96 protein-coding genes, 1 tRNA gene and 12 pseudogenes (2 of these 109 running past the window's edge) are annotated in these 115,343 nt (G+C 69.6%); 53 read left to right on the top strand and 56 right to left on the bottom strand.

All coding sequences use genetic code 11. The features are described from left to right. The 6 genes from GTY58_RS01575 to GTY58_RS01595 form a co-directional block, all read right to left on the bottom strand. On the bottom strand, positions 1–585 hold the start of the coding sequence (locus tag GTY58_RS01575) for a ferric reductase-like transmembrane domain-containing protein (RefSeq protein WP_010981729.1). The gene continues 765 nt to the left of window position 1, outside the view; 585 of the gene's 1,350 nt are visible here — the first part of the coding sequence; its start codon is at positions 583–585; the stop codon falls past the left edge of the window. Positions 586–791: 206 nt separating this feature from the next. Next, entirely contained in the window at positions 792–1,136 is a 345-nt protein-coding gene (locus GTY58_RS01580; protein WP_037653034.1) for a DoxX family protein, read from the bottom strand. A 120-nt stretch (positions 1,137–1,256) separates the two neighbouring features. Beyond that, positions 1,257–1,526, bottom strand: a complete 270-nt coding sequence (locus tag GTY58_RS39310) for a hypothetical protein (protein WP_037653036.1) — start codon at positions 1,524–1,526, stop codon at positions 1,257–1,259. Beyond that, positions 1,523–3,100 carry an FAD-dependent oxidoreductase gene (locus GTY58_RS01585; protein ID WP_010981732.1) on the bottom strand — a complete coding sequence of 526 codons (1,578 nt, stop codon included), beginning with the start codon at positions 3,098–3,100 and terminating at the stop codon, positions 1,523–1,525. Before GTY58_RS01585 ends, GTY58_RS39310 begins: the two co-directional genes overlap by 4 nt. After that, a complete protein-coding gene (locus tag GTY58_RS01590; RefSeq protein ID WP_010981733.1) occupies positions 3,097–4,002 on the bottom strand; it encodes an alpha/beta hydrolase in 906 nt (301 codons plus the stop codon). Before GTY58_RS01590 ends, GTY58_RS01585 begins: the two co-directional genes overlap by 4 nt. 19 nt (positions 4,003–4,021) lie before the next feature. Beyond that, positions 4,022–4,855, bottom strand: a complete 834-nt coding sequence (locus GTY58_RS01595) for an alpha/beta hydrolase (protein WP_010981734.1) — start codon at positions 4,853–4,855, stop codon at positions 4,022–4,024. A gap of 1 nt (position 4,856) precedes the next feature. Between GTY58_RS01595 and GTY58_RS01600 the strand changes: the two genes are divergently transcribed. Both GTY58_RS01600 and GTY58_RS01605 read left to right on the top strand, forming a co-directional pair. Then, on the top strand, positions 4,857–5,099 hold the full coding sequence (locus GTY58_RS01600) for a hypothetical protein (protein WP_197586325.1): 243 nt from the start codon (positions 4,857–4,859) through the stop codon (positions 5,097–5,099). Between the two features lie 41 nt (positions 5,100–5,140). Beyond that, entirely contained in the window at positions 5,141–6,157 is a 1,017-nt protein-coding gene (locus tag GTY58_RS01605; RefSeq protein ID WP_010981735.1) for an alpha/beta hydrolase, read from the top strand. Between the two features lie 299 nt (positions 6,158–6,456). Here the strand turns inward: GTY58_RS01605 and GTY58_RS01610 are convergent, their stop codons facing one another. Further along, complete coding sequence (locus GTY58_RS01610) at positions 6,457–7,695, bottom strand: IS256 family transposase (RefSeq protein WP_010981736.1); 1,239 nt, start codon at positions 7,693–7,695, stop codon at positions 6,457–6,459. Between the two features lie 1,681 nt (positions 7,696–9,376). Here GTY58_RS01610 and GTY58_RS01620 point away from each other — a divergent pair. Beyond that, on the top strand, positions 9,377–9,859 hold the full coding sequence (locus GTY58_RS01620) for an SRPBCC family protein (RefSeq protein ID WP_159029057.1): 483 nt from the start codon (positions 9,377–9,379) through the stop codon (positions 9,857–9,859). Positions 9,860–10,487: 628 nt separating this feature from the next. Beyond that, a pseudogene (locus tag GTY58_RS01625) lies at positions 10,488–11,429 on the top strand (IS110 family transposase); the annotation flags it as partial. On the opposite strand, the gene GTY58_RS01630 reads toward GTY58_RS01625, so the two are convergent. After that, a complete protein-coding gene (locus tag GTY58_RS01630; RefSeq protein WP_010981740.1) occupies positions 11,382–12,536 on the bottom strand; it encodes a YbfB/YjiJ family MFS transporter in 1,155 nt (384 codons plus the stop codon). The pseudogene GTY58_RS01625 and the gene GTY58_RS01630 overlap by 48 nt on opposite strands. Then, complete coding sequence (locus GTY58_RS01635) at positions 12,533–12,697, bottom strand: hypothetical protein (RefSeq protein ID WP_154696709.1); 165 nt, start codon at positions 12,695–12,697, stop codon at positions 12,533–12,535. The genes GTY58_RS01630 and GTY58_RS01635 overlap by 4 nt, the downstream gene beginning before the upstream one ends. Before the next feature lie 509 nt (positions 12,698–13,206). Here GTY58_RS01635 and GTY58_RS01640 point away from each other — a divergent pair. From GTY58_RS01640 to GTY58_RS40115, 6 genes and pseudogenes are all read left to right on the top strand, one after another. Continuing rightward, positions 13,207–13,278: transfer RNA gene (locus tag GTY58_RS01640), tRNA-Val, on the top strand. Between the two features lie 116 nt (positions 13,279–13,394). After that, positions 13,395–15,236 carry a DUF2207 domain-containing protein gene (locus GTY58_RS01645; RefSeq protein WP_159029056.1) on the top strand — a complete coding sequence of 614 codons (1,842 nt, stop codon included), beginning with the start codon at positions 13,395–13,397 and terminating at the stop codon, positions 15,234–15,236. Positions 15,237–15,270: 34 nt separating this feature from the next. Next, entirely contained in the window at positions 15,271–15,396 is a 126-nt protein-coding gene (locus GTY58_RS41210; RefSeq protein WP_255344998.1) for a hypothetical protein, read from the top strand. A 409-nt stretch (positions 15,397–15,805) separates the two neighbouring features. Beyond that, on the top strand, positions 15,806–17,389 hold the full coding sequence (locus tag GTY58_RS40110; RefSeq protein ID WP_010981742.1) for a tetratricopeptide repeat protein: 1,584 nt from the start codon (positions 15,806–15,808) through the stop codon (positions 17,387–17,389). Positions 17,390–18,007: 618 nt separating this feature from the next. Continuing rightward, positions 18,008–18,601 (top strand): YdeI/OmpD-associated family protein, encoded by a 594-nt coding sequence (locus GTY58_RS01665; protein ID WP_037652776.1) that lies wholly within the window; start codon positions 18,008–18,010, stop codon positions 18,599–18,601. Positions 18,602–18,809: 208 nt separating this feature from the next. Next, a pseudogene (locus tag GTY58_RS40115) lies at positions 18,810–19,457 on the top strand (IS701 family transposase); the annotation flags it as partial. Between the two features lie 19 nt (positions 19,458–19,476). Here the strand turns inward: GTY58_RS40115 and GTY58_RS01670 are convergent. The 3 genes from GTY58_RS01670 to GTY58_RS01680 form a co-directional block, all read right to left on the bottom strand. Beyond that, positions 19,477–19,842 (bottom strand): VOC family protein, encoded by a 366-nt coding sequence (locus tag GTY58_RS01670; RefSeq protein WP_010981744.1) that lies wholly within the window; start codon positions 19,840–19,842, stop codon positions 19,477–19,479. A gap of 10 nt (positions 19,843–19,852) precedes the next feature. Then, positions 19,853–20,458 carry a TetR/AcrR family transcriptional regulator gene (locus GTY58_RS01675; RefSeq protein WP_237528694.1) on the bottom strand — a complete coding sequence of 202 codons (606 nt, stop codon included), beginning with the start codon at positions 20,456–20,458 and terminating at the stop codon, positions 19,853–19,855. Between the two features lie 298 nt (positions 20,459–20,756). After that, positions 20,757–21,164: a nuclear transport factor 2 family protein gene (locus tag GTY58_RS01680; protein ID WP_037652774.1), complete on the bottom strand. Its 408-nt coding sequence runs from the start codon at positions 21,162–21,164 to the stop codon at positions 20,757–20,759. Positions 21,165–21,234: 70 nt separating this feature from the next. On the opposite strand from GTY58_RS01680, the gene GTY58_RS01685 reads away from it, so the two are divergent. Together GTY58_RS01685 and GTY58_RS01690 are read left to right on the top strand one after the other, a co-directional pair. Further along, on the top strand, positions 21,235–22,170 hold the full coding sequence (locus tag GTY58_RS01685; protein WP_042492650.1) for a LysR family transcriptional regulator: 936 nt from the start codon (positions 21,235–21,237) through the stop codon (positions 22,168–22,170). A gap of 88 nt (positions 22,171–22,258) precedes the next feature. After that, positions 22,259–23,953: pseudogene (locus GTY58_RS01690) on the top strand (ISAzo13 family transposase). A 97-nt stretch (positions 23,954–24,050) separates the two neighbouring features. Here the strand turns inward: GTY58_RS01690 and GTY58_RS01700 are convergent. The 4 genes and pseudogenes from GTY58_RS01700 to GTY58_RS01715 form a co-directional block, all read right to left on the bottom strand. After that, positions 24,051–24,923 (bottom strand): hypothetical protein, encoded by an 873-nt coding sequence (locus GTY58_RS01700; protein ID WP_063773991.1) that lies wholly within the window; start codon positions 24,921–24,923, stop codon positions 24,051–24,053. A 343-nt stretch (positions 24,924–25,266) separates the two neighbouring features. Continuing rightward, positions 25,267–25,563 (bottom strand): annotated as a pseudogene (locus GTY58_RS41215) (transposase domain-containing protein); the annotation flags it as partial. A gap of 190 nt (positions 25,564–25,753) precedes the next feature. After that, positions 25,754–26,314, bottom strand: coding sequence for a transposase (locus tag GTY58_RS01710; RefSeq protein WP_078234922.1), 561 nt, complete (start codon positions 26,312–26,314; stop codon positions 25,754–25,756). A 125-nt stretch (positions 26,315–26,439) separates the two neighbouring features. After that, on the bottom strand, positions 26,440–28,068 hold the full coding sequence (locus GTY58_RS01715) for an IS4-like element ISSav1 family transposase (RefSeq protein WP_010981750.1): 1,629 nt from the start codon (positions 28,066–28,068) through the stop codon (positions 26,440–26,442). 150 nt (positions 28,069–28,218) lie between these two features. Between GTY58_RS01715 and GTY58_RS01720 the strand changes: the two genes are divergently transcribed. Together GTY58_RS01720 and GTY58_RS01725 are read left to right on the top strand one after the other, a co-directional pair. Next, positions 28,219–28,497 (top strand): transposase, encoded by a 279-nt coding sequence (locus tag GTY58_RS01720; RefSeq protein ID WP_010981751.1) that lies wholly within the window; start codon positions 28,219–28,221, stop codon positions 28,495–28,497. Beyond that, a complete protein-coding gene (locus GTY58_RS01725; RefSeq protein ID WP_010981752.1) occupies positions 28,494–29,411 on the top strand; it encodes an IS3 family transposase in 918 nt (305 codons plus the stop codon). The genes GTY58_RS01720 and GTY58_RS01725 overlap by 4 nt, the downstream gene beginning before the upstream one ends. A 28-nt stretch (positions 29,412–29,439) precedes the next feature. Here the strand turns inward: GTY58_RS01725 and GTY58_RS01730 are convergent, their stop codons facing one another. The 3 genes from GTY58_RS01730 to GTY58_RS01745 all read right to left on the bottom strand — a co-directional run bounded on the left by GTY58_RS01730 (position 29,440) and on the right by GTY58_RS01745 (position 32,037). After that, positions 29,440–29,937, bottom strand: a complete 498-nt coding sequence (locus GTY58_RS01730; RefSeq protein ID WP_010981753.1) for a winged helix-turn-helix domain-containing protein — start codon at positions 29,935–29,937, stop codon at positions 29,440–29,442. A 167-nt stretch (positions 29,938–30,104) separates the two neighbouring features. Beyond that, on the bottom strand, positions 30,105–31,013 hold the full coding sequence (locus GTY58_RS01740; protein WP_010981754.1) for an IS982 family transposase: 909 nt from the start codon (positions 31,011–31,013) through the stop codon (positions 30,105–30,107). Positions 31,014–31,098: 85 nt separating this feature from the next. Continuing rightward, positions 31,099–32,037, bottom strand: a complete 939-nt coding sequence (locus tag GTY58_RS01745) for a MerR family transcriptional regulator (RefSeq protein WP_037644670.1) — start codon at positions 32,035–32,037, stop codon at positions 31,099–31,101. A 276-nt stretch (positions 32,038–32,313) separates the two neighbouring features. On the opposite strand from GTY58_RS01745, the gene GTY58_RS01750 reads away from it, so the two are divergent. Then, positions 32,314–33,588 (top strand): IS701-like element ISSav4 family transposase, encoded by a 1,275-nt coding sequence (locus tag GTY58_RS01750; RefSeq protein WP_010981725.1) that lies wholly within the window; start codon positions 32,314–32,316, stop codon positions 33,586–33,588. A gap of 123 nt (positions 33,589–33,711) precedes the next feature. Here GTY58_RS01750 and GTY58_RS01755 read toward each other — a convergent pair whose 3' ends face one another. The 10 genes and pseudogenes from GTY58_RS01755 to GTY58_RS39315 all read right to left on the bottom strand — a co-directional run. Next, positions 33,712–34,293: a hypothetical protein gene (locus GTY58_RS01755; protein ID WP_010981756.1), complete on the bottom strand. Its 582-nt coding sequence runs from the start codon at positions 34,291–34,293 to the stop codon at positions 33,712–33,714. A 357-nt stretch (positions 34,294–34,650) separates the two neighbouring features. Beyond that, positions 34,651–35,889: a PP2C family protein-serine/threonine phosphatase gene (locus tag GTY58_RS01760; protein ID WP_010981757.1), complete on the bottom strand. Its 1,239-nt coding sequence runs from the start codon at positions 35,887–35,889 to the stop codon at positions 34,651–34,653. Positions 35,890–36,166: 277 nt separating this feature from the next. Continuing rightward, positions 36,167–36,967 (bottom strand): hemolysin III family protein, encoded by an 801-nt coding sequence (locus tag GTY58_RS01765; protein ID WP_010981758.1) that lies wholly within the window; start codon positions 36,965–36,967, stop codon positions 36,167–36,169. 55 nt (positions 36,968–37,022) lie between these two features. Next, positions 37,023–37,355: a MerR family transcriptional regulator gene (locus tag GTY58_RS01770; protein ID WP_010981759.1), complete on the bottom strand. Its 333-nt coding sequence runs from the start codon at positions 37,353–37,355 to the stop codon at positions 37,023–37,025. A gap of 788 nt (positions 37,356–38,143) precedes the next feature. Continuing rightward, positions 38,144–38,438, bottom strand: a pseudogene (locus GTY58_RS40125) (ATP-binding protein); the annotation flags it as partial. 45 nt (positions 38,439–38,483) lie between these two features. Beyond that, positions 38,484–38,699 (bottom strand): annotated as a pseudogene (locus tag GTY58_RS01780) (metalloregulator ArsR/SmtB family transcription factor); the annotation flags it as partial. Positions 38,700–38,861: 162 nt separating this feature from the next. Then, the gene (locus GTY58_RS01785; protein WP_037652596.1) at positions 38,862–39,623 is read right to left on the bottom strand and encodes a hypothetical protein; all 762 of its coding nucleotides are present in this window, start codon (positions 39,621–39,623) and stop codon (positions 38,862–38,864) included. Between the two features lie 1,035 nt (positions 39,624–40,658). After that, positions 40,659–40,964: a MazG nucleotide pyrophosphohydrolase domain-containing protein gene (locus GTY58_RS40130; RefSeq protein WP_010981762.1), complete on the bottom strand. Its 306-nt coding sequence runs from the start codon at positions 40,962–40,964 to the stop codon at positions 40,659–40,661. A 260-nt stretch (positions 40,965–41,224) separates the two neighbouring features. Beyond that, positions 41,225–41,497, bottom strand: coding sequence for a hypothetical protein (locus tag GTY58_RS01795; protein WP_063774019.1), 273 nt, complete (start codon positions 41,495–41,497; stop codon positions 41,225–41,227). Next, positions 41,482–42,234, bottom strand: a pseudogene (locus tag GTY58_RS39315) (nucleoside 2-deoxyribosyltransferase); the annotation flags it as partial. The gene GTY58_RS01795 and the pseudogene GTY58_RS39315, both read right to left, overlap by 16 nt. A 105-nt stretch (positions 42,235–42,339) precedes the next feature. Here GTY58_RS39315 and GTY58_RS01805 point away from each other — a divergent pair. Both GTY58_RS01805 and GTY58_RS01810 read left to right on the top strand, forming a co-directional pair. Beyond that, complete coding sequence (locus GTY58_RS01805; RefSeq protein ID WP_237528695.1) at positions 42,340–42,507, top strand: hypothetical protein; 168 nt, start codon at positions 42,340–42,342, stop codon at positions 42,505–42,507. A 52-nt stretch (positions 42,508–42,559) separates the two neighbouring features. Beyond that, the gene (locus tag GTY58_RS01810) at positions 42,560–42,967 is read left to right on the top strand and encodes a hypothetical protein (protein WP_010981765.1); all 408 of its coding nucleotides are present in this window, start codon (positions 42,560–42,562) and stop codon (positions 42,965–42,967) included. A 102-nt stretch (positions 42,968–43,069) separates the two neighbouring features. On the opposite strand, the gene GTY58_RS01815 is transcribed toward GTY58_RS01810, so the two are convergent. The 3 genes from GTY58_RS01815 to GTY58_RS01825 form a co-directional block, all read right to left on the bottom strand. Continuing rightward, entirely contained in the window at positions 43,070–43,378 is a 309-nt protein-coding gene (locus GTY58_RS01815) for a hypothetical protein (protein WP_010981766.1), read from the bottom strand. 3 nt (positions 43,379–43,381) lie between these two features. Then, positions 43,382–43,678, bottom strand: coding sequence for a hypothetical protein (locus tag GTY58_RS01820; protein WP_052082479.1), 297 nt, complete (start codon positions 43,676–43,678; stop codon positions 43,382–43,384). 138 nt (positions 43,679–43,816) lie between these two features. Beyond that, positions 43,817–44,197: a hypothetical protein gene (locus tag GTY58_RS01825; protein WP_010981768.1), complete on the bottom strand. Its 381-nt coding sequence runs from the start codon at positions 44,195–44,197 to the stop codon at positions 43,817–43,819. Between the two features lie 317 nt (positions 44,198–44,514). Here GTY58_RS01825 and GTY58_RS01830 point away from each other — a divergent pair, with 317 nt between their 5' ends. Beyond that, positions 44,515–45,135, top strand: a complete 621-nt coding sequence (locus GTY58_RS01830) for a hypothetical protein (RefSeq protein WP_010981770.1) — start codon at positions 44,515–44,517, stop codon at positions 45,133–45,135. On the opposite strand, the gene GTY58_RS01835 is transcribed toward GTY58_RS01830, so the two are convergent. Continuing rightward, positions 45,125–46,708 carry a hypothetical protein gene (locus GTY58_RS01835; protein ID WP_037652592.1) on the bottom strand — a complete coding sequence of 528 codons (1,584 nt, stop codon included), beginning with the start codon at positions 46,706–46,708 and terminating at the stop codon, positions 45,125–45,127. The genes GTY58_RS01830 and GTY58_RS01835 overlap by 11 nt on opposite strands. Before the next feature lie 198 nt (positions 46,709–46,906). Further along, the gene (locus GTY58_RS01840; protein WP_037652591.1) at positions 46,907–47,275 is read right to left on the bottom strand and encodes a hypothetical protein; all 369 of its coding nucleotides are present in this window, start codon (positions 47,273–47,275) and stop codon (positions 46,907–46,909) included. Positions 47,276–47,601: 326 nt separating this feature from the next. Here GTY58_RS01840 and GTY58_RS01845 point away from each other — a divergent pair. Beyond that, positions 47,602–48,597: pseudogene (locus GTY58_RS01845) on the top strand (transposase); the annotation flags it as partial. A gap of 516 nt (positions 48,598–49,113) precedes the next feature. Here the strand turns inward: GTY58_RS01845 and GTY58_RS01850 are convergent. The 6 genes from GTY58_RS01850 to GTY58_RS01875 form a co-directional block, all read right to left on the bottom strand. Beyond that, on the bottom strand, positions 49,114–50,247 hold the full coding sequence (locus tag GTY58_RS01850) for a hypothetical protein (RefSeq protein WP_010981774.1): 1,134 nt from the start codon (positions 50,245–50,247) through the stop codon (positions 49,114–49,116). Next, positions 50,244–51,167 (bottom strand): NAD(P)-binding domain-containing protein, encoded by a 924-nt coding sequence (locus GTY58_RS01855; RefSeq protein ID WP_037652606.1) that lies wholly within the window; start codon positions 51,165–51,167, stop codon positions 50,244–50,246. Before GTY58_RS01855 ends, GTY58_RS01850 begins: the two co-directional genes overlap by 4 nt. Continuing rightward, the gene (locus GTY58_RS01860; RefSeq protein WP_107083111.1) at positions 51,167–52,396 is read right to left on the bottom strand and encodes a phosphotransferase; all 1,230 of its coding nucleotides are present in this window, start codon (positions 52,394–52,396) and stop codon (positions 51,167–51,169) included. The genes GTY58_RS01855 and GTY58_RS01860 overlap by 1 nt, the downstream gene beginning before the upstream one ends. A 171-nt stretch (positions 52,397–52,567) precedes the next feature. Beyond that, positions 52,568–52,813 (bottom strand): hypothetical protein, encoded by a 246-nt coding sequence (locus tag GTY58_RS01865; RefSeq protein ID WP_037652588.1) that lies wholly within the window; start codon positions 52,811–52,813, stop codon positions 52,568–52,570. Beyond that, positions 52,810–53,046: a hypothetical protein gene (locus tag GTY58_RS01870; RefSeq protein WP_010981777.1), complete on the bottom strand. Its 237-nt coding sequence runs from the start codon at positions 53,044–53,046 to the stop codon at positions 52,810–52,812. The genes GTY58_RS01865 and GTY58_RS01870 overlap by 4 nt, the downstream gene beginning before the upstream one ends. Beyond that, positions 53,043–53,450, bottom strand: a complete 408-nt coding sequence (locus GTY58_RS01875; protein WP_010981778.1) for a hypothetical protein — start codon at positions 53,448–53,450, stop codon at positions 53,043–53,045. The genes GTY58_RS01870 and GTY58_RS01875 overlap by 4 nt, the downstream gene beginning before the upstream one ends. Positions 53,451–53,645: 195 nt before the next feature. Here GTY58_RS01875 and GTY58_RS01880 point away from each other — a divergent pair, with 195 nt between their 5' ends. Beyond that, entirely contained in the window at positions 53,646–54,986 is a 1,341-nt protein-coding gene (locus GTY58_RS01880) for a hypothetical protein (protein ID WP_010981779.1), read from the top strand. Positions 54,987–55,033: 47 nt separating this feature from the next. On the opposite strand, the gene GTY58_RS01885 is transcribed toward GTY58_RS01880, so the two are convergent. After that, positions 55,034–56,323 (bottom strand): competence protein CoiA family protein, encoded by a 1,290-nt coding sequence (locus GTY58_RS01885; RefSeq protein WP_010981780.1) that lies wholly within the window; start codon positions 56,321–56,323, stop codon positions 55,034–55,036. A gap of 177 nt (positions 56,324–56,500) precedes the next feature. Between GTY58_RS01885 and GTY58_RS01890 the strand changes: the two genes are divergently transcribed. Beyond that, positions 56,501–57,325: a hypothetical protein gene (locus GTY58_RS01890; RefSeq protein WP_010981781.1), complete on the top strand. Its 825-nt coding sequence runs from the start codon at positions 56,501–56,503 to the stop codon at positions 57,323–57,325. A gap of 183 nt (positions 57,326–57,508) precedes the next feature. On the opposite strand, the gene GTY58_RS01895 is transcribed toward GTY58_RS01890, so the two are convergent. Beyond that, the gene (locus GTY58_RS01895) at positions 57,509–57,757 is read right to left on the bottom strand and encodes a hypothetical protein (RefSeq protein WP_137951535.1); all 249 of its coding nucleotides are present in this window, start codon (positions 57,755–57,757) and stop codon (positions 57,509–57,511) included. Positions 57,758–58,353: 596 nt separating this feature from the next. On the opposite strand from GTY58_RS01895, the gene GTY58_RS01900 reads away from it, so the two are divergent. Both GTY58_RS01900 and GTY58_RS01905 read left to right on the top strand, forming a co-directional pair. Further along, complete coding sequence (locus tag GTY58_RS01900) at positions 58,354–59,490, top strand: hypothetical protein (protein ID WP_010981782.1); 1,137 nt, start codon at positions 58,354–58,356, stop codon at positions 59,488–59,490. A 143-nt stretch (positions 59,491–59,633) separates the two neighbouring features. Continuing rightward, positions 59,634–59,834, top strand: coding sequence for a transposase (locus GTY58_RS01905; protein ID WP_237529037.1), 201 nt, complete (start codon positions 59,634–59,636; stop codon positions 59,832–59,834). Between the two features lie 188 nt (positions 59,835–60,022). Here the strand turns inward: GTY58_RS01905 and GTY58_RS01910 are convergent, their stop codons facing one another. Further along, positions 60,023–61,261 carry an IS256 family transposase gene (locus tag GTY58_RS01910; RefSeq protein WP_010981783.1) on the bottom strand — a complete coding sequence of 413 codons (1,239 nt, stop codon included), beginning with the start codon at positions 61,259–61,261 and terminating at the stop codon, positions 60,023–60,025. A 763-nt stretch (positions 61,262–62,024) separates the two neighbouring features. Here GTY58_RS01910 and GTY58_RS01915 point away from each other — a divergent pair. Together GTY58_RS01915 and GTY58_RS01920 are read left to right on the top strand one after the other, a co-directional pair. Next, the gene (locus GTY58_RS01915) at positions 62,025–64,301 is read left to right on the top strand and encodes a catalase (RefSeq protein ID WP_010981784.1); all 2,277 of its coding nucleotides are present in this window, start codon (positions 62,025–62,027) and stop codon (positions 64,299–64,301) included. A 127-nt stretch (positions 64,302–64,428) separates the two neighbouring features. Next, positions 64,429–64,896 carry an MSMEG_6728 family protein gene (locus tag GTY58_RS01920; protein WP_010981785.1) on the top strand — a complete coding sequence of 156 codons (468 nt, stop codon included), beginning with the start codon at positions 64,429–64,431 and terminating at the stop codon, positions 64,894–64,896. 364 nt (positions 64,897–65,260) lie between these two features. On the opposite strand, the gene GTY58_RS01925 is transcribed toward GTY58_RS01920, so the two are convergent. Continuing rightward, entirely contained in the window at positions 65,261–67,384 is a 2,124-nt protein-coding gene (locus GTY58_RS01925) for a SpoIIE family protein phosphatase (RefSeq protein WP_010981786.1), read from the bottom strand. A gap of 868 nt (positions 67,385–68,252) precedes the next feature. Between GTY58_RS01925 and GTY58_RS40135 the strand changes: the two genes are divergently transcribed. The 12 genes and pseudogenes from GTY58_RS40135 to GTY58_RS40145 all read left to right on the top strand — a co-directional run bounded on the left by GTY58_RS40135 (position 68,253) and on the right by GTY58_RS40145 (position 81,787). After that, positions 68,253–69,044: an MASE1 domain-containing protein gene (locus tag GTY58_RS40135; protein WP_052082487.1), complete on the top strand. Its 792-nt coding sequence runs from the start codon at positions 68,253–68,255 to the stop codon at positions 69,042–69,044. Further along, positions 68,936–69,778: an MAB_1171c family putative transporter gene (locus tag GTY58_RS40140; RefSeq protein ID WP_308699022.1), complete on the top strand. Its 843-nt coding sequence runs from the start codon at positions 68,936–68,938 to the stop codon at positions 69,776–69,778. The genes GTY58_RS40135 and GTY58_RS40140 overlap by 109 nt, the downstream gene beginning before the upstream one ends. Continuing rightward, positions 69,760–70,089 (top strand): DUF6545 domain-containing protein, encoded by a 330-nt coding sequence (locus GTY58_RS39325; RefSeq protein WP_338059014.1) that lies wholly within the window; start codon positions 69,760–69,762, stop codon positions 70,087–70,089. The genes GTY58_RS40140 and GTY58_RS39325 overlap by 19 nt, the downstream gene beginning before the upstream one ends. A 156-nt stretch (positions 70,090–70,245) precedes the next feature. Continuing rightward, positions 70,246–71,523, top strand: a pseudogene (locus tag GTY58_RS01935) (NF041680 family putative transposase); the annotation flags it as partial. Between the two features lie 903 nt (positions 71,524–72,426). Continuing rightward, positions 72,427–74,607 (top strand): hypothetical protein, encoded by a 2,181-nt coding sequence (locus tag GTY58_RS01940; RefSeq protein WP_167544189.1) that lies wholly within the window; start codon positions 72,427–72,429, stop codon positions 74,605–74,607. A 197-nt stretch (positions 74,608–74,804) separates the two neighbouring features. Continuing rightward, positions 74,805–76,292: a GT4 family glycosyltransferase PelF gene (gene pelF / locus GTY58_RS01945; protein WP_042492662.1), complete on the top strand. Its 1,488-nt coding sequence runs from the start codon at positions 74,805–74,807 to the stop codon at positions 76,290–76,292. Beyond that, the gene (locus GTY58_RS01950; protein ID WP_107082918.1) at positions 76,289–77,638 is read left to right on the top strand and encodes a hypothetical protein; all 1,350 of its coding nucleotides are present in this window, start codon (positions 76,289–76,291) and stop codon (positions 77,636–77,638) included. The genes pelF and GTY58_RS01950 overlap by 4 nt, the downstream gene beginning before the upstream one ends. Before the next feature lie 137 nt (positions 77,639–77,775). Next, positions 77,776–78,783, top strand: a complete 1,008-nt coding sequence (locus GTY58_RS01955; RefSeq protein WP_010981793.1) for an SDR family NAD(P)-dependent oxidoreductase — start codon at positions 77,776–77,778, stop codon at positions 78,781–78,783. A gap of 46 nt (positions 78,784–78,829) precedes the next feature. Beyond that, on the top strand, positions 78,830–79,543 hold the full coding sequence (locus GTY58_RS01960) for a nucleotidyltransferase family protein (RefSeq protein WP_010981794.1): 714 nt from the start codon (positions 78,830–78,832) through the stop codon (positions 79,541–79,543). Positions 79,544–79,547: 4 nt separating this feature from the next. After that, entirely contained in the window at positions 79,548–80,447 is a 900-nt protein-coding gene (locus tag GTY58_RS01965) for an NAD(P)-dependent oxidoreductase (protein WP_010981795.1), read from the top strand. Further along, positions 80,444–81,112 (top strand): spherulation-specific family 4 protein, encoded by a 669-nt coding sequence (locus GTY58_RS01970; protein WP_010981796.1) that lies wholly within the window; start codon positions 80,444–80,446, stop codon positions 81,110–81,112. The genes GTY58_RS01965 and GTY58_RS01970 overlap by 4 nt, the downstream gene beginning before the upstream one ends. 279 nt (positions 81,113–81,391) lie before the next feature. Continuing rightward, positions 81,392–81,787, top strand: coding sequence for a cytochrome P450 (locus GTY58_RS40145; RefSeq protein ID WP_237528698.1), 396 nt, complete (start codon positions 81,392–81,394; stop codon positions 81,785–81,787). Between the two features lie 1,486 nt (positions 81,788–83,273). Here GTY58_RS40145 and GTY58_RS41475 read toward each other — a convergent pair. From GTY58_RS41475 to GTY58_RS01990, 3 genes and pseudogenes are all read right to left on the bottom strand, one after another. Beyond that, a pseudogene (locus tag GTY58_RS41475) lies at positions 83,274–84,056 on the bottom strand (amino acid permease); the annotation flags it as partial. Positions 84,057–84,084: 28 nt separating this feature from the next. After that, complete coding sequence (locus GTY58_RS01985; RefSeq protein ID WP_010981800.1) at positions 84,085–85,119, bottom strand: IS110 family transposase; 1,035 nt, start codon at positions 85,117–85,119, stop codon at positions 84,085–84,087. A 22-nt stretch (positions 85,120–85,141) separates the two neighbouring features. Beyond that, entirely contained in the window at positions 85,142–85,420 is a 279-nt protein-coding gene (locus tag GTY58_RS01990) for a transposase (RefSeq protein ID WP_159045188.1), read from the bottom strand. Positions 85,421–85,483: 63 nt separating this feature from the next. On the opposite strand from GTY58_RS01990, the gene GTY58_RS01995 reads away from it, so the two are divergent. The 5 genes from GTY58_RS01995 to GTY58_RS02015 all read left to right on the top strand — a co-directional run bounded on the left by GTY58_RS01995 (position 85,484) and on the right by GTY58_RS02015 (position 94,729). Beyond that, a complete protein-coding gene (locus GTY58_RS01995) occupies positions 85,484–87,112 on the top strand; it encodes an IS4-like element ISSav1 family transposase (RefSeq protein WP_010981801.1) in 1,629 nt (542 codons plus the stop codon). 401 nt (positions 87,113–87,513) lie between these two features. Then, the gene (locus GTY58_RS02000; RefSeq protein WP_048894199.1) at positions 87,514–89,754 is read left to right on the top strand and encodes a plasmid pRiA4b ORF-3 family protein; all 2,241 of its coding nucleotides are present in this window, start codon (positions 87,514–87,516) and stop codon (positions 89,752–89,754) included. Between the two features lie 86 nt (positions 89,755–89,840). Further along, on the top strand, positions 89,841–92,693 hold the full coding sequence (locus GTY58_RS02005; protein ID WP_010981803.1) for a DEAD/DEAH box helicase: 2,853 nt from the start codon (positions 89,841–89,843) through the stop codon (positions 92,691–92,693). Continuing rightward, entirely contained in the window at positions 92,690–93,934 is a 1,245-nt protein-coding gene (locus GTY58_RS02010; protein WP_010981804.1) for an SWIM zinc finger family protein, read from the top strand. The genes GTY58_RS02005 and GTY58_RS02010 overlap by 4 nt, the downstream gene beginning before the upstream one ends. 306 nt (positions 93,935–94,240) lie before the next feature. Beyond that, entirely contained in the window at positions 94,241–94,729 is a 489-nt protein-coding gene (locus GTY58_RS02015) for a hypothetical protein (protein ID WP_202497286.1), read from the top strand. 43 nt (positions 94,730–94,772) lie between these two features. On the opposite strand, the gene GTY58_RS02020 is transcribed toward GTY58_RS02015, so the two are convergent. The 3 genes from GTY58_RS02020 to GTY58_RS02030 all read right to left on the bottom strand — a co-directional run bounded on the left by GTY58_RS02020 (position 94,773) and on the right by GTY58_RS02030 (position 96,857). After that, on the bottom strand, positions 94,773–95,312 hold the full coding sequence (locus tag GTY58_RS02020; RefSeq protein WP_107082945.1) for a site-specific integrase: 540 nt from the start codon (positions 95,310–95,312) through the stop codon (positions 94,773–94,775). An 88-nt stretch (positions 95,313–95,400) separates the two neighbouring features. After that, positions 95,401–95,997, bottom strand: a complete 597-nt coding sequence (locus tag GTY58_RS02025; protein ID WP_010981807.1) for an NAD(P)-binding domain-containing protein — start codon at positions 95,995–95,997, stop codon at positions 95,401–95,403. Positions 95,998–96,038: 41 nt separating this feature from the next. Next, positions 96,039–96,857, bottom strand: coding sequence for a 3'(2'),5'-bisphosphate nucleotidase CysQ (locus GTY58_RS02030; protein ID WP_010981808.1), 819 nt, complete (start codon positions 96,855–96,857; stop codon positions 96,039–96,041). A 138-nt stretch (positions 96,858–96,995) separates the two neighbouring features. Here GTY58_RS02030 and GTY58_RS02035 point away from each other — a divergent pair, with 138 nt between their 5' ends. Further along, entirely contained in the window at positions 96,996–97,901 is a 906-nt protein-coding gene (locus GTY58_RS02035) for a LysR family transcriptional regulator (RefSeq protein WP_010981809.1), read from the top strand. Between the two features lie 599 nt (positions 97,902–98,500). Then, entirely contained in the window at positions 98,501–98,758 is a 258-nt protein-coding gene (locus GTY58_RS02040) for a hypothetical protein (protein WP_037651911.1), read from the top strand. Positions 98,759–98,865: 107 nt separating this feature from the next. Here GTY58_RS02040 and GTY58_RS02045 read toward each other — a convergent pair whose 3' ends face one another. After that, complete coding sequence (locus tag GTY58_RS02045) at positions 98,866–99,249, bottom strand: transposase domain-containing protein (RefSeq protein ID WP_037651909.1); 384 nt, start codon at positions 99,247–99,249, stop codon at positions 98,866–98,868. A 410-nt stretch (positions 99,250–99,659) separates the two neighbouring features. On the opposite strand from GTY58_RS02045, the pseudogene tnpA reads away from it, so the two are divergent. After that, positions 99,660–99,911, top strand: a pseudogene (gene tnpA, locus GTY58_RS02055) (IS200/IS605 family transposase); the annotation flags it as partial. A gap of 47 nt (positions 99,912–99,958) precedes the next feature. Here tnpA and GTY58_RS02060 read toward each other — a convergent pair. Beyond that, entirely contained in the window at positions 99,959–101,194 is a 1,236-nt protein-coding gene (locus GTY58_RS02060; RefSeq protein ID WP_202497287.1) for a helix-turn-helix domain-containing protein, read from the bottom strand. A gap of 149 nt (positions 101,195–101,343) precedes the next feature. Here GTY58_RS02060 and GTY58_RS02065 point away from each other — a divergent pair, with 149 nt between their 5' ends. Continuing rightward, on the top strand, positions 101,344–102,831 hold the full coding sequence (locus GTY58_RS02065; protein ID WP_010981813.1) for a long-chain fatty acid--CoA ligase: 1,488 nt from the start codon (positions 101,344–101,346) through the stop codon (positions 102,829–102,831). 378 nt (positions 102,832–103,209) lie between these two features. Here GTY58_RS02065 and GTY58_RS40150 read toward each other — a convergent pair. The 4 genes and pseudogenes from GTY58_RS40150 to GTY58_RS02085 all read right to left on the bottom strand — a co-directional run. Beyond that, positions 103,210–103,392 (bottom strand): annotated as a pseudogene (locus GTY58_RS40150) (transposase); the annotation flags it as partial. Between the two features lie 157 nt (positions 103,393–103,549). After that, positions 103,550–103,741 carry a transposase gene (locus GTY58_RS40155; protein ID WP_010981814.1) on the bottom strand — a complete coding sequence of 64 codons (192 nt, stop codon included), beginning with the start codon at positions 103,739–103,741 and terminating at the stop codon, positions 103,550–103,552. A 478-nt stretch (positions 103,742–104,219) separates the two neighbouring features. Continuing rightward, positions 104,220–104,789, bottom strand: coding sequence for a hypothetical protein (locus tag GTY58_RS02080; protein WP_037651904.1), 570 nt, complete (start codon positions 104,787–104,789; stop codon positions 104,220–104,222). Between the two features lie 227 nt (positions 104,790–105,016). Beyond that, positions 105,017–108,295, bottom strand: coding sequence for a polymorphic toxin type 5 domain-containing protein (locus tag GTY58_RS02085; protein WP_159029042.1), 3,279 nt, complete (start codon positions 108,293–108,295; stop codon positions 105,017–105,019). Between the two features lie 351 nt (positions 108,296–108,646). Between GTY58_RS02085 and GTY58_RS02090 the strand changes: the two genes are divergently transcribed. The 7 genes in view from GTY58_RS02090 to GTY58_RS02115 are tightly spaced (at most 41 nt apart) and all read left to right on the top strand, a layout consistent with a single transcriptional unit that may run on beyond the window. After that, positions 108,647–110,161, top strand: a complete 1,515-nt coding sequence (locus tag GTY58_RS02090) for a phage tail sheath C-terminal domain-containing protein (protein WP_010981817.1) — start codon at positions 108,647–108,649, stop codon at positions 110,159–110,161. Position 110,162: 1 nt separating this feature from the next. Beyond that, positions 110,163–110,693, top strand: coding sequence for a phage tail protein (locus tag GTY58_RS02095; RefSeq protein WP_010981818.1), 531 nt, complete (start codon positions 110,163–110,165; stop codon positions 110,691–110,693). A gap of 41 nt (positions 110,694–110,734) precedes the next feature. Next, positions 110,735–111,439: a hypothetical protein gene (locus GTY58_RS02100; RefSeq protein ID WP_037651899.1), complete on the top strand. Its 705-nt coding sequence runs from the start codon at positions 110,735–110,737 to the stop codon at positions 111,437–111,439. Continuing rightward, the gene (locus GTY58_RS02105) at positions 111,436–112,332 is read left to right on the top strand and encodes a hypothetical protein (RefSeq protein WP_010981820.1); all 897 of its coding nucleotides are present in this window, start codon (positions 111,436–111,438) and stop codon (positions 112,330–112,332) included. Before GTY58_RS02100 ends, GTY58_RS02105 begins: the two co-directional genes overlap by 4 nt. Beyond that, on the top strand, positions 112,329–113,519 hold the full coding sequence (locus GTY58_RS02110) for a DUF4255 domain-containing protein (protein ID WP_010981821.1): 1,191 nt from the start codon (positions 112,329–112,331) through the stop codon (positions 113,517–113,519). The genes GTY58_RS02105 and GTY58_RS02110 overlap by 4 nt, the downstream gene beginning before the upstream one ends. Then, positions 113,516–115,015, top strand: a complete 1,500-nt coding sequence (locus GTY58_RS40160) for a hypothetical protein (protein ID WP_010981822.1) — start codon at positions 113,516–113,518, stop codon at positions 115,013–115,015. Before GTY58_RS02110 ends, GTY58_RS40160 begins: the two co-directional genes overlap by 4 nt. Next, positions 114,960–115,343, top strand: the 5' portion of a protein-coding gene (locus GTY58_RS02115; RefSeq protein WP_237528699.1) for an ATP-binding protein. Its footprint extends 339 nt past the window's final position; only the first 384 of its 723 coding nucleotides appear in the window; its start codon is at positions 114,960–114,962; the stop codon falls past the right edge of the window. Before GTY58_RS40160 ends, GTY58_RS02115 begins: the two co-directional genes overlap by 56 nt.

The raw sequence follows: 115,343 nt of genomic DNA on the forward strand, positions 1-115,343 counted from the left end.
GATGATGAGATCGAGGAACCAGCCGTGCAACAGCGCCGACAGGAGCAGCAGGCCGGTGAGGCGGTGCAGGAACAGCCAGCGCTCGTAGGGCAGTCGGAGGATGCGGCCGACCTGGCCGAGTGAGATGAGGACGAGCAGCAGCAGGCCGATGGCGGAGACGGCACCGAGGAGATGGCCCATCCCTACCGACGCGGTCCGGTGGGCGTAGCCGTACTGGCTCCCGTCGAAACCGGAGAAAAAGTGGAGGAGCAGGTGGGGGGTGAGCAGGAGTATGGACCATACGGCGTACCGCTTGTGCTGGCGGTACATGCGGTCCAGGCCGCCGAACCACTGCTCCAGCCACATCAGGCGGGTGGCCAGCACCAGGGTGCAGGACATCAGGTAGGCGGACAGGACGCCGGCGAACTCGCCGACGAAATAGACAGCGCTGAGGCCCTCGGGCCTGAGCCAGTCCCAGGCCAGGTAGAGCATGACCGCTCCGGTCGTGACCGACAGGGGTCCGACGTGGCGCTTCTTCAGGCGCGGGTCCAGGGGGGCGCGCGCGATCCGGACAGCGTAGATCGCTATCACGATCAGGACGGGCATCGTCTACCCCCCGGGGGTCGGCACTGTGGACGGAGGGGCGCTGGTGAAGTCGGGCGGACCGTTCGGTCGCGGCTTGAGCGCCATCAGGCCCAGGTGGCCGCGGTTCCTGCCACTCTAATACTGGCTACACTGTAGCCGTTTATCTGCTTTCAGGGCGACTGCTGGCGCTGCCCATCCGTGGAGGCGTGGACTCGATCGGCAGCGCTTCAGGCGAACAAGGCCGCGAGGTATGACGCGACAAGCACCGCGCACACGGCGGCGGGCACGAGTTTGGCAACCGGGTCGCCCTGGCGCAGGTGCACGACCACAGCTCCGGCAAGCAGCAGGAGAAGCCCGGCCCCCGCGAGGCCGCCGAGCGGCGGCACGGCGAGGCCGAGCACCACGCCGGCGACTCCTGCCAGTTGCAGCACGCCGATGCGGCGGTAAGCGGCGACGGAGAAGCCGGTCTCGGCGGCCAGCTCACGTGCCTTCGGCAATGCGAGTGTGTTGAGCACTCCGCTTGCCCCGAAGATCAGGGCGATGAGGCAGGCGAGGGTGATGGTCAGGATCATGAGGGTACTTCCAGGGTGTCGGCGTCGTGGCGGCGTTACGAGGCTGTTATGGGATGGGTCGGGCACGGTCGAGTTGCCGCCGGGCGCATCGCTCGGCGACCAGACGGGCGATTTGGTCGATCAGGTCGGGGCTTGTCGCCGACCGTCCATTCCTGCGCGCAGCGTGCCCCGCCCCCGGCCCGGAGCCGGGGAGTTCCTCCTGCTCGCTGGCCGTGACGTCGGCTCCGCCCCGCAGATCGCGCTCGGGATGGTGCTCCAGGGCGTCGCGCAACAGCCGTCCAGCGCGGGCTGGCTGATGACGATGCGCTCGGAGAAGTCGACGACCTCGGCGTCCGGCCGGTGCGGCGTCATCGTGATGACGTGCGCCCCGCGCAGCAGGGTGCGGCTCATGCAAGGGGGTAGGTGTGGCTCGGCTGGGACATGGTGCGGGTCTTTGCCTGCGGCGCCATTGCCCGCACGGCCGCTTGTGTGGTGGTGAGGAAATCCCGAGTGGCGATGTGCCCGAGGTAGCCGTCGGGACGGATCAGCAGCAGTGTGTCGCCAGTCAGGCCGTAGGCACTCTGCAGCGTGTTCTTGGGGTCGGAGAAGGCGCGGCCGCCGCCCGCGGCCGATCCGACGGTCAGCCGCTTCAACTGGGCGCCCGTCGTCGGCCAGTCGAGGAGTTCGAGGTCCCGGGCGGCGCCGGGGCCGTAGGCGATGGCGGTGAAGTGCGGTCCCTGGAAGAGGTTGAACAGGCGGGTCTCGGCGCCGTCGGCGCCGAGCAGTTGGGCGTCCGGGGCGCGGTCACCCACGTGCAGCGTGCCGGTGCGCATGCCGTCGGGGGCGAGCGGGCCGCCGTAGTAGGTCAGGGAGAGCTGCTGCTCGTCCTTGCCGCGCTTCATGCTGGAGGGGTCGAGCTTGGCGATGCCGCCCCACTTCTCCGTAGACAGGCCCAGGACCCCGGCGGCGATCGGCTGCCGCTCGGCCTCGTAGGTCTCCAGCAAAGCCGGGTCGGCTCCGGCGAGGACCTGGCCGAGCTTCCAGCCGAGGTTGTAGCCGTCCTGCATACCGGTGTTCAGACCCTGGGCACCGGCCGGCGTGTGGACGTGCGCGGCGTCGCCGACGAGGAAGACACGTCCGCGGCCGTAGTGCTCCGCGAGACGGATGTTGGGCCGGAACACGGACTTCCAGTGGATCTCGTGCAGCTGGATGTGCCGGTTGCGGGTGTGGGAGTGGATCCGGTCGATGATGGCGCCGATCTCCTGGGGCGGCTTCTCGTCGGGCGTGAGCCGGATCATCCACTGGAACATGTCGCTGTCGGGGATGGGGCAGGCGCCGATGAGCTTGCCGCCGAGGCCGGGCCACATGTGCCACCGGTTGCGGGCCAGGCCACTGACCGAGGCGTCCACGATCAGCACGCGGTCGGACTCGTCCGTCGTCCCCACGAAACCGATGTCGAGCTGCTTGCGCACCGCACTGGAGCCGCCGTCGGCCCCCACGGCGTAGCGGGCGACGATCTCCTCGACCCCGTCCGCGCCCACCACCTTGGCGACCACCGTGTCCTCGTCCTGCGTCAGCTCGGTCAGCTCCTTGCCGAACTCGACCTCGCGGCCGAGCTCACTGAGCCGGGCGTGCAGGGCGCGGTCCGTGCGGAACTGCGGGATCAGCCAGGTGTTCGGGTACGGGACGTCCGGGGTTGCCTCTTTGTGGGGGAACATCTTCCACGGCACACCGATGGGTCCTGCATGGAGCCCGAGCTTGGGATAGGTGTCTCCGCCGGCCAGCACGTCGTCGAGAGCGCCGAGGTCTTCGAGGACTTCGAGGCTGCGGGGCTGGATGCCCTTGGCGCGCGAGCCGTCGAAAGCGTGGGGGGACCTGTCGACGATCCGGACGTCGAGGCCGCGGCGTACGAGGTCGATCGCCAAGGCGGAGCCCGAGGGGCCGGCACCGATGATCAGTACGTCGATGGCCTGCGGGTTGTTCATGAGTCGAGCCTTTCGGTGCGTGCGGACACGAACGGGACGAGCTGATCGGCGACGTCGCGAGGCCGTTCATAGGGGGCCATATGCCCGCATTTGTTAATTACGTGATGTTTCTGGGGCTTCAGCAGAGCGCGCGCTGTGTCGAACTGCGTCAGCGGCGTGACGTCGTCCTCGTCGCCCCACAGCAGCAGCGTCGGAATACCCAGGGCCCCCGTCCGCCGGAAGAGGTCGTCACGGCCGGTGAAAGGCAGGTGCTGCAGCGTGTCGAAGACCGCGTACAGCGAGCCCTCGAAGCGGAAGGCGTCGAGGACCATCTCGGTCAGTTTCCCGCCGAGCTCGGGGTCGCGGACGTTGTGCCCCAGGTGTCCTTGAAGTATCTGTCGGCCGCGCCGCCGGGCGATGAGGTCGGCCAGCCAGTCGTTGCGCAGCAGTCGGTGGGGGGAGGTCAGCTGAGGTTTCGCAAGACCGGCAGGGCCCACAATGGTGAGCGTGGACAGCGATGAGCGGTACTGGGCGGCGTACGTCATGCTGACCAGCGCGCCCATGGAGGTGCCGACCAGGTGCAGGGGCCGCGCCGTCAGGCCGAGCCGGTCCGTCAGTTCGGCCAGCTGTCGCGTGAACAGCGTCTCGTCGTATCGCGCCTGTACCCGGTCGGAGTAGCCGCGGCCGTAGGCGCTGCAGGTCAGCGTGCGCAGCCCGCGGGCGTGCAGCTCGCTGACGAGGCCGTCCCAGTAGAACAGCGGGATGGTCAGACCGCCCGCCATCAGGACCACTTCTCCGTCCTCGGGCCCCGTCAACTCGTAGTGGGTGACGCCGTCGGACAGCTCGATGAAACTGCCGCGCAGCGCCTTGCGCGAGTCGGCGGTGAGCTTGCGGTCCTCGACCGAGGCGACGAAGTACTTCATGGAACGGGCCTCCTTGCCCTCAGTTCGCGGGTGTGTCGGCGCAGGAGCCGAGGAACGTCGCGATCGCGTCCGCGACCCACTCCGGTTCCTCCTCCGGCAGCAGATGTCCGCCGTGGGGGTGGACGAGCTCCTGGGCGCCGGGGATGTCGCGGGCGAAGTGCTGGCCGTCGATGCTCGCGCTGCGCAGCACCAGCGTGGGCACCGTGATGCGGGGGATCTGCGCGCTGCGGTCCGGCTGGTCGGTGTTGCAGAAGTCGACGAAGGCCGAGCGGTTACCGGGGCGGCTCATGAGCTGATGGGCGCGGTCCACCATGGCGTCGTCCACGATCTGCGAAGACGGCCCGACGCTCTCGCGCAGGCTGCGCTCGATGGCTCCGCGCGGCATCACCCGCCTCAGCAGGGGCCGCACCAGCGGGTTGCGGGTCAGGCGCATTCCCGCGGGCACCGTCTTCTCCGGGTAGCCGGTGGCATTGACCAGTACCAGGCCGGTCAGCCGCTCCGGATGATCCAGCGCAACGTTCCAGGCGATGTTGCCGCCCAGGGAATTACCGGCCAACGCGTAGCACGGCACGCCCAGCGCCTCCAGGAAGCCCGTCACCGTCGCGGCGTACGCCGGAACGCGGTAGTCGCGGTCCGGGCGCGGGCCCGTCAGCCCGAACGCCGGCAGGTCGGAACGGATGACATCGAACGACTCCGACAGCAGATCCGTCGCGCGGTCGAAGTGCTGCAGGGACGAGGCACTGCCGTGCAGCAGCACGAGAGCCGGGCCATGCCCAGCACGCTTGTAGTGGATCCGCAGGCCGTCCACCACGACGAACCGGGAGTCGGGCTGGGGTTCAGACCAGGTACTCATAATGGATACACTGTTACCGATAAGGTGGACGTGTCAAGCGGAAGCCGTTGTCGCGGGCGCGGCGCTCTGCCTCGGCCGACTCCTGCGCGACAGCCCTGAACGCGACGACGCCGAAGTGGCCGACCAGGTCGCCGAGGATCTGCTGCGGATGTTCGGCCTTCCCGGCAACGAGGCCCACGAGATCTGCCGGCAGCCACTGCCCGACCTGGAGACCGCGGCCGACCGGCAAGGCGCCACCGCTTGAAGCCGAGAACCGCGACCATCCGAACGAAAGGTGCGCAGTACATGACACTCCGACGCGTCCTCAGCGGACTGAGCGCCGCAGCAACCCTCGGCGCTGCTGCGGCGATCAGCACACGTCGCCGCGCTCTGGCGGCAGTCCCCCACGAGCTGCGGCACCCAGTGCTCTTCCTTCCGCTGAACTTCGGCAACCCGGTCACTCTGGCCATCGCTCGCCGCCTCGTGCCCTTGGTGGGAGCCGCCACCAGGCCCGGCGTCCGCGTCGAGCGGCGCACGCTGCCGGCCACGACCGACGACCTCCCCGTCGGGGTGCTCACCTACCAGGCATCAGGCCAAGCGCCGCGCGCAGCGCTGCTTTGGATCCACGGCGGAGGAACCGTCATGGGTGCCGCTCGGCAGGAGAACACCTGGTGCAGCCGCGTTGCCGACGAACTCGGCGCTCTGGTCGTCAGCGTCGACTACCGCCTCGCACCCGAAAATCCGTACCCCGCAGCTTTGGACGATTGCTTCAGGACGCTCCGCTGGCTTCACGCCAACGCCGCCGCCCTCGGCGTCGATCCCGCCCGCATCGCCGTCGGCGGCGAAAGCGCCGGAGGCGGACTCGCCGCCGCCGTAGTCCAGCGCGCCCACGATTCAGGAGTGCCGGTCCGGTTCCAACTCCTCCTCTACCCCATGCTCGACGACCGCACGGCTCTACGCGTCGACCCTCCCAACAGCGCCATCTATACGTGGACCCCGGACTCCAACCGCTTCGCCTGGACCTCCTACCTCGGCCGCCCGCCACAGGACCGCGACGATCGCCCCTATATTGCGGCGGCAAGGCGTAGGAACCTCGACGGGCTGCCGCCCGCGTGGATCGGTGTGGGCGACATCGACCTGTTCCACGACGAAGATGTTGACTACGCCCGACGCCTGAGCGAGGCCGGCGTCGCCTGCGAGCTGCGGCTCGAATCAGGTATGTACCACGGTGCTGATGCCTTGCTCGACGGCAAAGCACCTTCAATGACCGCTTTCCGCACTGCCGCCCTCGACGCTCTGCGAACTGCCCTGGCAAAGCCCTGACCGCCCCGGACATGCCAAACCAGCCTCGGCGACCAGGCCAGCTCGGTCAGTCGCGAGCAGGAAGGGCGCGGCCAACGCCTTCTCGGCACCCCGTGCGCTCGAACACGCGCGCCGTCGAACCAGTCATCGCATGCCGCTCGAAGCTGATCTTCGACGAACAGCAGGTGACAGAAAGGCTGAGCACTGGCCACAGGTGACAAGTAGCGTGCCCTGATGGTGACAACCATCGTGCTTGAGGTCCAGCGGTCACGTCCGCTGGAGTGGTGTATTGACGGCCACTCGGTGATCTCGTTTTGAGGCTATGCGGTGAGTTCGGTGGGCAGTTCGGTCTCGTCGGTTTCTGACTCGATCGGGTGGAGGCGGGCCTTGGCGAGGAGCTCGCGGCCCATGTAGCGGCGGGCCTCGGTCCACTCGTCGTTCTGCTCGGCCAGCACCGCGCCGACCAGGCGGATCAGGGCGGTGCGGTCGGGGAAGATGCCGACCACGTCGGTGCGGCGGCGGATCTCCTTGTTCAGGCGTTCTTGTGGGTTGTTGGACCAGATCTGCCGCCAGATCTCACGTGGGAACGCGGTGAACGCCAGCAGGTCGTGCTGAGCGGCAACCAAGTGGGCGGCGGCCTTGGGAAACTTGGCCTCCAGGGCGTCCAGCACGTGGCGCATCTGGGCCTGGACGGCGTCGGTGTCGGGCTGTTCGAAGACGGTCCGCAGCAGCGTGGCCACCCACGGCTGGGCGGACTTGGGGACCTGGCTCAGCAAATTTCGGGCGTAATGCGTGCGGCATCGCTGCCAGGATGCTCCGGGCAGGACGGCGCCGATCGCGGCGACCAGACCGGTGTGGGCGTCGGAGACGACGAGCTGGACACCTTTCAGGCCGCGGGCGGTCAGGGAGCGCAGGAAGGCGAGCCAGCCGGCGCCGTCCTCGGCGGTGGCAACGTCGATGCCGAGGATCTCGCGGTGCCCGTCGGCGTTGACCCCGACCGCGATCAGCGCGTGGACGTTGATGATACGGCCGCCCTCGCGGACCTTCTGGGTCAGGGCGTCCACCCGGACGAACGCGTAAGGGCCTTGGTCCAGGGGCCGGTTGCGGAACTCGGCGACCCGCTCGTCCAGGTGCTTGGCCATCGCGCTGACCTGGGACTTCGACAGCTGGGTGACGCCGAGGGATTCGGCGAGTTTCTCGACTCTGCGAGTGGAGACGCCGAGCAGGTAGGCGGTGGCGACCACCGAGATGAGGGCCTGTTCGGCCCGTCGGCGTCGTTCCAGGAGCCAGTGCGGGAAGTAGCTGCCCTGGCGCAGCTTGGGGACGGCGAGTTCGACGGTGCCGGCGCGGGTGTCCCACTCGCGTGGGCGGTAGCCGTTGCGGTGGTTGACGCGTTCGTCGCTGACCTGCCCGTATTCGGCGTTGCAGAGGGCGTCGGCCTCCGCGGACATGAGCGCGTCGGCGAACGTCTTGACCATCGCGCGCAGCAGGTCGGGACTCGCCGCGGCGAGGTTGTCTTCCGCGAGGGCATGCAGGGGCAGACTGTCGGGTGCGGTCATCGTGCTGATCTCCTTCGAGGCTTCGACACTTCGAAGATCAGCCGGTGGCCGTTCATCTATGCGGGCCTCATCCCGACGCCGGAGCAAACCCCCGGATCAGGTCGAACCCGTACACCACTTCCCTGGACGCAACCGGTAGGTGAAGACCAGGGGAGGGTGCGATGGCCGTCGCTGTCAGTGTGCTCGGGGCGGGGCAGGCCGCCAGGGCAAGGCCAACCTGATGCGCTTCCGCCGGGGTTGGTACGACTGTCTGTCCCGACGGGCGGATGCGTTGTTCGAGCTGACCGACGCCCTGCCGGCAGCCGGTCCGGTCATTTCCCTGCCCTACCTGTCGCTCGACGGGCTGCACCGGCGTGGTCACGGCAGCACCTATGCGGCCCTGGCCGACGGCTGCGTGGATGCCGAAGCGGCACGTGCGCTGTTGGCCGGCTCGCTGCCCCGCGTCATGTCCGGTCTTCGGGGTGGACGTGAGCGTGTGGGTCCGCAGCGACGCGGAGTGCTCACCCGGACGCGGCTACTACTACCACCCCTCCAGGCACTCGGCGGGACAGCCGATCGTGGCTGGCTGGGCTTACTCCTGGCTCGTCGGCCTGGAGTTGAAGACGAACTCGTGGACCGCTCCGGTCGATGCCAGGCGCCTGGTCCCGGGCGAGAACCCGAACACGGTCGCCGCCCGCCAGATCCGCGGCCTGCTGCAACAGAGTCCTGAACTGTGCCTGCAGGCACCGCTGTTCGTGTTCGACGACGGCTATGACTCCGTCCGTCCGGCCCTCGAGCTCACCGCCGTTCCGGCCCAGATCCTTGTCCGGGTCCGGTCCGACCGGTCCTTCTACGCCGACCCGCCGCCCCGGCGCAGGACGGCTGCCGGACGGCCGCGCCGCCACGGCGCGAAATTCGCCTGCCCCGACCCCACCACCTGGCCGGCCCCCGGACGCCGTCCACACGTGCACGGACGAGCAGTACGGAGCAGTGACCGTGCAGATGTGGCACCGCCTGCACGCCAAGACCCAGCAGCACGACGGCCACGGCAGCCGCGGCCCCGCCCCATCATCCCCGGCACCCTGGTCCGGCTCACCGTCGACCGGCTGCCCGGCCGGAACCGAGCACCGAAGACCTTGTGGCTGTGGTGGACAGAACCACCCGGCCATACCCCCGATCCGGACCTGCTCTGGCGGGCCTACACCCGCCGCTTCGACGTCGAACACACCTTCCGCTTCGCCCGCCAGACTCTGAACTGGACCCTGCCCCGGCCCCGCACCCCTGAGCAGGCCGACAGGTGGACCTGGCTGGTCATCGCCGCCTACACCCAACTTCGCCTCGCCCGAACCCTGGTGGCCGACCACCGACTGCCCTGGGAGAAACCACTGCCGCCAGCTCGGCTCACACCCGGCCGTGTCCGCCGACGATTTCGTCACGTTCAAGCAGTAGTGGGAACACCAGCCAACCCGCCACAACCCTGCGGACGCTCCGCAGGCCGTCCACCGGCGAGGGCCCGCACCCCGCCACCCCGCAGTCAAAACAGCCGCAAGACCCGCGACTCACCCCCCGCAGGGATAAAAGCGAAGCTTAGACACTCCCGCCGACGGGACGCGCGCTCGTGGTTGGCAGAGCGGAATAAATCCAGGCCGAGAGGTGGTTGCCGGGTCGAAGCATTCAGCCTGCAACGTTCCATGGAGCCACCGTGATACGCATCGAGGTCACCCAGCCTGTCAATGACTCAACTCAGCCAGATCAACACCGTCTTGACCGCGACGGGCTGTGGGCCGGTCTGCTCAGCAAAGCCGAGAACGCCGTCCCATTCGTCGCTGGCATGACGGAGTGCACTGTGCTGGAACGCACGGACGAGAGCCTGGTACGCGAGGTGGTCGTGCGTGGTGAGCGAATCCGTGAGGATGTCGCCTTCCAGCAAGGGCAGCGTGTCAGTTTTCACCGTGAGGATGACCGCGCCACCTGGATGATCCACAACGAGATCGGTGAGGACGAATCCGGCGCCCTCACCCTGACCTTCGCCAGCGAGATTCTGTTCCATGGCCAGGGTGCCGAAGTGGAACAGGACAGCGAGGCCATCGCGGGCATGCGCGCGAGCACGCTCCAGACCGTACGGAACACCCTGGACGTCATCCGGCGTTCGGCAGCAGCTGGTTCCACGGGAGCAGCCGCATAAACGTAGTTCCATGCTTCACGGGTGGGTCGGTCAGGTCTGTGGCCAGCGTGGATGGGTCACTTCGATGCCGAGGAGGTCGAGTAGATGGACCTGGACGCCGCGGGTGATTACCACGGTTGGCGGGTCGGTGGCAGTGCCGGTCCCGCAGCCAGAGTTCACCGAGGTGGCAGAGGATCATCCGGCCGGTCGGCCGTGCACGCCGGTTGTCGGGATACAGCCCGGGCATGGTCTGGTCATGGCTCAGCGCGCGCCGGACCTGGCGCTCGATCAGGCAGAACACCAGCAGGGCCACGCAGATCACCTGGATGAGTGCGGCGACGCGGCCGTTGTGCTGGACGAAGACCGGGGTGACGGCGAGAGGGCCTTTGAAGTCGCTGTTGAACCGCCGACTTGTATGGGGGTAGCGGGACGCGGTCGGGTTGGCCGCTCGTAGCGTGCCGTAGGACGCCGGGCCGGGTGACTCGTGAACCGTCTGCCGCTCTTCGGGGCTGGCTCTCCCGGGGTATGTCGCCGGTCCGGTGTCCGTCCGCGGTCTGACTCAACAGAGGCGTGTCCCGGCCGGTTGGTTCCGGAAGTCGGCGTGTCGGCCGTGGATGCCCTGTCGTCCGACCGTGAGGAACACTGTCCCGTGATACTGCTCGGTGTTGACCCCCACAAGTCCACCCACACCGCCACCGCCGTCGAGCTGGAATCAAACCAGCAGGTCGGGACGATGCGGATCGAGGCGAGCCTGACGGACTACCGGCGGCTGCTGGCCTGGGCCAAGCGGTGGCCGCAGCGGAAGTGGGCGGTGGAGAACGCCAACGGATTGGGCCGGCATCTCGCTCAGTGGCTCATCGCCCGCGGCGAGAGCGTCGTCGACGTGCCTGCCGCGGCGACCAGTCGGGTGCGCGAACTCTCCCGTGGCGGACGGCGCAAGAACGACCAGATCGACGCCGCGGCCGCCGCCACCGTCGCCTGTTTGCAGGGAGACGGACGGGATGTCGAGCCCGAGGACCACACCACGGCGCTGGCTCTCCTGGACGAACGGCGTGTGAACCTGGCCCAGGCCCGGGTCCGCACGGTCAACCAACTCCACGCGCTGCTGCGTGATCTGCTGCCCGGCGGCGCCCCGACCCAGCTGTCCGCGGACTTGGCCGCCAAACTGCTGCGGTCCGTCCGTCCCGCTGGCGACGTCGAGACCGTCCGCAAGGACATCGCCTGGGATCTGGTCGCCGAGATCCGGAAACTGGACAAGCAGCTCACGGACAATGCTGCCCGGATGCAGAGCCTTGTGGAGGCATCGGGCAGCGCACTGATGGACACCCCGGGCATCGGGCCGGTCATGGCCGCCCGGCTGATCGGCCGCACCCGACAGGCTCACCGATTCCCCACCTCGGCGGCGTTCGCGAACTACGCCGGTGCCGCCCCGGTGGAGATCGCCAGCGCGGACAAGGCCCGCCACCGGCTCTCCCGCTCCGGCGACCGTCAGCTCAACTCCGTCCTCCACACCATCGCGGTTGTGCAGATACGCATGCCGAACTCACCCGGACACGCGTACTACCAGCGCAAACTCTCTGAGGGTAAGACGGCGAAGGAAGCGAAGCGGTGCCTGAAACGCCGCCTGGCCGACCACGTGTGGCGCGTCATGATCGCCGACGAGCGAAAAGCCAAGTCCCTCCCTGCCCATGGGACTTGACAAGACACAGAGGCACCCCGGGTTCGGTAGAGATCTCAGGTTGTGGTTGTGACCTGGGGTTTCGTGAGTTCGGTGTAGCCGGGCCAGACGCATCCACACTGCGCACGAGGGCAGCGCGGCCAGGCCGACCACGATCCAGGCGCCGCTGCCGATCCAGCCGGGGGCACCTTGCTGGAGGGCGGCGACCAGGAAGGTGCCGGCGATGATGTACCCGATGCCCTCAAGGACGTAACTGGTCAGCAGGGCGGTGAACCAGCGGTGCGTGCGCGGCCGTTCGGCCGCAGCGGTGGCGGCGGGAGCCGTGGCCGCCGCGCCGCGTGGGACCAGATTCCAAGCGGCGACGGTCAGCAGCACGGTGAGCACGGCGCAGGCGAACCAGGCCGTCTGCCAGGAGCCGGCCTGCTGCACCGCCACCACCATCAGCCCGGACAGGGCGATACCCGCGCCGACCCCGCCGAAGGCCCAGCCGGTCATGTGCGCGGCGAGCCCGGCCAGCATGGCACTCGTAGCGATCATGAAGACGAGGGCGCTGGCCGCGCCCGCGATCAGCCGCAGTGCCCACCAGGCGCCGCTGTCGTGGGTCAGGGGCATCAGAGATAGGGACGCGGCCAGGACCAGCAGTCCGGTACGCAGGGCGGCCGTCGAGCGGAGCAGCGCGGGGGCGGCGATGCCGAGCAGGGCTATGTGGGGCTGGAAGGCGGTGTGGATGACCGGGCGCAGACTCAGGCCGCGCAGGGCGAAGACGGAGGCGATGGTCCAGGCGAGGACGGCGATGCCGGTGGCGACGGTGCGGCCGTCGGCGGGGGAGGCGGACCACACCATGCCGACGCTTGCCGCTCCCCAGAGGCTGTAGGTGATGCGAGCGCCGGTGCTGTGGAAGAAGCCGCCGACCAGGCCGAACAGGCCGACCGCCTGCCAGAAGGCGTAGACGGCGGATCCGCTGACGGCGAGGCCGTCGGTGTGCTGGGCGATGTACGTGCGGATCGGGGTGTCGATCACTGCCCAGAAGCTGTTGGAGGTCTCGACGCCAGCTGGGTCTCCGGGGTCGCGGTGGCGATCCGGTGGGCCACGGCGGAGACGATGTCGTCGGCGGCGTCCAGCATGATGATGAACGCGCACACGCTGGCCAGGCTGAGCGCCGCCTTGATCCAGTTGGCCATCCCGTGCCAGCCCGCGAACCGCGCGTGCCGGACGTCTTCCCATCGCCAAGCCGACGGGTTCGCGGATTCTCGGGGTGGAATCGCGGGGAACCGGAGGGGGACGTGGCGCCCGCTGGCGGAGTAGCCGACGGGTTGGGGTGTGAGACTGGTGAGCTCGCATGTTCAGGTGTCGCGTATTCGCGGCCGAGCCCAGATGGGGCTCGCGCTGATTGATCTGCGCGAGCTCGGCGGCACCCGGCAATCTGCTGGTCGGCGATTGGCATGATGGGCAGCGGCAAGTCTCAGGTGTCTCTAGAGGAGCGACTATGGCGTTCGAGACCGGAGTCGCCGAACGGGACCGGGGCCCTTCGTACGGTGCGGCATCGGGATTACGCGTCCTCCCCCTTCGGTGCTTCGGAGCGCCGCAATCGTGTCGAACCCGGCCGTCAGCAGGAGCGCGGCCGCGATGCCGTGGGAGCCCGCGGCAGCCGCGATCACCCAGAGGAGCAGCGGGACTTCAGTCCGTTCCCGGGCGATTAGCTCAGTGGGAGAGCGCTTTGTTCACGCCGAAGAGCTCACTGGGTCGAACCCAGTATCGCCCATCGGGAAAGAGCCGGTCCGCATGATGCGGACCGGCTCTTTATTGTCGGTCCGCGGCCGGGATACGCTTCCGATCTTCGTGGGGCTGGGGAGGCCCCGTGATGTGGGGGGTGTTTCCTTGAGTGCCGCAAAAGACGAGAGCCCCAGGGACATTTGGACCCTGGCCCGCAGACGCAGGATCAACGACCCGCTCGCGATCACCTTTGTCACGCTGTTGCTCGGCGGTCTCGTCGCGCTCGGCTGGGTGAGCGGGAACGTGGAGCGCGTCAACACCATGTGGGTGGGCGCCGAGGTCGCCGCGGACGGCAGTGTTCGGGTCACCGAGGTCATCGACTACGACTTCGGGTACCCCGACGCGACTCGGCACGGCGTCTACCGCGACGTGCCGGGTCTGTACAGCGACCAGGAGACCGCCAAGGTCGTCGCGACCATGGATGGCCACCGCGTTCCGTGGGAGTTCGACGCGGGCGACTACTACGAGGAGCCGGACGGCCGACGGGAGATCGCCACCCGCGTCAAGGTGGGCGACCCCGACCGCTCCGTCACCGGCGTGCACCGGTACCGCATCGAGTACACGCTCACGGACGTCGTGAAGAACGGCAAACTCGCTTGGGACGCCGTCGGCACGGGATGGCGGGTGGACCGCTCCGACGTCGAGATCCATGTCGTGGCGCCCTACGACCTCACCGGCACGCGCTGCGTGCAGGGCACCAACGGGTCGGAGGACGGATGTACGGCCAAGAAGGCCGCACCCGGCCACCTCGCCGTCACGCTCGACAAGCTCAAGGGGCGTGAGGGCGTCACTCTGTACACCTCCCGTGGGGCGAAGCTGACCGGCGCGAAGCCCGCCCTGCCCGCGCTGCCCTCCGGGAAAGCCGTCGGCGCCGCCGTCCCGCATCCGCTGTGGGTGGGCCTGCTCGCCTTCCTCTTCGCCCTGGCCTGCGCCCTGGTGACGGTTCAACTGCTGCGCTTCCTCGGCCGTGACCGGATCGCCGAGGAGGGCACTGACGGGGCGCCCGGCAGGACCCGGCGTGTGGACCTCGACCGGCGCGCCGCCTCGCTCACCCCGTCCCTCGTGCCCCCCGAGGGATTGACCCCGGCCCAGGGCGGGATCCTCCTCTCCGAAGGCGTAGGGCACCACCACAAGGTGGCCTGGCTGCTGGGCGCGGCCGCCGACGGCCACATCACCGTCGAGGGGACCGACCAGCACCCCACGCTGAGACGCCGGGATCCGGCCGACGCCCCGGCGGACCCGGTCGCGAGAGTCGTCTTCGGCAGCATCTTCTCGGGGCGCGACACCTGCACCCTGGGCTGGTACGACCCGCAGTTCAGGTCGGCCTGGGAGAGTCTCACCCGCGCGCTGGAACAGTGGCAGGCGGACAGCGGCCTGTGGGACGCGGCCGCCGCGCGTCGTTCCCGTCTCGGACGGCCCGTCGGCCTCGCCGCCACCTTGCTCGGCTTTGTCGTCGCAGGGCTCGGAGCCTGGGTCGGCGGCGGCCGGAACGCGGTCGGCTGGCCGATCCTCGCCGTAGGCCTGATCGCCGTGAGTGTCGGCTACGCGCTGCGGCGGCGCTCCTGGGAACTTGAGACCCGCAGCCCTCGCGGCGCCGCCCTCTGGCTCCGGACCGAGGCGTTCCGGCGTTACCTCGCCGACCCGGCCGCGCTCCAGGCGGACGAGCCCCTGGACGAGGAACGGATGGAGCTGTACACGGCCTGGGCGGTGGCCCTGGACGTGGGCCAGGCCTGGGAGAAGGCGATCGCCGACTCGACCACCGTCCCCGAACACCGGTCGGCCGTGACCTCCCGGATTGCCCCGGCCCTGGCCGTGGGCCTGCTCCTCCACACCGCGCGCGCCAGCACCGCCCCGGCGTCCAGCAGCGGCGGTGGCGGAGGAGGTGGAGGCGGTGGTGGTGGTGACGTCGGCGGTGGCTCCGGGGGCGGCGGCGGCGGCTCCTGGTGACGTCACCCGTGTAACGAAGGCGCCCGCCTTCGCAGTGCTCGGCGCGAACTCCCGCTTTGGCCTGGTGATGGCCGCAGGCTTCGCCGCCGGCGCGGTGCTGGGCGTGCTGCTCCTGGGCGTGTTCTCGGACCTGGTCCTTTTATCCCCGTGCTGGCAGTGATCCTGCTCGCCTCGGCGGTCAAGTTCGCCCGTCACGACTGACGGGGGCATGGCCGCCGCTCAGCGGGGGCTTGATCAATCTCAGCGTGGAGGCCGCCGGGTGGATCCAGCCCGTCGACACCTTGCGAGCAGCCGGTCGGCCGGTATCGCACCGTCACCGTGGCGCTATTCAAGCTCGCGGAGGTCCGAGCGCTGCAGGATCAACCTCAAGGACGCGCGAGGCTCAGCGGAACCAGCGTGAATATCTGCGTTTCACCGTCTGTGGTCACCGGGGGCATATCGGCTCCAGGTTCCGCCGGCTTCGGTAACGGGCCGTGCGGGCAGTCTGTCGGTCCCATTTGGGTCACCGGTCAGCACGGAACAGCGATAGGTGCGGGTAGAACCTGGGGGGCCAGGAGTTCCTGGACGCGATGGCGCGGCGCAAGCAGGTCGATCCGACGATGGCGTTGCTGGAGACCGCGATCAAGGCGACGGCGAAGGGCGGCATCGGCAAGCTGCGCCAGCGCAGCCGGGGCCAGGTGCCGTACTACGAGGAGTACCCGGCGCTGAAGCGGGAGACGTGGCGCCCCGACATCCGGGCCGCCGTGCTCGCGAACCAGCGCGTGGGCCTGCACCGCAAGCTGATGAAGACGGCGGCCGCCGCCGACCTCTACCCGACCTCCATCGGCACCGACGCGATCGTCTACCCCTCGCCCGGCCCGTCCCCGCTGGACATCCTGCCGCTCACCAACGAAGGCAAGCCCGTGCCGGGCACGTTCCGGCTCGGTGTCTCGCTGATCCGTTCCGCCGTACGCAACGCCGACGACACCACCGATGACCGCTGGAGTGAGCGCGACTGGCAGCAGGCTGCGCAGCGCGCCTTCACCGCCCTTGGCGAACAGCACCGCAACTCCCCCGGCTCGGTAGGCTGCTGCTGGTTGCCTGCCTGCGCCAGGGCCTGCGCCTGGCCCGCGACCACCGACTGGACCTCGGCTGGCTCATCCCGGCGGCCTGGACCTGCGTCAGCGACTCCGTGTGGGAACCCCCTCGCCCCACCCGACACCGACAGCACGGGACTGGACACGGCCGCCGACGCCCTGGTCGAACTCCTCAGCGCGCTCGCCCGCCGTCAGCACCAGCACCGCTCGCGCACCGTCGCCCGCCTCACCACAGTCATCAACAGCCGCCTGCTCCCTGACGACCTGCAGCACATGGCTCTGTACTACCGGGCCAAGGCCCACCGCGATCTTGGGGACAGCCCGGCCTCCCGCGCGGGCATGCAGGCCGTCGCCGACAGCCAGGGCCGCCTCGCCCCCGCCGCCCGACGCGGACTTGCCCATCTCGCCCGCATGGCCGGCGACTTCCCCACCGCCCTCACCACCGCCCACACCCTGGGCTGGGAAGGCCGCCACCACCGCGTCCAAGGCGACACCTGGTGGCCCCACGGCGACATGGACCGCGCCGCCGCCGCGTACGCCGCCGCACGCGACGAAGCCGAACACCACGGTGTCACCGGTGAGCGCGGCAACAGCCAGGCCCACCGCGCCTTCGCCCTGGCCTTCACCGACCCGGCCGTCGCCGACAGCGAGCTCGCCCTCGCTGAGCAGCTTCTGGCCGGTGTGGATCTACGCGCCACCACCCTGATCACCCATATCGCGGCGCTCGCCCGCGACGCCGGCCGCACCGACGCCGACATCGACGACCGCGCCCAGGTGCTGCGCGCTGAGATCCGTACAGCGGGCGTGACATACACCGAGCTCGCCCTGGACCTCACCCTCGCCTTCCACCACGCCGTCCGCAACGACCAGGACCAGGTGGCCACGACGATCGCCTGGCTGCGCGAGAACACCCGCAGCGGCGCCTTCCCTTACTACAGCGAGATCGCCGCCTTCATGGCCGGCCTGCCCCTGCCCCAGGCCTCCAGCACTCGGTGGATCGACGACGAACCGGCCACCCGCCAGCGCTGGCACGCCCTGGTCACCAACCGCCGACAGCACCTCCACACCCAGCGATAGCCCAAACGCCCGCCCCTGCGGCGGTGCCGCTCGGTACAGATCGGGCTCGGTGTCGCGGCTGGGTAGGGCCGTCATGACGTCCGGCTGGTCAGGTCAAGCAGTAACGATGATCCAAATAGAGAGACCGGCTCCAGCCGCCGGCGATGACGCCATGGAGCGCGATCCACACCACGTACAGCCGGATCTTCCGCAGGCGGGAAAACGCGCACGCTGCTTGTCGGACGTCGCTTGCAGGGCAGGCTCAATGCCGAGATCCGGGAACTGCTCCGCGACCTTCTTCCGCAGCCCTCTCGCCTGTCCAACGTGAAACGCGCAGCGCTCATGGAACTTGAGGCAGGCGAACACTCCGTAGAGCCCAAGCACCATCATCGGAACGAGCATGGATGGGCGAAGGCCAATCTTGGCGATGAAACCCAAACCCGCTGTCGGCGCCTTCCGTCGGCCAGCCGCTCAACACGCGCGACGGACACCCCGTCGAGGTTGAGCAGCAACGTCGTATCGTTGACCAAGCCCGTGGCTCCTGCATGATCGTTCTGCGTCGAAAACAGAGATGATCAAGCAGGCCCACGGGCATCCCGCATCCGGGGCCGTGCCGAATGTCTCATGACAATCGGCCGGGTGTGGTTCGCTGCTGGGGTGACTCAGGACTTGGAGATCGTCGCATTCGAATCCGCCGAGGCATTCCAGGCATGGCTCGGCCAGAACCACGCCGTTTCACCCGGCATCTGGCTCAAGCTTCGCAAGAAGGGCCCCGGTATCGCCGCGCTGGACTACACCCAGGCGCTCGACGTGGCACTCTGCTACGGCTGGATCGACGGCCAGAAGGCAAAGTTCGACGACCAGTGGTGGCTCCAGCGGTTCACCCCGCGCAAGCCGCGCAGCAAGTGGTCCAAGGCCAACCGGGACAAGGTGGCCGCCCTGATCGAGCAGGGCCGGATGCATCCGCCGGGACAGGCCGAGGTGGACCGCGCCAAGGCAGACGGCCGCTGGGAAGCGGCCTACGACGGCGCGAAGACCGCCACGGTGCCGGACGACCTCACGGCGGCCCTGACCGCCGACCCGGCCGCGGCGGAGTTCTTCGAGACACTGGACCGGCAGAACCGCTACGCGATCCTGTACCGGATCCAAGACGCCAAGAAGGCCGAGACCCGGGCGCGCCGGATCGAAAAGTACGTAGCGATGCTGGCGAAGGGCGAGAAGCTGCACCCGTAGTCACGGAGAGGGACCGTGGCCTGTGCTGCCCTGGACTCCCGGCGCGCCTGCGGCCCCGGCAGCAGCCACCAACCGCCGTCGCTGAGCGTAGAGAAAGGCCAGAGGCCCTGAGCAGGCGCACCGCTCAAGATCGAAGACCCACCAATTGTTATCCACTGGCTCGCCCGCTGGCGCCTTGAACTCGCGCTTCGATCACCGATCCTGTAACGCGCTCAGTTGCCATGGCGGTGCTTCCTCAGGAGGAGGGCGGTCCCCCACTCCGTCCCAAGGATCTGCGGCACCGCCAACGTCAGCAAATGTCTCTTGTCCGCCGCGGCGGGTGCCAAGGGGCACCGCTTCTACGACTGGGCCCTCATCGACCTCGCCGAACCGGGCCCGGGCCGTCACCAGATGCTGATCCGCCGCAACCGCACCCCCGGCCAACATGCCTACTACCGCTGTTTCTCACCCGAACCGGTGCCTTTGGCCGAGTTGGTGCGGGTTGCCGGATCCAGATGGCGGGTGGAGGAGACCTTCCAGAGCGGGAAAGGGGCTGGCCGGGCTCGATGACACCAGGTCCGCCGCTATCCCTCCTGGGCCCGCTGGGCCACCCTTGCGATGCTCGCCCACGCCTTCCTCGTCACCGTCCGCGTCGAGGAACATGCCCGTCGGCCCGCACCCGATGGGCTGTTGCCGCTGTCCTGCAACGAGATCCAGCGCCTGTTCATCGCACTCATCGTCCGTCCCGTCCACGATGCGGCCCACCCCCTAGTCCGACTGGCGGCGGCGCCATCAAGCCCGAGCCCGCGCCGGCCATTACCGTCGGCAGGAGACCGGTGGCCGAGCACGGCAGGCGCCGTTGTCGGCCACTGTGTGATTGCAGTGCCGGATGGCTGCTACCTGGGGGACATGACTTCGTAGAGGTTCCCCGCGTCATCGGTGAAGTACAGGCCACGAGGGCACAACGGGTGGTCGATCCGACCGTTGTCGGGCTCGCTGGGATCGTTGCCATAGGGCACCCCGGCGGTTCGGAGCCGGTCGAGGATCGAGTCGAAGGACGACGGGTCCACGTCGAAGGCCAGGTGATGGCCGACCGGATTCTCGACGGACATGAAGTCCAGCGTCAGAGAATCGTTGACCTGCACCGGCGCGAAATGCCGATCTGCACCTCGATAGTCCAGTCCCATGACGGAGGCGAAGAAGCGTGCTGCCGCCTCGTTGTCGACGGCTGGAACGATGGTGTGGTTCAGCGTGATGGACATGCTCTGCCTCTCAGTTCTCGACCGGCTGGGACAGGACGCCGTGCAGGAAGACGTGGATGAGGTCGTGCACTCCCAACTGCGTCGACGAATCCGCTGACTCGCCTCCTACCGGCGGCCTGCCATTCCCGACGAACAGCAGACCCAGGAAGATCAGTGCTGCCTGCTCGGGAGGCAACCGCAGCGACTCCCGTTCAGGTTCGAAGAGTTCGGCCAGCGCCTCTCGTACGGGCAGGGAGCCGGCCGCACGATCAGGCGGCGCCTCTGAGCTGCTGGGACGGCCACTTCGTCCCCGCCCTCCCGTCGCATGAAGCGCACCGACCACCGCGCCGACCCGGTCCAAGTGGGCATGCAGCGCAGAGGCAGCCTCGGTCAGCCGGGCAACGAGCGGCTGCTCCATGGACACCAAAGCGAGTTCATCGAGGGCATGGGCCGGGCTGAGAGCCTCCGTCACGCATGCGTCCAGGAGCTCCTCCTTGTCCGCGAAGACGCGGAAGATCGTGCCCTCCCCGATGCCTGCGGCCTGAGCGATCTGGCGCGTCGTTACCGCGCTGCCGTGCTCGATCACGAGGGGAAGCGCAGCACGAACGATCATTTCCCGGCGGCTGTCGGGGTCCATTGCCGGCGCTCTTCGCCGACTTGGTGTTGTCGTCATGGCCACAAGATACCGGAGTGAGCACTCACTCCGGTCAAGGGGCCGCCGAACGGGAGGGTGAGCTGCCCGCCCCGGCCGCCCTGTCGGACGTCTGGCGATCACGATCTACAACTGGAGCTGGAGCTGGACATCGTCTTGCGCGACAAGCACAACGGCCCGCCGCATCCGGCGTCACGAACTTCCACGACCTGACGTGACGTCAGCCGAGTGCCCTCCGAAACACGGCTCTGACCAGCAGTGACAGCGAACTGCGACTGGGGTGCTAACCGGCGGGGCGGTCGAGGACCCGTTCGACTAGCGCCGTGTCGCAGTATTCGGTCACCTCGGTAAGACGCCCGTCGGCGACCCGGAAGATGTAACAGTACGTCTGGTGGTAGGGCTCTCCCCGTTTGGTGGTGGCGTATCCGCGGGCTTGGACCACGACGCGGTCGCCGTCGGCAAGAATGAGGTCTGCCTCGCTACGGTATTCGCCCTCGAATTGCGCCATCAGTGGTCGCAGCAGCCCGCCCACCGCGACTGACTTGGGTTCCCAACTACCGGCCCATGACCAGTTCCCTGGAAATATCCACCGGAAGTCCTCGGCCATCGCCTCGCTCATCGCACGGGAGTTTCCCCGGGCCATCTGGTCGAAGATGTCCTCGAGGAGTTTCTTGTTGCGTGCAGTATCCATGCGGATGAGGTTACCTGCGGCCAGGTATGCGTCAAACGCCAGTCTTGCATATGTGCTATGACTATTTCGCATGAGTGATTTCACGGTCGTGGGTCTGCGCGTGGTCCGAGAGGCGGCTCGCTACGGCTCCTTCTCGATGGCGGCCGAGCGGCTGGGCTACACGCAATCGGCCATCTCTCGCCAGATCGCGCTCATGGAGCAGGCGGCTGGTCAGGCACTGTTTGAACGCCGGGCCCGGGGCGTACAGCCGACCGACGCCGGCTGGATCGTCGTCCGGCATGCCGACAAGGTCCTCGGTGAGCTCCACGCCGCCCGGCAAGATCTCGAAGATCTTGGCACGCACCCGCCTGGCCGTTTGCGTGTCGGAGCGTTCTCCACCGCCATGGCTGCGTTGGTGCCTCGGGCTATCGCCGCCCTCATCAGGCGGGAACCACAGGTGCGGGTGCCGCTGCGCGAAGGGACAACTGCTGCCCTTGTGACCGCTGTTGCCCGAGGACGACTCGATCTCGCCGTGGTGACCCCATCCGAGTCCCTGCCCGAGGGCGTGGAGGCGACCCTAATACTCGACGATCCACTGTTCGTGGCGGTCGCGCCGGAACACCCCTTCGCCGGCCAGGCAAGCGTCACCACCGCAATGCTCAGACACGAACGGTGGATCGCCGGCAGCGCCGAGCCGGGCTCAACCCTCCTCGGCACGTGGGCCGATTCCTCGTGGCAACCGAACATCGCGTTCGTCGCCCGCGACTGGGTCGCCAAACTTGGTCTCGTCTCCGCCGAACTTGGCATCACCGTCGTTCCCGGCCTCGCCGTGCCGGCACTACCCCCTACCATCGGCGTCGTACGCATCGACCATCCCGCCGCGGTACGCGCCACCGCCGTGGTACATCGTTCGGGCATCCCAGACGACCGCCGTCAGCGAGGCTTCACCGAGACGCTGCGGGACGCTGCGGCCCAACTGTCGGCCGAGGTCCGACACCGGCCACGCCCGGGCCGCACAGCTCACTGACGATCACGGGCCTTGACCCAAGGCCGGGTAGTTAGGGCTTGCCGGGAAACAAGCCGTCGCTTCCGGCTCTGTGGATCGTTGTTGTGGCATGGGGAGTCCGGAGGGGATCGAGGCGGCTCTGGCCGCAAAGTTCGGGACGTTGTTCCCGCATCTCGACGAGCGGCAGCGGCGGCTGGCCATAGGAGCAGAAGCACGGTCGCTGGGCCATGGAGGCATCAGGCTCGTCGCTCGTACGGCCGGAGTCCGGGAGGGGACCGTGTCGCGCGGGGTGACGGAACTGGAGTCCGGGGAGGCGCCGTTGGGTCGGGTGCGTCGGTCCGGTGGGGGCCGCAAGCGTGCGGTGGACCTGGATCCGGGCCTTCGGCCCGCATTGCTGGCCTTGGTGGAACCGGATGTACGCGGGGACCCGATATCGCCGCTGCGCTGGACGACGAAGTCGACCCGGCAACTGGCTGCCGAGCTGACCCGGCAGGGGCACCGGGTCTCTGCGGACACCGTGGCGGCCGTGCTGCGCGAGGAGGGCTTCAGTCTCCAGGGCAACGCCAAGACCATCGAAGGTGCCCAACACCCGGACCGGGATGCGCAGTTCCGCTATATCAACGACCAGGCCAAGGACTTCCAGGCCGCCGGAGACCCGGTGATCAGCGTGGACACCAAGAAGAAGGAGTTGGTCGGCAACTACAAGAACGCCGGCCACGAGTGGTGCCGCGAAGGTGATCCGGTCCGGGTTCGCACCCACGACTTTCCCGATGCCGATCTGGGCAAGGCGATCCCCTACGGGATCTACGATCTGGCCGCGGACGCGGGCTGGGTCAACGTCGGCACCGACCATGACACGGCAGCCTTCGCCGTCGCCTCCGTCCGCCGCTGGTGGCACGCGGTTGGGCGCGACACCTACCCGCGCTCGCACCGACTGCTGATCACTGCGGACGCGGGCGGTTCCAACGGCTACCGCACCCGGGCCTGGAAGTTCGAGCTGGCCGCGCTGGCTGTCGAGACCGGCCTGGAGATCACTGTGTGTCACTTTCCTCCGGGCACATCTAAGTGGAACCGAATCGAGCACCGACTGTTCTCCCACATCACGATGAACTGGCGGGGCAGGCCGCTGACCAGCCATGAAGTCATCGTGAACAGCATCGCAGCGACCACCACCCGCACGGGACTGACAGTCCGCGCCGTACTCGACACCGCCGTCTACGAGACCGGCGTCCGCATCAGTGACGGACAGCTGAACGCCCTGCCACTGAGCCGCCACGACTAGCACGGCGACTGGAACTACACCGTTCACCCACAAGAACACCGCCGGGACGGCGTCCTTCCTATTCCACCCCAGAACGAAGCCGGCTCCGGCCGCGACTGGCTGACCCATCCCGCTCTCACCGGCATCCCGCACGAGCAGTGGGACTGGTTGGTCACCGAGTTGGCAGCAGCCCGCGCGGCTCAGCGGGAAGCAGACCTCCATCAGCGACGCGGCGGCGACCGGCAGAAGACCCCCGCCGTCGGCCTCTACACCGGCCGACGCCCCGGCCTCACCCTCGTAGACCGGCTCCTGGCCACCATCCTCTACCAGAGGTTCAAGCTGCCCCAGGTCGTCATCGCCCCGCTCTTCACCGTGACACCCGTGACCCTCAACCCGGCCATCAGTCAAACTCGCCGACTCCTCCACGACATCGGACACGCCATCGAACCCGCCGAGACACCACTGGCCACCCTCGACGACCTCATCGACCTCGCCACACACCTCGGCATCCCCGCGCCAGAGATCAAGACAGCGAGTTATTGATCGGCAAGCCCTTAGCGTATTTCCGCTGATGGCAAGAGGGTTGAGCGAGTTCTCGGGCTGCTGTAGCTGGCGGGGCCGGTCTTGGTGATGAGTCCGTTTACGGCCCATCTGTCGAGCTGTCGGTACATCGTGCTGAGGGTGATGTCGCCGAGGTGGCGGGCGAGGTCGCGAGTGTGCCACTGGCGGTCGGGTTCTGCGTGAAGGAGGTCCAGGACGCGCTGTCTGCGCCGGTCGGCGGCCGGTGTGTGTCGATCGTCGTGCGAGACGGTGGGCAGGTCGGGATCGGGTTCGAGGATGGTGACGTCAAGGTCGGTGACCAGGCGGCTTTTGTCGGGGCGGCCGTCGTCTTGGCGTTCGGCGTACCGGGAGACCGATGACCTGACTTTTCGGGTGCTGATGCGGGGGCGCCGGTGCGGGAGGAGCCCGGCCAGGACCCGGTTGCCGATGACGCGGTGGTGCGGGTGCCCAGGGCGCCGGGCTTGATGACGTCGGCGGCCTGGACCACGAGGTCGCGGGCAGTGTGGATGGCTATGGTGAAGCCGCAGCGGTCCGGGTCGGTGCCCGGCCGGGACTCGGCGGCCTCCACCATCACGGTCCGAAGTGCCTGGTAGAGGGCGAGCAGGGCCCACATCTCCTGCTCGACCCCGACCGGGTCGCCTGAACGCAGGACCCGGCCGTCTGTGATCGTGTGACGCAGAGCAAAATACGCCGACTCGTGCTCCCACCGCTGGTGGTAAAGGGCAACGAGGGCCGGGGCGGGGTAACGACGAGCATCGGTCAGCGTCGTGACCAGCCGATAGGAGTTGGTGAACGAGCAGTCGTCATAGATCACGGTGATCTGCGCTTCCACGACGCGTACCGGGACGGTGCCGATGACCGAGAGGTAGGAGCCATCGGTGAGTCGGCTCAGGACCGGGGTGCGTCGGTTGGCGCGCAGCCGGCCCAGGAACCTGGCTCCGGTGTCGTGCACGGCGGCGAGGAAGGCGTTGGCGTCGAAACCCTTGTCCCACAGGACCAGCCAGCATGCCGGGGCCCAGGTGGTGCAGGAGCCTGCGAGCGTAGGAGGTCTCCCCGTCGCTGGGAGTGCCGAACACGGCACCGATCAGGGCACGGGTGCCGGTCTCCACCAGGGTCATCAGTTCCAGCATCGGATACCCGCCACGGCTGCCAGGTCCGAACCACTCCACGTTGCGCTCGGTATCGGGGAGCTTGATCGAGCTGCAGCCGTCGAAGGAGGCCATCCGGAACGGCCCGAACCGCACTCCGGGAGTCACCGGCTGGGCGAGCGGGCCGGCCAGGGTCTCGAACACGCGCTTCATCGGTTCTGCACCGAGCCGTCTGCGCAGGTCACGCAATGCTTTCGCAGTTGGCTCCGCGACCTCGAACCCGACGCCCGTAAGGGCTGCGGTCAGCTTGTGCCAGACCAGCCGGTAGCCGACCTCCGGGAACAGGCACATCGCGAGAAGGAAGTAGACCCCGACCCGCGAGGGCAGATCCCGTAACCGGCGCTGCACGCAACGGGTTTCATCCAGAACGGCATCGACGAGGTCGAACGGTATGACCTGCGTCAACTCGCCCAGATGACCGGGCGCGAACCGGCCCTCAGCCACGGTGAACTGACGGGTGACCCTCGCCAGACCGGGTGGCAGCGCACAATTACGCGTGGGCAACGGGGCTCCTCAACGGCCGGAAGTCTTGGCGGACTACCTGACCAACGCGGCCCCGTTGCCCGCGTTCCTACCCGACACCGAATTCCCTTGCCACCAGCGGAAATACGCTACTGACTTCGGCGTTTTTGGGTCAGTTCGGTCTGTCGAGAGCGAGGCCTGTCCCGGCGAGGAACCCGTCGAGGATGCCGTGCAGGTACTGCAGTGCCTTGAGCCGCCTGCGGAGCAGAGTCTCCAGCTCGTTGAGGGTGCGGGCGGCCAGGTTGGCCAGGCTCCGCTTGATATGCGCCCACAGGTCCTCGACGGGGTTGAGCTCAGGCGCATACCCGGGCAACAGGACCACTGTCAGCCAGTCCCGGCCGGCCACGAGCGCCTTCATCGTCTTGGAGATGTGGGTGTTCAGCCGGTCCCACACCACGATCAGCGGGGCCTTGAGCAGGTGGTGGGCGCCGTCGAGCAGGTGGATGTAGTCGCTCTCGCCGAGCGAGCGCCGCTCGCCCTTGCGGCCGGTGTGCCGGCGCAGCCGGTAGCACAGGCGGGCGGGCAAGGCGGGCCGGTAGCACAGCAGCCCGGCCACCGAGAGCCGTCCCCGGCTGCGACCGGGCACTTTGACCCTCGGGGTGATGCCGCGTCGGCCCCAGGTGCGGCCCTTGGGCGGCCGGCCGGTTACGCCCGCTTCGTCCTCGAAGCAGATGAACGCGCCGGTCGCCGCCCTGAGCTTCCCCCGAGATGCGGAGTGAATTGACAGAGGGTCAGATGGGACTCATGAGAGGAACATCGACCATGGCTGCTCCCCGAAAGTACTCCAAGACCACGGAGTTAAGGCCGATCCGCGGTTGTCAAATGGGGCGGGACCGAGGGGTGGTGGAGGTCGGGTGTGATCCACTCGGGTTCGAGGGTGTAGATGCCTCGCCCGGTGCGGCGAAGGATTCCTTCGCGGACCCAGCGCCCCAGTTCCGCGCGTAGTCCTCGAGCGTCGTCCAGTCCGATACCGCGGGCGATTTCGCATGCGCGCCAGGTGCGGAGAGGGTTGGTGCGCAGGAGTTGCAGCGTGTGGTCGCGACGCCCGTCAGAGCCGGTGCCGGCGGACGAGTGCACGGTGACGGCGATGCTGGTGATCCTGGAGGCCCCGAAGGCTTGGGCCTGGTCGGGCGGGGCGGCGTAGCGGGAGATCGGGCACTTGACGCGGCGCGGGTTGACGCGGGCCTGGCGGGGTGGGAGTAGATCGTGCAGCAGGGCCGATGTGATGCGCCCTGGTCCGGCGTCTGGCAGCACATTGGCCGCGGTGATGAGCTGTTCCTTGGCGGTCTCCAGGGCGACGGTGAAGGAAGCCCTGTCCGGATCCGTGCCGGGAAGCGTCTCGACGGCCTCGACCATCGCCCGGCGCAGTGCCTGGTAGACGGTCAGATGAGCCCATAGCTCCTGCTGGATCCCGGCCACGTCCTGGGAGCGCAGCACCAGGCCGCACTGCAAAGTGTGGCGGAGCGAGTAGAACGCCGATTCGATCTCCCATCGCTCGTGGTAGAGCTCCACCAGCTCGACGGCGGGGTAGCGGCGGTGATCGGTCAGCGTGGTGGCCAGCCGGTAGTGGCCTTCCAGCCGCAGCCCTTTGGCGGTCGTCACCGCGATGTGCGCGTCGATGACCCTCAGCCGGGTCCCGTTGATCCTGGTCAGGAACGACCCGTCCGGCAGTAGCGCCCAGCGGGCGGGGGTCCGGGTTCCCTTGAGCCGCACCAGCAGCTGTGCGCCGGTGGCCGCAGCCTTCGCGAGGAAGTCGTCGGAGTCGAAGCCCCGGTCGTTGAGCAGCAGCATGCCGCCGTCCAGCAGCGGTAGCAGTTGCTCGGCGTAGCCGGTCTCCTTCTCTGGCGTCGGTCCGAAGACCGCGCCGAGCAGGGCCCGAGTCCCGGTCTCGCACAGCACCATGATCTTCAGCATTGGGTATCCGTCGGTGCCGTAGCGGTGCTTGTGCTTGCCCAGCCACGCACAGACTCGCGGCCGGTCAGGGGCCTTGGTGGAGCTGCACCCGTCGAAGGCGACCGTGCGCCAGCACCGGTATCGCACCCCGGGTGTGATCGGCTGTGCCACAGGGCCGGCCAGCGTTTCGAACAGCAACCGAAGCGGCGCGACGCCCAGCCTCCGGCGAACCTCCCGCAACGCCTTCTCCGAAGGGCGCCGGTGAAGAATCCCGCGCAGCCCGGCGGTGAGCTTGTCCCACACGCGCACGTACCCCAGCTGCGGGAAGAGGGCCAGTGCCAGCACGAAGTACACGCCCACCCTCGACGGCAGCAGCCGCAGCCTGTGCTGGGCGCCGCCGGCGCGTTCCAGCACGTCATCGACGAGTTCGAAGGGTAACTGCTGGGTCAGCTCGCCAAGATGCCCCGGAGCGAAGATGCCGTCGGCGACGGTGATGGACGACGTGAGCGTGACGGTGGAACACTGAACGGGCAACGGGGCTCCTTCGAGTGGGAAGACCTTGGTCGGCTTCCTCGCTCTACCAGGAGCCCCGTTGCCATGACCTGCGCTTCCCCGAAAATCCCGGATCCCGTTGACAACCCCGGATCGGCCTTAACTCCGTGGTCTTGAAAGTACTCGCTGGAGTTGCGTGAGCGTGCGGTGCGGATGTACCGCACCGCGGACCCGAAGCCCCAGATCAAGAAGCTCGCCGTCGACCTCGGCGTCCACCCCGAGGCCCTGCGCGGATGGATCCGCCAGGCCGAGGCCGATGCCGGCGAGCGTGACGACCGGCTCACCACCGACGAACGCGCCGAGCTCGCCGCGCTGCGCAAGGAGAACGCCCAGCTCAAGCGGGCGAACGAGGTACTGCGGACAGCCTCGGCTTTTTTCGCGGCCCAGCTCGACCCGACCCGGCCCAGGTGACCGCGCTCCTCGACGAGCACCCGCACCTGGGGGTCGAGTGCGTACTTCGGGAACTGCACCTCGCCTCCTCCACGTACTACCGCTGGCGCCACGCAGAGCGCGAGCCGTGCGAACGTCGGCGCCGGGACGCGGAACTCACCGAGCAGATCAAGCAGATCCACACGGACTCCGGCGGGATCTACGGCTCACCGCGCGTGCACGCCGTCTTGAAGCGTGAGGGTGTGCACGTGGGCCGCAAACGGGTCGAGCGCCTTATGCGCGAGGCCGACATCGCGGGCATCAGCCCGCGCCGAAAGGGCTTCACGCGCCGGGATCCCAAGGCCACGCTCGCCCCGGACCTGGTCGAGCGCGACTTCACCGCACCCGCCCCGAACCGGCTGTGGGTCACCGACCTCACGATGATCTCGACCGGTGAGGGACCCTTGTGGCTCTCGGCGATCCGGGACGCGTTCTCCCGGAGAGTGGTGGCCTGGGAGACCTCCGCCCGCGCGGACGCGGACCTGGTCCTCACCACACTGGAGTACGCCCTGGCCAGCCGAGAGGTCGAGCCCGGACAACTCGTGCACCATGCCGATCACGGCTGTCAGTACACATCCGTGAAGCTGACAACTCGCCTTGTGAGAGCGGGAGTTGAGGCATCTATGGGCTCGGTCGGGGATTCGTACGATAACGCCCTCGCGGAGAACCTTTGGATGCTCATCAAAACCGAGTGCATCCGTGGGCGCACCTTCACCACCCGCGCCGAGGCCAACCTCGCGCTCTTCGAGTACATCGACGGCTTCTATAACTCCCGGCGCATCCAGAAGCGGCTCGGCTACCTCAGCCCCGTCGAGTTCGAGGAGAAGCACTACGCCGACCAGGCAACGGCCGAACGAACGAACCTGAAACCCCGTCAACCCGCCCTGGCCAGCTGATCAGCACCTCCCGCACACCGGGGGAAGCTCACCCGGAGGGTTTTACCTCCTGCCAGGTCGCCTCCCGCCATGCGGTGATCGCGTCCTCGTTGCGTTCGGCGGCGGGCCGGGCGGGCATCTGCACGCTGAAGCCCATGCGGTGCAGCAGCCGGGTCACCCCGGAGATGCTGTAGGAGAGGTGGAACTTCCGCCCGATCAGCGTGCGGACTCTTGCGGCGGTCCACACCTGGTCATCCCTCCAGCCGTGCGCGGCCGGCCCCTCGTCGAGCCACGTCGCGAGCTTGGCCTGCAGGTGGGGGCCGAGTCGGCAGTCGTAGCCCGGGGGTCCCTGGGAACGCAGTGCTTCGCGCCCGTTCAACGCCCACGCACGGCGCCACTGGTAGACCGACTTCTCGCTCACCCGTAACTCCCGGGCGATGCACGGGACTTTTACGTCCCCCTCGAAGAGGTCAGCGGCCCGCATGCGTACCTCTTCGCGGCGTTTGCGCTGCTCGGCGGTCAGCCCGCCCCCGTCCGGATACCGCATACTTCCGGGCTACCAGCCAAGACGGGCCCTGTCACCAGGTCTGACGAGACCAGACGCTATAACGCCAAGGTCAGTAAGCGTCGCACCGGTGAGGCTCGTCCCCGCGAGATTCGCCCCCATAAGATCTGCCTTCTCTAGATGAATGAGTCCAAGGGGTGTTGTTGCGGTCAGTGATCGTAGGCTGTGAGTGATCGTTTGATGGGCTGTCCAGTTTGGTCGTTGTGCCAGATCGCCGCTGTGAGTGCGAGGATCCGGCACAAGACCCGGGCTGACACTCCTGCAGGGCTCTTGCCGCCGTGTCGTTCCAGGTTGAGCTGCCCCTTGAAGGTCTGATTGATCGACTCGATGACCTGCCGCAGCGGTTTGAACAGGTGTGACCCGGTCGGCTCGGCTTCCCCCTTGCGGGCTGGCCGCAGCAACTTCAGGTGACGCTCGGCAAGGCCGCGCTCGAACTCGCGGCCGAAGTAGTTCTTGTCCCCGATGATCGTCTGCCCGGGGTGAGCGGCGAGGACGTCTGGCGCGGTATCGAGCATGTCGCGCAGTGTTTCGCGCTCGTCCGCCCCGGTGAGTGCGAACAGGACCGGCAGCCCGCCGAGTGTGCACACCAGGTGCAGACGCAGCCCCCAGAAGTATCGCGAGTGTGATGCGCAGTAGCCGTACTGGGCCCAGCCTGCCAGGTCCGAGCGTTTGGCCGTCTCACGGGAGCAACCGCAGCCGACCGGTGTGGAGTCGACCAGCCACACATCGTCGCTCCACAGTGAGGTATCGCGGGCCACGATCCGGATCATGCTGGTGAGCAGTGAGAACGCGGCGCGCAGCCGCTTGTTGTAGCCGGACTGCTGGGGCACGTAGGGAAACAGGTGGCCGAAGTCCCGCCCGACGCGGCGAAGCCAGCGCCGCTCAGAGGTGTATCCGAGCAGCGCCGACATGACCGCGAGCGTGATCAGCTCGGCGTCACTGAGTGTGGGCGTGATTCCGATGGCAGGCCGCCACGGCGCCAGCCACGGTGAAGCCTTCAACTCGTCGTCAATCCGGGCATAGAGTGCCGTTGCGAGGGTGTCCAGGTTGTTAGTCACACATCGACGTTGGACGCCCTCGCCTCATGTCCGCAGGTGATCCTCTGGACTCATTCAGGGATCCGGGGCGTGCCCACTGCGGTGACTATGCGTCACGGCTATTTCGCAGGGCCTGGATGAGCCAGGGGTACACCGGGATCAGGTTCGGTACTACGTGCCAGCCGTTGACGATCCATACCAGCTGCCAGTATCGGTCTACCCGGGGATCGTGCGTCTCTTCGAACTGCTGGGCCATCCAGTCCCGGAATTCCGTGTCAGGGGTGCGCGCGAGCACCTCGGCGAAGCGGTGCACGAGGTCGTCGATGACGGGTGCGCCCCTGTCGTTGAGCGGGTCGATGCCCGCCTCCATGGCCTCGGCCACCTTCTGACGGGTGAACTCCATCAGTTCCTCGCCGGCATCGCATTCGATGTCGAGCGGGCGCCCGGCCGCCTGACGTACGGCCGTCCGGCGCATCCGGGCACGGAAATCCTCGTCGCCGACCAGCTCGGCGAGCTCCACCCACGCGGTGACCTGCTCGCCGGTCGGATCATCGGGGAGGTCGGGAGTGGCAGCGCGAACCATGGCCACCGCGGCTGGGTCGGCATCCACTGTGCCGAAGGTGCCATCCATGAAATCGTCGATCAGACGGCGGCGTTCCTCGCCGGACAACTGCGTGAGCCTGTGCATGAGCTTGGTCTCCTCGGGACTGGACCCGCGGCTGGCCACGACTCGCAGAACACTCCGACGCAGTTGCAGCGTCCGGATCTGGACGTCCATGGCGTCGGCGTGCGCCGCGGCGACTTCCGCCACCGAGAGCTCACGGTCCAGTACCCGTTGAATCGTGGCCAGGTCCATGCCCAGCTCGCGCAGTGTGCGCAGGAGTTCCAGACGGAGCAGTGCGTCGAGGTCGTAGAGCCGGTAACCGGCGGGACTACGGGTGGTCGGCGCTACCACCCCCGAATCGGAGTAGAACCGGATGGTCCTCACAGACAAGCCGGTCCGCCGGGAAAGCTCCCCGATCGAGTAGAGGGTCGTAACGTCCATGTCCCCCACTCTGCTGTCTCCAGTCAGTGGAGACTCAAGGCCATTCCCCAGCCGGGCCCCGACCCAGACGTCCACCGAGTCGCTGAGGCATGCATCGCGTGCTCTCCGCTGACCGCCAAAATGAAACGGGCACGCCTTGCACGTGCTGGGCGGACGATGGCAGCGACATGCGACACCACTCGCTGGCGGTTTACGGCTACGAGCCCTTGGACTCAATCATCTAGTAGGGCTCCGTTAGGTCTGTCTCGCGGTCCTGTTTGGGGGCATGTTGAAGGTGTGGATGCACATGAAGTGAACCGTGCTCGGGCGACGTTGGCATTATTCGTGGCTGACGTGTTCGCGTCGGTGCCGCGTAAGGACCAGCGGGCGAAGGGCGACTGCTATCTGCGGGGGCTGATGCTGGACGGACGGCGTAAGTCGATCCAGCCGATGGCAGAGCGGCTGCCGGATGGCAACGAGCAGAACCTGCAGCAGTTCGTGAACCAGTCGACCTGGGATCCGGTGCCGGTGCGGCGGCGGATCGCGGAGCGGATGGTGGCGCAGATCGGCCCGGATGCCTGGGCGGTCGATGACGTGTCGTTCCCCAAGGACGGCAAGATGTCGGTCGCGGTCGCGCACCAGTACTGCGGGGCGCTGGGCAAGCAGGCCAACTGCCAGGTCGCGGTGAGCGTGCACGCGGTCTCCGACACTGCCTCCTGCCCGCTGCAGTGGCGGTTGTTCGTGCCCCAGGAGTGGGCGCACGACGCGCCACGGCGGCAGAAGACCGGGATACCGCCAGAGGTCGGGCACCGGGAGAAGTGGCGCCTGGCTCTGGACATCTTCGACGAGCTGGCCGGGTGGGGGCTGGTGCCGCCGGTGGTGGTGGCCGACGCCGGCTACGGGCAGAACGCCGACTTCCGCGACGGCCTGGACGGCCGGGGCATCGGCTATGTCGCGGCCATCCGCTCGGATGTGACCGTCCATCCGCACGATGCCGAGCCTTTCGCGCCGCCCTGGTCGGGCAACGGCCGCAAGCCCCAGCCCCGCTACCGCGACAAGCCGTCCTCGGTGGCGGCGCTGGCGACCGGCCACGGGCGGCAGGCCTTCACCGAGGTGACCTGGCGGGAAGGCTCCCGCGGACCGATGCGCTCGCATTTCCTGTCCCTGCGGGTGCGGCCGGCCGGGGTCAAATCCCGACGCCTCGCCCAGGCCGCCGCCACAGACGAAAACTGCTGGGACGGTGTCCTGCCCGAGGTCACACTGCTGGTCGAATGGCCCGAAGGCGCCGAGGCGCCCACCGACTACTGGCTGTCCAACCTGCCCGACACGCTCTCCCTCGCCGAACTGGTCCGCCTGGCGAAGATCCGCTGGCGCATCGAGCACGACTACCGCGAACTCAAGCACGGCCTCGGCCTGGACCACTTCGAGGGCCGCTCCTGGACCGGCTGGCACCACCACGTCTCCCTGGTCACCGCCGCCCACGCGTTCCTCACCGAACAGCGTCTGGCCCCAAAAGCCGGTACAGCGGACTCACCCTCTACCAGACCCTCGACGCCATCCAGGACCTGCTGAACTGCTGGAGCGGCACCTGCACCACCTGCCACCGCCCCCTGCCCAAAACATCCACCACCAGCCACAACCCAAGAGCCAGAGCAACCTAACGGAGCCCTACTAGGGGCTGCGCGAGCAGATCCCTCAAGAGTGCTGCGGGATGAAGGGGGTGGCGGCGGAGCGAGCCCGCTCCCACATGCCGGGCAGCTGCTCCTCAGGACGCTGCTGCTCACCGTGCAGGGCGTTGAGCACCACCAGGCATCCGGTCAGGGCCGGTACCGCCCACTGCGCGAAGGCCAGCTGCCGCTGGGCCGAGTCGATGTCGATCGGATGCCGGGCAGCCTCTTTGGCGTCCTGCGGGTCGGAGGAAGCAGCCAGCTCGACTTTCTTGCCCAGGACACGGCCGTAGGCAGTGGCGGCCAGGGCCGCAGCGGTGACCAGGGTCTTGGCCGTGGTAGAGGCCCCCACGCCCTTCTGGGCGGCGACCCGGTGAGCGTTCACCGCAAGCAGTCCGCCGCCGCCGAACAGGTGCGCGCCAATGGCCGCGGCGTTGACCGGCGTCCACTTCGCCCACCCCGACGAGGCGATCCGTGCCCTGGCCCGGGCCGTCTCGCTTTGGTCCTTTGCTGCTCCGTTGAGACCGACCGCGCCCATGAGAGAGCCGCCGAACCAGGCTGCCAGACCCACATCGTGCAGGCTGCGGATGAGGGTATTGCGATCGGACATGACAGTGCTCCTCGGAACAGGGGACAGGTGCCGACAGAAACGTCGAGCCCCACCCCACCCTCGCCGGAGCCTGGCCCCGCCGCCATCACGACTGACCCGGACGGATGCAAGGCCCCGGAGGGAGCGTCAGGGCAGTTTGGTTGCGAAACGCGGCTACCGAGAAACAGCGCTGTCCTCCAGGATCACGTGACACTCTCGGGCAGGGATGGGCGCCGCCGGGACGGCTGGTTCTGGCCCCAGGATGTGCTTCTCGGCCACTTCCAGGACGCACGTTCGTTCGTGGCCGACGGCGGCTTTCGCGCCGGACAGCTCCCCTGCCTTGCAGTCGTTGCGGTTGCCCGGAACACCCGCCCAGAATCATCGCCCGGGAGTGGTCCGTCCCGTCCTTGACGGTCGTGAGGCGTCGGTGAGGTCGGCGCCGGTGGCGGCGTCACGCTGGGAGTGGTTGGTGCCGTGCCAGTCCAGGCACATGACGGTCGCGTCGTCCTGCAGATGGCCGTCGTTGGCGTCGACGATCGCCGCGATGAGGGTGCGGGCGGCCTCGCGGGGATGCAGCGCGCGGGTGCGGATGATCAGGTCGGACAGATCGAGGCTGCCTGCGTTGCGCTCCAGCATGCCGTCGGTCAGCATCACCAGCCGGTCGCCCGGCCGCAGGTCCAGCGACTGGACCTGGTAGCTGTGCGGGGCGTGGAAGCCGAACGGCATATCGATCTTCGGAGTGATCTCCCGCACCTGTCGGTTCCGCATCCGCAGCGGCCAGGGGTGCCCGGCGTTGATGAACTCGGTTGTGCCGTCGATCAGGCTGATGCGCAGGAGCTGGCCGGTGACGTAGCCCTTGTGGCCGTGCTCGCGCATGGCCTGGTCGGCCTGGCGGGCCTGTTCGGCGAGGTCGGCACCGGCCCGCCGTGCCCGGCGCAAGGCGCCCACCGCAAGGGTGGCCAGCAGTGCGGCGTCGACATCGTGACCCATGGCATCGGTGACGGAGAGCTGGACCGTGTCGCGGTCGATCACGTAGTCGAAGGTGTCACCGCCGACGTGGTCGGCCGGCTCCAGCGCCCCGGCCACCGCGAACTGTGCCGCCTCGCACGCCAGCGAAGCCGGGAGCAGCCGGTGCTGGATCTCCGCGGCCAGGCTCAGCGGGGTGGTGCGGCGGCCCCACTGGTACACGTCGGTGAAGGACCGGTTCGCGATGACGATGTACGCCAGGGCGTGCGCGGTCTCGCCGATCTCCCGCATCACCTCCGCGTCCGGTGCCGCGGGCAGGAACAGTTCGAGGAGCCCGATGGCGTCCCCGCGGTTGGTCACCGGGGCGACGATCCGCACCAGCGCGCCCTGGCCCTTGGCCTCCACGCTCGGCCGCTGGGTGCGGATCACGTCGTCGTACAGGGTGCCCCGCAGCGTGATGCGTTGGGCGGGTTCATCGGTCTCGACGCTGCCCGCCGCCCCCAGTCGTACGACCGAGCCGCCGGTGAAGTCGGTGATCAGGAACGACACCGACGCGGCCCCCAGGTGCTCCTTGAGCATGCGCGCGACCACGTCGAGCGACTCCACGGGCGCCGCTGCCTCCGCCGCCGCCAGCGTCCCCGCGAGAGTCATCGCCCTGCCCCGGCCACTCCCGCTCCCGCTCCCGCTCCGGGGAAGACGAGCGGACCGCCCGCCGTCCGGCTCTCTTGCGGTCACATCGGCTCCTCACTGCTCGATGACGCTCAGGACTCGGCCCGGGATGCTGCGAAAGAGCTTGCCGAGCCCGGTACCGGACAGGCCACATTGCACCACGGGACCCCGGGCACGCCGCGGTTACCAGCCTCTCTCGGACCCTGCGCGGCCAGGGGTCCGCCCCCGAGTCCTGCGCTTCGGCATGCTCCGGACGCGGTTATGTGGCTGCCAGGAGGATGGCCGTGTAGTGCGCGGTGAAGGCGGCGATGGTCAGGGCGTGGAAGACCTCGTGAAAGCCGAACCAGGCCGGCAAGGGGTCGGGGCGCTTGAGGCCGTAGACGACGGCGCCCGCGGTGTAGAGCAGACCTCCGGCGATGACCAGTGCGACGACCGCGGTGCCGCCGGTGCGTGCGAAGTCGGGCAGGTAGAAGACGGCCACCCAGCCCAGGACGATGTAGCACGGGGTGTACAGCCATCGGGGAGCCCCGATCCACAGCACGCGGAAGGCGATGCCGGCCAAGGCGCCCGCCCACACCACGGCCAACAGCACCAACTGCTCGCCTCCGGGCAGCAGCAGTACCGCCAGCGGGGTGTACGTGCCGGCGATGATGAGGAAGATGTTCGCGTGGTCCATCCGCCGCAGGACCGCCTCCCCGCGCGCACCCCACGTCCCGCGGTGATAGACCGCGCTGGTACCGAACAGCAGGCAGGCCGACAACGCGTACACCGAGCACGCCGCCACCGCCGCAGCCGAACGCGAAACGGCGATCAGCACAATGCCGCCGACCAGCGCGAGGGGGAACACGCCGGCGTGCAGCCAGCCGCGCAGCCTCGGCTTCAGCGCAGCCGTCGCCCGCTCCACCCCGCCTTCCAGGCCGGCGGCTGGCTGCCGGGCAGCGAGCTGGCCGGTAGCGCTGGCAGGCGCATCAACCACGGGGGTGGACAGGGCGTCGGTGGTGTCGGGGCGGGGCTGGAACTCCCGTCCGTGTGCGGGCGGCTGAGTATCTTCGGCGATCATGCGCTCATATTCTGGAATCGGTGGAAGGGTGCGGTGCGTCGCCGTGCACTGCGGGTCAGACGCCGGCCGTGTGCCGGGCTGCGGCGCGGCGCTGTTCGCTGTTGATGCGCTGGGCTTCTTCGAGCTGGTCTTCGAGGATGACGATGCGGCAGGCGGCCTCGATGGGGGTGCCTTGGTCGACGAGTTCCCGGGCGCGGGCGGCGATGCGCAGCTGGTAGCGGGAGTAGCGGCGGTGGCCGCCTGGGGAGCGGAGCGGGGTGATGAGGCGGGCTTCGCCGATGGCGCGGAGGAAGCCCTGGGTGGTGCCGAGTAGTTCGGCGGCCCGGCCCATGGTGTAGGCGGGGTAGTCGTCGTCGTCGAGTCGGTTGTGCGGGTTGTCTGCTGTCATTGCACCTCTCTGTGGAACGCATGGAGGGGCCCTGGTGCCGTACTGGCACCAGGGCCCCGAAGGAACTGCTACACCATCTGCCGGCCCTGGTACTGCGCCGGCCTCCTGTTTCCGCTGACCCGACCGAGTTGCTGTCGGGGGCGCGGGGATCGCGGTTGCTTGACCGGAGACCACCTCACTATCGATGTCCTGCGGTACCCGGGCTCAAGATGTCGGCCCGGGCGATCCTGATGGCGTCTGGCTCCTCCGTTCTTCCCTCATTGATCAACTACCTATCGAGCGGGTACTGCGTACTGCTGGTGATGCGAACTGCTCAGCGGCCTGTTACAGCGCCGCTCTTCGGCAGCCAGCCCCGTCGCCCGTCTTGCGTCTGCTCTGGCTTAGAACCCCACTGCCGAACCTCCCGGTGCGCGCGTCCGCAGCCGACGCCTTCACCGAGGTGCTGCTCACTGACTTCACTGCTGAGTACCGCGAACTGCACTTACGGGTACTGCCACCGCGTCAAACGCGGTACTGCTCACGGCGGCCCCTGATCACTGCGGGCCACCCGGTCCGGTCGTCAGTCCCGTCGCCGTCCTGCAACAACCCTGGCTTCGACACTCCACCACCGCACCGTCCCGCGAACTACAACTACGTGCGCTTGCCCGGCAGTTCATCTCTGCCAGGCCCTGCGGTCTCTCTTGACTACGAGAGAAACCATAACCACGCCACCACCCAATGTCTACTCCGGCCAACATAGATTTCCGCGTGTCCGGCGGTGAGGTAATCGACCTCGAGCAGCGATGGAGGGTGTCCCACACGACGACTTCCTCGGCGCGGGCGTTGATACGCAGTTCCAGTAGGACGGGGCCGGGGGCGTACTTGCGGGCGTTGGTGACCAGCTCGCTGACCACTCAGTTGGGTTATGTCCCTCGCACGAGCGGATACGGACAGGTGATGGCCGGCGTGGGCCTGGTCGAGGAAGGCGACGGCGTGGTGGCGGGCTTCGGCGACGCAGCCGTCGTCTCCTCCCAGGGCGTAGCCGGCGCGCATCAAGTATTCATCCGGTGCCGTACAGCCGTCACCGGCGGCATGGGATCCCACGTGTTAGCCCTCACTCCCCCGTGCGCGTCAGTACCCGCGATCGCGTCATGCATGCCACCAGGGATGTCGTCCGACACGGCGGAACGCGGCGAGCTTGTCCAGGAGGCCGGGCAGCACCCAGTAGTAGACCCAGGTGCCGCGGCGCTCACAGTCGATCAGGCCGACCTGGCGCAGCAGCTTGAGGTGGTGGGAGATCGTCGGCTGTGACAAGTCGAAGGCAGGGGGCAGCTCGCACACGCAGACCTCCCCGATCTCCCTGCTATAGCGGGCGCCGGCCACCAGCACGCAGTGAGGCCTGGTCCGCCACCACGGGGGGAGCGACGGACCAGGCCTGAAGTCCACGGTGCCACACCCGTCCCCGAACGCGCGCGCTCTGCGGATGAAGTCGCCGCAGGATGGCGCGTCTTCGTTCGAGCGGTCGAGTTACGCGTGGGCCCGCAGCAGGGCGAGCACGGCGGCCGCGTACGCGCGGGATCGGTCCCAGACGGCGAAGTAGTCGGTGTGCATCTGACCGGCCTCCTCCATCCGGGAGGGCTGGATGCGTATGCCGTCGCCGCGGCCGAGTGCAAGGTTGGTGCGGCGGCTCGTCTCCGGGCTCAGGCCGCGGATCGGCGGTACCGGCTCGCCGCCCTCGCGCGTGCCGTCGGGGTGAAAAGCCTCGTACAGGTCGTCGCGCCCTCGGTAACCCACACGGCTGGCCTGCAGCAGCCGTGCCTGCTTGGCGACCTCCTGCACCAACGGGTCATTAGGGCTGCCGAGCCGGAGCTCCGGCCCGGGGGACGGGATCGCCCGCCAGATGCCCGCGTACGTGGAATCGATGCTGCTGATCCACCACTGGGGCGCATAACCGCCGGGCAATACGAGCGGCCGCGGCAACCGTCGGGGTAGGCGCTGTCCGTTGGCGCGCCGGGCAAGCAGTGTGTGTGCCGAACGCAGCAGGGCAGCGTCGTGCGCCTTCATCAGGGCCACGGCGACGCTGATGGCGTGGGCCGCCGCCTTGTGCTCGGGGGTCTGTACGTGCGCGCGCAGCCGGCGCTGGTACTCGGCGCGTTCAAGGCCGGTGCTGCTCGGGCTCTGGCGAGCCGCGGTCGCCTTCGCCTCTTTCACACGCCGGTCGGCCGCCTGGGCTGCGCCGAGTTGCTGCGCAAGCCGTTCGACGGCTCCCGGCCACTGGCCCCCCACCATGCTCACGATCTCCCTCCCCGCTGACGCCCGGCCGCTCCCCGGTCCAGGCTATCGGCCCGTCGTCCCGCACCCGGCGTCACCGCGGGGCGGCCCAGGCTTCTCAGAGCCAGCAGGCTCGGGACGGCCCGACAACAGCTCCAGCGCAAACGCCGGGGCACACCCAGCGGGCGGCCGGCGCCATGGCGGTCGTCAGACAGCGCCAGGGAATGGTGGGCAGGACCGCCCGCTGCCATCTGCCGAACCGCGCCGGACTGCCCGCGAGTCCTACCTGAATGGTGGGGGCCACGGTGGGGGGTTGGTCGGGACGGATCAGGCTGCGCAGAATCTCGGACTGGTCGGCGGCTCGGCTGGTGCTGCGGCGGACTCAGTTCCGGCTCCCAGGGTGCGGTGACCAGCCGAACGGGCGGCGGCGGGTGCGTCGTCGGGCGGCCGGGGAGGGCCGCGTCCCTTCGGCGGCGAGGCGGGCACGTGGTGTAGGCGGCGAGCCGACTCGGGGCGGTCCGGTGCCCAGCGGGCGGCGGTGGTCGGTCATTGGCCGATTCTTTCCCGGGCGTTCCCAGCGGGGCACGGGCACTTCGGGCCCCGGCACCGGGCCGGCACTGTCCGATGGACCTTCACAGTCGAGGACGCCGCGCCGCAGCGTCGGTTCCGCATCACCGCCCGAGTCTGTAGCTGGATCACAGTCGGCGGTAGATGCCCTGTCAGACCTGAGTTGCGGACCTAACCCCGCCGCGTTCCACCATGGCGCCGCCCAAAGCGCGCGGGTTCACAAATTGTTGCGGAACCTGTTCCGGGCCCTGCGGCAGGAACGCGTGATCTTCCGGGACCCCACCCGCGGCCTGATCTTCGGAGGCATCCCTCGGCGAGCTGTCCGGCGATCAGCAACGAGGACGTCTTTGTCTTTCCGGCGACTCCGCGTGACAGCGGGTTTTCGCGCCCCCTATTCAGAGATCGGCCCATGCCAGCTGTACGCCGCCCCATCCCCCGCCACGGTCACCGCGGCTACCTCGCCTGCAATAGCTGCCGACTGAGGGACTACTCTCCGCCGGTCCGCACCAGTGCGCCGCCGACCCCAGGCGTGTAAACACGACGCGCATTCTTCTCGATCTCGCGCCTGACCTCCTCGCCGAGGTCGACACCCTGCATCTCGGCAATTGCGACCAGGTACAGGAAGACGTCGGCGAGCTCTTCCCCATGATCGGGCAGGCCTTTGCGCCAGGCCGTGAACGCCTCGCCGACCTCGGCGTTGAGCAGGCCGAACTCAAGTGGGATGTCGGTCGTATTGAAGCCCTGGTTAATCTTGTTCTCCCAGGCAAGCTTCTGGGCGTCGGCGATGTCCACGGCAGTTCCCCTTGACGGTGCGGTCCGGTCTCTCGGGGAACACTAGCGAGGCTCAAGAGCCTGGCGGGTGGGAACGGCACGGGAGTCAGCCTGTGGTGCGACCCGCGTTCGATGCGGTGTCGTAGGTGAGAACGGGTGCCGTGGCTGGCCAGCGACTAGAAAGCTCGCTGGTAGGCGTCGGCGAGCGCGGTGATCTCCTCCGGTGAGGGTGCCTGCCCGTCGCGCTCGGTGACCAGTTCGGCAAGGTCGAGGACCTGGCTCTAGGCGAGGCGCGAGTGGCCGCGGTAGAGGGGGCCGTAGACGAGTTCGCTCAGGAAGCTGCGGTCCAGAACAAGCCGGCCCGGCCGGGCGAGGAGCTCGCGGTAGCGGCTGACCAGGTCCTGGTGGTCGGGGGTACGCGGGGAGTGCACGGAGATGAAGCCGTGCTGGGCGACAAGGAGCTTGGCCAGGGTGCTCTTGCCGACGCCGTCGCCGCCTTCGATCACGACGGTGCGGTGTCCGGTGATCTCCTCGATGGTCAGGGGCCGATCCACGCGGTCACCTCTTCCGCGCTGCGAAGCGTATGGCCCACGCCGTACTGGATCATCAGGTTGCGGTGGTTGGGCTCGCGGCCGGAGGCGTGGGTGTAGGTGCTGCGCGGGAGATAGGCGGCCACCGGTTGGGCGGTGGCGCAGGACGCTCCGATCAGCAGGGCGGCATTGGGCGGGGTCTCGGGGCCGCAGGCGTCGACGACGATGCGGTCGGAGCTGAGAGCGGCTGCCCAGTCGGCACGCGTGGCGGCCTCGGGGTCGGTGGCCGCGAAGCGAGTGGGACGGCGGACGGTGATCCCGGGGCGGGCGCCCGTGCCGGGCAGCTTGTGGTGCGCCGGGGTGTACGGGGAGGACTCGGCGTACACGGTGCTGCCCGTTCGGGAGGGGACGGCGCTGCTGGCGGGGACAGGGAGCTGTAATGCGGCGTCGACGCGGACCTCGATGGCGTGCTGGATCTGGGCGTGGTTGCGGGCGGCGAAGTCGGCGAAGCGGCTGGACCCGGGCAGGTCTGGTGGAGCCCCAAGTCGGGGGGCGCGGATGATGCGGGTGGCGAGGATGTCCAGCAGCGGGTCGGGGAAGACGGTGCCCGGGCCGGCGGGGGTTCCGGAATAGTCCTGGAAGTCGGTGGTCAGCAGGATGACGGGTACGCCGCGGGCGGTGGCGTAGCCGATCTCCATGCACACGCCGTCGTCCGGGCTCGGGCCGTGGGTGATCGCGATGAGGGCGCGGATGTGGCGGAGCCGGTTGCGGTCGAGTTCACCGCTCCCGCATCGTCATCGAGGTCGACGGCGTACAGCACTACGGCCTGGAGAACCCGCCCGACGAGAAGGGTCACCCACACTGCCGTGCCGCGGCTGTATGCGGAGATGGTCGCCAAGGACCGGCGGCTGCGCCTGGCCGGCTACGAGATCTACCGCTTCGGTGGTTTCGAGCTCACCGCGCCGGGCGGCGAGCAGATCCTCGCGGCCTTCTTCACCGAACTCCTCGGTCGGCACAGGAAGCCGCCCCTGTGAGCCGACGCCATAAGGCGCGAAGACCTTCCCGTGCGCGGAAGAGATCGCGCGGTTGCGGGAGGAGGCCGAGCAGGTGCAGGCCGCGCTCGGCGCCTCGGAGCGCGCGCTTCAGCGGCTGGTGGATGCCCGTGCAACGGTGGCCGAGGTACTGGCCGAGCCGCCTTCCGTAGTCGCGGAGCCGGTGTCTGGCGCGGTGGCGGGGGCGGTGGTGCCGCGGCGGACCGGGGACATGGCCGCGTCGGTCCTCGCGCCGGACTACCAGCAGATCTTGTCGGTGCTGGAGTCGGAAGCGGGGCGGGAGGGCATGCGCTGCCAGCAGCTGGCCGTGGCCCTGGGGCTTCAGGCGGTCCCGGCGAAGGTGGAGGGGCTGCGGTCGAAGGCGAAACGCCTGGTGGAACGGGGGTGGGCACTCCAGGTGCGGCCGGGAGTGTTCACCGCGCTCGCGATGCCGACCGTCTGAAGTCGGCTGGGCGGCGTCCGGTCAGGCGTGCATCCGATGGCGGTCTCCGCTCCCTGCGCATAGGGCAGGCCACCGTGCAAATCTCCCTGGTGAACGGCCAGTTCAACCCTGGAGGTGCCCGATGGCCTTGTCCCAGTCTGACCTACAACGCCTGCTGGAGTCACTACGCACGGGCAGGGCGGCGGGGGCGGTCGGCTTCTGCAGCTGCGTCGGTCCTGGCTGGGCGGGGACAGCGGCGCGGTTCTTCGCGGTGGTGGTCGGGCCGGTGGTGGCCCACGCGCGGGCTTCGGCATCGAACCGCACCTGCGTCTCCCGCGCGGTGCCGCCGATGACGACCTGGGCGCGGCCGACGTGCTTGGTGGACTTCGGCGTGGGATGGATCTCGGGAGCGAGCATGCGCCAGGCGTTCATGCTTTAGCTGGCGAGGATGCGGGTGGTGAACTGCTCGCGGACCTCCTGGCCTCCGAGGGCGCGGGCGGTCGCGGACTGCGCGACAAGGAACACGTGCATGCGGACCCGACGGCCCATGAACAGAATCTCCATGAGCGCGTCGATCGCCGGAGAGGTCTTCGGGTCACCGGACTCGCGGATCTTGTCCCAGTAGCGCGCCAGCTGCCGCATGGTGGCGTTGACCTCTTCGAGGAGGATCAGCAGCCTCGCGCCGATGGCGTCCGGGTCGGCATCGATGCCGACTTCGTCGGCGACGCGCACGCGGCGCCGGCCTTCCATTCCGAGCTGGACCAGAGCGTCGTGGATGTCGGCGATGTCGGCGATGTCGGCGCAGTAGGTGACGTCCGGGATGCCGCGCGCCCAGGCATGGGAGATCCGCTTGTAGTAGAGGACGAACGCCTACGAGCCACGGTGGATCATCTGGCAGGCGATGCAGCGCAGGATGACCGACTTGCCGCCGACGGTGGAGGCGTAGACCAGGATGTGCGGCGAATCGGCATCCAGGTCGACGGAGACCGGCTTGCCGCCGGAGCCGATGATGGGCGCAGGCTCCGCAGCCTTGGCCACCAGGTCGCGCACCTTGGGGTCCTTGAAGGCGGCCTCCGCCGGAGACTTGCGGGTCTTCTTCACCAGCACGTACGGCTTGCGTTCGGCCGGGTGCCAGGAGAACGTCACGCCCTCCAGGGCGAGTTTTTGGGTGATGAGGTCGGCGACCAGGTCGCGGGAGAACCGCAGGTGCGTGTCGGCTGCGCGAGCGCCTCGTGCAGTGGGACAACCCACTCACGCATCAACTCCCGGCGTTCGCGGGACAGCAGCCCGTACGCGATGCCGCCGACGGCCAGGGCGGAGGCCGCGCCTATCCCGCCAGTCTCCAGCGTGGCCAGGGTGGCGTCCCCGGTTCTCCCAAAGGTCCTGGAAGGCGTGCGCGAAGTCGCCACCTCACGCCCCCGGCGCACGCCAAAAGCGCGCTGACTCGCCGATGCGCAAAGGTTTGCAACCACCCGCCAGAGCCGACGAGGAGCACACCGCCACTAAATTCGAAGACCCGATATGGCCAACCTCACCCAATACCGGTAAATCTTTAGGAAGGTGCTGCAGTGCGTCTGTTCGCCGATCATGTCTCGGGTCCGCCGTCCGCTGAGCGATTCGCCGGGCCGCTGTGGTTGCGGGAGCGGCCCGGTGGACTCAATGAGATCGAATGGCGGCTGCGTCCCGGTTTGCCCGCGTTTGTGCTTTATCACGCCAGGATGACGTCGTCGATGTCCCTGTTGTTGGCCTGCTGCGGCAACGCGTTCGACTCGACTTTGGCCGCGATGCGGGAAGGCACCGAGGAGCATTTGCCCAAGGAGATGGCGAAGCACTGGACGTCCTTCGCGCACATGGTGGCCAATGGGCAGCGAGGCGATCTCTCCGATCTCGGGATCACGTTGGTCACCGACCCCGTTGACGGTGTGAAGGGTGGTTGTGTCGCCACGATCGTGAGCCCCCGCGGGAGCGAGAGCGAGCTGAAAGACGCCCTGACCCGGGTGATCAGGGGAGCGGCCTCCGCGATCGGGGAGGGGGTGGAGGCGGCTGAGCGTTCACCCCGGATCCACGGGCTGCTGGCCGCTCAGTCGGATCACGCGGTGCTGGACGACCGGCTGGAGACCATCGCCGCGACCGGGTTCCGTTTCGGCGCCACCAGGTCCCTGCTCGACCTGGACTGGCCTACAGAATGAACACCGGCCGTCCGTCGCGAACGGTGTAGAGCGGGTTGCCGAGCTTGTCGACGCCGGTGCGGCGGATCAGGTCCATCGCCTCGTCGAACGTCTCGGCGACGCGGTGGATGTCTCGGTCCTCCTCGAACAGCCGGCGCGCGGTGTCCACGTCTGGCAGTGCGCCGGTGGACATGACCAGGCCGCCCCAGGCCAGCGCGCGGACATAGCGGATCCGGTCGAACACGCCGGCCAGACCGGCAGGCTCGAGGATCGCGGCGGACCTGGCCACCGCATCGAGATCGGGAGTGCGGTTCGCCATCGCCGCGTTGAGCACCGCGGCCGCCAGTCGGGTGAACACCTTGGTGGCGCCGGTGGCACGATCCCGCGCGATCTCCAGGGGATAGATCACGCCGGACGCCTCCTTGGCGACGTCGCGCAGCAGGGTGAGCAGCTCCTCGCCCTCACCTTCCGCCCGGGACAGGGCGGCCCGCGCGACCTGGAAGGAGTGCCGCCAGTCCTCGCTCGCGTCGTCGGAGAACCAGTACACGGGCGCGTCGTCGCCGATCGACAGAACGATCGCGGCGCAGCCGGTGTGGGCGTCGATGGAGACGTCGACATGGCCGTCGACCACCGTTCCGACGGGCAGTCCGGACGCGTACGTGCCGCTCATGACCGACTGCTCGCCGTCGGTGACGGTGTACCGGTCGCGCTCGTCGACGGTGACCGTGACCGGGTGGCGGCCGAGTGACAGCACCGTGCGCTGGAACATCAGCGCGATGTTCCGGACGAGGTCCTCGTCCGGAGCGTGTTCGAGCGTTTCGTCATGCAGCGCGATGAGCCGGTCCGCCCCCAGGTCGGCGGTGGCGTCGTCGACGTTCCACCGCCTGTTGCTGTGGCGCGCCCATGCGTCGAACTCCGTGTACATCTTGCGGTCCCGGTGGCTCGCGAGGAACTCATCGAGGTTCGCGGCGTGGTCCGCGCGGCCGAAGTCGATCACCCGCCGCACGAAGTACTCGATCATCTTGTCGACCGCGCGTTGGTTGTCGTCCTCGTCGAGCAGGTGGGCGATCAACCCGAGGTCGGTGTACAAGTACTCGATGGCATAGGAGAAGAACAGCTCGGGGTCGCCAAGGCGGGCGTCGACTCCGATGCCGGCGCTCCACAGCGCCTTCACCAGCAAGTAGCCGGGCAGGTAGCCGCCGTCCTCGGGATCGGCCGGCCGGACGAGGACATCGCAGCGGCGGGTCACGACCTGCCGCTGCCGACGCGTCGAACCGAGGATGACGTCGAGCACGTTGCGGGTCACCGCGTCCTGGTGCTCCTCCGGTTCGAAGGACGCGATCGCGCCGGGGCCGAAGTAGTCGGCGACCCGGGCCAACACCGGGCACAGCCGGGGCAGCGTGCCGAACGACGACAGGTCGAACTCGGCGAACAGTGCCAGTCCCTCGGCGAGCGGGCGCTGGAGCGCGATGAATGCCTCGTACCGCATCATGGCGCCGGTGATCCGGCGCGCGACATCCTTGTCGCGCCGACGTCCGCTGCGGTAGGCCGCCGCATCGGTCAGCGCGCGCTGGTGCAGCAGGCTCACTGCCATGCCGACAGTGTTCATGAAGCACCAGTGGTGGGTCGCCTCGTGCAGGAAGGCCGGCAGGCAGTCGGGCGAGAGGTGCCGCTCGATCAGGCCCTGGACGTGCTTGCCTGCCCGGAAGGACGAGATGGCGGTCTGGTTGGTGATCGGATTGATGAAGCTGCGCCCGCTCAGCGCCGACGCGAAGTGCTCGCTCAGTTCTCGTCACCGACCATCTTGATCCCAGGGAATGCCGGTGGCGGAGGCGAGCTCCTTCGCCAATGCGGAGTCGATGGACTCGCTTGACGTGTCCCGCCACTTCAGAGTCCTCCGCTCGATCCGGCCGTCGGGATGCTCGATCTCGACGACCTCCTCGAACGACGTGCCCCGGTGGCGGTACAGCAGATAGCTGACCATCCCCTTGAGCGTGTAGGCGGAAGCGGCCACCACAACGGTCACCACGCCGAGATCGCCGAAGCTCCCCTCCGGCACGGGCTCGTGGTGGAACGCGATCGCCCCGCGGTCGACGAACTCGCCCAGCTCGAGGGCATCGGACCTGGACAGTCCTGGTAAACGGACCTTGGTTGCTGACACGGAAGTCTCCAAACAACGCACGGCGGAGCGGCATCGTACCGCGCGATGTTGCCGTATCGCGTTGAAACGGCTGGTGGAGGGCTCGTTCGAGCTGCCGGCTCTCTGCACGCTCAACGACCTGGCCACTGCGATTCGCGGCCGGGTCAACGACGAGATCTTCGCGCAGGTGGTGGCCCGGTTCGGGGCGGAGCGGGTGGATGGGCTGCTCGCGGTGGGGGTGGGAGGCAAGAGCGCGTTCAACCGGCTCAAGCACACCGCGCGGCGCCCGTCGTGGACGAACTTCCGGTTGCAGTTGGAGCACCTGGAGTGGGGGGGAAGGTCCAGCCACGTCATGGACCGCGATCCTGGACGCGGTCCGGCTCGGCCCTGCGGACGACGCGACCGCGATCACCGCCACCCAGTTGAGTGGTGTCGTCGAGCGGCTCATCGCAGCCGGCCAGTGGCAGGCCGGCGACCCGCATATCGTGATCGTCAGCGACGCTGGCTACGACGTCACCTGCCTGGCCTGGGTCCTGCGTGACCTGCCGGTCGAGATGGTCGGCCGGGTCCGCTCCGACCACGTGATGCGTCTGCCGAAGCCACCGCGGGTGCACGGTGTCAACGGCCGGCCGCCCAAGCACGGTCCGAAGTTCCGCTTCACCAAGCCGGAGACCTGGCCAGAGCCCGCGATCACCACGGTCACGGACACGACCAACTACGGCAAGGCCGAGACCCAGGCGTGGGACCGGGTCCATCCAAGGCTCACCCACCGCTCCTCCTGGCTCGACCACGACGGTGAACTTCCCTTGGTCGAGGGGACGTTGATGCGGTTGAAAGTCGAGCATCTATCGAAGGACAGGGATACCCCGCCGGTGTGGTTATGGTCCTCGAAGACCGGCGCCACCCCGGACGATGTGGACCGTTTCTGGCAGGCATTTCTCCGCCGCTTCGATCTGGAGCACACCTTCCGCTTCGCGAAGCAGACCCTGGGCTGGACCACCCCGAAACTCCGTACTCCCGAGGCGGCGGACCGCTGGACCTGGATCCTGATCGTCGCCCACCCCCAGCTCCGGCTCGCCCGGACGCTCGCTGAAGACCTCCGCCGGCCCTGGGAGAAACCCACCACCTCCGACCGGCTCACCCCCGCACGGGTCCGCCGGGGGTTCAGGAACATCCGCGCTCACCTCGCCTGCCCGACCCGTGTTCCCAAACCCCGAGGCGCCGGCGCCGGACGACCCCCCGGCGCCAAGAACAAACACCGGGCACCCCGCTACGACGTCGGCAAGACCGTCAAACGCCCCGAGACCCTCAAGGCCATCGGCAAGCCTGGAAGATCTTGGTAGATAAAGAACAAGTTGAGTTCGTATTTCTAATCCGTGGTGCTTCGGGCGGTGTTGGTGCGAGCGTTCACGGTTGCGTGCGGTGATCCTGAAGGCCTGGCAGCCCTGCACGTCGCAGGCATCCATAGCCGGTCCGCAAGGTGATCCAGAGGAAGGGCGAGGCCACCCAGTACACCGAGGCGGCCGCCAAGAGCATGAAGACCGTGGCGGCCGGCCAGGCCGAGCAGGCCCTGCGGAAGACCATCGCCAAGAAGTAACCCGAGCTGCACGACATCGAGACCAAGGCCCGCCGCTCGCACATCGTCGTGCACAAGCGCGCGGCCGCCGAGCAGTCCCGGGCCCGGGCTCAGGAGTCAGCCGCCGCACACCGTCAGCCGCCCTCCCAGGGCCGTGGAGGGCCGTCCAGGAGCGGCCGGTAGCCCTGTTAGGTCCAATGGACCCAACGCGATGTGAGCAGGTATGACGGAGCCCCGGTCGGCTGCAGCGAGGCGCAGCTGACCGGGGCTCTACGACGGTGTGTCAGGGACTGTCGGAGAGTTTGGCGAGGAAGTCGGCATTGGCGCCCACGTCGTGACCGAGGACCACCTGGTGGTGCGGAAGGGCGGCCAGGTGTTCGGCGACGGTGGCCCGGGCCAGGTCGCTGCCACCGCCGTCGATGCCGTGGGCGAGGCCGAAGTGGTCCGGGTAACGGTCCTCGGTGGCCCCGCTCATGAAGTCGTCCTCACCGAGGGTCCGTTCGCCGTCGACCAGGGCCGGGACGGCGGCCGGGTCGATGCGGGGGAACAGCAGCGCGGCGGCGCGGCCGCCGGTGGCCAGCTCCATGCCGAACCAGCTGGCGAACTGGTCGGGGAAGACCTGGACCTTGCGCTCTCGCTTGCCGCCGGGCTCCCACAGCGGCTCGCGCCGCCCGGCGAGCAGGGCGTCGGTGACGTCCTGGTGCTGGGTGGGGTGGAGGTGTTCGCCGGCCTGGAGCCGGTCGCGGACGACGTCGTACAGGCCGAGGGCGTCCAGCAGGCCCAGCCCGATGGCCGCTGCAGACGGCCAGGGCAACACGCGCAGGTCGGCGCCGATGCGCTTGATGAACACCCGGTCGTTGGCGAGGAGCTGGGCACAACGGGAGGCCACCAGCAGAGCCGTGGTCGTCTTCCCTGCGCCCTTGTCGCCAAAGGCGAGCAGGGCCCGGCCGTCGCGGACGACGGCGGAGGCGTGCAGGAGCGTCCATCCGTCCCGCAGCAGGGCCGCGCGGATCATCTCCCGGGCGATCCGGGACGCGGCCAGCGCCACGGGCTGCGGGGCGTGGCCGGAGATGGTGACGTGGCCGCCCAACTGTTCGGAGCGGTAGGCGAGCTGCTCGTCGGGCGAGACGGCGGTGATGGTGCCCGTGCTGTCGCGGGCGAGGAGCAGCCGGGCCTTGGCGTAGGTGGCCTCGCTGTGCGGCACGGACGCCAGCAGCGCGGCCAGGTCGGCGTATGCCTTCTCGTCGACGTCGGCGGTGACCAGGGGCCCGGCGCAGACGCTGCTCGTGGGGACCTCGAACGCGTTCCACCACGGCCCGAAGTACCGGCGGGACCAGTCGGTGACGAAGGCGGTGTTGCTCAGGACGGTTACGTCCGCGTCGGCGGCCTGCAGCCGGGTGGCGGTAGGGGTGCTCACGTCGTCTCCTGGGAGTTGGGTGTGGGTCCGGACGGCCGTAACGCCTGGTAGGCGTCACGGAGTTTGGTGGCGGTCGCGGCCAGTTGCGCGTCTTCGTCCGCGTTGAGGGCGGGCAGGCACGCTACGGGCTGGCCGGCGGTGAAGCGCAACGGAATTCCGAGCCAGTCGCCGCGGTGTTCGGCAGTCAGTTCCTCGGTGCCGTCGACCAGGCCGAGGGCCTTGCGCAGAGTGGACAGCACCGCGCCGGCGGGTCCGGAGCGGGTGCGGCCGACGCCCGCGCTGATCTGGCCGGGGCGGGTACGCAGTTCCGCGCGTACCTCCGCAAGGGGGACGGCGGCGGGCGTGCCGTTGACGGTGGTCGACGAGGCGCACACCACCGCACCGTCCCCGTGTTCGCCGATGACGTGGCCGTGCACGGTGGTTGCGGGCACGTCGAGCAGGTGGGCCAGGGTGAGCCGGTAGCGGGCGGAGTCGAGGTTCGAGCCGATTCCGTACACGCGCGGGCAGCCGGAGGTCTCGGCGAACAGCCGGGTCATCAGGTCGACCGGGTTGGTGACCACGAGCACGGTCCCCTGGTAGCCGCGCAGTGTCGTGGCCAGAGCACGGATCACGGGAGCGTTGGTCAACGCGCCGCCCATCCGTACGTCGGCGGCACGGGTGTTGGTGAACGCGGCCCGCACGGCGACGACCACGGCGTGGCAGCCGATCAGGTCCGCCACCCGGCGGGCTTCGGGCTGCACGGGCGATCCGGTGGTCTGGCGCATGTCGTCGAGGTCAGCGGCCAGCGCCCTCGCCTGCTCGACGGTGCGGGAGACGACGAGCAGGCGAGGGCAGATGCCGGAGGCCACCAGCGTGGCCGCGACGGTCTGGCCGACGGCGCCGGCACCGACGACACCGACCGAGCCCACCGGCCCCGGCATCACGCGGCGACCGCCTGAGCCAGGCCGAGCGCGCTCTCCCACACGGCGCGCGTATCGGCGCCGGCCGCCAGCTCCGAGCTGAGCTGATCGGCCATCCGGCACAGGTCGACGGCCCGGCCGATGAGAGCGCTGCCCCGACCGGGCATCGGCAGTACGCCGGGCGCGGACAGGTACGTGGTCAGGATGTTGACGCTGTCCATCAGCCACAGCACCAGCAGCTCCCGCAGCCAGGAGCGGCGGACCCGGGCGGGTAGGACGTCCGCCCGCGCCGCGGCGAAGGCGCCGACCCCGCGCATGGCCTGCTGGCCCGTCCCGGCGCCGGGCCGGGCAGCGGCCAGCAGCAGCACGGTTCGGCTGATCAGCTTCGCGGCATCCACCGTGGGCGGGGCGAGCAGCAGGCCGGGGTCGATGAACACCGGCTGACCGGATGTTCCTTCAGGGAACACCACGTGCTCAGGCTTGAGGTCCCCGTACGCCAGCACCCGCCGGCTCGCCTGCTGGGGCAGCCCCGTGGCCTGGAGCCGGTGCAGCCGGACCACGACGTCGCGCAGCAGCCCGACGACCAGGGCGCGATCGCCGGGCGCGCACCGTTCGGCCCCGAGCCGTTCCACATACGTCGGGCCGCTCAGTCCGTTGAACTTGCGCTGGAAGGTCCCCCGGATGCTGTGCTCCCCGATGCCCCGGGCCGGGCCCAGTAGCCGGGCCGCCGACGGGCGGTGAAGCCGCCGCAGCTCACCGAACAAGCCCTCGAGGAGATCGGCCGCATCGTGCGGACGCTGCAGGAGCAGGTCGGCCAGGGTCGGGCCGGTCACCGACTCGGTGAACAGCACCCCTCGCGCCAGGCCGGCCACGGGACAGACCCGGGGCGAGTCCAGCTGGGCCAGGAGCCGCAGCTGCGCGGCCTCCCGATCCATCAGCGCGCCGGGACGCTGCACGTACGCCTGCTGCGCCGCCCGGACATCCGGCCAGGGCCCGCAGGCGCCCCGCAGGAGCGAGACCAGCGACACCCCGAGGAAGGCGTACTTGGCGTACAGGGTGCGCCCGTCCACGCGGATCCGGCGCACGTAGCCGGTGACGCTCGGGACGTGGTCGCCGAGGTCGACGTCGGCGCGCGGCCACAGGCCGGCGGCAGCGGCAGCGATCTCCCGGGCGGCGAAGGCGAACACCTCGTCGGCGTCCGGGACGGGGGGAACGGGACCGGGCGATGTGCTCACGGCTGTGGTGCTCACGTACGCCTCCAACGGCAGTGGATGAATCCCGCCCGGTGCCCCGGGCGGGTGGGCGCATGGTGGCTGGGGAGGAGCCCCCGGCTGGCCAGTTGAGGAGCGGCCCACCTGCCGGGAGCTCCCGTGCACCCGAGCCCACGGGGACAGGGCATCGGGCGGCTTGGGGAGAGATGGTCAGGGAGCCCGCCGTACGAGGTGCGGGCGTTCGCCGTATCGGTCGGGGTGCTGCTCGACGCGTTCGGTCAGTTCGCCGCCCTGCAGCGCTGGGCTGGTCTCAGGCGCGGCATCCGCCATCGAGACCGCAAGCGGGGCGGCCGTTGCCCGGGGAGCCGGCACCATGGCGGGCGGAATCAGTCCCAAAGCGGCCAGGACGAGCACGGCGCGGCCCGGACGCGACGGACGAGCGTGGGCGTCGCTCACCGCTCCTCCTTGGGGTGCATGTCCGCCGTGAGGGGCGCGGGGTTGGCTAGCGCGCCCGGGTCCGTGGTCCACTCCATCCCGCCGCCCGCCGGCAGCAGCCATGCCACCGGGCGTGGCCGGTCGCCGTCCGGGGCGATGGCCCGCAGGACCCCCCGACGGCCGGTCGCGGTGTCCTCGACGTCCCGGCCGATCCACGGGTGATCGCGATGCAGCAGGCTGCGCTTGGTGCTCACTTGGCCTCACCGCCGCCCGTGGCCAGCGGCTCCCAGGAGTACCGCACCTGTACGCAGTGATCCTGCAGCCAGCGAATCTCGCGGTGCCTCAGCTCGTGGGAGGGCTCCGGAGCGATACACGCGGGCCACCGGACGATCACCACTCGGACCGCGCCGGACTCCGCCAGCTCCCGCACCCGCAGCCATCCGTCACGGTGGCAAGGGTCGGGATCGCCGTACGGGTCCGTGACCACTTCTGTGATCGTCAGCCCGCGCGCCTCGGCGAAGTCGCGCCCCTCGGCCTCGGCACGGTCGGCTGCGAGCGTGGGAGTGAGCTTGCTTCGCTCAGCGCACACGTACAGCACAGCGGCGCTGGCAGAAGCAGCGACGGTGATGTTCTCCCGGGTATCAGGCGTCCTGGTCATCGTGGTGGGCCTCTTCGTCGTCCTGGGCGCCCGGTCCGCCCCCCTCGGGGGTCGGAGGGGCGGACCAAGCAGTCGACGGTCGTACGGGTGCGATCACCGAACGGCCGGTAATCACTCAACTCCCCTACGCGACACCGGGTAAGGGAGCAGAGTGGAGGCACGGTTGAACTGGTTGAACGCACCCGGGGGTCATCGATGGCACGTCGACCGCGAACACCGAATGCAGCCCTTGCGGCCCTGATGCAGTCAGGAGGAATCGGAAACGCACAGCTCGCACGCCGGGTGAACGCCGCCGGCCGCGAACTGGGGCTCCGCATGCACTACGACAAGACGAGCGTGTCCCACTGGCTCGCCGGATCCGTTCCAAAACTCGAGGCAAGGCCCGCCGTCACCGAGGCGCTCTCACGGCTGCTCGGACGGCCCGTAACGTGCGCGGAGGTCGGCTGGGAGACCGAGGAAAAGCCGGCCGGAGAGCGCGACTTCGTGGCAGGAGTGATCGACCTGAGCCGGGCAGACATGGATCCCACACGCCGGGGAGTGCTGAAGACCGGGATGTACGCCGCGGCGCTGGCCGTGCCCCGATACGAGGACGTGGCGGGGCGGTTGGAGTCGGCAACGGCCGGGCGGACGGTGCACATCGGCCGCTCCGACGTCGAGACCGTCCGCACCATGACCGACAAGGTCGCCGACATCCTGGACCAGGTCGGGGCAGGCCACGCCCGCCCGATGGCCGCCGCCTTCCTCGTCAACACCGCCGGCCCCTACCTGCGCGCGAGCGGCACGGACGAGGTGCAACGCGACATGCGGGCCGCTGTCGCGGACTTCGTGTACCTCACGGGCTGGATGGCCATGTACGAAGACCAGCAGGGCCTGGGCCAGACGTACTACCTGCGCGCCCTCGAGCTCGCGGGCGCTGCCGAGGACCACGTCACCTACTGCCGCACCCTGCGCGGCATGAGCCTGCAGGCGACGCACCTAGGCCACGGCAAGAAGGGCCTGGAACTCGCCGACGCCGCCGCCGAGGCGGCGCCCTCCGCCGGCCCGCGCCTAGTCGCCTTCCTGTGCGGCCAGCAGGCCGCCGCCGCTGCGATGACCAACGCCCGGAACACCGCCCTGGCCCGGCTCCGTGAGGCGGAGAGCGCGCTGTCCCGCGCCGACGACCGACGCGATGCCGTAGGCGGATACGACCAGGCCGCCTACTTCTTCCACGAGGCACACGTGCGCTGGCACCTCGGCGACAAGGACGGCTCCATCGCCTCCCTGCGCCGCTCGAACACCGCCCGCTCCCCGCTGGAACGCCAAGGCCGCCTGCACTGCCTCGGCGTGACCGCCGAACGCCAGTTCCGCATGCGGCACATCGAAGCCGCCTGCCAGACCTGGGGAACCTTCCTGGACGAGCACGTCACGATCTCCTCTGCCCGAGGAGACGAGCACCTGAAGACGATGCTCAAGGCGCTCCCCGCCTACCGCCGCGTCGCCGGAGTACGGGAACTCGAAGAACGCGCCCGCCACGTCGCCACTCTCAAGACAGCCTGACTTTCGGCGCTCACCCCACAGCGGAACGGGGTGGGCGCCGTCACACGTCATCCCCTATCAGGCCCGTTGGGTCTAACAGGGACAACATCCGGAGCGGTGACGCGTATGAAGGTGCTGCGTCCGGTGACGGGGTTCAGCACCGCGACCTTCAGCGGAGACCGGGCGGCGGCCTGGATGCGCGAGAGCCACGTCTGGTTCGGGACCAGGATCGTCAGCTCCGCCGGCCACTCGATGAGCGCTTCGAGATCGGGGCAGACCACACCAGCCAGCGTGAACCCGTCGCCTGTCCATCGCGGCCGGGCGTAGACGAGCAGCCCGTTACCGTGAGCGGGGCTCTGATCTCCATACATGATCGCTTTGCCCGAGGCGGAGCGGACCATCTGCGTGAACGCCTCCCACACCGTGGCGTCAAGGCCCGTGCGCTGGAAAAAGCCCGCCAGCCGCTGCAACTCCGCCTGCCACTCCAGCAACTCCGCCTGCCATTCCAGCGCCCGCCGCTCGGCGTCTTGGCGGTGTTGCTCGGCGGCCGCGGCTCGCTGCTCGGCCTCCTGGCGACGGCGCTCGGCGGCAGCCACCCGTCTGACGGCTTCGGCTTCGGCCTCCATCTGGGCGCGTGCCAAAACCAGGTCCTCGTACGCGGGCGCCGTCCACCACACCGTGCCATTCGCGCCGGTGTGGGCGTGCACCCGCCCGTCGAGGATCCACCTGATCGCGTCGCCGAGCGGGCAGGTGATGTGCACCCACTTTGCTTTCGCCTTCAGCGTGCGTGGCGCCCAGTCATAGCGCGCCATCCCATGCCACACCGTCCAGGTCTCGCCCCGCCGGCGCGGAGAGCGCACCCTCAGCGAGGGAACGACCCGCTCCCAAGGCCGGTCCTGCAGGGCGACCCAGCACACCGCCACTCCGTCCCGCGCGTAACGGTCCGTACGCATACGCGCCTCATCCTGCGTCATGGGCGACAACTGCGCCTCCAGAGCCATGAAAGGGCGGTCGTGCTCGTCGAAGACCATCACGTCGGCCCGCCAGTTCCGGACCTCGCTGCTCACCTCCAGCTCCGCTCGCCATCCCGCCGCCCGAGCAGCCACGACCAGCTCCAGCTTCAGGAGGTGGTGCTCCGGTGATTCGTTCGCCAGCTCGCAGTCCGGGGGCCGCACCTGGTGGTAGAAGTGCCGGACGACGTGCTGGGAGGCCCGGGCGAAGACCCGACCGCCGCACTCCGGGCATGCCAGCCGCAGTCCTTTGACCCGGTGGACGTCCGTCCAAGCGCGGTCACACCCGAGGTCGTCCATCGACGCGTCCAGTCGACCCCAGACCGGGTGTACGGCGGTGTACCCCATCACCCCTCCCTCGTGCGCCCAACGGCAGCCAGCGTCCCCACACCGAGACGACCCCGCGCCGTAGATCCTGCTCGCTGCGCCGCCGCGTTCTCCGCCGGGTCCTCCGCCCTGCGGCGGACGACTCCCGTTCCGGACGGTGTCCGCTTCGCAGGTCACGCTCCCTTCCGCGCCGCGGTGATGTACGCGGCCGCGCGCCAACCAGAGGGAGAAGGACAGGCAGCGGAGAGCAGGGCGACGGGGGTCTACCGGGAGCGAGCGGAGCGCCGACGGCGGACGCGAGGAACGGGCGAGGCCCGCGGCGACGGCTGGCAGCGCACCGAGGAGGACGAGCAGCTGCTGCGGCTGGCCACCCGGTACAGCACGCTGACGCTCCACCAGGCCGCCTACGCCTGTTGGGGCGGACGGATCGAGGCCGCCCGGCGGCGGGTGCGGCTGATGGTCGAGGCCGGGCTGCTGCACCGCCTGGCCGTCGCGGATGTCGGTATCCGGCTGGAGAGCGAAGGGCGCACTGTGCTCTCCGAGCGGGAGGTGCACGCCGCCGAAGCCGTACCAGGCCGCGCGGCGGAGCTCCTGGCGGACCTTGGCGTGCACCAGGTCCCGGTCGGCGTCCGGCGCGGGGAAATACTCGCTGTGCCCGTCGGGGCCCGTGCCGTGCACTGGCCCGACCTCGTCGTGGTGCTGCCCGGCGGCCGCCTCGCCGCGTTCGAGGTCGAGCTCACAGCCAAGCCCGCGGCCGCGCTCCGGACGATCCTGCGTGCGTACAAGCAGGCCCGGCGCCCGGTGGCCTACCTCGCCACTGAGCCTGTCGTGGGCCAGCTGCAGGGCGGCCCCGGGCCGGGCGGCCGGTGGGTCAACGGTGTCGCCCAGGAGCTGGAACTCCTGCCGCCGGGCGGGCCTGGCCCGGGCGCCGACGGGCACCTTCAGGTGCGGCCGTTCACCGCCGTCGACCCGGCCGTGGCCCGCCGGACAGCCCAGCAGGCCGCCCGGCTACGAGGTGGATAACGCGCAGATCACGCCCGTTGCCACCCCGGTATCCAGCGTCGTCTGCGCCCAGAGCGTCAACATTCCTCGCCGGTGGCCGCTTCTCCGATCGCCTGCTGGACGAGGCGGAGCTCCGTTTCGTCCAGCGCGTCCAGCGACGCCTTGAGGTTGAGAGTCCGCGCCGTTGGCGTCGTGTTGTGCTCGTCACGCTTGCGCGACGGGACCGGTCCTGGCCCAGTGGCCACCAGGGGGAACCTCAAAACTGAGGCGCCAGGGCTTGTGGCCTTCCGCCGTGCAGGTGGCCCATAGGCGAATGCGCGCGCCCCGGTACTGCTGCCGCCAGCGTTGTTCTCCCTCGGCGTCCTCGTAGCAGTCCGGCCGCACCGAGGGGTCGGTGGAGAACAGGGCCATGTCGCCGGGTTCCACGAAGACCGGACTGACTGCGCGCCCCAAGTCGTCCGCTCCGTCGATTCGCGGCCGGAAGCGCGTTGGGCCCCAGATCACTTGTGCCCGCATCTCTCGGGTGGTGCTGCCGGCTAGTTCGGGGTCGTTCCCGCGGTCGCGGTCGTCTCGCACCTGCAGTTGCACCTGAAGACGTCCCAGTGCTGTGGGGCCCTCGAAACGTACCTCAAGGCGGTCGGCCTGATGGCGTATCCGAAGCTGGGGGGTCAGGGCGTTGTGCCAGCGGTCCCGCTCGATCTGCGCGACAGACCCAGCCGTCGCGTTGGCTTCCCGTGACGACCGCCATGAGTACGTGACTCTGTCGGGGATCTTGGAGCGTCGAGGTCAGCTCGGAGATGCCGTCGCCACCACGTTCAACGACTGACCCGCCCAGCATTCTCACCCCTTCCCTCAGTAGGGAACTGCCCCCAAAGGAACAGCGTCCCCCAGTAACTGTCAGCGCCAGAGCGGTTGCCAGGGCTTCAGGGATGGGGAGAAGACCTTCCGCGGCGCAGCGACGGCTGTCCACGACCCTTCCGGCAGCTGATCAACAGCGCGTAATCTCCATGCCGCCACAAGATCTGCGTTTCAGGTCGGGGGGAGACCGCATGCAGCACCTTTCCACACCACTCGCCAGGACTCTGGGCGCGGCGGCTTTGTTGTCGGCAGCCGCCGCATGGGGCGCGGCCTCGATCCGGTACGAAGCTGACGGCCCTCGCCTGGACGTTCTCGTGCCGCTGGCCCTGGCGGCGGTGTTCGTCGTGGGCTGGCTGATGGCCTCTCGGTCAGCACCCCCCGTTAAGCTACTGCCATCGACCGCTCCTCCCCGGGAGAAGGTCCCTGGCAAGCTGGGAGCGGTGCGCCGTGACTGGGGGCTCGTCGCCGCGGCCTACCTCACCGTCTGGGCACCGTTCGCGGCGGCCAACAGCGCCTACGGCGGCCGGGGTTCACAGCTCGGTGCCCTGTACTGCCTGCTCACCTTCATCGTCGGCGCCGTGCTGTCCCTGTGCAATCTCGCGCTGCTCCAGAGCAACCTCGGTCGATCGCAACGCATGCTCAAGGAGGACGCCGCCGCGGGCAGCGTCCACGCTATCCGCGTCCGGTTCGGTACCCCAGTGCTGGAGATGTACCGATACCCGACGGGGCAGGGTGCCGGCAGGATCGCCGCCTCCACCACTTACGGCGTCGAGTTGGTTCACGAGAGCGACAGCGGCGAGCAACGGACTATCCGGCTCCGGGCCATGAAGGCCGCCCAAAGCGACAAGGTCGGTGACAAGCACCTCACCTATGCCGCTTCCCAACTCGTCGGCCACGGCGGCTGGTTGTGCTGGCCTGCCCGGTGGCGTGACATCGCGGGCACGAACAAGGACCTCAAGGTCCCCGCCGCCTTCGCCTCCGACTCCGGTCACGTGGTCTGGGGCGAGATGCAGCAGGATGACTACGCGTACTATCTGCGCGACGGTGCCGCACCATTGTGCGAGACCGACCCCAGGCTCGCCGTCGCGCCGCTTCCCCGGCCGTCGCGGTACTTCCCGAAGGTGCACGCCTCGCACCTGCGTGTCGCGGCGGTTGGCGCCCTCCTCGCCGTCCCGTTCCTGCTGGATGCCGTCCCGTACTGGGCCGGTCTGCTGTTGGGCGTGGTCTCGGGGGCCTTAGGGCTCTTGGCGGGGATGACGATGGACGGAGTGGGCGTGGACCAGGAACCGTGGACTGTACGTACAACCTCCCATCCGTCACTGCAGTAGGCGCAGCCCGCCACCATGCGCGACGGCACGGCCCCGGCCCTGCAGGGTGACCACGATCCGCCCGGGAGGCGGCCGGACAGCCGACATGCACCGAGTGCTGAATGCGCGCATCCGCGCGGCGGGAGTTCGCCCACGGATACGGCATGCAGCGCTGTCGCTACCGCGGACAGGGAAAGGCTCACATCCAGCACGTCCTGACGGCCATCGCCGTCAACATCGAGCGCCTCAGCGGACTGCCTCCAACCGAAGAAGCCCCCACGCCCCGCCGACCGACTGCGTTCCAGAATTACCTCGACCAGCGCAAGATACCCCGGTCGAAGTCCTGGCGTACCCCGGGAAGCTGACCTCGACGCTCCAAGATCCCCGACAGAGTCACGCACTGACGCGAACGCGGCCACACCGCTGAGTGCGGCTGCAGCCGCGGCGATGCTGGTATCTGCGATTCCCATGCGCGCGGACTGTAGCTCAGCCAGAGGGGGTCACGTCCGCTGGAGTGGTGTATTGACGGCCACTCGGTGATCTCGTTTTGAGGCTATGCGGTGAGTTCGGTGGGCAGTTCGGTCTCGTCGGTTTCTGACTCGATCGGGTGGAGGCGGGCCTTGGCGAGGAGCTCGCGGCCCATGTAGCGGCGGGCCTCGGTCCACTCGTCGTTCTGCTCGGCCAGCACCGCGCCGACCAGGCGGATCAGGGCGGTGCGGTCGGGGAAGATGCCGACCACGTCGGTGCGGCGGCGGATCTCCTTGTTCAGGCGTTCTTGTGGGTTGTTGGACCAGATCTGCCGCCAGATCTCACGTGGGAACGCGGTGAACGCCAGCAGGTCGTGCTGAGCGGCAACCAAGTGGGCGGCGGCCTTGGGAAACTTGGCCTCCAGGGCGTCCAGCACGTGGCGCATCTGGGCCTGGACGGCGTCGGTGTCGGGCTGTTCGAAGACGGTCCGCAGCAGCGTGGCCACCCACGGCTGGGCGGACTTGGGGACCTGGCTCAGCAAATTTCGGGCGTAATGCGTGCGGCATCGCTGCCAGGATGCTCCGGGCAGGACGGCGCCGATCGCGGCGACCAGACCGGTGTGGGCGTCGGAGACGACGAGCTGGACACCTTTCAGGCCGCGGGCGGTCAGGGAGCGCAGGAAGGCGAGCCAGCCGGCGCCGTCCTCGGCGGTGGCAACGTCGATGCCGAGGATCTCGCGGTGCCCGTCGGCGTTGACCCCGACCGCGATCAGCGCGTGGACGTTGATGATACGGCCGCCCTCGCGGACCTTCTGGGTCAGGGCGTCCACCCGGACGAACGCGTAAGGGCCTTGGTCCAGGGGCCGGTTGCGGAACTCGGCGACCCGCTCGTCCAGGTGCTTGGCCATCGCGCTGACCTGGGACTTCGACAGCTGGGTGACGCCGAGGGATTCGGCGAGTTTCTCGACTCTGCGAGTGGAGACGCCGAGCAGGTAGGCGGTGGCGACCACCGAGATGAGGGCCTGTTCGGCCCGTCGGCGTCGTTCCAGGAGCCAGTGCGGGAAGTAGCTGCCCTGGCGCAGCTTGGGGACGGCGAGTTCGACGGTGCCGGCGCGGGTGTCCCACTCGCGTGGGCGGTAGCCGTTGCGGTGGTTGACGCGTTCGTCGCTGACCTGCCCGTATTCGGCGTTGCAGAGGGCGTCGGCCTCCGCGGACATGAGCGCGTCGGCGAACGTCTTGACCATCGCGCGCAGCAGGTCGGGACTCGCCGCGGCGAGGTTGTCTTCCACGAGGGCATGCAGGGGCAGACTGTCGGGTGCGGTCATCGTGCTGATCTCCTTCGAGGCTTCGACACTTCGAAGATCAGCCGGTGGCCGTTCATCTATGCGGGCCTCATCCCGACGCCGGAGCAAACCCCCGGATCAGGTCGAACCCGTACACCACTTCCCTGGACGCAACCGTAACGGGCGCGGTCGGACCGGAAGAGGGTCCGGTGGCACAGGCGAGCGTTCATGGCCGCCAGCGCCTCACGCGCATCATCGGACGGGCCTGCGAGGGGGAGGATCTCTGTGGCGGTCATGCCGTGGAAGTTCTGCGGCATCCCGCCTCTGCGGCGCTCTGACCGGCCTTGGTCCTGCGGACTGCTCCGCTTCCCACCGTGTTCGCTTGGAGCCCAGTCGGCCGACGCCGTTGACGAGGTACGGCGTACCGTCGCCGTCCTCGCTGCCCGCGTCCCGTCGCCGCGCGGCGCCCGCCGCGGAAACGATTCACACGGCGCCGCGCAGCCGGAAATGAATCGCCCATGACTTGACCCCCGATGTCTGGGTACGCAGAGCGGGCGGCCGACTCAGCTGGGGCGCGAGGAGCGGACAAGATGGACGGGGCTGCCTTGGGTACCACGGCCGCACTCTCTTCGGCACGCCGGTTCATTCCGTCGACGCGTGCCCTGGTGCGGGTCTCACCGCACCATGAGAAATTGACGGGCAAAAGGCCGCCTTCTCATATTTCGCCCCATGCGTTCGCCTGCCACAGCACTCGACACTCGGCCACCGCGACCGTGGCCGGCCAGACACGAAGGAAGCGTCTCCGATGAGCGAGGCCAACCCCCTCAAGCGAGCAGCACGGAAGATCACCAACAGCCTCCAGGACAACGGCGCCACGCCTGAGGAGGGCATCCCCGGCAGGCCCGGCCCGGAGTCTCCCTCCGTGGCGGAGCCGACGGAGCCGCGTGACCCGCTGCCGCCGAAGCCGGACCAGAGCGGCCCCGACACCGTGTCGCCCACCGGCCAGCCGACCGGCGCCGACCAGGCCCGAATGGCTCAGTCCGGCAGCTACCTGACGACCGCCCAGAGCACCCGCCTGTACGACACCGACCACTCGCTCAAGGCCGGGCCCCGTGGACCGGTCCTGCTGCAGGACCACCACCTGCGCGAGAAGGTCATGCACTTCGATCACGAGCGCATCCCGGAGCGCGTGGTCCACGCGCGGGGCGCGGCCGCGCACGGCGTGTTCCAGAGCTACGGTACGGCCGCCTCCGTGACCAAGGCCGCCTTCCTCTCCGAGGACAAGGAGACGCCGGTGTTCGTGCGGTTCTCCACGGTGCTGGGATCGCGGGGCTCGTCCGACACCGTGCGGGACACCCGGGGCTTCGCGACCAAGTTCTACACCAGCGAGGGCGTCTTCGACCTGGTCGGTAACAACATCCCGGTCTTTTTCATCCAGGACGCGATCAAGTTCCCGGACGTCATCCACGCGGGCAAGCCGCACCCGGACCGGGAGATCCCGCAGGCGCAGAGCGCGCACGACACGTTCTGGGACTTCGTCACCCTGCACACCGAAGCGACGCACCACACCCTGTGGAACATGTCCGACCGGGGCATCCCGCGCTCGTACCGAATGATGGAGGGCTTCGGCGTCCACACGTTCCGCCTGGTCAACGCCGAGGGCGCCACGACGCTGGTGAAGTTCCACTGGAAGCCCAAATTGGGCGTGCACTCCCTGGTGTGGGAAGAGGCGCAGATCACCAACGGCGTCGACCCGGACTTCCACCGCCGGGACCTCGCCGACGCCATCGAGGCCGGCGCCCACCCGCAGTGGGAGCTGGGCATCCAGACCTTCCCCGACACCCCGGACCAGACCTTCGAGGGCATCGACCTGCTGGACCCGACAAACCTCGTGCCCGAGGAACTCGCTCCCGTGCAGCCGGTCGGCCTGCTGACCCTGATGCGCAACCCGTCGAACTTCTTCGCCGAGACCGAGCAGGTCGCCTTTCACGTCGGCCACCTCGTCCCGGGCGTCGACGTCACCGACGACCCCCTGCTCGCCGGGCGTCTGTTCTCCTACCTGGACACCCAGATCACCCGGCTGGGCGGCCCGAACTTCCCGCAGCTACCCATCAACCGGCCGCACGCCCCGGTCAACGACATGCTGCGCGACGGCATGCACCAGACGGCCGTGCACCGGGGTGTGGCTCCCTACCGCCCCAATTCGCTCGATGGCGGCTGTCCCTTCCTCGCGGGAGCGGACACCGGCGCGTTCGTCGAGACGCCCGTACGCGTGCCGGAGGCGGCGAAGGTCCGGGAGGCGCCCGAGTCGTTCGCGGACCACTTCAGCCAGCCGCGGCGGTTCTGGCTGAGCATGAGCCCGATCGAGCGCGAGCACATCATCGCCGCCTACACCTTCGAGCTCGGCAAGTGCTACGAGCAGGCCGTCAAGGAGCGAGCGCTACAGGTCCTGGCGAACATCGACCCGAACCTGTGCGCTGAAGTGGCCACCGGTCTCGGACTGCCGGCCCCCCAGCCGACCGTGCCCCTGGCCGAGGTCGAGGCCAGCCCCGCCCTCTCCCAGGTCGGCGGGACCTGGCCCACGGACGGCCGGGTCATCGGCATCGTCATCGGTCCGGACGGCGACCTGCGGGGCGTGAGCGCGGTGCGCGAGGCGGTCCTCGACGCGAGCATGGTCCCGCTGGTCGTCGCCCCGGCCGGAGGCGTTTTCGGCTCGGGTGAGGGCATGGTGACGGTCCAGCGCACCTACGCCACCGCGCGGTCTGTCGAGTTCGACGCGATTCTGCTGGCCGGGACACCGGGCGTGGGCGGCGACGCGTACGGCGCCCGTGACGCCAAGGCGTTCCCCGCCCCCGCGCAGCAGGCGACCGGTGACCCCCGCGTCGGACTGCTGGTGTCGGAGGCCTTTCGGCACGGCAAGGCCGTCGGCGCGTGGGCCGGCGGCGAGGCGTTCCTCGAAGCATCCGGGGTGCCCCTCGACGCGCCGGGCGTGGTGGTCGGTGACTCAGGCACCGGCGCCCTGGCGCAGCTCACCGGTCTGCTGGGCAAGCATCGCGCGTGGGACCGGTTCAGGGCTGTGTGAGCGGTCCGCGTCCGAGCGGCCCGGCCGCCGTCCGGGTTTCGCACCCGACACGGCCGGGCTTTCGTACGCCGGGTCACGCCCCTTCCGCCGACGCCCGCCGCGCCGTCTCGTCACGCAAGGGATGACCATGCAGACGTTCCTGCCCTTTCCCGACTTCGCCGCATCTGCCGCCGCGCTCGACCCGCGGCGCCTGGGCAAGCAGCGCGTCGAGGCGCTCCAGTTGCTGCGCGGTCTGATGGTTCCCGGCTACGGCTGGCGGCATCACCCGGCGGTGCGCATGTGGACAGGCTACGAGGAGGCACTGGTGCGCTACGGCCTGGAGGTCTGCTGCGTGTGGACGGCGGCCGGGCGCGCGGACACGTGCGCCGGCTCCCTGATGACCGACTTCACGGCCCACCGAGCCGATGTGGGCGTGCGTACGCAGGAGCGGCTTGCAGCGGACGGCGAGCTGCCACCGTGGCTGGGCAATCCCGCGTTCCACCGAAGTCATCGGTCGGCGCTGCGGCGCAAGGATCCGGGCTTCTACGCACCCCTGTTCCCGGACGTCCCCGAGGACCTGCCCTACGTCTGGCCCGCCTCGGACCGGTCTCGCTAGGTCGGACCGGTCTCGCTGGAAAAAGCGTCGAGCGGGGCGGCCCGTCAGGTGTCCATCAGTGCAGCGGCCTCCAGGGTTCTCGAAGAGCCTGCGGGGCGGCTCAGCGGTGGCGCCGCTCCCGGGCGTCGGCACCGAAGCCGTTGCGTCAGAGTCTGCTGACCAAGAGCGCCATCGTGCAGGAGGGGGGCCTGCGGCTCTCCCCTCCAGGGGAACGCTGTACGCACTCGCCGGAGCAGGCGTCAGTTGCGTCCTCGTCCTTGCGGAAGCCGGCGATATCGACGATCAACGCGGTCGGCCGGATAGCTTCCCGCATCGTCCCGCCAGACGGGCCCGCACATGCGCCGGATCCCATGGACCGGTCGGTTCAACGCGAGTGGATGAGAAGCAACGCGATGTCGTCACTGCGGAACGCGGATTGCCGGGCGTGGTCGACCAGGCTGTCGGCGATGGCCTCCATGCTCAAAGTGTCGGCGTGAGCCAGTTGGTTGGCGAGGCTGTGGATGGCGTCCTCGATGTCGACGCCGGGTGCTTCGATGAGTCCGTCGGTGTACAGCGCGAGCACGGTGCCGGGTGGCAGGGAGACTTCGGTGGTGGGGTATTCAGCTGCGGGGTCGATGCCGAGCAGGAGACCTGGCTGGAGGTGGAGGACTTCGACGTGGCCGTCTGGGTGGCGCAGGATCGGAGGTGGGTGGCCGGCGGTGGCCAGACAGGCGTGGTGGTGGGTCATGTCGAGGACGATGTAGGTGCAGCTGGTGAACAGGCCGGAGTCGAGGTCGGTGAGTAGGCGGTTGGTGCGGGCGAGGACTTCGCCAGGGGCTGCGCCTGCGGTGGCGTGGACGGCGGTGCGGACCTGTCCCATGAGGGTGGCGGCCTGCACGTTGTGACCTTGGACGTCGCCGATAGCTGCAGCGGCAGTCGTCTCGTCGAGGCGGATGAGGTCGTAGAAGTCGCCGCCGATGCCCATGCCGCGGCTGGCGGGGAGGTAACGGGCGGCAACCTCGAGCCCGGGGATGCGCGGCAGGGTGTGGGGCAGCAGGCCGGCCTGGAGGTTGCGGGCGAGCTGATGTTTGGCGTCGTAGAGATGAGCGCGGTCCAGGGCCTGTGCGATCAGTCCGGCGAGGGCGGTGAGGACGGCGCGTTCTTGCGGGGTGAAGAGATGGGGCTGGTCGTAGGCGAGGACCAGGGAGCCGACAGCGCGGCCGGAGGTGATCAACGGCAGGAAAGCCCAAGAAGCCATGCCGTCCTGGAGGACGGCGGCAGGGTGGGCCCGTTTCAGCTCCGCGAAGCTGGCGAAGAAGCAGGGGATGCCAGTAGTCAAGACATGCGCGGCGGGGGTGTCGGCGGTCAGGGGGGTGGCGTCGAAGCGGTCCATGAGGTCGGCGGTATAGCCGCGGTAGCCGATGATGTGCAGTCGGCCCTCCTGTGCGGTCATCAGGGCGAGGGCCCGCGCGCCGAAGGCGGCCAGGACCTGGTCGGCAACCCTGTTCACCACGTCGCATACGCGGACGGCTTCGGTGAGGGCGACAGCAAGATGCGTGAGGCTGTAGAGGGCGTTGGCCCGGCCCGGTTCAACGGGCGGCGCGGGGTGGACCAACCGCGGAGGGTCCGGGGTATGAGCCGACGGGTTGGGGACGATGCGCACGCTGATGCCGGTGGCATCCGGGTAGAGGTGGAAGGACAGCCAGTGATCCGGTGGGCGCAGCGTAGTGAAGGACGTGGGTAGGCGGCTGAGCGCTGCGGATCGGTAGCGGTCTTCGGCGACGTGATTGTCCAGCCACGGCAGTGCCTCCCAGGGCCGCGCTCCCAGAAGGTCGAAAACACCGACGCCGAGGAGGTCTGCCGCGGCCGTGGTGATGAAGGTGATCCGGCCGTCGACATCCAGGGCGCAGCAGCCGTCGGGAAGACGCTCGGCGAAGCCGACCGCGGCCTGTGCCTCGTGGTGCCCGGCGGTACGGGTCTGCGACGGAGGCAGTATTCGCGGCTCGAGCCCGGGCACCACGGGGTGACCGCTGTTGGCGGCTTGCCGCATGATCACGCCCAGTCGCTCGCAGACGCCGGCGATCGCATCACGCTCGTGCGAGCTCAACGTCGGTGGGTGCGAGGCGGGCCAGTGCAGCACCAGGCCGCCCCATACGGTCGGGCCGGTCGTGATCGGGGCGGCGGCCAGGGCGAAGGGGTGGGGCAGGACGAGCGCCAGTTTCGGGTAGCGGCGCGCCCGCTCCTCCTCGCTGCCGATCCACACCAGGTGGCGCTCCCGTACGGCGTCGGCCACCGGGGTCGCAGCCTCCAGCGTCACCCGCGCCCACGGGACGGCGATCCGCCACGAGATTCCGCTCAGCACCGCCAGCTGCAGCGCGGGCTCGTCCGGCGACAGCAAGTAGATGGCGCTCAAGCTGGCGCCGCTCTCCCGCGCGAACTGGAGCAGGACGGACTCCAGTGCCTCCGGGCCGAAGCCCGCAGGGAAATCGGTGGACGCGGCGTCGGGCACGCTTTCACTTGCCTCTGCAAGCTCCGGATGGTGATCCCCGCACCCGCCCGAAGCGACTTCGAGCACCCTCTGCGCTGATGCCCAAGCCGGCGCCGATCTGCGCCCAGCCGGCCCCGGCCCGCCGGTCGGCCGGCACCGCCGAACGAACTAGCCGACCGGCCAGTTCGGGCACCTGCGCCACAACAGCGCATTGACAGCCTCCGGGAACCCGCGCCCCGGGCAGATCGCTGCTCCCCTGCTGTGCCCCGGCCTGTATGCGGCTGACTAGCTCCGTTCCGACAAGCACCATCGCCCGCCGCTCCTCCGTCGCCGCCAGCCACCGCCGCCTGGCACGCCAGGCCGCCTGCCGGTACGCCGGGCAGCAGTACCGGCGTCCACGGCCGGACGACCGTGGCAACAGGATGCAACACCAACAGCACCGACCATCACTCACATTCGGACAATACGCCCGCCAGGTGGTGACGTCACTCCGATGCCAGGACATGCGCAGAAGAAGACCGCTGACGAGCAGCCGCATGGTGGAGCGGTGTCGGCGACGACTGAAAAGTGGCTCAGCCACGATTCACGCGTCGCCGACATTCCTCGCCATTCGCAACGTCGCGGCCCATGAAGAAGCCGTGGAATGGTCTCGACAGGACGCTTTGGAACACCTGACTGTTCTGTGCGTCAGCACTGTCCTGAGCGTCAGCGCACATTCGCACAACTAGAGGACGACACCTACCTGAGCCCGACCACGAGAACGGCCTCGAAAGCCACCCAGTCCGGCGGATGATGGACCTCGGGGCGATGTCGATGCGGAACTCGCCCGATGACTGTCACGCGGCGTGAACAGCTCCGGCGCGGTGGCGTGGCTGCCCTGGACGTATGAGTGGTCGCCGCGCTGCACTACGGCTCGGCCAAGGTGGGGCTCCTTCAGCAACTGGTGCGCGGCCAGGTCACCCCGCTGTGGCCGCCGACCGGTATCGCCCTGGCGAGCCCGCTCCTGGGCGGCCCGCGGGTCTGGCCCGGGATCGCGCTCGGCGCGCTCCTGGTCAACGTCTCCCTCGGGCCGTCGGTCTGGGCCGTGCTCGTGATCGTGTCGGGAAACACCCTCGCGCCCGTCTGCTCGTACATACTGCTCCGCCGCACGGGATTCCGTCTCGAATTGGACCGCTCGCGGGATGCGCTCGCGTTGATCTTTCTCGGTGCGTTCACCGGGATGCTGGTCAGCGCGACGACAGGCAGCGGGACCCTGGCCCACGCCGGCGTGCTGAGTGCCGACCAGTTCTGGCCGACATGGTCGGTCTGGTGTACCGGCGATGCGATGGGCGTACTGGTGGTGACGCCGGTCCTGCTCGTTTTGCGCTCAGCACACCGGCCGAAGGACGCTCCGCCTACCCGTTGGGTGGAGGGGCTGCTGCTCCTCGCAGCCACCTCCTACATCGGTTTCCTGGAGACCGGCAGCACACCCCTCAGGTTCCTCGGCTTCCCGAGCCGATCTGGGCGGCCTTCCGCTTCCAACGGGCCGGGGCAGCGCCCTGCGCCCTGGCCGTGTCGACCTTCGCAGTCATCGTGGCCTGTCTACTCACAGCGACTGCCGGCTACTGGGTCCTCGGTCGAGGGACGCCCCGTCCGAACGGCACGTGGGCCATGGGCGCGCTCCTTGGCTCGTTCGCCCTAATCTTCGCCACCTACGCCCCGCTGTTCGAGAACGCCGTTGAGGGCGTCGTGCCGCACGTCGCCCGGCTGATGAGCAACTGCGCTTCCCTGGCCGCCGCCACGGCGGTCCTGGCCGTCTCGTTCCAGCTCAACCTGGAACCCGCGGAAGCGCAACGGCGAGTCCGCCCGCGTCTCGTCCTCTTCGCCACGTCCGCCCTCGGCATGACCGTGCTGTTCACGTACGAGCAGATGACGCATCGCTCTCCGCAGGTGTATGCGCTCTACCTGCTCCTTTTCATCTCCTACCTCGGTTTCGCCATCGTCGACTTCCTGGTGCAGGCCGTAAGCCAGTCGAGGTCGACCCGCCGCAGCAGCGTCCGGATAGGTCTGCGCATGGCGGCAGCAGGGTGCGCCTTCACACTCGTCTACGCGGTGTACAAGCTGACGGTCCTCATCTCCCTGGGCCTGGGCTTCCACCTGGTGTCCGACCATTCGGGGTGTTCGTCGCTCGTGTCTACGCCGTGCGTCTTCAGCGTGACGTCTCCGGCGCTCGCCGCCCTGCTGATCTGCGTCGGTCGCACACTGACGGCTGTCGTCTACCCGGTCAGCCAGGCCCGACGTCGCCGCTGGGAGGCACAATCCTTCGAAGCCCTCGGTCCTCTCTGGCAAGACCTGTCCGCCGCAATGCCGAATATCGACCCGGACTTTACGAGGCCGCTTCGAACGACTCCGACTTCCTGCTCCAACGTAGGGTGATCGAGATCAACGACGGCATCCTCGCCCTTCGGCCGTACCGGTCCCGCATGGTGCAGGAGCTGGCCCAGAATGCGTTCGACGCTGTAACAGAGGCGGGAGCTGCAACGGTCGAGGCGGCTGTCGTGAAGGCAGCGATGACCGCTTCAAAGGCTGGCCGGTACGCCAAAAAGCTTGCCCTGCCGTCGGCGGAGGCAGCTTCCCGCAAGGACCTCCGTGCGGACACGGAGTGGCTCCTCCTGGTGGCCGACGCCTACGCGCACCGGGTTGGGCGTGTCGCCGATGACAGTCAGCCAGAGCCGGTCGGAGCCTGATGGCATGACCGACCCGACTCAGCTTGTTACTTAACCTCTGGCTTCGAACGGTGCGTCGCACAGGGTCACTCACCTGGGCATTCGCCGGACAGGCGGGCGGCCCCCGCATGAGCATGCGTTCCGTCACAGAACCGCACTCATACGAAGGCCGCAGAGGTGAGTCTGCTGCATCACGATGCCCGGCACGAGGCGTTCGACTTCACGTCCCACTTTCGGGAGGACCTCTACACATGTCTGACCCGGCGCGGTGACACGCTGTTCGAGCTGTGCGACGCGATGCTCTGCGAGGACGGCCCGGTGACCTCGCCGGTCGATCTGACGCTGCTGGCCGAACACCGGCGTGGGCACGGCGCGTTGTACGACGCGCTCAACCAGGGCCGCATCGACGCGGTCAGGCTGCGCAAGGCGCTGGCCATGCTGCCGCAGCCCAAGGCCGCCGACGGGCGCCTGGTCCTGGCCGTCGATGTCTCCGCGTGGCTGCGTCCCGACGCGCCGTGCAGCCCGGACCGGCTGTTCTGTCATGTCTCCGGACGCTCGGGACGCTCCTCGGACCAGTTCATCCCCGGCTGGCCGTACTCGTTCGTCGCCGCGCTGGAGACCGCTCGGACGTCGTGGTGCCAACTGCTGGACGCGGTCCGGCTCGGCCCCGACGACGATGTCGCCGAGGTCACCGCCGCCCAGGTCCGCCGTGTTGTCACTGACCTGATCGGCCAAGGACAGTGGGAGGACGGTGACGATGACATCCTGGTCGTCTTCGACGCCGGCTACGACGCCCCGCGCATGGCCTACCTCCTCGACAGCCTGCCCGTCGAGGTGCTGGGACGGATGCGTGCGGACCGTGTCATGCGACGGCCGGCACCTTCGCCCAAGGAGTACGCCGTGTCCTATCCCCAGGGCGGGCGACCGCCGAAGCACGGCAAGGAGTTCCGCTTCGCCAGGCCCGATACGTGGGGCGATCCTGACGCGGAGACGGTGCAGGTCACCGACCGCTACGGCGCCGCGAAGGCGATGGCCTGGGACCGTATCCAGCCCCGGCTCACCACCCGCAGCGCGTGGATCGACCATGACAGCGAACTCCCCATCATCGAGGGCACCCTGATCCGCCTCCAGGTCGACCATCTGCCCGGCGGCGGCGACCCACTGCCCGTCTGGCTGTGGTCCTCCAAGACCGGCATGACCAGCACAGACGTCGACCTGCGGTGGCAAGCGTTCTTGAGGCGCTTCGATCTTGAACATACTTTCCGTTTTGTAAAGCAGACGCTCGGCTGGACCCGTCCAAGACTCCGTACTCCCGAGGCCGCAGACCGGTGGACGTGGCTCGTGATCGCGGCGCATACCCAGCTCCGGCTCACCCCGGCCCGCGTTCGCCGGGGGTTCAGGAACCTCCGCCCCCACCTGCACAGTCCAGCCCGTGCACCCAAACCCTCAACTCCTGGTTTGACCACCACCGCCCCGGCGTTGTTCAGCAGCTGCCGGGTCGCGGCGGCGGCCTCGTCCGGGCCGCGGACGACAGTGCCCGCTGCGGGGCCCCGGCCGCGGTCGCGAGCATCCTGAACACCGTGTAGTTGTTGACGAGTTCGCCGCCGCCTGCCCAAGGAGATCGGCACCGAGCAGCTTCTCCGAGAGGCCGAGGGCCGTGGCGAGGCGGCGACGGACGCGGACGGCCACAGCGCCCACACTTCCTCGACGGCCCGAGCGCCGCACGAGAGTCACCGGCGACCTCGAATCCCGCCTTGAGTCCTACGGCGTATCCGCCGTCGGCCCGCCCAATCTCCACACCGCACAACGCCGCCTGCTGGGCCGAGGCTGACGGGCGGCAGCCAGACGAGCGGACCGGGTTACACCACCTGAGGGATCTGACCCGGATCCAGGGCGCAGGGTCGTTTAGCGGATGCGGAAATAATCCGTACGGTCATCTAGTCAGAATCACACCACCAGGTGATCCGTTCAGTGGTGGGTCGACGAAGTCCCGGGCGAGTTTCCGACGCTCTCCCCAACGCTTCGCTTACCTGATTACATGCACTCTGAGCTGCGCATATTATTGATCATTTACTCAGGCGGTGGTGCGTAATCGCACGCCCTGTGATTCCGCCGGACGGGCTCCCGTGCACCTCTGATGCAACAGACGGTAAGCCTCAAGGGTACGCCAGAAGGTGATATACCTCTGGGCGATGGGGGCGCGGGGATCGGGGGATTCACGTATGCGCGGTTGTATTCACTTCTGGCACGGTCATGCCCGCAAGTAATCAAGCCTGCGCAATTTCTATCACTATCTGATCCACTGTTATACCGCGCCGCACTAACCCGCGGCGCCGGGGGGAGTTCATCATGCGTTGCATGCTGTTGAAAGCCGGTGTGTGCGGCAGCGCTGCCGTGCTCGCACTCGTCACGTCGCCCATCGTGGCGAGAGCAGCCACGTTGGAGCCGAGGATCGACCTGAAGGTGCTCGTCGTGGATGACGGGGGCCCGGCCACCGGGGCCATCACCGCCGAACTCGACTCGGCAGGCACCCCGTACACCAGGGTCAAGCTGGCCGACAGCGGGCGGCCGCAGATCAACGCCGCCTTCCTCAGCGATACCGTCAGCGGCCGTCCTAGGGCCAAGTACCAGGCCGTCGTGCTCCCGAACGACAACCCGTTCGGTGCCGGCTCCGCCGAGATGGCGACCCTGGCGACCTTCGAGCAGACCTTCGGCATCCGGCAGGCCGACGCCTACACCTACGCCAGGCCCGAGGTCGGGCTGAACTACGCGCAATCGCCTGGGTACATCGGCTCGCTCGACGGCACCACCGCCCAGGTGACGTCCGCCGGGAATTCCGGATCCTTCGGCTACCTCGCCGGGAGCGTCCCCTTCGAGGACAACGCGCCCGACGTGTCCGAGAGCTACGGCTATCTGGCCGTGCCGCTCGCCCAACAGCAGGCCGGGGCCACGTTCACCAGCTATGTGGACGCCCCGATCCCGGGCAGTTCCGCGCGCGGCTCGCTCGTCGGCGAGTACGCCCACGAGGGGCGCCGGGAACTGGTCGTCAACTTCGTCTACAACCAGTACCAGGAGCAGTACCGGCTGCTCAGCCGGGGCATCGTCGAGTGGCTGACCCAGGGCATCCACCTGGGCGCTGACCGCAACTACTTCGCGGTCCACGTCGACGATGTCCTCCTCGGCGACGACCGGTGGAACACCTCGCTCAACTGCACCCCCGGAGACGTGGACTGCACCCCGGGCGGGGGCGCCACCCCCGACCCGATCCGGATGACGGCGGCGGACGCCCAGTACGCCAAGCAGTGGTCCGCCGGTCACGGGCTCACTCTGGACATGGTGTTCAACGGCGGCGGCAGCGAGGACTACAAGGCGGAACACGGTGGCGCCGACCCGACGGCGGACCAGCTCATCGCCGACAAGAGCGCCTTCCGCTGGGTCAACCACACCTACCAGCACCCGTTCCTGGGCTGCGTCCAGGACGTCAGCGTGGTGCCGTGGAAGTGCTCCACCGACGCGAGCGGAAAGATCCAGTGGGTCAGCCAGGCCGACATCACCTCGCAGATCACCCAGAACCGTACCTGGGCGGGCGGCAAGGGCCTCGCCCTCGACAACACGGAACTGGTCACCGGTGAGCACTCCGGGATGAAGGTGTTGCCGCAGCAGCCCGACGACAACCCCAACCTGGCCCCGTCCCTGAACGCCACCGGGGTGAAGTGGCTGGCCAGCGACAATTCCCGAGACCCGCAGCAGCGCCAGATCGGCTCCGCCCTCACCGCGCCGCGCTTCCCGATGAACGTCTACTACAACGCGGGCCACGCGACCGAGGAAGTGGACGAGTACAACTTCGTCTACACCAGCAGGGCCAACGGCGGCAGCGGCATCTGCGAGGGCTCCTCGACCACCACCTGCCTGAGCGCCCCGCTGGACCCCCAGACCGGCTACACGTCGTACATCGTCCCGTTGGAGAGCCGCATCGCCCTCGGGCACGCGCTTTCCAACGACCCCCGGCCGGTGTACATGCACCAGTCGAACCTCGCCGAGGACCGCATCGCCTACCCGGTGCTGGACAAGATCCTGGGCGACTACACCAGCCTCTACGCCGCCAACACCCCGCTGGTCAATCTGCGGATGAAGGACATCGGGACCGAGCTGAAGTACCGCGCCGCCTGGGCCGCCGCAGTGAAGAACAACCAGGTCACCGCCTACCGGATCGGCAACACGGTCACCATCAGCTCGCCGAACGGCACCCAGACCAGCGCGACCATGCCCGCCGGCACCACCCAGAAGCAGCTGATCGGCAGCACCGCCTTCGGCGCCGCCTACGCCGGGCAGCTGTCCGGCTGGACCACCCCCGGCACGCTGCAGACCTCGATCACCCTGCAACTGACCACGCAGGCCACGCCCGCGGCCCCCACCGGCACCGGCACCGGCACCGGCACCGCGAAGGTAGCCGCACCGGCACCCGCGCTGCGTGTGCCCAGCGGTGTGGCCAGCCCTGTCCCGGCAGGCCCCGGCGACACCGCCCGCCGCAAGCGCTGACCGTGATCAACGGGCACGACGGCACGACCGGCACGCGACGGGCGCAACCGTCCCAACGTGCACGACGGGATACGGGGATAGGGGGATACGGGGATTTGGCAGTAACCGACCGCACCAGGCCAGCATTCGGGGACACACCGCCATCCGGCACAGCCAGGGCCATCGCGGCCATCAACACCGGCACGACCCGCGTCACCATGCTCACCGAGGGCACCTACCCGCACAGCCACGGCGGAGTGAGTGTCTGGTGCGATCAGCTTGTCCAAGGCATGCCCGACGTGAACTTCCAGATACTCGCGGTCACCAGTGACGGCCGCGAGCCCCTCACCTGGGAAACGCCCGCGCACGTCAGCAAGGTGGTCTCCATACCCACCTGGGGACCGACGCCGACCGGCCGCGCACCGCGCGGCCGGCGGCTGCGGGGCTTCCTCGACACCTACGAAATGTTCCTGCTGGCCCTCCTCGATCCCGGCCCCGGTTCTGGCTCCTGTGCCGGCCCCAGCACCCTTGAGCGCTTCGCCGAAGGGCTGTACGGCCTCGCGGCACGAGCCCGGTCCGGGGAACTGACGGCGGCGCTGCGCACCGAGGCAGCGATACGCACACTGGCCGCCGTCTGGAACCGTCCGCACGTACCCACCCACGCCGCCCGGCCGACCATGCACGACGTACTGACCGCGACCGACCTGCTGGAACACGCCCTGCGCCCACTGGCGGCCGCCCCACCCCGGCACGGGATCGCCCACGCCGTCAGCGGCGGACTGGCGGCCCTGCCCGGACTGCTGGCCCAGCACCTGCACGGCACGCCCCTGCTGCTCACCGAACACGGCGTCTACCTGCGTGAGCGCTACCTCGGTTACGGCGCCGGCGGTTACCACTGGCCGGTGAAGGCGCTGCTGCTCGGCTTCTTCCGGCTGCTGGCACAGGAGACCTACGCCCGCGCCGCGCTCATAACGCCGGGAAGCCACTACAACCGACGCTGGGAGGAACGCGGCGGCACCGCACCCGACAAGATCCGTACCGTCTACAACGGTGTGGACCCCGGGGCCTTTCCTCCCGCCGGTCCGGAACCGGAGATCCCCACGCTGGCCTGGGCGGGGCGGGTCGATCCCATCAAGGACCTGGAAACGCTGATCCGGGCCTTCGCCCTGGTACGCCGGGAGATGCCCCAGGTGCGGTTGCGGCTGTTCGGCGGCACACCCAGCGGCGGCCAGGCCTACCGGGAACGCTGCCAGGCTCTCAGCCGGGACCTGGGCATCGCCGAAGCGGTGGCCTTCGAGGGCCGGGTGGAGGACATCCGCGACGCCTACGCGGCGGGCACCGTGGTCATGCTCTCCAGCATCAGCGAGGGCTTTCCCTTCACCCTCATCGAGGCCATGTCGTGCGGCCGGGCCACCGTCTCCACCGACGTCGGCGGGGTCCGCGAGGCCGTGGGTGACGCCGGACTCGTCGTACCGCCGCGCGAACCGGAGGCGATGGCACGGGCAGCCCTGGAACTGCTGCGCGCGCCCGCCCGCCGGGCCCGGACGGGCGAGGCCGCGCGACTGAGGGTGATCGAGCAGTTCACACTCCGGCACACCATCGACTCCTTCCGGGAGATCTACGGCGCGCTGGGAGCGGGCGAGGACCGGACGCACCTGGCCGAGGACCCGGCGCCGCGCGCCCGACGGGCCGGAGGTGAGTGGTGAACCGGCCGGGCGATGACCGAACCGTATTACTGCGCCTGCCGACCCCGCCGCAGCGGCCGACCTGGGCCGACGACCCGCTCGACGAGCTCGCCGAACGGCTGGCGGACGTGTGCGGGGCCGCCGTTCACCCGGACGAGATCGCCGCGGTGCTGGAGTCCGACGGGCTGACGCACCAACAGATCACCACCCGCTACTCGCGACGGGACCTGTTCGCCATCGCGGAGGAGCTGTACACCCGGGTGCCGCGCCGATTCCCGGACCCCGGACCGGGACCCGACCCGTGGCGGACCAGCCCGTGGCAGTGCCTGCTGCGCGGGATGCTGTTCGGCCTGCCGGGGCTGGCCTACCTTCTGGGCGCAGGACTGCTGCCCGGCCGGGTCACCGGGCTCGCTGCCTCGGCACTCGTGGCCTGGGCCTGGAACCAGGCACTGGCCCACCGCGCCTACGTACGACTCGCCGCGGGCGGCCGGCGGGCAGCCGCGCGGTGCCTGCTGCTCGGGGCCCCGGCCGGGGTGACGGCAGCGGCGGCGGCCGCACTGGCCGTCTCGGGGGCGGGTGCCGCCCCGGCCTTCGCGGCGGGAGAGGCGCTCTATCTGGCGGCGGCCACGGTGCTGCTCGTTCTGGGACGCGAGCAGCACCTGCTGATCGCGCTCGTACCGACGGCGGCCGGGGCGGCCTGCATACCGCTGTGGCACCCCGGCCCGGTGCCGGTCGCCGTGCTGCTGCTGGCCACCGTCGCAGCGGCGGCGCTGTCGGCGGTACGGGAGATCGTACGGTCGCTGCGCACCACAAGCTCCGCGGCACCGGGCACGCCCCGGCTCACCGCCTCCGTCCCGTACGGGCTGTTCGGCCTGGCCGGCGGGGCGCTGACGCTGATGGCCCCGGCGGCGGGCAGGCCGGCCGCCGTCGTACTGACGCTGAGCATGGGCGTGGCCGAGTGGTTGCTCTACCGCTACCGGAGCCTGACCCTCACCGCCCTGCGGCACAGCCGGACCCCGTGGGGCTTCCGGCTCCGGGCGGTCGGCGTGCTCGCCCTGTGCCTCACCGGGTACCTCGCGGTGCTCGCCGCCCCGGCGCTGGTCACCGGGGTGCCGCCGCTGCCGCTGCTCGCCCTCGGCGCGGCGCTCTGGGTCGCCCTGCTGCTCCAGGCGGCCGGGATCGCCTGGCCGTCCGCCGTGGCCTGCCTCGCCGCCGCCGTTGCGGAGGTGGCCCTGTCAGGCGGGGCCAACCGGGGGCCGGGTCTGCTCAGCCCGGCGACCGCCGAGTTGGCGGCCTGCGGCTGCGCGACGGCAGTGCTGCTGGCGGTCGCGTGCACCCGGATGGGCCGGACCACGGCCCACCGCTGACCAGATACCGGTAACCCGTAGCCCCGTGACCTCATGACGCCCTGCCCCTGCAACCCAGCACAGCAGTAACCGCCCAATAACCCCGTGACCCCACGCGGGCCTGACCGATTCAGATTCAGATCAGAGGAGACAGCTCCGTGACCTCGTCCGCTCCCGTAACCGTCGCCGTCACCGGTGCCGAGGGATTCATCGGCTCGCACCTGGTGGAGGCGCTCATCGCATCAGGACACCGGGTACGCGCCATGGCGCAGTACAACTCCTTCTCGTCGTACGGCTGGTTGGAGACCCTGCCGCAGGACGTGATGGACAGTGTGGAGGTCGTACTCGGCGACGTACGCGACGCCGGGTCGGTGCAGCACCTGCTCACCGGCACCGAGGCCGTGTACCACCTGGCCGCGCTGATCGCAATCCCGTACTCCTACCAGGCACCGCACAGCTACGTGGCCACCAATGTCACCGGGACGCTCAACGTGCTGGAAGCCGTACGCCGGCTCGGCATCCCCAGGATGGTGCACACCTCCACCAGCGAGACGTACGGCACCGCGCAGACCGTCCCCATCACCGAGGACCACCCGATCAACACCCAGTCCCCGTACTCCGCCTCCAAGGCAGGCGGCGACCGGCTGGCCGACGGCTACTACGCCAGCTTCGGCATCCCGGTGGCCACCCTGCGGCCGTTCAACACCTTCGGGCCGCGCCAGTCCATGCGGGCAGTGATCCCGACCGTCATCGGGCAGGTGGCGGCCGGAGAGCGGACCATCGCCCTGGGCGACCTGCGGCCCACCCGGGACTTCATGTTCGTCAAGGACACCGCCCAGGCGTTCCTCGCGGTGGGCACCGCTCCCGCCGAGGCAGTCGTCGGCAGGACGTTCAACGCCGGTACGGGCGGTGAGATTTCGGTCGGCGACCTGGTGACGCTGGTCGGCAAGCTCATGGGGGCCGAGCTTGAGGTCCGCGAGGACGCGCAGCGCATCCGGCCCGCCGCGTCCGAGGTGATGAGGCTGGTCTGCGACGCCTCCCGGCTGCGCGCCGCGACTGGCTGGGAACCGGCCCACAGCCTCCAGGAAGGGTTGGAGCAGACCGTCCGGTTCTTCTCCGACCCGGCGAACCTGGCCCGCTACAAGACTGCCATCTACAACGTCTGACGACCCGTCTCAGGCCATCGACCACCGACCGACAACGGAGTCCGCCATGCACGCAGTCATTCTGGCCGGAGGCAAGGGTGTCCGGCTGCGCCCGTACACCACCGCCCTGCCCAAGCCGCTCGTCCCCATCGGCGATCAGCACGCCATCCTGGAAATCGTGATGCGGCAGCTCGTCAACTCGGGATTCACCAGCTGCACCATCGCCATCGGCCACCTCGGGCACATCATCCGCGCCTACGTCGGCAACGGCTCCCAATGGGGTCTGCGCGTCGACTATTCGACCGAGGACAGCCCGCTGGGCACCATGGGCCCGCTGCTGACCATGCTCGACCGGCTGCCGGAGCACTTCCTGGTCATGAACGGCGACATCCTCACCGACCTGGACTTCCGCGCCGTCCTGCGCAGTCACCAGGCCGACAGCGCGCCACTGACCATCGCCACGTACTGCCGCAAGGTCAGGATCGACTTCGGCGTCCTCACCACCGACGGCAAGCAGGTCGTCGGCTTCACCGAGAAGCCGACCCTGGACTACCGGGTCTCCATGGGCGTCTACGGGCTCTCCCGGTCCACCCTGGACGGCTACACCCCCGGCCTGCCGCTCGGCTTCGACGAACTCGTCCTCGACCTGCTCCGCGACGGCACGCCTCCGGCCGCCCACGAGTTCGACGGCTACTGGCTGGACATCGGCCGCCCGGACGACTACGACCGGGCGAACTCCGAGTTCACCACCCACCGCGACCTGCTGCTGAAGGGAGCGTGACCTGATGCGCATTCTCGTCGCGGGCTCCACCGGGTTCCTGGGCCGGCACATCACGGAGCACCTGCTCGCCCTGTCCGGCGTCCGGGTGCTCCGCGCCGGCCGCTCCCCGGGCGCCGACCTACGGGTCGACCTCACCACCGCCACCGTCTCCGCTCTCGCCGCCGACCTGCACGCGCTGGCCCCGGACGCCGTCGTCAACTGCGCCGGCGCCGTCGGAGGCGGCCCGCTTCTGCTGGCGGAGACCAACGCCCGGGGACCCGCCGTGCTGTGCGAGGCCCTGACCGCGGCCGACCTCCCGGTACGCCTGGTCCATCTCGGATCCGCCGGCGAGTACGGGACGACCCCCGGGCAGCCGCTCGGCGAGGACTCCGCCACCTGTCCGCAGGGCGCGTACGGGGCCACCAAACTGGCGGGTTCCCTGACCGTCGCCGAGGCCGCACTGGACGCCGTCGTCCTACGGGTGTTCAACCCCCTCGGGCCAGACTCGCCCGGCACAAGCCTGCCCGGCCGGCTCGCCGACGAGCTGCTGCGCGCCGGACCGGACGGCACAGTGCGGGTCGGTGACCTGTCCGCGTACCGCGACTTCGTCGACGCACGGGACGTGGCCCATGCCGCAGCCCTCGCCACCACGGCGCCCGGCCCGCTCCCCCGCATCCTCAACATCGCCGGCGGCAGCGCCACCCAGGTCCGCAAGGTCGCGGAAGGCCTGGCCCGGATCAGCGGATTCCATGGCCGAATCGACGAGAACGGCACCGGTTCCCAGCGCTCGTCAGCCATCTCCTGGCAGCAGGCGGACATCACAGCTGCCGCCACAGCTCTGGGCTGGCACCCCGAACGTACCCTCGACACCTCGCTCGCCGACCTGTGGACCTCGCGCACCGGCACGCCCCCGACCCCGGCATGACACACGGCCGACTGCTTGTTCCGCTGTACGTCCACCCCGCTGTGGACCCTGCGGCGTGGCAGGCCCTGACGCGAGTCCCGTCGCGGCTGTACGGTGTCGTCCTCAACGTTGCCGACGGCCCCGGCGCGACCCGCGACCCGGCCTTCGCCGCCGCCGCCGGGGCCCTGCGTGCGGCAGGCATACGCGTGCTCGGATACCTCGACACCGCCTACGGCACCCGTCCCCACCAGACGGTGCTCACCGAGCTGCGCCACCACGTCAGCTGGTACGGAACCGACGGCGTCTTTCTCGATCAGGCCAGTGCCGAAGCTGGCCTGCTGCCGTACTACCGCGTGCTGGGCGACGAGGCCCGCGACCACGGCGTCGGCACCGTCGCGCTCAACCCGGGAATGCACCCTGATTCCGGCTACGCCTCCATCGCCGATCTGTTGGTCACCTTCGAAGGGAACTGGCAGACCTACCTCACCTCAGCCGCGCCCTTCTGGACCGCGGCGCACCCGTCGGCCCGCTTCTGCCATCTGATCCACGGCGTCCCCGACGGCCTGTGCGACCTCGCCGCCCGCACCGCACGGATCCGCCGAGCCGGCGTCCACTGCGCGGTACCGGGTGAGGGCGCGAACCCCTGGGCCGCCCTGCCCCCCGCCGTGAGGAGGGGAACCACATGAGGTTCGCAACCCGCCCGCCACTCCTGCTGTCAGCCGTGTTGCTGCTGTTCACGGAACTGCTCGGGGCTGCTCACCGGGTGCCTCAACGGTCCGGCGTCACCGAGGGAGCGGAACGAGGGCCCTGGCCGGGCCGCGCCAACTGTGTGTGCGGCCTGGCCGCCTGCGATCGGGAACAGCGGCTCACCCGCGAGCTGGGCGGCGTCGACCCGGTCGAGTTCTGCGCCGCGCCGGCCAAGGCGGCGCCCGTCACCCCACCGGTTCGTCAAGGAAGTGCTGCGAATGTGGAGCCCACCGCTCATTCTGGTGCGGCGCGCACGGGCCTCGTTCGACCTCGGCACCACCCGGCTGGAGAAAGCGCAGAACTACCTGGTCAGCCCGCACATGATCCACCGCGATCACCGCTACTGGCAGCAGCCCGATACCTTCGACCCCGACCGCTTCCTGCCCGGGGTACCGCACGGACCGACCGACAGATCGTGTTACGTACCGTTCGGGTGGGCGCCGAAGAAGTGCATCGGTAACGATATCGGCACCACTCAGCTGATGGGCCTGTGCTATCTGATCTGCACGCGCTACCGCCTCAGCGTCCCGAACTCCGACACGCTCCCCATGGCCTGCCGTTTCGCCCCTGTACCGCAGCGATTCAACGGACGCCTCGCCCTGGCCTGGAACTGAGCATTGACGCTCAGGCCGAACCCATGCACCCCATGCGCCGTGGTACCGGTAACTCCCTTCACCCCAGGCAGACACCCAGTGCCCCAGGCAGCCGCCGGTCCGTCTCGCGTCTGCTGCAGCTTGTCCCGACTGCTTACCCAGCGGTATGGCTCGTGGGCATCAGCCGCGCATACGCGACACCTCAACATGCGGGCTTACCAGTCTCACACCCGTACGCCTGCGGGAAGGAGTCGGCCCCATGAGTCGCAGGGAAGTGCCTCACGGGGACGGTAGGGGCGCGGCGGTGTCCGGGGGTGGGCCGAGGAAGCTGGGTAGTGGGCAGGCCCAGTCCAGGCTCCTGTTGTGCACCGCCTTGTAGAACTCGCCCCAGTCCGATGGGCATGTCCCCGACGGCGTCAACGCGGGCGCGGGGACCGTGGTGCCGGGGGTGCTGTCGGCCGGTTGGGCGACCGGATGGCACTCGACCGTGTACGAACCGCCCGTGCAGTCGACGGTCGCTTCGCCACCGCACGCTGATACACCGACGATCAGCAACGCCGTCACCACGACCGTCGCGGTGCACCCTCGTTCCGTGGATGACGCAGACCGACTCCTCATGACCTTCTGTCCCCCTCTTCTCCTGCCCCTGGCGCGGACCCTTCCCGAGCAGGCCACCGCATGCCTGAAGTCAATAGGGGAATTGCGAGCAGGAGGGGGCTCCTTCGACCGCGTCGGGGTGAGCGGATACATCCTGCAGAAAGGGGAGTTCGGTTCGCCTTCGGCAATGCAGGTTCCCTTACTCGGCGGTGACACATCATGACCGGTACACATCTGCACCACAGGCCCTGAACGTGCTGGATACCGGGTGGCTCCCGACGTTATGCCGCCTTCCTGGGCCAGCGTGTCCCGGCCTGCTTGACGATACGGTCGCCGACGGCGAACAAGGCGTAAACGTCGTCTTTCACCTGCAAGGTGAACTGCCGACCGTCGTCAGCACGTAGTCGGTGCGCATGCCGGTGGTCAGCGTGACGCGATGGACCGAAAGGGCGATCACCTCACCGGCGAACTGGCTGTCCATCTGCTGGTTCACTTGTCCCGCGAAGGTCCACAGGAGCAGAACGATGGGCAGCAAACCCAGTACCAAGAAGATCCACATAACTCCCCCGCCTGCCGCCCGCGGCGGGGACGACCGCCGCGTTTGTTGAGCGTAACGCCGATATGCAGCGCCGCCCAGGGTGGCAACGGCTGTCAGGCGCGTGCCCTCTGCGAAGTATCCGTGGGCTGCGTCCAGGGAAGTGGTGTACGGGTTCGACCTGATCCGGGGGTTTGCTCCGGCTTCTGGCTGATGCCCGCATAGATGGCTCCGCCCGAAAGGCGGTGCCGTCGACGACGGCGTCGTGGACGGCCAGGAGTGCGGGCCGGTGCCCGTCGAGGTCGCCGAAGGCGTGCTGGGCATCGAGGGCGCCGTCCCACAGCTTCCCCGAGGCCTTGTCCTCCAGGGCGGACCAGGCGTGATACCGATGACGTTGATGGCCGTCACCGCGGCGTACGCGGTCGGCGAGTACAGCGACGGCGCGGCCAGTACGAGCGCCGAGCCGACGGACAGCCATACGGCGGCGGCGGGCGTCTTGGTGCGAGGGCTGACGCGGCGCCAGGTGGCAGCGAACGGGATCGCTCCGTCGCGGGAGAAGGCGAACACCATGCGGGACGCGGCGGCGGTCTCGGCGCTGCCGCTGAAGAGTTGGGCCACGATCACGATGAGCATCAGGGCTTTCGCTCCGTCGGCCCCCAGGACGTCGAGGAAGATCTGAGCGGGCGGCACACCGGTCGAGCTGCTCTGGGTTCCGGCATAGTCCTGGATGGCGGAGGTGAGACCGGCCAGCAGGATGAAGCCGGCGATCCAGGAGACCCAGATGGAGCGGACGATGCCGCGGGGGGCCGATATCTGGGCCTGGGTGGTCTCCTCCGACAGGTGCGAGGAGGCGTCGTAGCCGCAGAACGTGTACTGCGCCAACAGTAGCCCCAGAGCCGTTACGTACAACCCGTTGTGAGCTGCACCGAGTTTCGTAGCGGCCGGTTTGCGTGGTTTCAGGCGGCGTTCATTGCTGCCTGAGATCGGTAGTGCCGGGTCTCGAATTCCTCGGGGGGGGAGGCAGTCGAGTGCTGAGTGCAGGCGCTCGGTGTTGTACCAGCCGACCCATTGAACGACGGAACGTTCGACCTGGTCAGCGTCTCGCCAGGGCCCTTGGTGCTCGATCAGCTCGGCCTTGAAGGAACCATTGAGGGCCTCGGCCATCGCGTTGACGCTCCTATAGTTGTCAACTTGCCGCGGAGGCCCTCCGTGGGGCTGGCCGAAGCAGGTGGTAGACCTCGCGGATGACGTAGCGCTTGAGGCACCGGATGATCTCGCGTTTCGTCTTGCCCTCGGCGGTGGGGCGGGCGACGTAGCCGATCGTGGGGTGGTGGAACCGCATGCGGACGATGACGGTTCGGTAGATCGCGGCGTTGAGCTGGCGGTGGCCACCGTGGTTGATGCGATGCCTGCCGGCGGTCATGCCGGAGCCGGTGGGCACGGGAGCGATGCCCGCGAGCTTGGCGAGGGCGGCCTCGGACTTGATCCGCTCGGGGTTGTCGCCGGTCACGACGAGGATCTCCGCGGCTGTGTCCACGCCGATACCGAAGGGCTCGAGCAGTTGCGGGGCGACCCGCTGGACCAGGTCGCCGATCATCTTCGTCAGTTCCTTGGCCTCGGCATCCAGGTACTGCCACCGCCTGGCGAGCGTCCGCAGGGTGTGCCGAAGGGCGTCCTCGGGTCCTTCCAGACGGCGAGGACGCAGAGCTGCCAGCTGCCTGGCCAGGCTGATCTGTGTCTTGCCGACAGTCTCCCGACGCAGGGCGTCCGAGGCGTGGACGAGTATCGCCTTGATGGTGACCATCGCCGTCGCACGCTGTTCAACGGCCTGGTCATGGGCGATCTTGAGTTGGCGGATCATCTCGGCCTCGCCGTCGGCGGTCTTCGGCGTGGCGGTCGCGAACCCGGCCAGCACGGCGCGGGCGGCGTTCTCGGCGTCCAGGGTGTCGGACTTTCCGTTCATGCGCCGCAGCCGCCGGTCCGGGCGTCCGGCCTCGCCCACCTTGTGACCGGCCCTGCGCAGGAATGAGGTCAACGTGGCGCCGTAGGAGCCGGTGCCCTCGATCCCGAAGGCCACAACGTCACCGAACGAGCCTGCCCAGTCCGCCAGTTGCTGGAAGCCGCCGGTGTCGGTGGGAATCGTGAGGGTGGCCAGGATTCCGCCGATTGTGTCCATCACCGCTGCGACGTGCACGTGTTTGTGTGTGTCGACGCCGATCACGACGTGCCCGGACCTGGGTTGCTCACTGGTCCTTGCGGAGTTGGCCCAGCTCGGCCCGTTCGGCGGTGGTCAGCAGATCAGGCCGGTCACCCTTGTCTGCCTCGGCCTGGCAGACCCATCCGCGCAGGGCCTCCTTGTGGATGCCCAGGTCCTTCGCGACATGAGCGACCGGACGGCCGGAGGTCTGGACTTCGCGGACGGCTAGCTCACGCAGCTCATCAGGGTACGTCCAAGACCACGGAGTTAAGGCCGATCCGGGGTTGTCAACGGGATCCGGGATTTTCGGGGAAGCGCAGGTCATGGCAACGGGGCTCCTGGTAGAGCGAGGAAGCCGACCAAGGTCTTCCCACTCGAAGGAGCCCCGTTGCCCGTTCAGTGTTCCACCGTCACGCTCACGTCGTCCATCACCGTCGCCGACGGCATCTTCGCTCCGGGGCATCTTGGCGAGCTGACCCAGCAGTTACCCTTCGAACTCGTCGATGACGTGCTGGAACGCGCCGGCGGCGCCCAGCACAGGCTGCGGCTGCTGCCGTCGAGGGTGGGCGTGTACTTCGTGCTGGCACTGGCCCTCTTCCCGCAGCTGGGGTACGTGCGCGTGTGGGACAAGCTCACCGCCGGGCTGCGCGGGATTCTTCACCGGCGCCCTTCGGAGAAGGCGTTGCGGGAGGTTCGCCGGAGGCTGGGCGTCGCGCCGCTTCGGTTGCTGTTCGAAACGCTGGCCGGCCCTGTGGCACAGCCGATCACACCCGGGGTGCGATACCGGTGCTGGCGCACGGTCGCCTTCGACGGGTGCAGCTCCACCAAGGCCCCTGACCGGCCGCGAGTCTGTGCGTGGCTGGGCAAGCACAAGCACCGCTACGGCACCGACGGATACCCAATGCTGAAGATCATGGTGCTGTGCGAGACCGGGACTCGGGCCCTGCTCGGCGCGGTCTTCGGACCGACGCCAGAGAAGGAGACCGGCTACGCCGAGCAACTGCTACCGCTGCTGGACGGCGGCATGCTGCTGCTCAACGACCGGGGCTTCGACTCCGACGACTTCCTCGCGAAGGCTGCGGCCACCGGCGCACAGCTGCTGGTGCGGCTCAAGGGAACCCGGACCCCCGCCCGCTGGGCGCTACTGCCGGACGGGTCGTTCCTGACCAGGATCAACGGGACCCGGCTGAGGGTCATCGACGCGCACATCGCGGTGACGACCGCCAAAGGGCTGCGGCTGGAAGGCCACTACCGGCTGGCCACCACGCTGACCGATCACCGCCGCTACCCCGCCGTCGAGCTGGTGGAGCTCTACCACGAGCGATGGGAGATCGAATCGGCGTTCTACTCGCTCCGCCACACTTTGCAGTGCGGCCTGGTGCTGCGCTCCCAGGACGTGGCCGGGATCCAGCAGGAGCTATGGGCTCATCTGACCGTCTACCAGGCACTGCGCCGGGCGATGGTCGAGGCCGTCGAGACGCTTCCCGGCACGGATCCGGACAGGGCTTCCTTCACCGTCGCCCTGGAGACCGCCAAGGAACAGCTCATCACCGCGGCCAATGTGCTGCCAGACGCCGGACCAGGGCGCATCACATCGGCCCTGCTGCACGATCTACTCCCACCCCGCCAGGCCCGCGTCAACCCGCGCCGCGTCAAGTGCCCGATCTCCCGCTACGCCGCCCCGCCCGACCAGGCCCAAGCCCTCGGGGCCTCCAGGATCACCAGCATCGCCGTCACCGTGCACTCGTCCGCCGGCACCGGCTCTGACGGGCGTCGCGACCACACGCTGCAACTCCTGCGCACCAACCCTCTCCGCACCTGGCGCGCATGCGAAATCGCCCGCGGTATCGGACTGGACGACGCTCGAGGACTACGCGCGGAACTGGGGCGCTGGGTCCGCGAAGGAATCCTTCGCCGCACCGGGCGAGGCATCTACACCCTCGAACCCGAGTGGATCACACCCGACCTCCACCACCCCTCGGTCCCGCCCCATTTGACAACCGCGGATCGGCCTTAACTCCGTGGTCTTGGAGTACTTCCGGGGAGCAGGCATCGGACCTGTGTTCTCCCATCTGCCGAGGCGATCATGCCTGGCTTCAGGGCCGCTACAAAATCCGGTTCAGCTCACTCGACGCGTTCCGCTGGCTGCACCGCTACAACACCCGACGCCGTCACTCCCGCCTCGGACAACGCAGCCCGGTCGCCTACGAAACCGTGTCGCGAACACCACCAACTACGCTGGCACCAGCCGCATAACCCGTGTCCAGAATCCGGGGTCAAGGTCCATCCACTGCGGGCGGCGTCGACACCGTGTGTGGGCACAAGGACGGTGGCCGCCGCAACCGGGTTTGAACCGGGCACACAGACAACGCCATGATGGGGCCGTTCGAGCAGCCCCGGTGCGGTGGGAGCAAACAGATGCGGCTAGACGGGAAGACGGCCCCGTCCGATCTCCAGCTGAAGATCGTGCTGCACGGCACGAGACCGCCCCTGTGGCGGCGCCTCTTGCTGCCGTCCGACACCTCGCTCGGGACGCTGCACGACGCCATCCAGGTCGCCTTCGGATGGCACGGTGGCCATCTGCATCTCTTCACCGACGAGTTCGGCCGGGGGTACGGCGATGCGGCCCGGCTCACCGACATCGATCTCGGCTTCGGCCGCGGGGTCGGCGACGAGGACACCACCGCGCTCGGCGACGTGCTGGCCGAGGAGGGAGCACGGCTGCGCTACGTCTACGACTTCGGCGACGACTGGGAGCATGGGATCACGCTGGAGAAGACACTGCCGCGCCCGGTCGGCGCGGAGCGGACGGTGCGCTGCGTCGGCGGGCGTCGCGCCGACGCACCGGCCGAGGACATCGGCGGCGTGTCGGGTCTGGCCGAGGTGCTGGGGTTCCTCGACACCCCGGACGGGGCCTTCGATGGCCCGTACGGTGAACTTGTCGCCGAGCTGCGGGCGGCGGGTTACGACCCGGCGGCCTTCGACCGGGACGCGATCACCGCTCGGCTGGCCGAGGTGACGCCGGACACGGTGTCCGGTAAAGCGAAGCCGCCGGCCGGTGATCGGTCCGGGCGCGGCGGTGTCCGTCGGCTGACCGCCGAGGACGTGGCGTTGTGTACCTGCGGGCAGTGCGGGGTGGGCGATCCGGTCGATGCCGGAGTCGACGGGCCGGCCGAGGATGTGCCTGTGCTGCGCCCGGTGACCCTGGCTCCGCAGGAGGACCTTGTCGCTGCCGTGCGGGGTGTTCCGCTCTTCGACGCGGCGCTGCGGCTCGCCGCCTGGTGCCACGAGGGACGGCAGGTCACCGCCGGCCGGGTGCTGCGTCCCGCGCTCGCTCGTGAGGCCGTCGAGGAGCTCCAGTTGTGGAAGCTGGCAGGCCACGACTCGCCGTACGCCGATGCCGTCGCGCGGTCTCGTGCGTTGAAATCCCTGCGCAGCGCCAAGGACGTGGCCGTTCTCGATGATCCGTGGTGGCTCGCCGTGGATGGCGAGATGATCACGATCAGAGGAGGCCGCGCGTCGGGCGGCGCGGCGACCGACTTCACCGGTGAGGACCTTCTGGAGTTCTGGGCCGCCACGATGGGCGATCTGCTGGAGGAGATCGGTGAGACGGGGGTGCTGGACGGGTGGCACGGTGAGCTGGGCGAGCTGACGGCCGAGATCGCCGACGGACTGGTCGGCCTCCTGTACGACGCCCCGGACGACGCCTGGGTGGATGGCGACGACCTGCGTGCGAAGGCCCGTGAGAGGGGCGAGAACGGGCCGGAGTTCGATCTCTTCCGGGCGCTGTTCGCGGCGTCCTTCCGGGCACTGGGGGAAGGGCTCGCCCTGCTGGGTGCGGTGGAGTACGAGTCCGGTGACGGCGACGATTCGGCCGAGGAGACTCTGCGCACACTCCTGAACGCCGTGGTCGGACAGAAGCCGGGCGGTTCAGGAACCTTGCCGTCGGCGTCGGACTGGTCGCGGGACGACAGGCGCGGGGACCGCATGCGGCTCACCCCCCTCGGTCGCTACGGGCTCCGCGCCTACCTGATGGAGTGCGGTGTGCCCGCCCCCCTGCTCGGTGAGTACGCCGAAGCGGACGCCGGCGCTCTGCTCCAAGGGCTCCTGGGCTACTCCCCCGAGGAGCTGCGCCGGGAGGTCGAAGGGTGGCTGGAACACCGCACGGCGGCAGATGCCGCGGTAGGGCTGCTCGACGCATGCGCGGGAGCCGACCACGAGGCAGCGGCGAAGCGCGCCGTGGCCCAACTGGTGCTGGCCGATCTCGACGACCCCCGGGCACTGCGCGTGCTGCGCAAGGCAGCGGACTCCGACGTCGAGGGGTGCCGACAGGTGGCCACCGCGACCCTGGGCGCGCACCTTGAGGGAGAAGCGCCCGTGGACCCGGCACGGGCGGAGGAGGCCGGACTGTGGCTGCTCATCGACGGGTTGTCCATCCTCGCCGGTGCAGGGGAGACCGAGGAGCTGGTCCGGGGCTTCCTGGAGAACGGGAACACGGCGCCGGAGGCGCTCGAACAGCGGGTGGACGAGCTGTGGCGAGTGGAGCACCCAGCCACCGCCCAAGTGCTCGCCGAACTGGGTGAGGGTTTGCGCGGCGTAGACAAGCGGCTAGCCAAGCGTATGCGTACCGCGGCGAACAAGGCCCAATCCCGCCGGTGACAGCAGGGTCGGAACCTGCTGGTGGACGAAGGCGCGGTGAAGACCGCCTGGACGACGGTGAGGCGAAGAGTGGCACGAGTCCGGGCATGAGGAGCGTGCCGCCATTGGCCGCACCGGAATCGGCTGCCTGGGCGCGGAGTCTGCTCAACTACGGCTGGGCGGCGGTGTTCCTGCCCGGTGAGCCCGCCCGCCTCGGCCGGTTGCTGCTGTGGCGACCCGCCGGGGCAGCCGCCGCCGAGGGCATGGCACCCACGGACATCGAGACCGAGGCGGCGGAGCTCGTGCTGCCGCACGGCCGCTCGGTCAGGCGGCGCAAGGTGGAGGGCTACGCGCTGCCCGTCGCCCTCGCCGTTGCCGCGCTGTCCGGGGCACAGCCGCCGCATCCGTCCGCCTCCGCCTGGCAGGCCGCCGCCCGCTTCGCGCTCCGGCTGCTCGCCGATGGTCGTCTCCACCCGGCCCTCACCCCCGCCGGCTACGACACCTGGCAGGCGGGCCCCTTCACCGCCGCCCAGCGTCGGACGCTGGACGCCCTCGCCGGCGCGTTCCCGCCCCACGCCCACTGCCTGCCGGAACCGGGTCCGACCCCGCTGCGGATCACCAAACCGAGCGCGCTGGTACGCCGGTTCTGCGACGCGGTCGCCGACGAACTGGTCCGCACCCCCGCCGCTCCGCTCGCGATGGGAGCCCTGCCGTACGCCTGGCGCGAGACGCGTACCGTGCCCGTCCTGCACGAGTGGGCCGAGGAGACCGCCGCCGCGTTCACCGCCGACGTCAGGGTCTCGCTGCGGGTCGACGTGCCCGAGGGACGCCGTCGGCAGTTCCGGGCCGTCCTCCAGTTGCACACCGTTGCGGATCCGGCGCTCGTCGTGGAGGCCGCACAGTTGTGGAACGAGCCGGCCGAGACCGAGCATCTGCTCGGCCCGCGCGCCGAAATCGAAACGCTGCTCGCACTGCGCCGCGGCGCCCACGCCTGGCCACCGCTCGACCGGCTGCTGAGGGACGCCGCTCCGGACCAGCTGCGGCTGACCGACGACGAGGCGTTCGACCTCCTGGGCGACGCCACCGACAGGCTGCGCGCCGCCGGTATCGACGTGCACTGGCCGCGCGAGCTCGTCAAGGCACTCACTGCGACCGCGGAGATCGGGCAACGCTCCGCGCCCGGCTCCAGCGCGGGCGGCATGCTCGACGCCAACACCCTCGTCGACTTCCGCTGGCGGCTCTCGCTCGGCGGCGACCCGCTCACCGAGGCCGAGATGGACGCCCTCGCCGAGACGCGCCGCCCCCTCGTCCGGCTGCGCGACCAGTGGGTCGTCGCCGACCCGAAGCTGGTGGCCCGCGCCAGGCGCCGACGGATGGAACCGCTCACTCCCATGGAGGGGCTGGGCGCCGCGCTGACCGGCGAGATGGAGCGGGACGGGGAGACTTTTCGCTGCGCGGCGGTGGGAGCACTCGGCGACCTCGTCGCCCGTATCCGCGACCCCGAATCCCGCACCCCCGCCCCGCAGCCCACCGCACTGAAGGCCACGCTGCGCGACTACCAAAAACGGGGCCTCGCCTGGCTGGCCGAGATGTGTGAGCTCGGTCTCGGCGGCTGTCTCGCCGACGACATGGGCCTGGGCAAGACCATCACCCTGCTCGCGCTACACCTGCACCGCCAGACCGAACCGGCCACTGCGGGCCCCACGCTCGTCGTCTGCCCCGCCTCGCTGCTCGGCAACTGGCAGCGTGAGGCAGCCCGGTTCGCGCCGGCCACGCCGGTGCGCCGCTACCACGGCGGCGACCGCCACCTGAAGGACCTGGCTGGGAACGAGATCGTCCTGGTCACCTACGGAGTGCTGCGCCGCGACCGGGAGACCCTCGCTGAGAACGCCTGGTCGCTGATCGCCGCCGACGAGGCCCAGCACGTCAAGAACCCCTACGCCGTCACCGCCCGCGAGCTGCGCGCCCTGCCCGGCCGCGCCCGCGTCGCCCTCACCGGCACCCCCGTGGAGAACAACCTCTCCGAACTGTGGGCGCTCCTCGACTGGACCACCCCCGGACTCCTCGGCCCGCTCACCGCCTTCCGCGACCGCCACGCCCGTGCGATCGAGTCGGGCGAGGACCCGCAGGCCGCCGAACGGCTGTCCCGTCTCGTCCGCCCGTTCCTGCTGCGCCGCAGGAAGTCCGACCCGGGCATCGCGCCCGAACTCCCCGCCAAGACCGAGACCGACCGCGTCGTGCCGCTGACCGCCGAGCAGGCAAGCCTGTACGAGGCGGTGGTCCGCGAGACCATGGCGAAGATCGCCGAAGCCGAGGGCATCGCCCGCCGCGGCCTGGTCCTGAAGCTCCTCACGGCGCTGAAGCAGATCTGCAACCACCCCGCCCAGTATTTGAAAGAGCACAGCCTGCGCCAGTCCACACCGCTGAACGGCCGCTCCGGCAAACTCGACCTCCTCGACGAACTCGTCGACACCATCACCGCCGAAGGCGAGTCGGTGCTGGTCTTCACCCAGTACAAGCAGATGGCGACCCTCCTGGAGAAGCACCTCGCCGAGCGCGGCGTCCCCACCCTCTTCCTGCACGGCGGCACGCCCGTCACCGCGCGCGAGGAGATGGTGGACCGCTTCCAGCGCGGCGAGGTGCCGGTGTTCCTGCTCTCCCTGAAGGCCGCGGGCACCGGACTCAACCTCACCCGCGCCACCCACGTCGTGCACTACGACCGCTGGTGGAACCCGGCCGTCGAGGACCAGGCCACCGACCGCGCCTACCGCATCGGCCAGGACAAGCCCGTACAGGTCCACAAGCTCATCGCCGAGGGCACCGTGGAGGACAAGGTGGCGAAGCTGCTGGAAGCCAAGCGGGCGCTCGCCGACGCCGTCGTCGGCTCCGGCGAGGCCGCCCTGACCGAACTGTCCGACGCCGACCTCGCCGAACTCGTCGCCCTGGGAAGGCAGTCATGAGTCCCTCGATCCCCGGTCCGCGCCGCGCGCCCGCCCGCGGCAGGCGCGCCTTCGCCGCGACCTGGTGGGGACAGGCGTGGGTGACGGCCCTGGAGGACTCCACCCTGGACTCGGGGCGCCTGTCCCGCGGACGCACCTACGCCCGCCAGGGTATGGTCGGCCCGACCACCGTCGCCCCCGGCCAGGTCAAGGCCCCAGTCCAGGGCAGCCGCCCGCGCCCCTACCGCTGCTCGGTCCACCTGTCCGTCCTCACCGACACCCAGTGGGACACCCTGCTCGACACCATCGCGGCCCGCGCCGGGCACCTCGCCGCGCTCCTCGGCGGCGAGATGCCCGGCGAACTCGTCGACGACGCCCGCCGGGCAGGCGTCCCCCTGCTGCCGCAGTCCACCGAGCTCGACCCGGACTGCTCCTGCCCCGACTGGGGATACCCCTGCAAGCACGCCGCCGCGCTCTGCTACGCCATCGCAGCCACCATCGACGCCGACCCGTTCGTGCTGTTCGCCCTGCGTGGCCGCGACCGTGAGGAAGTCATCACCCAGCTGCGCGCCCGCCGTACGGCCGCCCAGGCGACCTCCACCCCACCGGCCCCGGCCGGCCTCCCGGCCGCCGGCGCCTACACGGCCTGGGGCGCCCTGGCCGACCAGCCCCCGTCCCTCCCCGAACTTCCCGAACCGGCACCCCACACCGCCGCACTGCCCGCCGCCCCGCCGCCCGGCACCGGACTGTCCGCCGCGGACCTCGAACGCCTCATGGCGGACACCGCCGCACGCGCCGCCCGGCTACTCACGGGCGACACCACCAGCCTGCACCTGTCCCAGCATGAGGACGCGGCGCGGATCGCCTCGAGCAACTGCGGACCCGAGTGGTTCCACCGCCTCATCCAGAACACCGGTGCCAAACCGGCCGCGTTCGCCCGCCTCACCCGCGCCTGGCGGTATGGCGGCCCAACCGGCATCACCGTCGCCGAACAGCCACGCACTCCCGACCCGACCGCGATGACAGCCGCCCGCACCGCCCTGACCGAGACGCTCACCGAAATGACCACGCCCCCGGTCGCCCTCAGGGCCTGGCGCAACCGCCTCACCCTCGCCGACCACGGCATCCAGCTGCGCCTGGGCCCCGACACCCGTTGGTACCCCTACCTCCAGGATGACGACGGCGACTGGTGGCCGGCAGCGCCGGCCGACCCCGACCCGGTCACGGCACTCACCTCCGTCTGGCAGCAGACCGAGAGGTGACACGTACGACAGACCCGTGAACCCGCTGGCTCAGCCCACATGTCACATCTCCCGACTTCCGTCACCCGTACCGTTCGCCAAGGAGCTCATGCCCCTTGACGACGGAGCAGAAGGTTGCAGGTTCGAATCCCGCCGAGTGCACAGCAGACCAGAGGCCCCGAGGAGCGATCCTTGGGGCCTCTGGCTTATGTCTTAAGCCAGTGTTTGACGGCAACCGGTTCGTGCGCTGTTCGATGGGCTCCTCCAGGAGTGACTGGTTGATCCGGGAGGGTCAGTCAAGGCCCAGGAGTGGCAAACTCCTGCTCCATGGCTGACTTGGCAACGCAAGTACTTCCCGTGGCCTCCGCACTTGCGGGAGTGGCGCTGACCCTTGCAGGCAACATGTACCTGGAGCGCAGCAAGTGGCGCCGGAGTCGGCATACCGAGCAAGAGGCCCGGTCGCTGCAGGCGTATGCCGATCTTCTGCAAGGGGCGACAGACATCGCACGCACTCTCCGACAGGCTGCCGAACAGCTGGAAGAGGGGCACAACGTCGACATGCAAGCGATCGCCGCGGTCATAGATGACCACATAGGCCAACTGCGGCGACAGGGCACAATCGTCCGGTTGGTGGGGCCGCGTAGCGCCTTCGACCTGGTCAAGGGGCTGGAGGACCAGGTCGCCCCCATCTACCGACTGCTGATTGAGGTCGGGCGCTCGGGTGATGGATCGGCTCTGGTGCAGCCTGCCCGGCGGTTGATGCGGACCCGGGATGAGATCACGGATCACTTGCGCATGGCCGGAGGTCTTACCTGAGCCGTGTTCACTGGGCAGCAGCTGGCGAGGCTGGGGGTGTAGATCAGACGGCTACCAGGACACCGGCCGCGCCGTCGTCATCGTCCGGATCGTTGCCGTCACCCCTCAGGGCATCCCCGACGCGATCGAACGCCGAGCGCTGCGAGTCGAGCCGGACGAAGGTGTAGATGTCCGTGGTCACGCGGATCGAGCTGTGGCCGAGGACTTCCATGATCATGCGGGCGTCGGCACCCTGTTCGTGGAGGAGTGAGGCACAGGTGTGGCGCAGGTCGTGGAAGCGGACCTTGCGGACGCCCGCGCGGACGCACAGCACCTCGAAGGAGCGGTTCAGGTTGCGCGGCACGATGGGGGTCCCGTTCTTGGTGGTGAAGACGAGGCCCTGAACCGTCCCCTTCCAGTTGGCACCAGCCGCTTTCCGGTCGGCGATCTGCCGCGCGCACTGGCCACGGAGCGCGGTCACGCACTCGGCCGGCAGGGCTACGCGGCGGGCCGAGCGCTGAGTCTTCGGCGCGACGATCAGCAGTTCGCCACCGACCCGCTGTAGGGCCTGCCGGACGGTCAGGACCCCTTCGTGAAGATCCACGACGCAGCCGAGTACCTCACCCGCCGCAGACCGATGCGGACCGCAAGTTTGGACGTGGGCCCGCCGGGGGCGGTGCACTGTGTGCGGATCAGCGGGCGATTGAGATCGCGAAGGGTGTGAATCCGGTGGCCCCGATGACGTGCGGGACGAAGAGGATTGCGGCCTCCGTGGCGCGGGCGGTCTGGATGCCGCCGAGATCAGCGATCCACTCCTTGTGCCAGCCGAGGTCGGTGAGCAGTTCGCGGACGGTCTGCTTGGCCTGGGGGTCCTCGCCGGAGAGGAACGCGGTGGGTGTCTGGGTGAGCGTGGCCGGTGCTGTCATCACCGGGAAGAGCATGGTGTTGAGTGTCTTGACGACGCGGGTTTCGGGGAGTGCTTCCTGGAGGTGCTCGGCGAGGCTTGAGCCGGGGTAGATCAGGTCGGCGGGCAGGCCGTCCGGTCCGTCGTTGGTGGCGTTGGAGACGTCGACGAGGATCTTGTCGCGCAGTTCGTCGCGCAGGGCGGCGAGCCGGTCCAGCGAGCCGGCGCCCGGGGTGGCGTTGATGACGATCTGGGCTGTGCGGGCAGTGTCGGCGGCGGCGCCCGGCGTGCGGTCCGCGACGGTCACCTCATGCCCTGCCCGGGTGAGGGCTGTGGCCAGGTTGCCGCCGACACGGCCGTTTCCGAGAACTGCGATCGTGGTCATGATGATGTGGTCCTTCCGTCGGTGCAGGTGGTGGTGCGCGGTCAGTGGGAAAGGGTGGCGACGGCCTCGGCGTGGATGCCGGGCGCGGCGGCCAGGAAGCTCTCGCTCTGCGGGGTCCAGGGGCGGCCCTGGGCGTCGGAGATCTGTCCGCCGGCCTCGGTGACGAGGAGCGCTCCGGGCAGCAGGTCCGCGCGGGCGCCGGCGAACTGCCAGAAGGCGTCGATCCGGCCGGCGGCCACGTTCACCAGGTGCAAGGTCGCGGGCACGGCGGTGCGGACGACAAGCGCGTCGAAGAGCATCGCGGTGATCGAAGAGCCGACGCGCCGCACGACCTTCTCGTCCTCGTCCGGCCGGGCCTGGCTGGTGGCCACGATGCTCAGGCCGAGGTCTGCGGCCGGGGAGACGTGCAGCGGCCGGCCGTCGACGTGGGCGCCCGCGCCGGTGAGCGCGGTGTAGGTCTCGCCGGTCAACGGCAGGTGGACCGCGGTGAGCACCGGCTGGTTCTCACGCACGAGGGTGGCGGTCACCGCCCATTCCGGCAGGGCGTGCAGGTGGTTGACGTTGCCTTCGGCCGGATCCACGACCCACCATTCGCCGGGCGGCAGCGCCCCGCCGTCCAGCTCGTCCTCCACCCAGCCGGCGTCCGGGCGCAGGCTCGTGAGGCGGGGACGCAGGATGTCGAGGGCCGTGTCGTCGTTGGCGGCCAGCGCGCGCATCAGCTCTTCACGGCTCTGGTAACGGACCACCTCGCCGAAGCGCTCGCGCAGCGCCGAACCGGCCGCACGCACGGCGTTCGCGGTCTGGGCGAGCAGGTCGGCGTCGGAGGCGGCGACTGCGGTGGTCTGAAGCGTTTCGGACATGGTGGTACTCCCGTGTGAGAGGGGGAGGGTGAGGTCGGTCGGGCCGGACTGTGCGGTCCGTCCTGCGCTTTCGTCTCAACGGTATGCAGCCCCGCCATTAACATCAAATGCATGTCAAGCACGGCTAGGATTACCCGCATGCAATTGGATTTGAATTTGCTCGCCGCGCTCGACGCGCTGCTGGAGGAGGGCAGTGTGGCCGGGGCGGCGGCGCGCCTGCACGTCACCGCCCCCGCGATGAGCCGGAGTCTGGGCCGCATCCGGCGCACGACCGGGGATCAGATCCTGGTGCGCACCGGCCGCACGATGACCCCGACGCCGTATGCGATCGCCGTCCGGGAACAGGTGCACGAGCTGCTGCACCAGGTCCAGGGGGTGCTGGCACCAAGCCGTGAACTCGATCTGGCAACGTTGGAGCGCACTTTCACACTCCGCTGGCACGATTCCCTGGTCGCCTTGAGCGGCCCCGCACTGCTCGCGGCCGTGCGCGGACAGGCGCCGGGCGTGCGATTGCGCTTCGTCGCGGAATCGAGCATCGACACCCCCGAGTTGCGGCGCGGCGAGGTCGACCTCGAGGCGAACGCCAACCGCCCGAGCGCACCGGACATCCGTGCCGAGAACGTGGGCGAGACCCGCCTCGTCATCATCGTGAGGCAGGGGCACCCCCTCACCCGCGTCAAAACCGTCACCGCACAGCGGTACGCCGCCGCCGACCACGTCACCGTCTCGCGACGTGGAAACCTCAGCAATGCCCTCGACGACTCCCTCGCGCGGCTCGGCCTCACTCGCCGCGTGGTGGCGACCGCGCCCACGGAAGCGGCCGCGCTGGAGTTCGCGCGCGGCTCCGATCTCCTGATCAGCGTCCCCGAAGCCACCACGCGGTCAGCGGTCGCCGACCTCGGCCTGGTCGTGCTCCCCCTCCCCCTCGAACTGCCGTCGGCGCCGATATACCTGTCGTGGCATCAGCGCTACGACACCGACCACGCCCACACCTGGCTGCGCGGGCTGGCGCGAACCGCGCTGGCCATGGGCGGAGCGTCGTAGTCGGCGCCGTCCGGCCCCTTCACCCATACGCCACGCGACCACCTTGATGCCGCACGGCCGGCCGCCGTGCGGACCCGCATCAGATCACCCGCCCCGGCGGGGGGACACGACCAACCTGAACGCGGTCGCGAAGCCCGAGCTTGCCAAGAATCCAGGACCCGAACGTCTTGGGGGTCTCCTGGCTGCCTCCACCCCAATGCTGCTGGCCCGCTCCCGCCACGCCTCCGTCCGCTCCCTGGAGAGGTACGCACGCCCCAGCGTCGGAGTGGTCGCTCAGCACGTCGCCGAACGCGGCGGCGATCTGCTTGACCGTCAGCAGCGCCTTGTCCCTGCGGGTGCTGGCCGTGGGGGGCGGCCAGACCGACGCCTGCGGCCCACGATCGCGGATCTGTGGGGGGTGTCGGCGTGACCCTCGGAGATCTGGGCGAGCAGCTGGCCCTGGTCCTGGTCAAGCGCCGCTGCATACACCACCTCAGGGCGTGGCCGACGCGCGACGGCCAAAGGCCTGCACGCGGGAGGTGGCCACCCGTTCGTGCGCACCAGAGACCTACCGTGTGCCTTCCCCACAGTCGGTGGGAGAGGCACTTAGATTCCAGAGTATGACTACAGAGCCGCAGCGCTTCACGATCTTGCTGGTTCCCGAACACGTCGAGGACGGAGACGGCGTCTCCACGGAAGACTCGGCGGTGCGATCGGCAGTCGTCGAAGCGACCGGCGAGACGGGTGCGACGGGTTACCCCCGCTACGCGGGGGACGGGATCGTGGCCGACATCGACCCCCGCACACGCACGGTCGAGGCGGTGCTGGTCGATGGTGCAGAGCTGGACTACGGGCTCAACGCCACGGTCGCTTCCTGACCGCCCAGGTTCGCCCGAAACTGCCGTGAGACGAGGGCCGTTGCCTGTTGCTCCGGGCGCTTCTCGGACCGGATCCGAGGAGTCTCCGTTTGCATGCGGCCTGTACGTCAGCGCCGTGCCGACACAGGGTTCAGTGCCGAGACGAGATCGGTGCCGAGCGGCGGCATCGAGTGGCCCCGCTCCCGGAAGACACCGACTGCGCTGTCTGCGCACACGACTGGGCCCGCGCGACCGAAGTGGGTGCCGTCGATCGCGACGACGAGCATTCCGGCCCAGCGGGCCCCGGCCGTGCGGACCGCCGAGGCAGGGCCGCGCAGAAGATCGAACAGAGCGCGCACCGGGCGCACCCCGAGCCGGGTCCGTGCGTCCCACAACGCGGTTCCGCTGATCGTCACAACCAGTATCGAGTCCAGCGCGGCGGTGAGCTTGCGCCAGACGGCGAGATAGCCGCACTCCTCGAACAAGACGGCCGCCAGTAACAGGTAGACCACGACGCGAGCGGGAGTTTCCGCAACCGGCGCTGGGTCGCGCCGCTTTCGGCCAGGACGGCATCGACCATCTCAAAGGGAACGATGCGGGTGAGCTCACCCAGATGCCCAGGCGCGAACAGGCCGCTGGCTACCGTGATTTCACGCGTGATGACACACTGGCACGACAGCGGAGCCTCCGGTTGTGTGAACGGCTTGTCTTGGTCGACCGGTAGTGCCCGGCTAACTGCTGGGGTGGACTCCTCCGTCCAGACACCCCTATGGGGTGGCAGAGACGCGTGACTCACGCCCCGCAGTCCCACACGCTCTCGCCACGGGTGGCGATGTTGTGGGAAGCATCCCGGTCAGTGTGGGCAACGACCCCGCACCCTCGGCAGATGAAAAGCCCCTGGTCGACACGGTTTCGCTTGTCCCTGCGGGAGTTCAACGGCGAACGCGATCACGTCCACCTGCTCGTGCACTACCCGCCCAAGGTCGCCATCTCCCGACTCGTAGGCTCCCTCAAGGGTGTCTCCGCCCGCCGCCTGCGGCAGGAGTTCCCCAACCACATCCGCAAGTACCCGTGGGGTGAGCACTTCTGGTCACCGTCCTATTTCGCCGCCTCGTGCGGGGGCGCCCCGCTCTCCCTCATCAAGGAGTACATCAACAACCAGAAACGTCCCAGCTTAGGTCAACAGCGCAGACCCGTGGACCCGCGCGGGTCAGAGCAGCGTCAAAAAGCGCTTCCTCCCGGGCGTGAACGCTCGGGGTTCCGCGCTAGATCATGCTGAATGACGTCACTGGGTGACGCGCCCGCGCGGCGGACCGCCAGGAGCGCCGCGCCGATGTCCGCCGCCGCTCGGGGATCGGACAGGGAGCGGCCCGCCAGCTCCTCGACGCGGCGCAGCCGGTAGCGGACGGTGTTGGGGTGGACGAAGAGGCTCCGCGCCGCGTCCGTGGCGGAGCCGGCGGCGGCGTACCAGTGCTCCAGGGTCTCCAGGAGACGGGCACGCTCCGCTGCCGGGAGATCGAGCAGGGGCTGGAGGACCACCTCCACGAGGTGCGCCGCCTCGGCCGGGGCGGCGGCGACGACCATGGCCAGCGGGTTGTCGTCGAACCGCGCGACGCCGGGGCCGGTGCCCTGGAGGCCGGCCAGAGCCAGACGGGCGAAGCGCAGAGCCTGGGGGGTGTCCCCCAGCGAGTGAAAGCACGGGCTGACACCGACGCGGGCGCCCGCGCGGCGCAGAATGCTCAGACACGTGCTCTCCGCCGTCGCCGTGGGCAGGGCGGCCAGACCGATCTGTTGGTCGGGCAGCAGCCGCCAGGCGAAGGGGATCTGGGCCTGACGCAGCGCCGCTTCCGTCCCCGCCAACGGCTCCTCGCCGGGAGCGTCGGCCGCCGCAGCGGCGACCACGTACGGTCCGCGGTCGGGCAGACCCAGCTCGCGGGCGGCCTCCCACAGCGTGCGGTCGGCGATGACTCCGGTGAACAGTGCCTCCACCAGCGCCGAGCGGCGCGCCTGACGTCGCGAGGTCAGCTCGGCGGTCGTCTCCCGGTAAGCCGCCGCCACCGCCTCCGCGTAGCGGCCGAACAGGGCCCAGATCTCCGCGGACTGGGACACCAGTTGGGCGTCGGTGACCTCGGGGCGGTTGCGTGCCTCGGCGAGGATGTCCGTCCACAGGAACTCGAAGCCGATCCGGTACGCGTGCAGCGTGTCCGCCAGCGGCACGCCCTGCTCGGCGCGGAGGCGACCGGTCTCCCGGGCCGGGCTCGGGTCCTGCGCGCCCGCGCGGCCGAGCTGGTACAGGAGCAGGTCCGCGTTGGCGGTGCACGAGCGGCGCAGCGAGTCGAAGGGGATCAGCGACGCGTCCTTGTAGGCATCGACGTCCGAGCGGATGCGCTGCGCCATCCGCTCGCCCAGTTCCGGCAGCCTCGCCTGAAGTGCCGAGACCACACCTGAGAGGTCCATTCCCGCAGCGTAACGCCCCTGTTTTGTCCTGGGGAACAATCAGGGAGGGCAGACGCTGTCATGCACCCCATAGGCCCTCGCCACGGACATCTGCACGATGTCGTCAACGTGAACAGCGGATTTCGACGGCGACGTTCGTGGAGGCGGTCATGGCCAATCTGGCGGAGTTCCTGGTGGAGACGGCACGGCGGCAGCCGGAACGCCCCGCGCTGCGACTGGGGGGCCAGGTCACCAGCTACGCGGAGCTCGACCAACGCAGCGCCCGCGCCGCCGCGCTGCTGCGGGCCGAGGGCGTACGACCGGGAGACCGGGTCGCTCTGATGCTGCCCAACGTTCCCGAGTTCGTCGTCCTGTACTACGGCGTGCTGCGTGCCGGAGCGGTCGTCGTGCCGATGAATCCGCTGCTGAAGACCCGGGAGACCGAATACCACCTGCGCGACTCGGGCGCGCAGATGCTCTTCGAGTGGCACCAGGCGCCGGGCGAGGGCGCGCAGGGCGCAGCCGCCGCCGGAGTGCGGCACATGGCCGTCGAGCCTGCCGCCTTCGCGGGCCTGCTGGCCGGCCACGCGCCGCTGCCGGAGGTGAGCGAGCCGGACAGCGAGGACGTGGCCGTGCTGCTGTACACCTCCGGCACCACCGGCCGTCCCAAGGGCGCCATGCTCACCCACACCGGGCTGCGACACAACACCGAGGTCAACGCGGTCGATGTGCAGCGGATGACGGCGGAGGACGTGGTCGTGGGCTGTCTGCCGCTGTTCCACATCTTCGGCCAGATCTGCGCGATGAGCGTGACCGTCCGCGCCGGTGCCTCGCTCACCCTGATCCCCCGGTTCGACCCGCAGACCGTGCTGGACGCCATCGCCCGCGACCGGGCGACGATCTTCGAGGGCGTACCGACCATGTACGCGGCGCTGCTCCAGCACCCGTCGGAGGCCGACGTGTCCACGCTGCGGATGTGTATCTCCGGCGGAGCCTCGCTGCCGGTGGAGATCCTGCACGGCTTCGAGCGTCGCTTCGGCTGCGTGGTGCTGGAGGGCTTCGGCATGTCCGAGACCAGTCCGGTGGTCACCTTCAACCACCCCGACCGGCCGCGCAAGGCCGGGTCCATCGGCACCCCGATCAAGGACGTACAGGTACGGCTCCTCGACGAAAAGGGCCAGGACGTGACTCCCGGCGAGATCGGCGAACTGGCCGTCCGCGGGCCGAACGTGATGAAGGGGTACTGGAACCGCCCGGAGGAGACGGCAGCCACCATCCCGGACGGCTGGCTGCGCAGCGGCGACCTCGCACACCGGGACGAGGACGGCTACCTGTACATCGTCGACCGCAAGAAGGACATGATCATCCGCGGCGGCTACAACGTCTACCCGCGCGAGATCGAGGAAGTGCTCCACGAACACCCGGCCGTCGCGCTGGCCGCGGTGGTGGGCCTGGCCGACGCGCATCTTGGCGAGGAGATAGCGGCCGCGGTGGTGCTGCGCCCGAAGGCGCAGGCCACGCCCGACGAGCTCCGGCAGTTCGTCAAGGAGCGGGTGGCGGCGTACAAATACCCGCGCGAGGTGTGGCTCGTGGACACGCTGCCGACCGGCCCCAGTGGCAAGATTCTCAAAAGGGAGATCAGCGCGCCGACGGGGTGAGGTCAATGTGGTTGAGTCAGCCGGGTGACGAGTAGCAACGCCGACGCGTTCCCGGGTTCTCGAGGGCGCCCCGGCCGACGGCGGCACTAGGCAGGGCAGATCGGTTACGCCTGTTCCGGTACCAACGCCCTCCCCTGACCCGTGTCCGGCACTTCTCCGAACGCAAGCGGGCCGAGAAGAAACAGCACAAGCAGGCCGTGCTCGCCCTGGCTCGACGACGGGCCCGCCGCCGTCATGGCGACGCTGGCCGCGAGCGGAGCGGCGCTGGTGGGCCTGCCGCCTCTGGTGTGAGGGAGAACCGGTCTCTTCCCAGAGGAACCGGCCTCTCTGCCGCGTCATCCGATCGCTCGTACCGCCGACTCGGTCAGAGCGGTCTCGGTGGCCGTTGCGCCACGTCGTGCGTTTCCCGGAGTGCTCGCCCGGGACGGCTCCGATGACCTCGGTCGCCTCGGCCTCGATGAGCTCCTGCAGGATGCGCTCGCACAGCAGCCTGATCGTCTCAACTCCACCGGTGCGTAGTGACTGCAGCAGCCGCATCAGGTCAGACTGGGACAAGGCCATTGCGTGCTCCTCCGGTCGAACTTCCCGTTCACCACGGAGACTTGCGCGATGGCCGGCCCTTGTTCAGGGAGCAGACAGCGACAGCGGGTGCACGCCCCGGGCAGACACCCGCGCGCTCACGACCCTCGACCGGCTGCACCACTCGGCGGGACGCCATTCATGCCGTGGGTTCGGACTCGCGGCCCTCACGCTCACGGACCTTCCCGCGCAGCCGGTCGTGGAACTCTGCGATCAGCCCGTGCTCGCGCCAGCGGCGGAAAAAGGCGTAAACCCGGCCGCAGTCGGGGAAGTCCGCGGGCATCGCCCGCCACGAGATCCCGCCCGCGACCAGATAGCGGATCGCGTCCAACAGCTGCCGGTGACAGTAGCCCTCGGGCCGGCCGCCCCGGCCCCGCAGTCAGGCCGGCACCGGCAGCAACGGCCGGATGGCTGCCCACTCCGCGTCCGACATGTCCGACGGATACCGGCGCACCCGATCGGGATGATCGGCCGCGTTGCCGTACACGTGCGCGAGACAATCGCACGACACAGCGGGCGAGTTGAAGTCAACGGGCTCGGGCGCGTACAACAACGACAACAGGGCCTCCGGGAACCGCTCGGAATGGGATCGCGCCCCCGAGCTACCAGGGAGCCCTGCCTTCATGCGCGTACCGCCAGAAGATCACCCGACCAGGAACTCCGTTCGACCCACACGTTCCTAGATCGGTTGAGATACGGCTTCTGACACCCAAGAGCTTGAAGCGGCCCCGGCTTCCCGTCTCGCATCGCTCCCGCCGATGATGATGGGGCGGCGATCTCCTTCACTCCTCGCCACGAGTCACACCACCTCAGGTCGTTGACTGACCGTGACAGTGTTCCTCTGACGGCATCGAGTCCCATTCGGTATGGGCGCCGTCGCGCGGCACCATGAACAACGGACGAGACCGCAGGACCTGCCCGACGCGTTGCCCGCGCATGACGACCCCGGGATCGTCCGGTCCTGCGTATCCCTCTGGCGTGTAGCGAAAGTGTCCGTCCACCGCCTCGGCATGGGCGATTTCCTCGCTTTCCAGTTCCCGTAGCTCCCTTCCGACCAGCGAGATTCCGTCGTGCTCGACCTGGGGACCGTGGACGGCGTCGGCAGCGATGCAGAACAATCCCGCAGCCTGGCTCACGTATGCCGTAACGGCGGGTGGAACAGGGGCCGCCCCACGATGGACCTCGATCTTCCACGTCGGCGAGAAGATCGCGTGGTCCCGTGGGCAATCGCCCACCCTTGTCCGGCCGAGAACCTGAGCCGCCTCGACCACTTCATCGACAGTCATGCCGAACCGGAGCGGTCCGACGCCCACCTTGGGTGCGTAGGACCACTCAACCCTGTCGGCGACTCCGGAATCGGCTTCGGCCTTGAACGTCATAGTCGCTCCATGGAGACACCTGTGATCTTGCCGCCCCCATCATGTCAATCGCTGACCAACAGCCCAGTGCCGCGCGGTAGGGGTGAGTCGCAGGCGAGCAGGAGTCCTTCGAGGAGGGGCAGTTCGATGCAACCGCAGATCACGAGCTGCTGCAGCAGTCCGAGCGTGATGCCCTCATACCGCAGGGCCCACTCGGCCAAGCCCGCCCAGCTGCAGCCCAGGCCGCTTCAGAAGGCAGGAGGCTCGACGACAGGGGCGGCCGACACCGTGCCCGCCGGTAGTTTGCCGTGGGCCTCCCACAGCCGGGCCGTCGGGATGTCCACCGGATAGCCCTCGATGAGCACCGCCGACTTGCTGGTCACCGACCCGGATGCCTCGGTGAAGCCGCTCATCCAGTTCAGGTCCGCGTCCTCGAGCATCAGGTGGTCCCGCCTCGACATGGCCTTGACATACCAGTCCGACAGCATGTGCCCGGCCTGGACGATCTGCCGGTCGGGATCGGAGAGCGCGTAGCGGCCACGCATCGGCCGGCCCGAGCGGGCGATGAAGGAGCCCTTCTGCCACTGCCCGTCCGCGTCGAGGAGGAAGTCGAGCAGTGACTCCTTTCCCGAGGCCCGTTGGGCCAGCAGTCGTCTGCGCATGGCCTCCATGAACGCCGACTTCGAGGAGTAGTGCGGCAGCACGCTGGCCTTCAGCGTCACCGGAAGGGTTTCCTCTGCGGAGGACACTGCGGACGGCAGGCTCTGCTTTCGCAGGGTGCTCCAGGCGCCCATCTCCTGGCCCACCTCTTCGGCGGTCATCGGCGTCGGGCACTCGCCCCACATCCGCAGGAACGCGTTGGTCTCCCGCTCGCTGAGCCCCAGCGTCCGGGCCTGCGCCCGGACGGCGTCCAGGTCGGCGATGGCGCGCAGATAGGAGTTCTTCAGGGTCGCGAGGTCCTTGGCCATCTCCGGCGCGGCGAACCGTGCCGCGTCGAGGCCCAGTGTGCTCGCCGTCTGTCCTGGGGCCGAGGGTTGTTCGGCCGCCGCCGATGAGGGTGCGCCGGGTTGTGCTGTGGGTTCGGCCACCGTCGCTGAGGGGGCGCCGGGCTGTGCCTTCTGTTCGGCCGACGGCCCCGCGAAGTCCCCGGCCAGCACGACGTCGGCCCCCTGGGTGGTCGGCACATCCTGCAAGCTCGACCGTGCGCCCGGCACGCCCAGTTCGACAACCGGGGCAGTGCCTCCCGTCCCCGCCATCCTCAGCGCCCGTACCTGCGACAGTCCCAGGGACAAGCCCAGCGCGAGAGGCCGCACACGCGCCGCTATACCGCGGCCGATGTTGCCCGCCCTCGTCCGCACTCCGTGACCGAACTCGAAGGCACGCCGCTCCGCGCCGGCTCCGAGGCCGGCGCGTTCGTGCAAGAGGGAACCGATCGCCGCGGATCTCGCCGCCGTGGTGAAGGCGTGCTCCGCGTCGCCGGTGCGCAGGTATTCGACGCCGCCCTCCGCGGCCGCGGGCAGACCCACGCCCACCAGGCGCCGCATCGCGGGGGAACTCAGCCCTTGGCTGTACCCCCCGGCGAAACCGCCCAGCGCTCCCAGTCCCAGGTTCGGCAGTACGCCGCGCAAGGCGGCCTCCGCACGGGTCATCCCCTCGGGCGGCGCATTGAGTGCGGCCCCGGTCAGGCCGCCGACGACGTTGCCGCCGCCCTGCGCCACGGCGCTGCGCACCATCGTCTGTGCCCGCGACATCCGCACCGCGTGAAGCCCGAGGTTGCGAGCGAAGCCCGTGGCCGCGCCGGCACCGGCGCCGGTCTGGAGGCCCTCGATCCCGACCCGTTGGCCTTCTTCAAGTCCGGCCCGCAGCACCTGTCGTGCCGATCCGCCGGAGACCGCTTCCCCGCCCGCACCGCCCACAAAGCCGAGTCCGGCGCCGCCCGCGCCGACCATGCCCGCCGTGCCCGCCGTGGTGAGCGCGGTCGCCGTCAGGCCGGTCGCGCCCATGCCCGCCACCGCCGAGGCGGCGAGGGGTGCCGCGATGATCGCTCCGGCCGCCAGGGCGACGGTGTAGGAAAGATTGCGTACGGTCGTCAGCGCGTCGGCGATGTCACCGGCCGCCGCCTCGGCCTTGCCCACACCGGCGTTGACAACGGCTCGCGCCTGTTCCGCCTGCGCCGTCGCGGCGAGCACTGCCTCGCCCATCGCCACCAGGGCTCCCTGCCGACGGGCCTTGTCGAAGTCGCGCAGGGCCGCCACGGCCTCCAGCCACGGGTCCCGCACCCGGTCCTGGACCTCGTAGGGCTCCTCGCCGCCTACCACGCTGCCGGCGAAGCCGACGTACGGCTGCTCCTCGTAGTTCAGGTGCAGGTGGTGCCGCATGCGCTCGTCGGTGGCCGCGTTCATGGTGCGGATCCCCCGGGCGGCGTCGGCGAGCGCGGCTACCGTCTGCTCGCGCACCTGGTCGGCCAACTCCTGCGGGAACAGGAGCATTTCGTCACGGTGGATGACGTACGCCATGCCGGGCTGCTCGACGGAGGGACGGATACCCTCGATGGTCCTGAGGTTGTCGACGAGACCCGAGCTCTGCTCGGCCACCGGTGTGAAGGCCTCCGTCAGGCGGGCCTGGCGGCGCTCGCCGCTCGCCCTGGCCAGGTCGGCGGCGAGGTGCGGCGCGAGTTCCTTGAGTTCCTGCCGCAGCAGGGCCCGGTCCTGCCGGGAGAGGTCGGGGCGCTGCAGCCAGGCGGTGATGCGGTCGACCTCGGTACGGGCCTCCACGGCGTCGGCCGGCACTGTGCTGGTGCGTTCGGCGAGGACGCGGGGCATGGGGACCTGTTGCGGGAGCTCCTCCGCCGCGGGGGCGGCTCCCCGTGGGCGCCGGCCGCGGCGCGTGCGGTCGGGAGCTGCCATCGCGCGGTTCTTGCGGGCGAGTTCGGCCTCGATCGCAGCCTTCGCCGCGAGCATGGTGTCGTCTTCCGGGGTACTGGTGGTCTGCCGGTCGAGCCACTCGTTCACCGCGTTCAGCTCGTCCAGGAGCTGGGTCATGCCGTAATTGCGCACGTCCGCAGTGGAGTTGAGCCAGCCCTCGGCAGCCGCCGCCACATGCGGGCCGACCGCCACCGGCGGCTCGGCCCGCTCGGGGCGCTCCGCGGCGCGCGCGGCCTGCTCCTCCGCGGCGGCTCGCAGCTCTGTCGGGGCCGTTCCGGCAGCCCCGCCACGCCTTGTCATGGTCTGCTGGGCCGCGTGCATGAGCTCGTGCCGCAGAAGCCGGTCGGGGGCGCCCTCTCCCGGGCCGGTGGCCACCGCGATGTCAGGGCCGAGGGTGAACCCGGCCACACCTGCGGCACGTGCGGCCGTACGCACCGCCGGGCCGGTGTGCAGCCGGACGTGGCCCAGGGACAGATCGGTGGCGCGTTCGATCAACGTACGCGCGGCAGTTGGAACCTCCTGGCCGCGGCCCGACAGGGCCCGTTGAGCAACAGGTTCGGTCAATGCCCGGTGGCCCGCCGCCGAGAACGTCTGTGCGCCCACCCGCCCTCCCCACAGCCCGTCCTGCGCTGGTCGGCGAAGTGGTTCCGCCGGGCTCAGCATCGGGGCTTCGTGTCATACGGCCGTCACCCGGGCGTCAACGCCCGGGCTGGGACCGCGACTTGAAACGCTCTCGTATGCACCCCCACGGCTCTGGCTGACCTGTGCGCGCCGACGGCCTCTTCACCGGTTCCGCATCTACGCCGACGCACCCAGCACCGACAAGGCCGCACCCGGCGCGGTGCGGCAGTTCGGCGTTGACACCGCGGTGACGGGCCAGTGACTGGCGCCCACCACGATGCGAGCCACCGCACGGCGGTCCCATGCCGTCGGGTTGAGGAGGCCGAGGGCGCCATGACGACGCAATTCTCCTATCCCGGTGTGTACATCGAGGAGATCGAGAGCCCGGTGCGGCCCATCGCCGGTGCGGAGACCTCAGTGACGGCGTTCGTGGGCCCAGCGTTGTTCGGGCCCACGTCGCCGACGACCGTGGAGAGCTGGGCCGACTTCGAGAAGGAGTTCGGGGGGCTGTGGCAGGGCAGCGAACTGAGCTACGCGGTCTACCAGTTCTTCCTCAACGGCGGCAGCAAGGCGATCGTGGTCCGCGTCGGCGAGGGGGTCGAATACGCGGGGGTCGACCTCAAGAACGGTGTCAAGCTCAAGGCGAAGGCGCCGGGCGCCGCAGGCAAGAAGCTCAAGGCGACCGTGACGCTCGACGCCAACGACAACAAGCGCTACACGCTCCTCATCTCCGACGGGACCACCTCGGAGTCGTACGACGTGACGATCGACCCGGCCCTGCGCAACCGCTGGCTGGACCGGCAGCTCGCCACCTCGCAGCTCGTGGAACGCGACACCGAGACCTTCGACAAGCGGCCCGACGCCGTCACGGACGAGTCGTTCACCGGCGGCAAGGACGCCACCTTCACGCCCGCACATGTGCTGGGTGACGCCACCAAGCTGCCGCACACCGGCCTCGCGGCACTGGCCGACGTCGAGATCTTCAACCTCCTGGTGATCCCGGCCCAGTTGGCCAAACCGTCAGGCACGGACGACCGCGACACCAAGTGGGCGCCCGTCGTCGACGCCGCCGTTCGGCTGTGCGAGGAGCAGCGGGCGATGCTGCTGCTGGATCCACCGTTCGGCTGGGACTCACCGGAAACCGCGGTGACCGGAGCCCGGGCCGGGATGCCGGTCGGCGGGCTCGCCGGGCGCAACGCGGCCGTGTTCTTCCCGAAAGTAGTGATCTCGGACCCGCTCAGCGGTGGAAACCTCGAGGTCGGCCCGGCCGGCACGGTCGCCGGGGTGATCGCCCGCACCGACACCCGGCGCGGAGTGTGGAAGGCACCGGCCGGGACCGACGACGGCGGCCTGCTGGGTGTGCGCTCGCTGGCCTTCCGGCTGTCCGACCAGCAGAACGGCACCCTCAACAAGCTGGGCGTGAACTGCCTGCGCACCGTCCCGGTCTACGGGAACGTGCTGTGGGGCTCGCGCACCTGCCGCGGCGGCGACGCCGTGAGCGACCCCTGGAAGTACATCCCGGTCAGGCGGGTCGCCCTGCACATCGAGGAGTCGCTGTTCATCGGCACCAAGTGGGTGGTGTTCGAGCCCAACGACGAACCCCTGTGGTCCTCGATCCGGCTCAACATCGGCGCGTTCATGAACCGGCTCTTCCGGCAGGGCGCCTTCCAGGGGCCGACCGCGAAGGGCGCGTACTTCGTGCGCTGCGACGCCTCCAACAACCCGCAGGACGACATCAACGACGGCATCGTCACCATCGACGTGGGCTTCCAGCCGCTATCGCCCGCCGAGTTCGTCCACATCCGTATCCAGCAGAAGCGCGACGACGCGACGGCCCAGGGGAGCTGAGATGGCCCAGTTCACGGTCAATGCCGCCCGCCTGGACCCGTACAAGAACTTCAAGTTCCGGGTGAAGTGGGACAACCGCTATGTCGCCGGGATCAGCAAGGTCAGCGCGCTCAAGCGCACCACCGAGGTGGTCGAGCACCGCGACGGCGGCGACCACTCCAGTGCCCGCAAGTCACCGGGCCGGACCAAGTACGAGCCGATCACCCTGGAGCGCGGGGTCACCCACGACCCGGAGTTCGAGGCGTGGGCGAACAAGGTGTGGAACTACGCCAACGCCCAGGCGGCGCCGGACCAGCGGGACCGCGAGGTCTCCCTGGCCGGGTTCCGCAAGGACCTGGTGATCGAGGTCTACAACGAGGCGGGCCAGAAGGTGCTGGCCTACCAGGTGTTCCGTTGCTGGGTGTCGGAGTACCAGGCGCTGCCAGACCTCGACGCCAACGCCAACGCGGTCGCCATCCAGCAGCTGAAGCTGGAGAACGAGGGCTGGCTGCGCGAAGCGAGCGTCACCGAGCCCGGTGAGCCCAGCTTCTGACGGTTCGTCAAAGACTTTACGGGGAGGGTCGGGTGCCGGGGATGAGCACGGTGAGCGCCGCCGAGTTGCTGGACGCCTGGGAGGCGGGCTGGGGCCGCGATCCGCTGCGGCGCGGCCTGGCTCTGCTCGGTGTCGCCCGGGGCACCACACCGGCCGCCGCCGCGGACGTGCCCGTGGGCCGGCGGGACCGGGGCCTGTTCGCCTTGCGCGCGGCGCTGTTCGGCACCGCGGTGGACGCGGTGTCCCGCTGTCCCGAATGCGAGACGGAGGTCGAAGTCGCCTTCGACCAGGAAGAGTTGCTGGGCCGGCTGGGGCAGGCGGACCCGGAGGCCTGCGACGCGGTGACCGTGCGGGAGGGCGACCGTGAGATCCGGGTGCGTATGCCCACGAGCACGGATCTGGCCGCCGTCCTCGACACCGGCGACCCGGCTCCCGAGGAGGCGCTCGTACGCCGCTGCGCTCCCGTCGGGGAACCGGCTCCGGCCGCCGACGTGGTCGCCGAGGCCTGGGTGGCGGCCGACCCGCTGGTCGACGTGCGGCTCGGGGTCGGCTGCCCTGGCTGCGGCCTGGCCTGGGAGGAGCCCTTCGACATCGTCGGATACCTGTGGGCGGAGCTGGACGCCTGGGGCCGGCGGACCCTGCTGGAGGTGCACGAGCTGGCGCGTGCGTACGGGTGGACGCAGGCGCAGACCCTGGCGTTGAGCCCGTGGCGCCGCCAGTGCTATCTGGGGCTGGTGGGCACATGACCGGCCCGCTGGCACGCCTCGTCGACCGCAGCCGCTCCCCCGTGGCCGGTCTGCGTCCGCGCCCCGCCTCCCGCTACGAGCAGCGCTCCCCGGCGGCCGGCCCACCGGTCCTCGAAGGTGGCCTCGAGGACGTGGGGCCCCGTCCGGTCACCGGACCGCCCACGGCCGCGGAACCCGCCGCGCACCGGGACGCCTCCGCGGTACGGGTACCGGGCCCCACCGAGTCCGCGGCACACCGGCACGACCCCGCGGTGCCCGCCACCCGCGTCATCGAGCCCGCCGACCACGGACCCTCCGTCACCGGGCTCTCCGTCACCGAGACCGTCGCGACCAAGCCCTCCTCGACCGATGCCGACCTCCTGGGCCCCGACCTGACCACCCGCGCCCTGTCCGCCGTACCGGCCCTGCCCGTCGTACGAGAGGACGCACCCGCGCGCGGGGACGGGACACCGCAGCCCCTGCCCCTGCTCCTCCCGGTCCGCGTCGAGGCCCCCGTGCCTCCCGCGGACTCCTTGCGGACCACACCCGAGCTGGGCCGTCCTGCTGCGGATCCGCGGACAAACCTCGTGCGGAACCCTGCGGACGAGGGACCGCCACCCGTCCCACCACCCCCTCGCGACAACGTCCGGAACACGCCCGTCGTCCTGGAGCGCCCGCTCCTGTACCCGCACGCCCGGCCGCCCGCTCTCGCGACCGACGCTCCGCCGTCCACCGCCCCGGAGGCGGAACCGGCGGTCGTGGTCGAGGTGTCCATCGGGCGGTTGGACGTACGTACGCCCCCCTCCCCCGCGCCCCCTCAGACGCCGGCCCGGCCGCCCGCGGCGCTGCGGGCCGACCACGCCAGGGCGCTGGAGAACTATCTGCGCCGCCGCGCCGAGGGGGAACTGGGATGAGCAACTCCCTTGCCCTCGCGGCCGTGACCGCCACCCTGCGCGCTCGGCTCTTCTCCCGGCTCGGCGGCCCCCAGGTCACCGTCGCCCCGCCCAACAAGGCGCCCGACGCGGCGAGCGGCGACCATGTGAACCTCTTCCTGTACCGGGCCGATCTCAACCCGGCCTTCCGCAACGCCGATCCGCCCGGCTGGCAGCCCGGCGAGTCACCGAAACCCGTGCTGCCGCTGGTGCTGCACTATCTGCTCGCCGCATACAGCAACGACGAGGGCAAAGCGCACGAACTGCTTGGCGCCGCGATGCTGGCGCTGCACGACGCCCCGGTCCTGTCGGGGGACGAGATCCGGGCGGCGACGGCGACGGCCCTGCCCGGCAGCGATCTGCATCTACAGCCCGAGCGCGTGAAGATCACTCAGGAGACGCTGAGCCAGGACGACATCGCCAAGATGTGGACGGCGTTCGGGACACCGTTCCGGATGTCGTCCGCGTACCAGGTGACCGCCGTCCTCATCGACAGCGCATTGCCCGGTGCCGCGCCGATGCCCGTGCTGCGCCGAGGGGCCGACGGCCGCGGACCGCTCGCCCGGCCCGGTACCGGCTCGCCCGCGCTGCTGGGGATCCGGTACGCCGCCGCCGGGCAGGTCGGCGCCCTGCCGGGCGAGCAGGTCGCGCTACTGGTGGAGAACCTGCCGGCCGTCGCCCTGACCGCGCGGCTGCGGCATCTGCGCGTGACACAGAGCGTGAACGTGCCCCTGGCGACCCCCGCCACCGGGGCCTCCGAGGTGGCGCTCACGCTGCCCGCCACGGGGCTCCCCGCCGGGCTCTGGGCGGTGGACCTCGGACCCGCGGCGGGCGGTTCCGTGCGGACCAACGAACTCGCTCTGGGCGTCACACCGGCGGTCACCGCGCTCGCGGCCGCGGCGGCGGGCGGTACACCGGTGCGGACGAAGGTGACCGTGACGGCCGCGCAGCCGGTGCTCCCCGGGCAGCAGGCCGCGGTCCTGGTCGGCGCCCGGCAACTGGCCGTGGGACTGCTCACCGCGGCCGCCAAACCGGTCTCGGTCACCGCCGTCCTGCCGTCCGGAAAGACCCGGGTGCGGCTGCGGGTGGACGGCGTCGACAGCGAGATCGTCGACCGGGCACACGGCACGTTCCGGACCGGGCCGACAGTGGAGGTGACGATCCCGTGAGCCTCGGCGTCCCGGCCGACCTCCGCTGGGAGGAGGCCAACAACCGTTATCTGAAGGCCTCGTTGACCTGGCTGCGGGCTCGGCTGGAGGCGGTGGCCCACAGCGACCGGGCCTCCGACGCCCCGGACACGAAGGACGCCCCTCCCCAGACCGGCAGCGCGCGCCGGAGGCGGCGGGGGCGAACGCCCGAACTACCACCCGCGGCCGTGGACCTACCGGACGGCGGCCCAGGCGGGTCACGGCGAGGACGAGCCCCGGAGCCGCTGACCGCCGTACCCGACGCGGGCGACCTCGACGCACTCGCCACCACACGGCAGGACGCCGCCGCCCCCTCGGACCTCGCGCCGCCCGCGCTGGTGCGGCTCGCGGAGCGGTTCGGGCTGACCGACTTCGAGCGCGACGTGCTCCTGCTGGTCGTGGCGCCCGCGGTCGACCCCGGTGTCGGCGCCGCGATCGCCGCCGCACACGGCGACCCGCAGGCCACCGCTCCGACGTTCGCACTGGCCCTACGGCTCTTCGACGACGCCCGCTGGGACGTGCTGTCGCCGCTACGGCCGCTGCGCCGCTGGCGGCTCGCCGAGGTCGTGCCCGCACCCGCGGGACCGCTGCTCACGGCGCCGCTGCGCCCTGACGACCGGATCGCCAACCTGGTGCGCGGCCTCAACCACCTCGACGAACGGCTCACCTCGGTACTCGAACCGGTCGCCGACCCGGCCGCCGGCGTCGCCTCGCCCGCCTCGGTCCGACGCGCCGAGGACGCGGTGGTGGCGGCCGTGCTCGCCGACACGCCCGACGGCCGGTTCCCCGTCGTCCACCTCGTCGGCTCCGACGCCGACAGTGCCGTACTCGTGGCGGTACGGGCGTTCGCACGGCTCGAACGCGAGCTGTACCGGCTGCGGACGGGGCTGCTGGTGCGGGGCGGGCAAGGCCAACAAGACCCTGACACGGTGGCCCTGCTGTGGCACCGGGAGAGTCTGCTGATGCCGGTCGCGCTGCTCCTGGACGGCACCGACGCCGACCCGGACGACCCGGCCCTGGTCGCGGCCGTACGGCGCCTGCTGTCCCGCAGCGGCGGGCCCGTCGTGCTGGCCGCGCGTCAGGTGTCGCCAGTGGACGGGCGGTCCACGGCGGTCGTCGACGTCGATGTGCCGCCGCCCGACGAGCAGCGCGCGCTGTGGGCGGCCGCCACCGGCCTGGAGCCCGCCGGGGCGCCGGCCGAGCTGGCGGGGCAGTTCCGCCTGGGCCTGCCCGCACTGCACCGGGTGGCCACCGCCCACCGGCCCGAGGGCCTCTCCGCCGAAGACGGCGGGGACCGGTTGTGGGGCGGCCTGCCGGGACGCCGCCCGGCCTCGCCTGGAGTCGCTGGCGCAGCGCATCGTGCCCCGCGCTCACTGGGCGGACCTGGTGCTGCCGGAGCAGCAGACGGAGGTGCTGCGGCGGATGGCCGGTCATGTGCGGCACGGCGCCACCGTGTTTGGGGACTGGGGCTTCGGTGAGCGGACGAACCGGGGACAGGGCGTGACCGCGCTGTTCTCCGGTCCGAGCGGCACCGGCAAGACGTTCGCCTCCGAGGTGCTCGCCCATGAACTCGGGCTGGATCTCTACCGCGTCGACCTGTCCGCCGTGGTGAACAAGTACGTCGGGGAGACCGAGAAGAATCTGCGCCAGGTGTTCGACGCGGCCGAGTCCGGCGGCTCGCTGCTGCTGTTCGACGAGGCCGACGCACTGTTCGGGCGGCGCAGTGATGTGCAGGACAGTCACGACCGGTACGCGAACATCGAGGTCAGCTATCTCCTGCAGCGCATGGAGGCCTACCGCGGAGTC

Origin of the sequence: Streptomyces sp. SID5469 (assembly GCF_009862865.1) — a bacterium.
In the GTDB taxonomy this organism is placed as follows: Bacteria; Actinomycetota; Actinomycetes; order Streptomycetales; family Streptomycetaceae; genus Streptomyces; species Streptomyces avermitilis.

Bases quoted from the DNA above. Each gene is read 5' to 3' on its own strand.
- GTY58_RS01580 (WP_037653034.1), bottom strand. From the start codon at position 1,136: ATGATCCTGACCATCACCCTCGCCTGCCTCATCGCCCTGATCTTCGGG.
- GTY58_RS39310 (WP_037653036.1), bottom strand. From the start codon at position 1,526: ATGAGCCGCACCCTGCTGCGCGGGGCGCACGTCATCACGATGACGCCG.
- GTY58_RS01585 (WP_010981732.1), bottom strand. From the start codon at position 3,100: ATGAACAACCCGCAGGCCATCGACGTACTGATCATCGGTGCCGGCCCC.
- GTY58_RS01590 (WP_010981733.1), bottom strand. From the start codon at position 4,002: ATGAAGTACTTCGTCGCCTCGGTCGAGGACCGCAAGCTCACCGCCGAC.
- GTY58_RS01595 (WP_010981734.1), bottom strand. From the start codon at position 4,855: ATGAGTACCTGGTCTGAACCCCAGCCCGACTCCCGGTTCGTCGTGGTG.
- GTY58_RS01600 (WP_197586325.1), top strand. From the start codon at position 4,857: ATGGATACACTGTTACCGATAAGGTGGACGTGTCAAGCGGAAGCCGTT.
- GTY58_RS01605 (WP_010981735.1), top strand. From the start codon at position 5,141: ATGACACTCCGACGCGTCCTCAGCGGACTGAGCGCCGCAGCAACCCTC.
- GTY58_RS01610 (WP_010981736.1), bottom strand. From the start codon at position 7,695: ATGACCGCACCCGACAGTCTGCCCCTGCATGCCCTCGCGGAAGACAAC.
- GTY58_RS01635 (WP_154696709.1), bottom strand. From the start codon at position 12,697: ATGGCCAACTGGATCAAGGCGGCGCTCAGCCTGGCCAGCGTGTGCGCG.
- GTY58_RS40110 (WP_010981742.1), top strand. From the start codon at position 15,806: ATGGCGCGGCGCAAGCAGGTCGATCCGACGATGGCGTTGCTGGAGACC.
- GTY58_RS01670 (WP_010981744.1), bottom strand. From the start codon at position 19,842: ATGTCCATCACGCTGAACCACACCATCGTTCCAGCCGTCGACAACGAG.
- GTY58_RS01675 (WP_237528694.1), bottom strand. From the start codon at position 20,458: ATGGACCCCGACAGCCGCCGGGAAATGATCGTTCGTGCTGCGCTTCCC.
- GTY58_RS01680 (WP_037652774.1), bottom strand. From the start codon at position 21,164: ATGGATACTGCACGCAACAAGAAACTCCTCGAGGACATCTTCGACCAG.
- GTY58_RS01685 (WP_042492650.1), top strand. From the start codon at position 21,235: ATGAGTGATTTCACGGTCGTGGGTCTGCGCGTGGTCCGAGAGGCGGCT.
- GTY58_RS01730 (WP_010981753.1), bottom strand. From the start codon at position 29,937: ATGCGGTATCCGGACGGGGGCGGGCTGACCGCCGAGCAGCGCAAACGC.
- GTY58_RS01745 (WP_037644670.1), bottom strand. From the start codon at position 32,037: ATGGACGTTACGACCCTCTACTCGATCGGGGAGCTTTCCCGGCGGACC.
- GTY58_RS01755 (WP_010981756.1), bottom strand. From the start codon at position 34,293: ATGTCCGATCGCAATACCCTCATCCGCAGCCTGCACGATGTGGGTCTG.
- GTY58_RS01760 (WP_010981757.1), bottom strand. From the start codon at position 35,889: ATGACTCTCGCGGGGACGCTGGCGGCGGCGGAGGCAGCGGCGCCCGTG.
- GTY58_RS01765 (WP_010981758.1), bottom strand. From the start codon at position 36,967: ATGATCGCCGAAGATACTCAGCCGCCCGCACACGGACGGGAGTTCCAG.
- GTY58_RS01770 (WP_010981759.1), bottom strand. From the start codon at position 37,355: ATGACAGCAGACAACCCGCACAACCGACTCGACGACGACGACTACCCC.
- GTY58_RS01785 (WP_037652596.1), bottom strand. From the start codon at position 39,623: ATGGTGGGGGGCCAGTGGCCGGGAGCCGTCGAACGGCTTGCGCAGCAA.
- GTY58_RS01815 (WP_010981766.1), bottom strand. From the start codon at position 43,378: ATGAACGCCTGGCGCATGCTCGCTCCCGAGATCCATCCCACGCCGAAG.
- GTY58_RS01835 (WP_037652592.1), bottom strand. From the start codon at position 46,708: ATGGCAGTGAGCCTGCTGCACCAGCGCGCGCTGACCGATGCGGCGGCC.
- GTY58_RS01855 (WP_037652606.1), bottom strand. From the start codon at position 51,167: ATGCCGGGGCCGGTGGGCTCGGTCGGTGTCGTCGGTGCCGGCGCCGTC.
- GTY58_RS01875 (WP_010981778.1), bottom strand. From the start codon at position 53,450: ATGACCAGGACGCCTGATACCCGGGAGAACATCACCGTCGCTGCTTCT.
- GTY58_RS01880 (WP_010981779.1), top strand. From the start codon at position 53,646: ATGGCACGTCGACCGCGAACACCGAATGCAGCCCTTGCGGCCCTGATG.
- GTY58_RS01885 (WP_010981780.1), bottom strand. From the start codon at position 56,323: ATGGGGTACACCGCCGTACACCCGGTCTGGGGTCGACTGGACGCGTCG.
- GTY58_RS01890 (WP_010981781.1), top strand. From the start codon at position 56,501: ATGTACGCGGCCGCGCGCCAACCAGAGGGAGAAGGACAGGCAGCGGAG.
- GTY58_RS01900 (WP_010981782.1), top strand. From the start codon at position 58,354: ATGCAGCACCTTTCCACACCACTCGCCAGGACTCTGGGCGCGGCGGCT.
- GTY58_RS01905 (WP_237529037.1), top strand. From the start codon at position 59,634: ATGCAGCGCTGTCGCTACCGCGGACAGGGAAAGGCTCACATCCAGCAC.
- GTY58_RS01910 (WP_010981783.1), bottom strand. From the start codon at position 61,261: ATGACCGCACCCGACAGTCTGCCCCTGCATGCCCTCGTGGAAGACAAC.
- GTY58_RS01915 (WP_010981784.1), top strand. From the start codon at position 62,025: ATGAGCGAGGCCAACCCCCTCAAGCGAGCAGCACGGAAGATCACCAAC.
- GTY58_RS01920 (WP_010981785.1), top strand. From the start codon at position 64,429: ATGCAGACGTTCCTGCCCTTTCCCGACTTCGCCGCATCTGCCGCCGCG.
- GTY58_RS01940 (WP_167544189.1), top strand. From the start codon at position 72,427: ATGCTGTTGAAAGCCGGTGTGTGCGGCAGCGCTGCCGTGCTCGCACTC.
- pelF (WP_042492662.1), top strand. From the start codon at position 74,805: ATGCTCACCGAGGGCACCTACCCGCACAGCCACGGCGGAGTGAGTGTC.
- GTY58_RS01960 (WP_010981794.1), top strand. From the start codon at position 78,830: ATGCACGCAGTCATTCTGGCCGGAGGCAAGGGTGTCCGGCTGCGCCCG.
- GTY58_RS01965 (WP_010981795.1), top strand. From the start codon at position 79,548: ATGCGCATTCTCGTCGCGGGCTCCACCGGGTTCCTGGGCCGGCACATC.
- GTY58_RS01970 (WP_010981796.1), top strand. From the start codon at position 80,444: ATGACACACGGCCGACTGCTTGTTCCGCTGTACGTCCACCCCGCTGTG.
- GTY58_RS40145 (WP_237528698.1), top strand. From the start codon at position 81,392: ATGTGGAGCCCACCGCTCATTCTGGTGCGGCGCGCACGGGCCTCGTTC.
- GTY58_RS01990 (WP_159045188.1), bottom strand. From the start codon at position 85,420: ATGACCTGCGCTTCCCCGAAAATCCCGGATCCCGTTGACAACCCCGGA.
- GTY58_RS02000 (WP_048894199.1), top strand. From the start codon at position 87,514: ATGCGGCTAGACGGGAAGACGGCCCCGTCCGATCTCCAGCTGAAGATC.
- GTY58_RS02005 (WP_010981803.1), top strand. From the start codon at position 89,841: ATGAGGAGCGTGCCGCCATTGGCCGCACCGGAATCGGCTGCCTGGGCG.
- GTY58_RS02010 (WP_010981804.1), top strand. From the start codon at position 92,690: ATGAGTCCCTCGATCCCCGGTCCGCGCCGCGCGCCCGCCCGCGGCAGG.
- GTY58_RS02015 (WP_202497286.1), top strand. From the start codon at position 94,241: ATGGCTGACTTGGCAACGCAAGTACTTCCCGTGGCCTCCGCACTTGCG.
- GTY58_RS02025 (WP_010981807.1), bottom strand. From the start codon at position 95,997: ATGACCACGATCGCAGTTCTCGGAAACGGCCGTGTCGGCGGCAACCTG.
- GTY58_RS02030 (WP_010981808.1), bottom strand. From the start codon at position 96,857: ATGTCCGAAACGCTTCAGACCACCGCAGTCGCCGCCTCCGACGCCGAC.
- GTY58_RS02035 (WP_010981809.1), top strand. From the start codon at position 96,996: ATGCAATTGGATTTGAATTTGCTCGCCGCGCTCGACGCGCTGCTGGAG.
- GTY58_RS02040 (WP_037651911.1), top strand. From the start codon at position 98,501: ATGACTACAGAGCCGCAGCGCTTCACGATCTTGCTGGTTCCCGAACAC.
- GTY58_RS02060 (WP_202497287.1), bottom strand. From the start codon at position 101,194: ATGGACCTCTCAGGTGTGGTCTCGGCACTTCAGGCGAGGCTGCCGGAA.
- GTY58_RS02065 (WP_010981813.1), top strand. From the start codon at position 101,344: ATGGCCAATCTGGCGGAGTTCCTGGTGGAGACGGCACGGCGGCAGCCG.
- GTY58_RS02080 (WP_037651904.1), bottom strand. From the start codon at position 104,789: ATGACGTTCAAGGCCGAAGCCGATTCCGGAGTCGCCGACAGGGTTGAG.
- GTY58_RS02090 (WP_010981817.1), top strand. From the start codon at position 108,647: ATGACGACGCAATTCTCCTATCCCGGTGTGTACATCGAGGAGATCGAG.
- GTY58_RS02095 (WP_010981818.1), top strand. From the start codon at position 110,163: ATGGCCCAGTTCACGGTCAATGCCGCCCGCCTGGACCCGTACAAGAAC.
- GTY58_RS02100 (WP_037651899.1), top strand. From the start codon at position 110,735: ATGAGCACGGTGAGCGCCGCCGAGTTGCTGGACGCCTGGGAGGCGGGC.
- GTY58_RS02105 (WP_010981820.1), top strand. From the start codon at position 111,436: ATGACCGGCCCGCTGGCACGCCTCGTCGACCGCAGCCGCTCCCCCGTG.
- GTY58_RS02110 (WP_010981821.1), top strand. From the start codon at position 112,329: ATGAGCAACTCCCTTGCCCTCGCGGCCGTGACCGCCACCCTGCGCGCT.